Genomic DNA, 105034 nt, shown 5'->3' on the forward strand with positions numbered 1-105034 from the left:
GTCTGTCAAAGCTAGGCGACCTGCTCGGCCTCGGTCGGCTCAAGGTAGAAGCCGTGGTCGTACAGATCCGCTACTCGCGCCATGTCGTCGGCGGTCAGCTCGGCCTTGTCCGACGCGGCGGCAAACTCTTCGAGCTGCTCGACGTTATAGATGTTCGGCAGCGCCACGGCACACATCGGCGTTTGCCAGATGAACTTGAGCGCCGCCTGGCCGATCGTGAGGTCGCGGTCCTCGTGCAGGAACGTCAGCTTTTCGAGCTTCTTGAGGCCGTTGATCAGCCACTCTTTGGGCCGGTGCATGCGGTGATCGTTCTTCTCAAACTTCGTCTCGGCGGTGTACTTGCCCTCAAGCATGCCGCTTGAGTGCGGCACTCGCACCAGCAGCGCGACGCCCTCCTCCTGCGCTACCCGCGACAGCTCGCGTCCCGGCTCCTGCTCGAGCATGTTGTAGATCATGTGCAGGCCGTCGATCTTGCGCGTGCGCATCGCCTTGACGCCCTCATCGAGCCAGCCGATCGCCGGGCCGAGCGCCACGCCGAACGCGCGGATCTTGCCCTCGTCTTTCAGCCGCTCCAGCACATCCCATAGCGCGTCGCTGTCGATCGCGTCCATCTTGGTGTTGTGCGCCTGCCAGAAGTCGATGCGATCGGTCTTGAGCCGTCGCAGGCTTTGCTCGACGCTGAAGCGAATAAACTCAGGACGCCAGTCCTGCGGTCGCTCCTGCTGGCCGCGTCGCTCCTTGTGCTCGTACCAGTTGTAGCCGCCCTTGGTCGCGATCACGATCTTGTCGCGCACGTCGCCCAGCGCCTCGGCGACGATCTCCTCGCCGAAGCCCTCGCCGTAGGTGTCGGCGGTGTCGAAGAAGGTCACGCCCAGGTCGTATGCCCGCCGCAGCAGATCGATCCCCACCTGCTTATCGTTGATGCCCCACCACGTCGTGCCGACGGTCCAGACGCCGAAGCCAAGCTGTGAAACCTCTATGCCGGTCGTGCCAAAGGGTACGTATCGCATAATTACTCCTTCGGAGGAACAAAAGAACAAGCGAACAAGGGAACAAACACAGATGACGTTCTTCCTATTTCTATTCCACCCTGCTTTGTTCCTTTGTTCTAAGCCACTGTGCCTTGCTCTTCTGCAACAATCTCTCGAATCTCCGCCACCTGCCGCGCGTACTCGTCATCGCCAAGCACAGGCGTCATGCCGTCCAGCGCGATCGGCTCGACCAGCTCGATCCACGATTTGCAGCCGCCGTACTCGGCGCGATACGCGATCGTGTGCGCGCGCGGCAGCCTGTAGGCTCGCAGCAGCAGCACGTAGAGCGGAAAGCGCGGCTTCCAGCCGAAGCGCTCGGCGGCAAACTGCTCGTTCCAGATGTGATGCGGCAGCAGCGCCTCGACGGTTTCTTGTTCGCTGACCTGGAAAATATCGGTGATGCGCGCCCACGCGCCGATGCTCACCGTCTCAGGATGCCAGCCCGACGGCACCGGCTGTACCAGATCGGCGTACTGCGGCTTGAGCAGATGCGGCTGCTGATGCTCGTATGTCGGGTAGAGCAGCACCTCGTCGTACGCCACGCGAAAATGCTTGCCTTCCTCGCGGATGCCGCCTTTGCGCAGCAGCAGGATCGTCTCGCCGCGCGCCAGCGCATCGGTCGCGACCGCCCACTCTTTGAGCGCGTGAATAGCAGGGTTGATCATCGCTGGTACCTGTCCTCGTGCAGCCACCGGGCTACCTCTTTCGCATAGTAGGTTAGAATCAGATCCGCTCCGGCGCGCTTGATCGACAGCAGGCTTTCGAGCGCGACCTGCCGCTCGTCGATCCAGCCGTTCTGCGCCGCCGCCTTGATCATCGCGTACTCGCCCGACACATGGTAGGCGGCAGTTGGTCGGTCGAAGCGCTGGCGGATGCTGGCGAGCACGTCCAGGTAGGGCAGCGCCGGCTTGACCATCAGCAGATCCGCGCCCTCGGCGGCGTCGAGCGCTACCTCAAGCAGCGCCTCGCGGGCGTTGGCCGGGTCCATCTGGTACTGCTTCCGATCGCCAAAAGCGGGCGGCGAGTCGGCGGCCTCGCGGAACGGGCCGTAAAAGCTCGACGCGAACTTCGCCGCGTAGGCCATGATCGCCACGTCGCGCGCGCCCACCCGATCCAGCTCCTCGCGGATCGCCGCGACCGCGCCATCCATCATCCCGCTCGGCGCGACGATGTCCGCGCCCGCCTCGGCATGGGAGGCCACCACCCGCTGCAACACCTCGACCGTCGTGTCGTTGACGACGTAGCCGTGCTCGTCGAGCAGGCCGCAGTGACCGTGATCGGTGTACTCGCACATGCACACATCGGTGATCACCACCAGCTCGGGCACGGCGTCTTTGAGCGCGCGGATCGCCTGCTGCACGATGCCGTCGTCGGCGTAGTTCTCGCTCCCAGCGGCATCTTTGGTCGCTGGCAGCCCGAACATGATCACCGCTGGAATGCCGAGCGTGGCGATCTCCTCGGCCTGACGCGGCAGCAGGTCTACCGACCACTGGTGCTGGCCCGGCATCGAGCTGATCGGGCGCTGCTGCTTCTGCCCGTGGACCACAAAGAGCGGATAGATCAGATCATCCGGTGTCAGCGCCGTCTCGCGCACCATCCGGCGCAGTGTCGGCGTGCGGCGCAGGCGGCGCGGACGCAGCGTTGGAAAACTAGACATAGCTTCGTTCCTCCGAAGGCGCGGCACCCAGCGTCGCGATCAGCGCGCTCATCAGCCCATCGATCGTATATTTCTCGGCCTCGATCGTCACCCTGAGGCCAAAGTCGCGGGCGGTCTGCGCCGTGATCGGGCCGATCGCCGCGATCGTCACCGGCTCCAGCAGCGCGCGCGCCTCGTCGTTCGCCACGCCCGACTGTTCCAGCCGCGCAAAAAAGTTCGTGACCGTCGACGAGGATGTAAACGTGACCGCATCGATCGCCCGGTCACGCAGCATCCCCACGACGCTATCGTTTCGAGCTTCGTGTTTCGGGTTTCGAGTTTCGAGGCCCTCACCATGCCCGGAGGGCGCCCGGCATCTTAGTTCTTGGTTCTCTTGTTCTTCCCCCGTTCCCAGCACCGTCCGATACGCGACCACGTTATCGACGTGCGCGCCTTTGGCTTGCAGACCTTCGGCCAGCGTCTCGCGGGCAATATCGGCGCGCGGCAGCAGAATGCGCTGGCCCGCGACATCGCCGATCTGCTCGATCACCGCCTCGGCCACGAACTCGGTCGGCACGAACGTTGCGCGCAGCCCGGCCTCTTCGAGCGCCTGCGCCGTCGCGGGGCCGATCGCGCCGATGCGATGGTGATGCAGCAGCGACGGCTGCATGTCGAACGTTCGCATGCGATCGAGCATGAAGCGCACGCCGTTGACGCTGGTAAAGATGATCCAGTTGTACTCGTCGAGCTTGGCGAGCGCCTGATCGAGCGGCGTCCAGTCGGCGGGCGGCGCGAACGCGATCACCGGATACTCGATCGGCTGCGCGCCTGCCTCGCGGAGCCGGGCGCTGAGCGCGCTGGCCTGCTCGCGGGCGCGCGTCACGATGATGCGCCTGCCGCGCAGCGGACGATTATCGAACCAGCGCAGGCGCTCGCGCAGCCGCACCACATCGCCGACTACCGTAATCGCGGGCGGCTTGAGCGCGGCGGCGGCTACAGCGGCGGCGATCGTCTGGAGCGTGCCGGTGACAACCTGCTGCTCCGGCTTGGTGCCCCAGCGGATCACCGCTACGGGCGTGTCCGGCCTGCGCCCGTTGACGATCAGCTTCTCGGCGATCTCCGGCAGATTGCCGACGCCCATGTAGAACACCAGCGTATCGATCGCCGTCGCCAGCGTGTGCCAGTTGAGCGCCGTTTCGGGCTTGGCCGGGTCTTCGTGGCCGGTGATGAACGCGACCGACGAGGCCAGCTCGCGATGCGTCACCGGAATTCCGGCGTAGGCCGGCGCGGCCACGCCCGCCGTGATGCCGGGCACAACCTCCCACGGAATCCCGGCCTGTTGCAGCACATCGGCCTCCTCGCCGCCGCGACCGAAGATGTAGGGATCGCCGCCCTTGAGCCGCACCACGCGCCTGCCCGCGTGCCCGTGCTCGACCAGCAGCGCGTTGATCTCGTCCTGCGAGAGCGTGTGCCGTCCCGCCTGCTTGCCGACGTAGATCCGCTCCACGTCGGGGCGGCAATGTTCGAGCAGCGCGGCATTCGCCAGATAATCGTAGATCACCACATCGGCCTCTTGCAGCCGCCGCAAGCCTTTGACCGTGATCAGGTCGGGATCGCCCGGACCGGCTCCGACCAGCGAAACGAAACCTTGTCTCGTCATGGATTAATCACAATCTGTATCAAAACCATGGTACGTTCGCGGCGGCTCCACGGCGGGAACCGCGCGGCTCAGCCGCTCCAGAATCGCCGCGCCGCCATCCGCCAGCAGCGCCTCGGCCAGCGTCACGCCGACCGTCGCCGGATCGTCGAGCGCTCCCGCGCGCTCGCCACGCACCACCAGCGCGCCGTCGGGCGTGCCGATCAGCCCGTGGAGCCGCACCTGCCCGTAGGCGATCGTCGCGTGCGCCGCGATCGGCACCTGGCAGCCGCCCTCAAGCCGCGCGAGCAGCGCGCGCTCGGCCCGCACCGCGATCTCGGTCGCCGAGTCGTTGAGCGGCGCGAGAAGCTGGCGCACCTCGGCGTCGTCGGCGCGGCACTCGAGCGCCAGCGCGCCCTGCGCGACCGCAGGCAGCAGCAGGTCGGGGGTGAAGATCTCCGTCACCACGGCGGAAAGATCCAGCCGCTCCAATCCGGCGGCGGCCAGAATAATCGCGTCGTATGCTTCGGTCTGAGCCTTGCGCAGCCGCGTATCAACGTTGCCGCGCAGGTCGATCACCTGCACGTCGGGCCGCAGATGGCGCACCTGGCAGGCGCGTCGCAGACTCGACGTGCCGACGATCGCGCCCTTTGGCAGTTCGCGCAGCCGCAGGTTGTGGCGTGAGATTAAAACATCGCGGGGATCGGCGCGGCGCGGGAAGGCCGCGAGAGTCAACTGCTCCGGCAGCGCCGAGGGCAGATCTTTGCAGGAGTGAACCGCGAGATCGGCCTGCCGGTCGAGGAGCGCCTGCTCGATCTCTTTGACGAACAGGCCCTTATCGCCGATCCGCGACAGCGCCCGATCCAGCACCAGATCGCCTTTCGTCTGGATGATTCGCAGCTCCACATCGAGGCCGGTATGTGCCTCCCGCAGCAGCGCCGCGACCATCTCGGCCTGCGCGAGCGCCAGCTTGCTCCCGCGCGTCGCCAGCACGAGCTTACGCATCGACGTTCTCCAGCCCAAAGAGATCTTGCAGCGCCGTTGCGTAGGCCAGCGCCGAGCCGTCGCTGCTGTGCGCTTTCAGGCGCACCGTCGGCTGATGTAGCAGCTTGTTGACAATGCCCTGAGTCAGCGCCTCGATCGTCTGCTGCTCGCGCTCCGAGAGCGGACCCAGGCGACGCAGCGCCTTGGCGACCTCGTTCTGGCGGATGCGCTCGGCGTGCGCGCGCAGCTCATTGATCGTCGGCACGACCGCCCGCGTGCCAAGCCAGCGTATAAACTTCTCGGTTTCTTCCGCGACGATCGTCCATGCGGCGTCAAGCTCGCCTCGGCGGCGCTCGATGTTGTCGGCGACGACGCTGTGCAGATCGTCCACGTCGAAGACATGCGCGCCCGGAATCTCGGCTACGTCCGCGTCGATGTCGCGCGGCACCGCCAGATCGATCAGGATCAGTGGCCGCCCACCACGCGCATCCAGCGCTGTCAGCGCGTGCTGCGCATGGATCACCGTGTGCGGCGCGGAGGTCGAGGAGATCACCACGTCGGCCTCGACGATCGCGGCCTGAAGCATATCGAAGGGCAGCGCCCGCCCGCCCCATTGATCGGCGAGCTGCTGGGCGTGCTCGACCGTGCGGTTGACCAGCGTGATCGTCCGCGCGCCGTTGTCGAGCAGGTTCTTTGCCGCAAGCTCGCTCACCTTGCCGCTGCCGACCAGCAGCACATGCGCTGTCTCAAGGCTGCCCAGCAGGTTGCGCGCCAGCTCGACGCCCGCCTGACTGACGGATGCCGCGTGACGGCTGATGCCCGTCTCGGTGCGCACACGCTTGCCGCCTTCCAGGGCATTGCGGAAGAGGGTGTTGAGGATCGGGCCAAGCGCCTGGTGCGTGGATGCGTGCTGCGCTGCCGCGCGCACCTGGCCCTGGATCTGCGGCTCGCCCACGACGATCGAGTTGAGGCCGCTGATGGTGCCGAAGAGATGCGCCACCGCCGCCTGATCGACGTGGATGTACAGCGCATCGTCGAGGCTGTGCTCCGGCAGGTGATGAAACCGATGCAGGAAGCTGCTCACGCCAGCCGCCGCGTGTGGATCGTCGGCGACGCCATAGATCTCCACGCGGTTGCAGGTCGAGAGAATCGCCGCCTCGTGCAGCGGCGCACCGGGCGCGGACAACAGCGCCTCGAACGCCGCCGCGAACTGCGATGGCCGGAAGGCCACCTGCTCGCGCACCTCGACCGGTGATGTGTGATGATCAAGCCCGATAACAAGAATGTGCATGGTCGTATCTATCTACGAATATGCCAGAACGCCATCAAATGCTATTGCTCGGACAGCTCGGCGATTAACGCTGCGATATAGCGCTCAAGCCGGTCGAGGTCGTCGCTACGAACCCACTCCAACACCTCGTCGCTGACCAGCGCCCGCCACAGTCTCGCACGTGCCGCCGCTGGCAGCGTCGATCCGATCTCGCGGCGCAGCGCTCCCAGCCGGTGAGCCAGCACGCCGTACTCAGGGCCGAAGGTTGCTTCGAGCTTGCGCCGAATATGCGCCGCCAGCGCGGGACTATCGCCGCCGGTTCCAACTGCCAGCAGCACATCGCCGCGCATCACCGCGCCGAGCGTGTGAAACGTACTCTCTGCGGGATCGTCGGCGATGTTACATAACATCCCGTGCTGCCGCGCTTCTTCTGCCACCGCCGCGTTGACCTCGCGCCGGTCGGTCGCGGCGATAGCAAGAAAAGCGCCGGAGAGATCGCCTGAGGTGTAGGGCCGCGCCACATGGACGAGCTGCCCGGCCTCGCGCCACTCCGCGATCTGCGGCTGCGCGTCGGGACTGATCACGATGACACGTGCGCCGCTGTCGAGCAGCGCGCGGATCTTGCGCACCGCGACCTCGCCGCCGCCCACCACGACGCACTTCACGCGGTCGAGCTGCGTCAGCACGATTGGGTAGGGCCGGTTGCGCGCCTCGTCCATCTTAGCCTTCCGCTCCTGGCGCTGCCGCGGTCTGCGCGTGCGCGTCCATCATCGCCCGCAGCACCTCATTGAGCAGGTCGTTGATGCGCCGGACGATCGCCAGGGTTTCGTCGCGATCGAGGCCGGTCGTCTCAGGCAGACTAAACACGGTTTCGAGCAGCGAGTCGCGGAAGAAGATGAAGGCCATCACCGCATCGGGCAGGCTATGGCCGGTACGCGCCATCATCTCGCCGTACTCGCGGCCTAGCCGCTGCGCGATCTCGCGCTGCTCCGTCGTGGGCGTCCGCTTGCCGATGAGCTGCGTCGTCAGCGCGACCAACTGCCGCCCCGACTGGCGCTGCCGCTGCCGCTCGTCCTCGCCGATACCGCGCGCCCAGTTCTGCCCAAGCGCCCCCGGAAGCTCCTGGCGCGTACGCTCAAGCGCCTCGGTCATCAGGTACGACGAGAGTCCGGCGCCGCGCAGCGGCGTCACCTGGAGCATGCGCTCGATGTCGGCGTGCGAGAAGCGACGATGACCGCCGGGCGTGCGAAAGATGCGCACCTTGCCCTCATCGCTCCACTGCCGCAGCGTCGCGGGGTGTACGCCGAGCAGCTTGCTGGCCTCGCTCAGCGTGAGCCAATCTTGCTCATGTGATGGTGATTCTGCCATAAAAATCTACAGAAATCTACAGGCAATTTTGCTTTTCTACGTCCTTGTGGAGTATAGCACAGGTGAGAATCATATTCAAAACGTTCTGAACCCGATACTGCCCTACCATTTCAACCTGAGGCGCGGTCGGGTCTGGGGCGAGTCTGCCAGGACCTTTGTTGGCGGCGTGCCGGTGCCGGGTTGGGGTATAATGCGCCCACCTGGGGACGGATATGCAGGCGATGCAGGATGCGCTGCGGGAGAGACATCGGCAGCCCTGGATCTGCTGCGCAGGTCCACGATCGTTACGACAAGGGCGTCGGCGAGGGAGCTTGCTGACGCTCTTTTTCTTTGCCTCCAGGTAGAGAACAACGCGCCGTCAGGCCGGGCGTGTAGGGTGTTCCCCATCCTCCCTTTGCTCCGCCTGACGGAGCAAAAAGAAACAGGAGAACCAGGGACCGGAAACTTGGAACTCGAAACTTGGAACTTGAAACCAATGAGGAGCATAATCATGGCTCGTATTCTTGTAACGGAAAAGATCGGCGCGGAGGGCCTGGAGGCGCTCAAGCAGGCGTTCGATGTCGACATGCGCCTCGATCTCACGCCGGACGCGCTGAAGGATGTGCTGCCGAGCTACGATGCGCTGGTGGTGCGCTCGCAGACCAAGGTGACGGCGGACGTGCTGGCGCACGGCACGCAGCTCAAGGTAGTAGGGCGGGCCGGGACGGGCGTGGACAATATCGACCTCGACGCGGCGACACGCGCCGGGATTCTGGTGGTGAACGCGCCCGCGTCCAACAGCATCGCGGTGGCTGAGCTGACGATCGGGCTGCTGCTGAGCATGGCGCGCTGGGTGCCGCAGGCGCACGGCTCGATGCAAAACGGCAAGTGGGAGCGCGGCAAGTTCATGGGCTGGGAGGTGCGCGGTAAGACGCTGGGGCTGCTCGGCTTTGGCCGGATCGCCTCGGAGGTGGCGCGGCGGGCGCGAGCGCTGGAGATGCATATTCTGGCTTACGATCCGTTCATCTCGCAGGAGCGCGCCCATCAGCTCGGCGTGCAGGCTGTCACGCTCGACACGCTGCTGCGCGAGTCCGACATTGTTTCGATCCACACGCCGCTGATCGAATCGACGCGCAATCTGCTTAACGCCGAGCGGCTGGGGCAGATGCGACGCGGCGCGTATATCGTCAACTGCGCGCGCGGCGGTATTATCGACGAGGCCGCGCTTTACACCGCGCTCGAAAGCGGCCAGATCGGCGGCGCAGCGCTGGACGTGTGGGCCAAAGAGCCGCCGGTCGATAATCCGCTGGTCAGCCATCCACGGGTGATCGCGCTGCCGCACCTTGGTGCCTCAACCGAGGAGGCGCAGGCACTGACGGCGGCGGACGTGGCCGAGGGCGTGCTCGATGCGCTTCAGAATCGCACGCCGCGCTATGCCGTGAATGCGCCGTTTGTCGCGCCGGAGGCCTGGCAGGTGGTCGCGCCCTACGTCCGGCTGGGCCGCCTCCTGGCGCGGCTGGCAACGCAGCTTGTGCAATCGCCCGCCAGCACCTACGAGATCGTGTATAGCGGCGAGTTGGCGGAGACGACGACCGAGCCGATCCGCCTGGCGACGATCGCCGGCCTGCTCGAAGGCGTGAGCGAGGAGCGGGTCACGCCCGTGAACGCGGCGCTGCTGGCCCGCGAGCGCGGATTGGTCGTCAACCAGCGCACGCAGCCTGAGGCCGAGCGCTACGCGGCGCTGCTTGAGCTGCGTGTCACGACCAGCGACGATCGCGTCCATACCTTTGGCGGCACGGCGGTGCAGGACGAGCCGCATATCGTGGAGGTCGATGGCTACTGGCTCGATCTGGTGCCGTCTCAGGCGATGCTCTTCACCTTCCACCAGGATCGTCCCGGCCTGATCGGCCACGTCGGCACGATCCTGGGCGAGGCCGATATTAACATCTCGTCGATGCACGTGGGTCGGCAGACGCCGCGCGGCCAGGCGATCATGGTGCTGACGGTCGACGAGCCGGTGCCGGGCGAGGTGCTGCATAAGATCGAGGCCGAGACGAACATCGATCGGGCGTTCAGCGTCCAGCTCTAGCCCGCTGCCATGATCGGCCCGCCCTGCTCGCGGCGGGTGCGGGCTGCGCTCCTGCTCCGCGCCCGCCGCGTTGACGTTGCGTGGTACCATATGCAGGCGGATCGCTTTGCATCAGGCAGCTTCCTGCTGCTCCTCAAGTTTAGGTTGTGCAACCTCGCGATACGGAATCGCGTACAACCCATTGCCCGCACCCGACAAACGAAGCATAACAGGCCCCAAATCAAGGAGTACCTGTGCGTCCACTACGACTAGCGATCACAATTGGATACCTGCTGCTGGTCATCGCTACCGCCGCAATGCCGCTGCTGGGCTGGCAACGACCATACGCGCCGCTGTCGGTGCTGCCACGGCCCGCGCCCGTTACGCTCACGATCGTCTATGGCACCGAGAAGCAGCGCTGGCTGGAGGATGCGGCGGCGGCCTTCGAGGCGAGCGGCATCACGGCCAACGGAGCGTCGATCGATATTGAGCTGCGCGGCCTTGGCTCCCGCGAGTCGATGCAGGGATTGCTCGACGGCTCCCTCAAGCCCGATGTGTGGAGTCCGGCCAGCGATCTGTGGCTGGCGCTGCTCAACCAGGAGTGGCAGCAGCGCGCCGGTCGTCCGCTCGTTCCCACGAGCGGCAGCGACGCACCCCAGATGTTGGTGCTGACACCCATAGTGCTGGCGGCGTGGCAGCAGCGCGCGGCGGCGCTCAGCGACGGCGGTCAGAGCGCCTGGCAAAACTTACACGCCTCGATCGTCGCGCCTGAGGGCTGGGGCGCGAAAGGCCATCCCGAATGGGGCACGGTCAAATGGGGCCATGCCACGCCGACTGTCTCCAACAACGGCCTGCAAGCGCTGCTGCTGATGGCCTACGACTACCATCGCAAGAGCAGCGGCCTGACCGTCGCGGATGTGCAAGATCCAGAGTTTCTGGGCTGGCTGAGCGAGATGGAGCGTGCGGCGTCGTTCAACGACAGCAGCGCAACGCTGATGAACGACATGATCGCCTTTGGCCCGTCGCGGTACGATGCCGTGGCGACCTACGAGAATCTGGCGCTTGCGCAGATGGCGAATGCCCGCAGCCGATGGAACGATAACCTTGTGCTGATCTACCCGCCCGCGAACCTGTGGAGCAACCACCCGTACGCGATCCTTGACGCCGAGTGGGTCACGCCCACGGATCGCGAGGCCGCCCGCCAGTTTCGCGATTTTCTGCTCAGCCGTGCGCAGCAGGAGCAGGCCGTTCAGCTCGGCTTTCGTCCGGCGCTCCGCGATGTGCCGCTGGATGGCGCTGCCTCGCCGTTTACCCGCAATGCGTCGGCGGGGGTGCGGCTGGATGTGCCGACGCTGGTGGAGGTGCCGGAGGCCGCCGTGCTCGACGCGCTGCTCGACGCCTGGAAGCGTGCTGCTCAACGCTAAGGAGATACTATGATGAAACCAATCCGCTTACTGTTGCTACTGGCGCTGCTGCTGACCGCGTGCGGCCCGACAACCGCGTCTCCCCCCGGCGAGGCCAGCGAGGCCCCCGCCAACGCCGTCAAGATCACGCTCGCGTACTCTCCGGAAAAAGAGGCCTGGCTGAATGATCGGCTGGCTGAGTTCAACCGCAGCGGCGCGAAGGTCAACAATCGTCCGATTTTCGCCGAGGGCGTCAACAAATCGTCGGGGGCGGCGCGCACCGAGATCAAGCAGGGCTCGCTCCAGCCGACGATCTGGTCGCCGTCGTCGAGCGTGTGGCTGGAGGTGCTCAAGCAGGAGAGCGGCAATCCCAACGTAGCCGTGTCGAGCCGCCCGATGCTGCTGACGCCGGTGGTGATCTCGATGTGGAAGCCGATGGCCGAGGCGCTCGGCTGGCCCAACAAGCAGATTGGCTGGAATGATCTGCTGGCGCTGGTCAACGAGCCGGAGGGCTGGGGCAAGTACGGGCATCCTGAGTGGGGCCGCTTCTCGTGGGGCCATACTGATCCTGAGATTAGCACCACCGCGCTGTCGACGGTGCTGGCCGAGTTTTACGCCGCGACCAATAAGTCGCGCGGCCTGACCGAGGCCGACGTACAGGCGGAGTCCAGCCAGAAGTTTCTGCGCGATCTCGGCCTGGCGATCAAGCACTATGGCTATAATACGCTGGTCTTCTCCGAAAACATGAAGAAGTACGGCACGTCGTATATCTCGGCGTTTCCAATGGAGGAGATCACGCTGATCGAGTTCAACAAGAGCGCGCCGCCAACGCCGCTGGTGGCGATCTATCCGCGTGAGGGCACGTTCTGGCACGATAATCCCTTCATCGTGATGGCCTCCGCCTCGCAGGAGGAGCAGCAGGCCGCCCAGCAGCTCTTCGATTTTCTGAACTCGCCCGAAAGCCAGACCGCCGCGATGCAGTTCGGCTTCCGCCCGGCCAATACGGCGGTCGCGATCGGCGATCCGATCTCGCCGCAGTTCGGTGCTGATCCGAACCAGCCGCAGACGCTCCTTGAGGTGCCGCCGGGCAATGTGCTGGTGGCGGCCAAGAACGCCTGGGCCGCGAACCGCAAGCGCGCGAATATCGTGCTGGTCGTCGATACCTCAGGCTCGATGCGCGGCGATAAGATCGAAGAGGCCAAAGCGGGGCTTGAGCTATTCCTCAGCCGCCTGCTGCCAGAAGATCGCGTCGCGATGGTGACGTTCTCGGATACCGCTGAGGTAGTCGTGCCGCTCGGCGTGCTGAGCGAGAACCGCATCCAGCTTCAAAGCGCGGTGCAGAATATCGAGGTCGAGGGCAAGACCGCGATGTACGATGCGCTGCGCGAGGCGCGCAAGGTGCTGGAAGCCGACATCGACGATCGCAACCGGATCAACGCGATCGTGCTGCTGAGCGACGGCGAAGATACCGCGCAGACAAGCACCTTCGAGGATGTCAGGGCCGACTACAACGAAACCGACATCTCGATCTTCCCGATCGCCTACGGCGAGGACGCTGCCAAGGATGCGCTTCAGCAGATCGCCGATTTCACCCGCACGATCGTGATCTCCGGCAGCACGGGCGACATCAACAAGGTCTTCGAGAATCTGAGCCGGTATTTCTGAGCTTTATCGTGTGCTGTGGCGGCGCGCTCAGAAGCGCCGCTGCGGCCATCGTGGAAGTGATATGCGCGTTTCAATTGTCACCGCCGCAACCCGTCCGCTGAATCTGCTGATCGCGCTGGTCGCGATCGGCGCTGGCCTGACGATCGCGCTCTGGCTGCTGCCAGTGGGCTTGCTCGCCTACGCGGCGCTGGTCGCGCTGACGGTGCTCGATCCCAAGGCCGCGCAAAAGGCCCAGGCTCGTCCGCGCGTGCTGCGTCCGCCGCGCGGCACGCCGTTCCAGGCGCAGCTCGACGCTATCGCGCGGGTCCAGGCCCAGATCGCCCAGTCGGTCGCATCGACCGAGGGGGCGCTGCGCGCGACGCTGGAGCGGGTGACGGGCCAGGTGGATAGTATCGTCGAGGAAGCGTACGCGCTGGCGGTCAAAGGCCAGACCGTCGTCTCGTACCTGCAACAGACCAATACGTCCGAGCTGAATGTGCAGCTGGTGCGGCTCGACAGCCAGATCAAGACCACGCACGATCCGATGCTGCGCCAGCAGTATCAGGAAACGCGCGACGCGGTTGCCGAGCGGCTCAACCATGCGCAGGCGCTCGGCACCTATCATCAGCGCATCGTCGCGCAGCTCGAAAATATCTGCGCCAATCTCGATAATGTGCTGGCTGAGACGGTGCGCCTGCGCGCCGCGCCCGCCGTGGATGCCACGATTAGCACCGACAGCGTTTCCTCGCGGCTGGCCGATGTGCGCGCCGATATGGATGCGCTGGGCCATATGCTCGATAGCGCGCTGACTGGCGTGACCTGAGATGAACACGACGGCTGCTGGTATCGAGCCAGCAGCCGTTGCGTCAAGCGCTTCTCCATAGGAGCGCCGCTACACGCCGCAGCCGCCGCTCAGCACGCCTGTCACCTTACTCCCCTGCACGCTGTATAGCTCAGCGCCGCTGCCTTCGTAGTATCCCCAGTTGACCATAATCTCCATCGTGCCATCGCCGTTCGCGTCCACGATCGCGGGGACGCTAAACGTGTTGGGCGCGATGAAATCCTCGGCTTTGGGATAATAGTTCTCGTCGATCGGAATCGTCTGGACCTTGCCATTGATGATTTTACGGAGCACGACGAGCGAGTAGTCGCCTGCGCTAGCTGAAGGCAATTGGGAACTAAACCGTGTGGCGCTGATCACAACCTCATCCACGCCGTCGCCCTCAAGGTCGATCCGCACGATCTTAGTGATGCGAACATCAGGATTGGCGATGCCGTGCGCCCTGAGAATGTCGGCGACAGCCTGGCGATAGACCGCAGTATTGGGGCTGTGCAGACGCGGCTTGCGTGGCAAAGGATTGTGGGTTCCTCCAACCGCGACGAACTCAGCCGCCGAAGGGTAAGGCTTGAACTCGACCTGCCACATATCGGGGCAGATGACCTCCACTGCTTTCGCCTTGCCTGTGCTGGTGCCGATCTGCCCGGCAGTGGTGTAGATCCGGTAGCGCTGATTGCCGCGCAACTGCCGGGCCGTGGTCGCGGCGTCGATCCACTTTCCGTTGACTGATCCGCCCAACAAAAAGCCGCCGCCAACGATCGGTGTGATACGCGGCGCGGCGGCGATCGGTTGGTGTAGGGTGGTCAGCAGCAGCGCCGCGAAAATCAACCCCGCCAGTCTTGTCAGCATCGCCATAGATCGTTCTCCTTAAGAATTGCTGAGATGAGTATAGGATTGTGGAGCGGTCACTGGAATGACCAGGGTGTGAAAAATATGTGATGACGTTCGCGCGCCGCTCTATGACTCGTGTTTGTGGTCTGGGTGGGGAACAGACCGGACTAGCAGCACATACCAGCCGTAGCCGAGCAGCGCGCCGACGACGTTCAGGATAATATCGTCCACATCGGCGACGCGGCGGGCGAGAAACCACTGCGCTACCTCGATCGACGTACTGGTGAGCAGGCCGCACAAGACGATCCCGCTCGCGCTGGCGCGTCTGCTGACGGCTGGCACGAGCAAGCCGAGCGGCGCGAACGCGGCGATGTTGCCAAGCACGTTGACGTTGAGCAGCCAGCCGCCGCGCCGGATGCCAGCCAGGATACTTTTGAATGGGATCAGATTGACGAGCTGGGCGGGCTCGCGCGGGTGCGGGGCCATTGTCAGGCCGAGGAGCACGAGCAGGTAGAGCAGCAAGAGCACCGCCGCGACGAGCGAACGGCGCGCCGCCCGATGAGCAACGCGCCGTGGTGCTGGCTCGTGAGCCTGCGCCGACAAGCCTAGCCGCCTGTCGGCTGGTAGAGGATCTGGAACTCGCCGCGCTGCGCGCCCGTAGCTCGCACGCGGTAGCGGAACTCGCCCGCCGCGTTGGTCTGCACCTGGCCGGGCCGCACCTGCTCCTGAGCCGTCCCCTCGACCGACAGCACCACGCTGCCGCGATCGTCGAGCACCTCGATCCGCATCTGGCCGCGCTCGTTGCGCGCAAAGACCGTCAGATCGAGCGTCTGGCCCGGAAAGTTGGTCTGTACGATGCGCGTATCGTTGCCCTCGGCGCTCACAAAGCTGACGTACACGTTGCCGCCCTCGCCCGTGCTATCGGCGGACTGGTTCGCGCCTGAGATCAGCAGGCAGCCGGTGAGCGAGAGAACAGAGAACAAAGCACAGAGAACAAAGCATAAGCGACGAACTGCTCTCTGTGCTTTGTTCCTTGTTTGTGGTACGTGACTACGCATAGCTTTCGGGCTTGCCTTCGGCGTTGAGCGTTTCTTCTTCGGGCACGGCCTCCACGCGCTCTGGATCGCGGCTGGTGATGCGCAGGTCGGTGTCGCACTTGGGACAGACCACCAACGAGCCGACCAGCATGGTGAAGCTCAGCATCAGTTTTTGCCCACAGACCGGACACGCTAGCATAGTTGCTCCTTAGTCTTCAAACAATGCATCGACAAAGGCATCGGGATCGAAGATCGCCACATCGTCGACCTTCTCGCCGGTGCCGATGTATTTGATCGGTCGCTCGATCTCCTGCACCATCGCGAAGGCAATCCCGCCTTTCGCCGTGCTGTCGAGCTTCGTCAGCGCCAGATGCGTCACATCGGCGGCCTCCATGAACGCGCGTGCCTGCTGGATACCGTTCTGCCCGGTGGTCGCGTCGATCACCAGCAGCACCTCGTGCGGCGCCCACTCGACACGCTTGCGCACGATGTTTTTGATCTTTTGCAACTCCTGCATCAGGTTATACTTCGATTGCAGGCGGCCCGCCGTGTCGATGATCAGGATGTCGGAGCTGCGCGCGTAGGTTGCCTGCACGGCGTCGAACGCGACCGCGCCCGGATCTGCGCCCTGGCCCTGGGTGATCACCGGCACATCGATGCGCTCGGCCCAGGTCTGCAACTGCTCGACGGCGGCGGCGCGGAAGGTATCGGCAGCGCCCAGGATCACGTTCTTGCCCATCTCGCGCTTGTAGCGGTTGGCGATCTTGGCGATCAGCGTGGTCTTGCCAGCACCGTTGACGCCGATCACCAGCACGACGTACGGCTTGGTCGAGCGCTCGGAGTACTGCGGCGTGTCCACCTTGAGCAGCTTGACCATCTCCTGCTTGAGCAGCGCGCGGGCCTCGCTGGCGCGGCGAACGTTGTTGCGCTCGACTTTCTTTTGCACGCGCTCGATCAGATGGAGCGTCGTGTCGATGCCCACATCACCGGCGATCATCAGATCTTCCAGCTCTTCCCACAGCTCGGGCGTGATCGGCTCGTCGGCCTTGAAGATCTCGGAGATGCGCCCGAACATGCCCGACCGCGTCTTTTGCACGGCGGCGGTGGTCTTCTGCACCTCGCGCTGAATCTCCTGCTCGTCGCGCTCCTCGCCGCCAAAGAAGCGGCGGAGGCCACCGCTGGCACGGCGGCGCTCCGCCTCGGCCTGCGCGATCCGCTGCGCCTCGATGTCGATCTCGTCTACCCGCCGAAAAAGCTGTGTGGTCGGCTGGGGCGCTGGCTCTACAGGCTCTTCGGCCTGCGGCTGCGGCGGCTTCTCTTCCTGCTCCGGCTTGCGGTCATCTCCTCCAAAAAATCGTCGAAACATACCCGTCCTTAGATGCGCTCACCCACATCCGCTGGCACGATCGGCACCTGTGTGCCCTGAGCGGATGCGGGCGCTGTCGTTAATCATACATATGTTGCACGCGGCTGATGGCCCGTACCTATGAATGATACCATCTACGGCCCGTCGCTGCGCTATCCCCAGCCGAGATCCTGCGACTGATCAGGTGCCGCGCTGCCGCCTTCGCCGCTCATCTCTTCTTCGAGCATCTGATCGACCATCTCGTCCCAATCGTCGCCCGCCTCGTCGCCCAGCTCTTTGCCCATCTTCTTGGCCCAGCGCGCGACCGACGCCGGATCGTTTTCGTCGAGGCCGCCCAGCGTGGACGGATCGGAGAGCGACTCAAGCCGCGCCTCCTCCGATTGCACGACGGCAAAGCGCGACACGGCCTTGCGCACATCGGCATGGCCGCAGCGCGGACAGGTCAGGCCAGCGGGCGCGCTGAAGCCGCTGACGAGCTTCTGGAAGCGACCGTTGCAGTTGGCACAGATATATTCGTAGATCGGCATTGGCTCGATACTTTCTCCGGCAGGCGCTAGCGCACGACCTCGTACACCAGCGGCGGCGGCGCTGGCGCATCGGCGGTCAGGTGGAACGCGGCCCGCACGCGATCGTGGACCCGCCCAACGTCCTCGATCCGGCTGGCGTGGATCGTCGCCAGCGGCGCGCCCTGCGCCACGAACTCGCCGACCTTATGCTCCAGCACAATGCCGACGCTGTGGTCGATCGGATCGTCTTTTTTCTGCCGCCCGCCGCCCAGATCGCCAACGACGAGCCCAAGCTCCAGCGCGTCGATCCGCGCGATGTAGCCGTCATGCGGCGCGTAGACCGGCTCGACGACTGTGGCCTCAGGCAGCAGACGCGGCTCGTCGATCACGCCGACATCGCCGCCCTGGTTGGCGATGAACGCCCTGAAGACGCGCCAGGCCGCGCCGCTCTCAAGCGCCTCGCGGAGCTGCGCCTCGGCCTCGGCTGCGCTGGACGCTGTTCCGGCCAGCAGCATAAGCTGCGTGCCAAGCGCCACACACAGCTCGACGAAATCGGAGGGGCCGTGCCCATGCAGCGTCGCGATTGCCTCTTTGATCTCAAGCGCGTTGCCGATCGCGTGGCCGAGCGGCTGATCCATCGAGGTGATCACCGCCGCGACCTTGCGACCGGCGTGGCGTCCGATCGCGACCATGCGCTCCGCCAGCGAGCGCGCATCGTCCACGGTCTTCATGAACGCGCCCTGGCCCGCCTTCACGTCCAGCACGATACAGTCCGCGCCCGCCGCCAGCTTCTTGCTCATCACGCTCGCGGCGATCAGCGGGATGCTCTCGACCGTGCCGGTCACGTCGCGCAGCGCGTAGAGCTGCTTGTCGGCGGGCGCGAGATCGGCGCTCTGCCCCGCGATCACCAGGCCAACGTCGCGCACTGCCTGCCGAAACTCGTCGATCGACAGATCGACCCGAAAGCCGGGGATCGACTCCAGCTTGTCGAGCGTGCCGCCGGTAAAGCCCAGTCCGCGCCCCGACATCTTGGCGACGCGCAGGCCAACGGCGGCGACGAGCGGCCCTAGCACCAGGCTGGTCTTATCGCCGACGCCGCCCGTCGAGTGCTTGTCGACCGTGCTCGGCGCGACATCGTGGAGATCGAGCATATCGCCAGATCGGGCCATCGCCAGCGTCAGATCGGCTGTCTCGCGGTCGTCCATGCCGCGCAAGAGCACCGCCATCGCCCACGCCGCCATCTGGTAATCGGGAACGTCGCCGCTGGTGTAGTGCTCGATCAGCCAGGCGATCTCCTCGCCGGTGAGCGCTCCGCCGTCGCGTTTTTTGATGATCAGGTCAACAGTATGCATACATGTAAGAGCAAAGAACAAAGAACAGAGAAGATCGCATTTGTTCTTTGTTCCGTTGTTCTTTGTTCTCTAACTATTCCGCAACTCGCCGATGACGCGCGGCAGCCGCAGGAGCAGATCCCCTGCCACCGCGCCCGCCTCGCCGATCTCACGGCGAACGAGCTGGCCTGCCTGGGCATGGAGGAAGACGCCAAGCCGCGCCGCGTCGAATGCCTCGACGCCCTGCGCGATCAGGCCGCCGATCACGCCCGCCAGCACGTCGCCGGTGCCTGCGGTTGCCAGCGCCGGATTGCCAGCCGGGCCGATGCTGGTCTTGCCGTCGGGCGCTGCGATCACTGTCTCCGCGCCTTTGAGCACGACGATCTGCTGCCACTCCTGGGCCGCCCGCAGCGCCGCGCCCGCGCGATCGGCGTTGACCTCGCCCGGATTCTCAAGCTTGAGCAGACGGGCCATCTCGCCAGGATGCGGCGTGAGCACCAGCCGCCCGGCGGGCACTTTCGTCCACCACTCGTCGATCTCGCTGAGCAGATTCAAGCCATCGGCGTCCAGCACCAGCGGCGGTAGCTCAACCTCGCCAGGCTTCTGCTCCTCGGCCTTTGTCTCGGTGCTCTCGGCGGCAGGGGTGGCGCGGCGGAATCCAACGCTGCCGCCGGTCTTGCGGGCGCGCTCCGCTACCACGGGTGCGGCGGCCTTCAAGAAGCCGACGCCGCCCGCCGTTTTCGATGCCTCGATCTTGAGCAGCCGCTCTAAAAACTTTCTGGTTTCTTCCTCGCGGCCCAGGCCCGGCCCGACCACCAGCGCTTTGTAGCCCTCAAGGTTTTGCAGCACTTCCTGAGCTGCGCTTGCGCCGAGCACGCCCCAATCCTCTTCGGGCAGCGGCAGGAAGGTCGCCTCGTGCAGCGAGGCTGCCAGCGCGCCAAAGATCGAGCGACCGCACGCCAGAGTTGCCAGCCCGACGCCAGCCCGCAGCGCGCCGCTGGTGGTCAGAAACGCCGCGCCGGGGTAGCGCCCGGCTCCGGCCACAACCATCACTTTGCCGAAGGTGCCCTTATGTGAGTCTGCCGGACGTGCAGGAAGCAGGGCGCGTAGCGCCTGTGGATTAAGCGACTCCGCCATTCTTGTCTCCTCGTGTGTATCAGGTAGGCCAATCGGCACGCAGGTGACATCGCCCGAATAGCGACGCCCCGGCTCGCGTAGATGCCCGTGTTTACGAATCCCGGTCGCGATCGTGACATCCGCCATCAGCGCATGGCCCATCACCGCGCCGCTATCGGCGTTGATGCCGGTCGGCACGTCGATCGCCACCACCAGCGGCGAGCTGCCGGACCGCGCGGCACGCACGCCGTTGATCGTCTCGACCATCTGCGCGACGGGCGGCTCCAGCGGTCGATCGACGCCCATGCCGAGCAGCGCATCCACGACCGCCGCCGCGCGCTGCGCTGCCTGCCGCAGCGATTGCCCCCCGTGGTCGGCCTGCGCTTGCAGCTCAGGAATGCCGCGCTCACGGCAGGCACGCCACGGCTGATCGTCGGCGCGCTCCCGGCGCTTCCAGATGTACAGCGCGACTTTCGCGCCCGCGTCGTGGAGATAGCGCGCAGCAACCAGCCCGTCGCCGCCGTTGTTGCCCGGCCCGACCAGCACCAGGATGCGCGCGTCGCGTACCGCTTCGAGCCGCCGCATGACCTCCTGGGCCACGCCGCGCCCGGCTCGTTCCATCAGCTCGGCCCAGCTTACGCCGCCGGCGACCGCTGCGGCTTCGAGCTGTCGTGTTTCTTCAACCGAAGCAACGGTGATGTTCTGCATAGTTGCGCGTCAAAAAAATACTCTGTAGCCCATTCTACCACAGCCCGATCAACACAACTTTAACAGGAAAACAAAGAACAACGGAGAAGAACACAGGAGCAGAGGGAGAACCGAGAACCAGGCACCGCACACAGATGTGCCCCCTCTCCTATGCCAGGAGAGAGGGCGGGCGACAGACCGGGTGCGGCCATCGCCAGGCGCAGCGCAGGCCGGGGATGTGGGGTGGCCGCACAATGCTTGTGTTTGCCTGGTGCGCTACGGCAGGATCAGATGCAGATCGCCGAACTCGTGCCACAAGTATCCCTCGCGCAGCGCCTCGGCGTATGTCACCTGTAAATGCTCGATCCCGGCCAGCGCTTCGAGCATTGCCAGATGGGTCGCGCGCGGCTCGTGCAGCCCGGTCAGCAGCCCGTTGATCGCGCGAATGCCCCGCTCCGGCGTGATGATCTCGCGGGTCCAGCCCTCGCCGGGATGCGTCACGCCGTCGACGTCGGTTACGGTTTCAAGCGCTCGTACCACCGTCGTTCCTACCGCGATGACGCGCCTGCCCAGGGCGCGCGCGCTATTGACGGCGCGGGCTGTCTCGACCGGCACCCGATAAAATTCCTCGTAGGGCGGCTCGTGATCTTCCAGGCTGGCAACGCCCGTGTGCAGCAGCAGCGGCACGATCTGCACGCCGCGAGCCACAAGCCGCGTCAGCAGCTCCGGCGTAAAGGCCCTGCCCGCCGAGGGCATCTCGGCGCTGCCGACCTCGGTCGCGTACACCGTCTGATAGTACTCGGTCGGCCAGTCCTGATTGACGTAACCGTAGCGGATCGGGAAGCCGTAGCGCTCAAGGTACGTATGCAGCGGACCGGGCAGATTCAGCGTCGCGATCCAGAGCCGTGTCGGGCCGCCGCGATATGCCGTGCGGTCGCTCAGGTACGGCATGTGCAGCGTTGCGGTCGCGCCGTTGGGCAGCGCGAGCGTCTCGCCAGCGCTCGCATCGTAGAACGCGACGGTCGCGTTGTCGGCGGGCAGCCGCACCTCGACGATCCACAGATCGGCGGGCAGATGCGTCGAGAGATGGAGCTCGACCGCCGTGCCATCCGCGCGGCGCGCATCGATCGCCGCGTTCATCGTGCCGCTGGTGTTGATCGCCAGCACGTCGCCTGCGTGCAGGAAGCGCGGCAGATCACGGAACTGCGTGTGTATGACGCGATCGTCGGCGTGGTACGATACCATCAGTCGCACCTCGTCGCGGGCCAGACCGCGCGCCTCAGGCGGCGCGCTGGCCTCAAGCTCCGGCGGCAAGGAAAAATCCAGGCCGCCGACGTTCGGGATCGCCGAGGTGGACAGTCGTCGCAGGACCTCGTTCTTGCTCGACACGGCCATCATGCGGCCACCTCCTCCGCCAGCGCCCGCGCGGCGTAGCGTCCGCTCGGCTGCGCGCCCTCCAGCAGCGCGATCAGACCGGGCACGCTTGTCTCCGGCAGCGGTCGATCGCTGATGTCCTCGCCCGGAAACGCATCCTGATGCATCTGCGTGCGCATATCGCCCGGATCGACCCAGTAGATGCGTAGCGCTGGGTTTTCGGCAGCCAGGATCGCCGAGAGCTGCTCCAGCGCGGCCTTGCTCGATCCGTAGCCACCCCAGCCAGCATACGGCTCGACCGCCGCGTCGCTGGTGATGTTGATGATCCGCGCGTCCGGCTTCAGCGTCGGCTGCACAGCCTGAAGGATACCCAGCGGCGCGATCACGTTGGCACGATAGACCTGCTCCAGCACGTCGAGCGGATAGCTCAACAGCTCAGGCTGCGGGCTGGGGCCAAGGATGCCCGCGTTGTTGACGACCGCATCCAGCCCGCCAAGCGATTGGGCGGCGGCGGCCAGTGTCTGGCGGTGAGCCGGATCGGTGACATCGCCGGGCAGCGCGATCACCTGCGTATGGGCGGCAAGCTCGGCGCGCGCGGCTTCGAGCGTCTCGGCTCCCCGCGCATCGAGGATGAGAGTCCAGCCACGCCGTGCCAGCTCGCGGGCGAGTGCCAAACCAAGACCGCGCGACGCGCCAGTGATCAAAATCGTGCGAGAGTTTTGCGAAGTCATCGGGGTTCCCTCCGTCTATCAAAAGGATCTGTGATCGTCTTGCTGATTCGACTATACGCCGCCGCGCCGCGCGCCACATTAGGCGATTGGTCGGTCTGCTGCTCGTCAAACCGTCCAGGCTGCGCGCCTGTCCTTCTGGACAGTGGGTGGAATGCGTGGGCGGCTCAACGGCGGGATCGCGGCTGGCATGTAGATTGAGGCCGGATGGCGGCGCATGGCGCTTGAGCGCGAGGAAGGCTGCCTACAGCAGACCGGAGAGTGCGCGATCCAGGGCGGCCAGCAGCAAAAGCTGCGGCGCGCCGTGCAGCGTCTCGGCCTCCACCAGGCCCGCCTCGACCGTCATGATCGCCAGCGGATTGGCCGACGCAAGCGCGCGGGCTGCCAGATCGTGGGGCTGTCCGATGCGCAGGCGCTTCGGCGTGCAAGCAGCGCTGAGGTCAGAGTCCTGCGCATGATCGGGGGGTGCCAGCGGTACGGCGTAGGCGTGGCCGGTTAGCTCCTGCGCGCGCTGTGCGGCGTGCAGCACCAGCAAGCTTTCGGCAAAATCTCGTGGCGTGAGCCGGTGGCGGAGCAGCGCGCGGCTAAGCTGTTCGATCGAGCGCGCGCCGGGTGTGGCGCTGGCTGTGGGCGGCGCGGCAAACGACGATACCGGCACGGGCAGCAGGCCCATGCGTAGCGCCGACGATAGGAAAGATTCGGGCACAACCTCCGCGATCTCGCAGGCGTGCTGCGCCAGCAGGAATTGGGCCGGATTGCCTGAGCTGACCGCCCGGTCGAATACCCAGCGGTACAGCGTTTGGCGGGTCGCGCCCGCCTCGACCGGCGGCTGTAGCTCGTCCAGGTCTGCCGGAGCATCGCCCGATGGTGTGGGCCAGCCCTGGCGCTCCGCTCCCGCCGCATCGATCGCCGCTCTCAGGGCCACGCGGTAGGCTGCGGCGGTCAGGTAGCGATCCAGATAAAAGGTCGCGTTCAGCGCCAGCAGCGCCCAGGGCATTCGCGCCAGCGCCGCCGCGTGGTCAAGCTGCGCGAGCGCGGCTTCCAACTCCTGAATGTACGTGATGCGCGCTGGGACCGGCACCGGCACACTGGCAAGCATGGCACACCTCTCGCTTGCTCCAAATCCTATGCACTTCAGCATACCGCTCCGCGTCGCGCGCTGCGCTGCACGTTGGACATGTCGCAACCTGTGCCAAAGGGCAGGTCCGGCGCGGCAAGCTCATAATCCTGGCGTCAGCAACGCATCATTCCAGCCCTCGATCCACAACATGCTATAATACGGCGATTATTATGATAGCGAACGAACTTTTTAAATTCAATGTAGAGCATAGCGACCCCACGACGGGTTCACGAGCAGGGACGTTGAGCACCCCGCACGGTACGATCCCGACTCCGGTGTTTATGCCGGTTGGTACACAGGCAACCGTTAAAACCCTCTCCTCGCACGAAGTCGCTGCGATGGGCGCGACGATCATCCTGGGCAATACCTACCATCTCTTCCTGCGTCCCGGCAGCGATGTCGTCGCCGATCTCGGCGGGCTGCACCGCTTCATGAACTGGCCCCGCGCGATCTTGACCGATTCGGGCGGGTTTCAGGTCTTTAGCCTGGGCGCGACCAACGTGATCGACGAGGATGGCGTCACCTTTCGATCGCATCTCGACGGCAGCCTGCATCGCTTCACGCCGGAGCGCGCGATTGCGATTCAGGAGCAGCTTGGTGCCGATATGATCATGGCCTTTGACGAGTGTGCGCCGTACCCGACCACGCCGGAGTATGCGCGGGCGGCGATGGAGCGCACCCATCGCTGGCTTGAGCGCTGTGTGGCGGCGAAAACCCGGCCCGATCAGGCGCTCTTCGGCATCGTTCAGGGCAGCGTTTTTCCTGAGCTACGGCGCGAAAGCGCGGCATTCATCGCCTCGCAGCCGGTGGCCGGCTTTGGTATCGGCGGCCTGAGCGTCGGCGAGACGAAGACAGAGATGTACGAGACGCTGGCGCTGACGACCGCCGAGCTGCCGGATGACCGTCCGCGCTACCTGATGGGCGTTGGCTCGCCCGAAGATCTGCTCGAAGGCGTTGCGCGCGGCGTGGATATGTTCGACTGTGTGCTGCCGACACGGCTGGGACGGCACGGCGCGGCCTGGACGCCCACGGGCCGGATCAATCTGCTCAACGCGCGCTGGGCACGTGACGACCGACCGATTCAGGAGGGCTGCGACTGTTACGCCTGTCTCAATCATACCCGCGCGTACATTCGCCATCTGCTCCGGGCTGAGGAAATGCTCGGCGCGCGGCTGGCGACGATCCACAACGTGCGCTTCCTGATTCGTCTGATGGAGGGCGCGCGCCATGCGATTATCGAGCAGCGCTACGCCGCGTACCGCGACAGCTTCTTGCAGCAGTTTCAACCGGTGCCCGACGAGGTGCGCGCCGAGCAGCGCGCGGCATTTGGGCGGCGGAAGGAGCGTTCCTAGGCGATGCTGAAAACCGAGCGTACGGCGACACATTCGGTAGCGGCGAAACGTCCAGAGCGTCTGGCCTGGGCAATTCTGCTGTGTTCGTTCGCGCTCTTTTGTTTCATTTCTACCTCAAGCGGATTGTACATCTATCGCTGGTGGTCGCAGCCGACGATCGGTGTGCTGACGGCCAGCGTCGTGCAGCCGCTTGCCGTTCAGGTCCAGCCCGCCGGGCTGGTCCAGCCGGTGGTGCTGCAAGATGGGCGGCTCAACCAGGGCGATCGGGTGATCGTGCGCCAGGAGGCCACGCCCGGCCTCGCGACGACGCTCCGCTTCGACTCGGCGACGATCGGGCTGTGGGCTGGGACGACCCTCCAAATCGGGCGCTTCGGCCAGGAGTGGAACGATCCCGCGCACGCACGCTTTCGCCTTGAGAGCGGCCAGATGATGGTCGATTTGACCGGCGATGACGTGCAGCTTCAGATCGAAACCAGTGTGTCGCGTACGCCGGTGGTGCTGCAAAGCCCTGGACGCTACCGCATTCGCATTCTGAACGAAAGCACGCCGACGGTGGCGACCGCCGAACGACCGGAGCAGCCGCTCCTGGAAGTGGCGACCGAGCGCGGCGCTGCCGCTGTCGGCAAGACCGTGATCGATCGCGGGTTTCGGCTGCTGCAAACCGTCGATGGGCAGCAGGACTTGAAGCTGACCAGCTGGGATCTGCTGCGCGACGGCAGCTTCCAGCAGCTTGTGGACTCGGTCTTTGGCAGCTCGCCGACCGATCCGCTGCCGTGGATCTATACGGTCAAGCCGACCGCCGAGGGCGCTGCCGATAGCGGGCTGGTGATTCCGGCTCAGGATTGCGCCAACTCGCTGGAGCGCAAGGATTGCCAGTTGCCCTATGTGCGTCTGGTGCGGCGCGGCGGCAACGATAAAGGCTTTCTCACCGCGATTGCGCAGCAGGTCGATGCGGATGTCGCCTCGTACCAGCACCTGCGTCTGAAAGCCGATGTCAAGATCGTGCATCAATCGCTCAGCAAGGCAGGCCAGACCGGGACCGAGTGCCCGCTGCTGATCCGGGTGGTCTATACCAATCATATCGCGGCAAATTTACATAAGGATTTTTGCTTCTGGGCTTTTGAATATCAGAACCAGAATGGCGTCGTCTCCAACGAGCCGCAGATCGAGACGACGCAGCTTGCGCCCAATACGTGGCGCTCGCTCGACATCGACCTGAAGCAGGAGCTAGAGCGGCTGGTCGAGGTGCAAGAGATCTCGTTTCAGGCCAACGGCCATGATTACGAGTCGCAGGTGCGCGGCGCGCGGCTGGTGGGCGAGGGCCTGGCCGACCTCAACGCGCCGGAGAACGCGCCAAAATAACATAACCAACTGAGGGTATGGGACTTGGTAGGTCTTGTAGCCCGCGACAACATCGCAATACCAGGCAAGAGCGTGCTGGTTGTCGTCCTGTATGAGGCGTGAGCTTGCGGTGCCGTAACGAAGCCGCATGTTGCAACGTTTAGCCTTATAAGTTCGGCTCATCACACGCAGGAGGATCATTCGTGAAAAAGATTTGTGTCGTCGGCACCGGCTATGTTGGTCTGGTGACTGGCGTATGTTTTGCAGATTTGGGCAATGATGTTACATGTATCGAGATCGATCAGCGCAAGCTCGACATGCTCCGCTCCGGCAAATCGCCGATCTACGAGCCGGGCCTTGAAGAGCTGCTTAAGCGTAATCTCGACGCGGGCCGCCTGCGCTTTACCGATAACTATGACCTGGGTGTGCCCGAAGCCGATTTTGTGTTTATTACCGTGGGCACGCCGATGGGTGACAATGGCGCGGCTGATCTGGGCTATGTCGAGACGGCGGCCAAATCGATCGGCAGGGCGATGCGCAGGCGGACGATTATTATCGATAAATCGACGGTGCCGGTCGGAACCGGCGACTGGGTGACGGATCTGATCGCGCAGGAGGCGCACGGCATTGCGTTCGCAGTCGTGTCGAATCCTGAGTTTTTGCGCGAGGGCTCGGCGGTCAACGACTTCAACAAGCCCGACCGGATCGTGCTTGGCTCGCTCGACCGCGAGGCCGCCGAGAAAGTGGCCGAGCTGCACGCGCCGCTGGATGCGCCCGTCATCATCACCGATCTGCGCACCGCCGAGATGATCAAGTATGCGTCCAACGCCTTTCTTGCGACGCGCATCAGCTTCATCAACGAGATCGCGTCGATCTGCGAGCAACTGGGCGCGGATGTTAAGGAAGTGGCGCGCGGCATGGGCGCGGATAAGCGCATCGGCCCGCACTTCCTCGATGCCGGGATCGGCTACGGCGGCTCGTGCTTCCCCAAGGACGTGCTCGCGCTGCACCACATGGCGGCGTCGGCGGGCTGCCACCCGCAGCTGCTCCAGGCGGTGATGGACATCAACGCCGACGCGCGCCGGTCGTTCGTCAAGAAGCTGGAAGATGTGCTGGGCGATGTGAAGGACAAGACGATCGGCGTGCTGGGTCTGTCGTTCAAGCCCAACACCGACGACATGCGCGAGGCGGCGTCGCTCACGGTGATCCAGTCGCTGATCGAGCGCGGCGCGCATATTCGGGCGTACGACCCGGTGGCGATGCATGTTGCCGAGACGTATATGCCCGATGTGCTCTACTGCGCAACGGCGTACGATGTCGCCAAGCACGCCGACGCGCTGCTGGTCGTCACCGAGTGGAACGAGTTCAAGCAGCTCGACTTCGATAAGATTAAGCGGCTGATGAACCAACCGATCGTGCTGGATGGCCGCAACATCTACGATCCGGATGACATGCAGGAGCGCGGCTTTATCTATCGTGGCATTGGTCGCGGCGTGCCTCGTCCGCAGCGCGCTGCCAACGACTCGAACGGTGAGGTCAGCCCGGAAGTGCTGGAAGCGTCGATGTAGCGTTTCACAGGCGAGGACGACGTGAGTGAGCATAGGGGTAGTCCGCTGCGGGCTACCCCATGTTGATCGCCCGCTTTCAGGAGGCGTATGCTATACACGGGTGTGGACATCGTCGAGGTGACGCGGATTGAGCTGGCCGTTCGCCGCTGGGGCGAGCGCTTTCTGGCTCGCGTGTTCACGCCCGGCGAGCGGCACGACAGCGGCGATCGGATTCGCTCGCTCGCGGCGCGCTGGGCGGCCAAGGAGGCGGCGTCGAAGGCGCTGGGCATCGGGTTGCAGGGCGTCGGCGCTGCGGCAACCGTGGGCAGCGGCAACGCGGTGCGCTGGCTGGATCTTGAGGTGCGGCGCGCTTCCACAGGCCAGCCGACGCTGGTGCTGCACGGCAGCGCCGCCGAGCGTGCTCAGTCGCTTGGCTGGCGCTCGATCGCGCTCTCGCTCTCGCATGGTCACGATTATGCGATTGCGCTGGTCGTCGCGCAGGGCGCGCCGAGCTCCGAGCTCTGAGTTCAAAGTTTCAAGTTTCAAGTTTCAAGTTCAACGTTTCAAGTTCTCTGCTCTTTGCTCTTCGTTTGGTTCTTGGTTCTTGGTTCTAAGCTGTAAGGAGAGGGGAAGCTATGGCTGAGCGGGTCGGCTTTATTGGCCTGGGGATCATGGGGCGCGGCATGGCGCATAATCTGCTCAAAGCCGAATTCGAGGTGCTGGTCTGGAATCGAACCGCCAGCCGCATGGATGAGCTGGTGCAGGCGGGCGCGACCGCCACGGACAGCCCCGCCGATCTGGCCGCACAGAGCGATGTGATCATCATCTGTGTGAGCGATACGCCCGATGTGGTCGAGGTGATCCTGGGCGATCAGGGCGTGATCCACGGGGCGCAGCAGGGCGCGCTGGTGATCGATATGAGCACGATCAGCCCGCAGGTGACGCAGGAGCTCGCGGCGAAGCTGGCGGACAAGAGCATCGAGATGCTGGATGCGCCCGTCAGCGGCGGCAGCGAGGGCGCGGCGCGCGGCACGCTGAGCATCATGATCGGCGGCAAGGCGGCTCAGGTCGAGCGGGCGCTGCCGATGCTCCAGGCGATGGGCAAGACGATTACTCATGTCGGCGATCACGGCAGCGGCCAGACCGTCAAGCTGGTGAATCAAATCCTGGTGGTCGGCCACGCGCTGGCGATGAGCGAGGCGCTCCTGTTTGCACAGGCGGGCGGCGTCGATCTGCAAAAGGCGCTGAGCGCCGTGAGCCAGGGAGCCGCCGGAAGCTGGATGCTCAGCAACCGAGGTCCGCAGATTATGGAGCGCGACTGGCGGCCCGGCTTTACGATCGACCTTCAGCAGAAAGATCTGCGCCTGGTGCTCGCCGCAGCCGATCAGATGGGCGTGCCTGTCGTGGCGACCAGCCTGGTCTTCCATCTCTACCGGACGCTGCAAGCGCGCGGCCTGGGCGCCGAGGGCAACCACGCGCTGATCAAGGCGCTGGAAGAGCTGGCCGGGTTTGAGGTTGGGCGGCAGAGCGGCTGATTACTCTCATGTGTGGGGCGGCGTGTTTTCGAGGCGTAGGCAGTACACCCGATGCCGATCGATCTGCCCGACGCCGCAAACGACAGGACGCGCCGAAGCGCGCCCTGTTTGTGTGCGATGTAGCTTGTCTGCTAATCCAGGTACTCGTAGGCGGGCAGCGTCAAAAATTCGACGAACTGATCGCTGGTGGTGATACGATCGAAGATCTGGCTGGCTAGCTCGTAGCGTCCGCGCGCGTACTGCTCAGCGCCTACCGTTGCGCGAATCTTGTCCAGCTCTTCGGCCAGCACCTGCCGGAAAAGGTCGACGCTCACTTTGCGCCCATCGGTGAGCACGCCTTTGGGATGGCGAATCCACTGCCAGACCTGCGCCCGCGAGATCTCACAGGTCGCTGCGTCCTCCATCAAGTTGTTGATCGGCACCGCGCCCGATCCGCCGAGCCAGGCGGCGAGATACTGCACGCCGACGCTGACGTTGGTGCGCAGCCCGGCCTCGGTGATCGTCCCATCGGGCACGCGCAGCAGGTCGGCGGCGCTGATCTGCACGTCGTCGCGGGTCCTGTCGATCTGATTGGGCTGCGGCATCTCGCGGTCGAAGACCTCCAGCGCCACCGGAACCAGGCCGGGATGCGCCACCCATGTGCCGTCATGGCCGTCGCTGGCCTCGCGCTGCTTGTCGGCGCGGACCTGCTCGAAGGCGCGCTCGTTGGCTTCGAGATCGCTCTTGACCGGGATGAACGCCGACATGCCGCCGACCGCGTGCGCGCTGCGGCGGTGACAGGTTTTGATCGCCAGCAGCGAGTACGAGCGCATGAAATGCGTGGTCATCGTCACCTGGGCACGATCGGGCAGGATAAAATCGGGCCGGTTGCGGAACTTTTTGATGCAGCTAAAGATATAATCCCAGCGTCCGCAGTTCAGCCCAGCCGAGTGCTCGCGCAGCTCGTAGAGGATCTCATCCATCTCGAACGCCGCGAGGATCGTCTCGATCAGCACCGTGGCCTTGATCGTGCCGCGTGGAAGGCCAAGCTCCTGCTGCGCCAGCACGAACAGATCGTTCCAGAGCCGCGCTTCGAGATGGCTTTCGAGCTTCGGCAGGTAGAAATACGGCCCGGTGCCCTTCTCGATCAGCCGGTGGGCGTTGTGGAACATAAAGAGGCCGAAGTCGAGCACGCCGCCGGGGATTGGCCTGCCGTCGAGCGTGACGTGCTTATCGTGGAGATGCCAGCCGCGCGGACGAACCAGCAGCGTGGCGATTGTCTCGTTGAGCTTGTAGCGCTTGCCCTCCGGGCTGGTGAAATCGATCGTGCCGTTGATCGCGTCGCGCAAGTTGATCTGGCCCTGGATCGTGTTCTCCCAGTTGGGCGCGTTGGCGTCCTCGAAGTCGGCCATAAAGACCTTCGCGCCGGAGTTGAGCGCGTTGATGATCATCTTGCGGTCGACCGGCCCGGTGATCTCCACGCGCCGATCTGCAAGATCGGCGGGAATCGGCGCGATCGTCCAGTCGCCCGCGCGGACATGGGAAGTCTCCGGCAGAAAATCCGGCATCATCCCCGCGTCGATCTCCTGCTGGCGCTCGGTCCGCCGCCGCAAGAGTGCCTCGCGTGTCGGCTCGCAGGCGCGAACCAGCGTAGCCACAAAGCTGAGCGCCTCCGGTGTAAGAATTTCGGCAAATGCAGACGAAACCGGCGCTAGCACCTCGATGCTCTGGCCGTCGTTTTGAAGCTGTGAACGAGCCATATGTATGCGCTCCCTTCTGCGATCACCTTCCCAAGTTGAACCAGAAGCCAATCGACTGGCGTTACGATTCGTTATCGGATCGTGGAAGATCTGTTACCCGCCGAACTGCCGCCAATCATAGCGCCTTTTGTTCCGGTTGTCACACAATGGAGCGGCGATGGCGCAGCCTGGTCTTGCCTTAAACAAAAGCACAGCAGTTGGGCCGATTGAAGCCCGTCTGCTGTGCCTGGAGCCGGTGATGATTGCTAACAGGTTGTCATGCTAGAAGCTTGAGCCGCCTGTCGACGAGGAGCCGCCCGAAGAGGAACCGCCTGATGAGGTGTCACCCATCGTGGAGCCGCCGCCCATCGTGGAGCCGCCGCCCATTGAGGAGCCGCCGCCCATCGTGGAGCCCCCGCCCATCGTGGAGCCCCCGCCCATTGAGGAGCCCCCGCCCATCGTGGAGCCGCCGACGGCGCGGCTGCTCAAGCCACCCTGGCTGCCGATCAGTTGAGCGAGATGCTGCTGGAGCTGCTGGATATGCTGCTCGTCTTGGCGGCGGATCTGCTGCAACAGGTTGCTGATCTCCTGATTGCCCTGGGCGTCGCGCTGGTACTTATCGTATGCCTCAAGAGCTTTCGACTTCTCGTAGAGAATCGTGATCAGATCGTAGGTCAGGTTGTCGAGCGGGAAGCTGCCACCCGATCCCGATCCCATGCCGCTCGATCCCATGCCGCTCGATCCCATGCCACTCGATCCCATGCCACCTTGATTCGACATTGACATCTTTGTCCTCCTTACCTACCTCGTTCTACTCCGGTCAGCGGCTCCGTTATGCCGCGTGCAACAAACGTGCCAGGGTGGGAGGATGAAAGAACAAACCGCCGTGAGGCCGGGGGTTTGGGGCGTCCCCCATCATTTCTCTTCCTCTCGTAGTTGTGCGGAGAACAAAGAACAAAGAACAAAGGAGAGCCAACAAAAGAACAAGAGCACAAGAGCACAAAGGCATTAGCCCATTGTGCTCTTGTGCTCTTGCTCCCTCGGACTTGGAACTCGGAGCGTTTAGCCTGGCTGATGCCTGCTCGCGTTGACTTCCTGCGCCTGCTCGGTGTCGCTATAGCGCAGGATCGCGCCGACGCCCTCATGCTGATCGAGGTACGCGCTTTCCTCCACGATCTGAACCGTCGCGCTCTGCTGCAGGGCACGCGAGGTAAAGATTTCGCGCAGGTTGACCTGCTGCATCTCCGCGCCGTCGTATGGACAGTTCGCGCGCATGCCGGGCCGCAAGGTGCCGCAGTTAGGACACTCGCCGCCGGTGGCGTTGAAGCCCTGATGCATGATCAGCGTCATCACCTGGCCTTTGGTCAGCGCCAGCGCGGTATCGGCGATACCGACCACGCCGTGACCGCCCTTGGTGTTGACCTGCGCCTCAAGCGTGTCGAGGTCGTCGGCCTCCTGCTGCTGCTCGACCTCGCGCATGCGCGGCTCGATCGTCTCCATGATCGATTTGATGTTGCTCTGGATGTCCAGGTTAATGAGATCGACGAGCCTGCCCTTAACGTGCTCCGGCAGCGTTCCCATCACCGTGCCTTTGACCGAGTCGTTGGCCGCGATGATCACGTGCTGGACATCGTAGCGCTTGATGATACGGCTCAGCTTATCGGCGATGTCCTTGGTGTGGGCCTTAATCACGTTCTCGGTGCGGCGCTGGAAGAGCATCTGGCCCCAGCCACCAGCATCGAAGCGCTTGATCTTTTCGTCGGCCTCTGTCTCGCCTGCTTTTTCGGCCTGGTTGAGCGAGATCACGAAGATCCGCGACTCCTGGCTATCGGCCAGGACGACCGCATACGTCTCGTAGTCGTCTAGGATGCGCGCGAGGTTGAACACATGCGGATAGCGATCTTCGGCGATCTGGGTATCGACCGGCGCTTGCAGCGGCAGTGTCTCCCAGATCCCCTCGGCGTCGCATGCAAAGATCGCCAGCCCAGTGGCGTCTTTGGGCGCGTCGCGGTTCAGGTAATCCATGATGCGCTGCCGATCGGCCTCAAAGCTTTTGAGATTGCCGTCACGCCCCTTGATCTGCCCCGCGACCAGCTCGAAGTCTTGCTCCAGCACTTGCAGCGCTTGCCGCTGGCCGGTGCCGTCGGGTCGCCAGTCCACATAGACGCTCAAGAAAGGCTGCTCCGTGCTTGGCAGCGCCGTTAGTTCCTGGAGCTTAGTTTGTAGGTCAGTAGCCATGAATGCTCCTTTCGCATCATCGCGCTCAGAGAGTTATGAGCAGGCGGTGCCTGCCGACATGCGCCGATTAGTCCTTGCGGCTACCCTGGTCTTTGTTGCCTGGCGGCACCCAGTCTTGATCCTGCGGCTGGCCCTCGATCTCCGACTCCTGCTGCCGCATGTTGGCTTTATCCTCTTCCGCCAGCTCGCTGGGGCTGATTCGATCCTTCTTAGCATTCACATCATGTGGAAGCTGCAAATTAGACATTGAGATCCTCCTCCGATATGTGCGCAGTACGACATAGGACGCGCGAGACGCCGCGGGCTGCGCACAATGGGCTTTGAGACTCTCGTGAGCAACCTCCATGCCGCGACCAAGAATCAGCCGGGCCGCGCCCATCGCTGTTGCCTAGGGCCATGCTTTGCCGCGTGGCAAGGAATGAGCGGAAATAGAGCGTGGAGAGCCGAATCTATTTTTAACCTTGACAAAACTATTTACTCTGGCGTAAGATGGTAAATAATGGTAATCAACCCTTCCAGGGTGTTATGCTGTAGCCACCTGCATTATGAAGCCAAATGTAGTTGGCTTTATCTCGAAAAATAATCTGGAAGTCGCCCCCCGAATCTCGAAATAACCCCCCTTATCTAGAAGTTTGTAAAGCGTTTCAATCGGCCTGGATCTGGCAAGCCAGCGCTGGCCCATTGTAGTTAGGCGCTCGTGTTCTTTCACAGGGCATATTCGGAACCAAGGCGACCAGAAACGAAGCAGAGCTTTCTGAAGCCGTGGAGCGCTGGCTAGCGCATCTCCGCTCATGCTTCTTAGAGACAACACAAGCACATGTTCTGGACGCTAGTCCAAGTGAAAGGGGGGTATTATGCTACGACGCCGACTCCATCTGCTCCTGTTGGCGGTCGTCACCATCGCGCTCAGCGGCTTCGCTTCCATTCCCACAAGCGCAACGACGAGGATCACCACCCTCACCGATGGAGCGCTGGGCATTTCTCTCTCCTACCCGTCAGCGTGGACCATCTACCGCGACCCCGTCCTCAAGGATACCTATGGCTTTTTGCTGTATGGTCCGAGCGAAGACTCCTCCGACGCGCATCATGAGATGCCGGTAGCGCGCATTGCGCTGGACTATAACGCCAAACCAGCGCAGCTCGAATCGCTGGTACAGGCCAGGCTAGGTGAGTTCCCTAACATCCCGCTCGTCCGGTCCAACGTGCGGGTAGGCCAGGGCCTCGAGGGCGTGGCAATTGGACCAATGCCGGGTCAATATCTTTCGACCCTCGTGTATGTAGCGGCCAATCATCAGGTGTACCAAATCCGGATCTATGGCAAGACGCTGGATACTCATGGCAAGAACCTCCTGGCGGGCCTGCGCTTCCACCCGCCGACTCAATCGATCGCGTCGCTGGGATTGTTGACGGCGGAGGAGGACATCGCGCGCCAGCAGGCTGCTGCACAGTCCATGATGAATCATCAGCGCGAGGCGGCGGCGCAGCAGGCCATGAAAAACACCGCTCCTCAGCAGGAGGATGTCAGCATCAACGCCTGCGGTGCGACGCAATGGGGCTCGTTGTTCTGGCAGGTCCAGTGGGACGATACCGCCAACTTCTACGGCTACCCCGGCTGGAGCATCTTGTCTGGGAATGGTGGCAGCTTCTGGGGCGAAGGCTACCACGTCGGCCTGTGCTGGACAGACTACGCCAATAGCTACTATGCCATCGACTATCCGCTCCAGCGGGGAGCCTATGTCTACGCGGCCTTCTCAGGCTATGTCACCTATGCGGGCTGGGGCTCGAATGGATGGGATACCCTGGGCAAGCATGTGGATGTGCGCAGTAGCCAGAGCAGCTATGTGTATAACGTCTCAGCGCATCTGGACAGCATCTGGGTTTCCAATGGTCAGTATGTCTCCGCAGGCACGATCATCGGCACCGCAGGCTCTACGGGAGGTAACTGGGCGCCTCACTTACACACAAAGGTTGATTACACGCCGTCCATGCATTGGACCGGGCAGCTTTACGGCGGCCACTCGATGAAGCCTACATGGCTCCGCTGCTTTAATTGCACCTCCGGCAGCTATGGCTACGATCAGCCGGCAACCGACGGCTACGGCGGCGGATATTACACGTCGTTCTGGAAGGACAGATGGATCATGTGGTAATGGCTGGCAGTTGGCGTGGTGACGATACTTCGGAGGGACGCGCTGTGTAGTCCCTCCGCCCTCCGCATAAAGCGTATCAACAAACCGGCAGCTAAGTATCGTACGGAGGTAGCTGTGAAGGAGGCATTCATGAAACGACGGCTCGGCACATTCTTCAACCGACGTCTCAGCGCCCCTGGCAAACGACGCCTGAGCATAGGCATCGTGCTCCTGCTGTTGGCGGCCAATCTGCTGGTCGGGACCCGCGTCTTTGCGCATCAGTGGGCGAACTACCACATCAACACCTATGGGGCAAACGCCTATGTAGGAGTGTATAACTACGCCTACTACTGGTACGAAGCAAACGATGGACTCTACGATTGGCACTACAACACCGTCATGGACCTCTGGTATGTGGACTACAACAGCTCCACGCTGGTCGTCTACGATGGCAACTGGGGCAACACTGGCTGGGCCGGTCTTGCAACGTTGCACGGGATCGACGGCTATGGGCACATTAGCTGGGGCTCTGCCGTCTACAACTGGTACTACGACTACGCCTTCACCTACTACGGCAAACAGGCGATCTTCTGCCAGGAGGCAGGCCACGTTTTCGGCCTCGATCACTCCAATGACGGCGGCTGCATGGGCGCTGGCTACTGGTACAACGCCAACTACTACTACTATACTGTGGCCCACAACTGGAACGACCTCTGGTACATGTATCGCTATAGCCATCACTAATCTAGGAGAGGAGGTAGATCACGATGAGAACGCTACGCATCATGATGGGGACGTTGAGTGCTTCTCTGCTCATCCTCTCCTTCCTGGCCTTCGCGCCGCAGCAACATACGCATCATCAGGCCACGCATCATGGCGGCGCAACCTGGCACGCTACCTGGCTCAACCACCCCGAGTCCCTGGCGCAGGCTGAGGATCTGGCGACGGCCATTGTGGTGGCGCAAGTCACCAAGGTGACACAGGCACCCGATATTGTGCCGCAGACCAAAGGGGACGCAGCGCAGGGACAGCCAAAGGATGGCACGCACAAGGAGCTGCCGAAGCGCGAAGGCGAGGCCGCTGTGCAGCACGGTGCTCCAGACGCGAAGGTAGCCAATGACCCACTGCGCCAGCTCCCCAACCAGCGCATTAGCTTCAAGGTGTTACAGTCCTTGAAGGGCGATGTCGGGGAAACGCTGCGGCTCTTCCATACCGGGAACGATACGCAGTTTATTGAGGGCGACCCACCGTACAAGGCGGGGGAGATCTATGTGCTGTTTGTGCAGCCCAGGCAGCATGAGGCTGCGACATATCGGGTGATTTCCCCTGAAGGACGTTACCAGGTTGTGGACGGCAAGCTGCAACCGATGGTCACGGAGGGCTTCGCAGCGCAGCTCGAAGGAACCAGCGTGGACAGCCTGGCAGCGGAGCTGGCGCGCTGATCGAAGAGCGGCGGGGAAGGATATAGACTCGTAGGCGCGGACGGAAAGGGGGAAGGTGGCTATGATACAGCCGCCTTCCCCGTCTGGCTTCAGCCAGTGGGCAGCGCTGACACCCGTCGAGTAGCAAGCGCTACCCTCCCTGCGATCGTTGATTTTTGGCAAAGAATGAGCAGGAGTCGTGGCAAAGCTATCAGGTACGTCACCCTCGCGCCGCGACAGCGCGCAGCAGGTCGAGCCGATCGGTACAGATCGCCGAGACGCCGAGCTTAAGCAGCGCATCCAGCACATCGGGCCGCTCCTCGTGCCAGCAGACGATGCCCAGACCGGCGCTGCGCACCCGCGCCAGCCAGTCGGCTGTGAGCAGCGTGTGCGGCGCGTCGTGGCGCTCCCAGCATGGATGGACGTAGGTGGCACCGCAGCTCCGCGCCAGCGCGATTGGATCGGCGTCGAACGCGCCGAACAGAATCGATGTGGGGATCTGCGGCGCGCGATCGGTGGCGCGCGCGACCCACGCGGGCTGGAACGAGCCGATCACGCTATAGCGTCCCAGATCGCGGGCACAGAGCTGCCCGACCGTCGGAAGCACCGCCTCGCCCTCCTTGATCTCCAGATAGGGCGCGACACCGACCGCTTCGCACACGTCCAGCGCATCGGCCAGCGTCGGCACCGAGCGCTCGTAGTCCTCACCGACGCGGCCAAGCTCTGCGGCGGTCAGCCGGCCGATCGGCACGTTGCCACATCCTGCGAGCGCGACATCGGCATCATGGCACAGCACCGGCACGGCATCGGCGCTCATGCGCACGTCAAGCTCGACCATGTGCGCGCCTAGCTCGGCGGCTTTGCGGATCGCCATGAGCGTATTTTCGGGCGCGTGCGCGCTTGCCCCGCGATGGCCGACATGCAAGACATGACGCTCCGAGCGCGGAATCTCCGCATCCAGCCCGGCTACACGCTGAGCCACAAGCGCCGGAATCGCGGCGTCGAGCGACGGCCAGGGCACCAGCGGCAGTTCGGCAACATCGACCTGCTGCGTCCACACCCAGGCCGGGACGAACGCATAACGGCGCAAAAACGTGCGCACAAGCTGATCGGCGTCCGGCGTTCTGGCGATCCGGCCACGAAACAGCGGCGTTACCCACACGCCGCCCATCCCGGCACGCCGACCGCAGGATCGCTCGGTATGGGCCTGACGTTCGACAAAGCCCTCAGGATCGTAGGTCATGGCGTGCTTGCCGGGCTCGGCAAACAGCACGGGTCGTCCCTGCTCCTGCACGAACGTGCCGCCAGTAGTAGCGCCGTGCTGGCTCGACTCGACGCGGACGATCGCGCCGTCCCGATCGACAAACACCCAGACATGCTCAAGCTCGTACAAATGCTGAATGTCCCAGTCCCACCACAGCGCGTACTCGATCGCCACCGTCCCAGGCGCGTCGACCTGCACGTAGCGCGGAAACGACGGCGACGCCGCCGACTCGTGGAACACGGTGTATCCGACGATCGAGGGGAGAAACGGCTCGCGGGCGTCGAAGCGGACGATCGGCGCGTGGCGGCGGGCCAGGGCTAGATCGGCCACGTGGCTGGCCGGTAATCTGGTAGAGGTCACAGTGCTAGCTTTCGTAGTTTCAAGTTTCAAGTTGCGAGTTCTCGCACCTTGCTCCTCGGTTCTTGATTCTTGGTTCCATTGTTCTTTGATTAGCGCCACAGCAGCGACCGGTCGGTCTGCGGATCGAACAGATGGAGCCGCTCGGCATTGAAGCGGAGGCGAACGGTGCTGCCGGTGGCAAGGCCGGAGCCGGTCGGCGCAAGCGCATGGATCTGCACGCTGCCGTGGCGCACCGTCAGCAGCTCCTCGCGGCCCAGCGGCTCGACCAGATCGACCTCGCCGGGAAGCTGGCCCTCGGCGGCAGGCATAACATCTTCGGGACGAATGCCCATCAGCACCTCGCGCCCACCGCCGTTCAGGTCGACCTGCTGCGCCAGACGCGGCGGCACGACGACATCGGTTCCAGCCAGGTGCAGCGTGATCGCTCCGTTCTGGCGTTCCAGCGTGGCCGGGAGCAAATTCATCGGCGGATGCCCGATAAAGGCGGCCACAAACCGGCTCTGCGGACGCTCGTACAGCTCGCCGGGCGAGCCGTAGGCCTCGAGCTTGCCGCCGCGCAGCACGGCGATCCGATCGGCCATGGTCAGCGCCTCGCTCTGATCGTGGGTGACATATACGCTGGTGATGCGCAGATCGCGCTGCAAGCGCTTGATCTCGCTACGGGTCGACAGGCGCAGGCGCGCATCGAGGTTCGACAGCGGCTCGTCGAACAGCAAAAGATCGGGCTCCTTGACCAGCGCGCGGGCCAGCGCTACACGCTGCTGCTGGCCGCCTGAGAGCTGGCCGGGCCGTCGATCGAGCAGATTGCCGATCTCAAGCCGATCGGCGGCGCGCTGCACGCGCTCGCGCAGCTCCTTGTCGGGCGTGCGCCGCAGCCGCAGCGGATACGCGATATTCTGGTATGCGGTCATGTGCGGGTAGAGCGCGTAGCTCTGGAAGACCATGCCGATGTTGCGCTCCTGCGGCGGCACAAGATTAACCACGCGCTGGCCGAAGCGAATCGTGCCGCCGGTAGGCCGCAGAATACCGGCGAGCATCAGCAGCGTCGTCGTCTTGCCGCAGCCGCTAGGTCCGAGCAGCGCGACGAACTCGCCCTCACGCACATCGAGGCTGAGATCGTCAACCGCCGCAACTGTGCCGTAGTGCTTGGACAGATGATCGAGCGTAATCTCCATCGTATGCTCCAACCCCTACCAATGGGTTCCAGGTTTCAAGTTTCCGGCTCTCAGTACGCCCAGAGGACACCCAGTTCTTGGTTCTCTGTTCTGTGCCCAGAGGCCCACCCCTACGCCCCGCCTTTGACGCCGCCCGCGTAGATGTTGAGGAGATAGCGCTGCGTAAACAGGAAGAAGAGCAGCACCGGCAGCATTTGGAATAGCCCGATCGCGGCGACCTGTCCATAGTCGACGAAGCGCGAATCGCCCACGAGCTGCTGGAGGTACACCGCCAGCGTGGCGCGCTGCCGACTGAGAATAAAGGTGTACGGGATCAGAAACTCGTTCCAGCCTGAGATGAATGAGAAGATTGCCAGCGCGGCGATGCCGGGCCGGATCAGCGGCAGGACGATCTGCCACCAGATCCGCAGCCGACTCGCGCCGTCGACCATGGCCGCACGCTCGATGTCCCACGGCACGTTATCGAAAAAGCCCTTCATCAGCCACATGCCCAGCGGCATCTCCAGCGCGACCTTCACCAGGATGACCCCGGCGATCGTGTTATACAGCCGTAGCTCGCGCAGCACGAAATAGATCGCGATCAGCAGCGTGACGCTTGGAAAAGCGTGCAGCACCAGCGTCAGCGACATGAACGCCCGCCGCCCGATAAAGTCGAGCCGCGACAGTGCGTAGCCCGCCAGCGACGACAGCGCGACGACCACGATCGCGAGGCCAGCCGCGAGCAGCAAGGTGTTGAGCGTCACGGCCCAAATGCTGCCCTGCCAGGTGTCGAAGTTCCACAAGAATTGCCAGTTTGCCAGCGTCAGGCTATCCGGTTGGAGCCCGAAGGTGCGCCGCGAGAACGTGGCGATGATCAGCCACAGGTAGCCTACCAGCAGCGGCGAGGTCAGCAGCAGCAGCAGGAGATACGGCAGTATATTCCGGGCACGAAAACGTTCTTCGATCATGTCAACATTCCTTCGACGAATGCCAGGAAACGCTCCTCACGTTGCCGTCTGTCTATCGCCTCACAGCGTTTCGATCTTGGGCTCCTGCACCAGCTCGCCGAAGCGGAACACGCGCAAGTAGACGATCGCCAGGATCACGCCGATGAGCACCAGCACCGCCGCCAGCGCCGCGCCGAGGCCAAAGTTGACGTTGCCGAAGTAGTTGGACAGCGCGCGATGGTAGGCCTGGAGCGCCCAGGTTTCGGTGGTGTAGTAGCCCGGCCCGCCATCGGTCAGCAGCAGAATTTGCTCGAAGCTGGTCATCAGCGACAACGTCTGGTAGGTCATCACGAAGAGCAGCGGCCAGCGCAGCAGCGGCAGAATGACATACCGAATCGTCTGGAGCGCGGTCGCGCCGTCGACCCGCGAGGCGTGGAGGTAGGATTCGGGGATCGACTCGATCGCCGAGGTGAAGATGATCATGCCGAACGAGGCGCCGATAAAGCCATTGACCAGAATCACCATCGTCCAGGGCGCGGCGAGCACCCAGTTCTCAGGCGCGATGCCGAGTGGTTGTAGCACCTGATTGAAGACGCCAAAGGGCGCGTCGGCGGCGAGGTATTTCCAGATCATGATATAGACCACCGACGGCGTAATCCGGGGCAGCAGCCAGAGCGCGCGAAAGAACGCGCCCGATCGCCGGGGAATATGCGTCGTCAGCAGGGCGATCACCAGCGCCATGCCGACGTTGAACAGCGCCAGCGTCGTGCCGACATAGAAGACCGTGTTGCGAACGATCTTGCCCATCGCGCCGCTGCGGAACATCCGGCTGTAGTTTTGGAGGCCAATAAAGTTTGGATCGCTGAACGTCGAGGTGCTCATGTCGGTCATGCTGATGTACAGCGTGATGATCACCGGCACGATAAAAAAGGTGATCACGAGCGCCGCCGCAGGCAGCAAAAAGAGCAGCGCCGTCGCCGATGCGCGCAACCGGTGGCTCAGCGTCGGCTGCGCGACGAGCGCCTTTGATGGAGGGTGAACAGTGGACTCAGCCATAAGGTATTTCCAGAGAACAAAGCACAAAGGGCCGAACGCAGGCCGAGGGTGTCGGACGAAAGAACAAAGGAACAAAGGAACAACAGCTTACGTTCCTTGTTCCCTTGTTCTCTTGCTCCGTTGTTTCCTTATTCCCCGACCGCTATTTGATCACAACCTTGTCGCCCAGCTCGGTCTGAAGCTCGTCGGCGACCATGCTGACCGCCTCTGCCGGACTCATCTCGCCGTTCTCGGCTGCGGACATCGCGCGGAAAACAATGTCGTCGTACGTGCCGAAGTCGGCGTTATTGGGCAGGAATCGCGTATACTCCAGCATGTAGGCCGTGCCCTGAAGGATCTTGTTGGCCTTATAGTCCGGCGTATCGAGCTGGGTGGTGAGAATCGCCAGGTGCGCGCTGCCAAGCGCGTGCTTGTTGTTCAGCTCCGGCGTGGTGGCGGCAGTGACCGCCTTGAATGCGTCCTGCTGCTGCTGCTCGCCCGAAGCCTTCTCCGATGTCACCATATAGACCAGCGGATGCGACAGGGTTACGCCGGGCTTGCCCTTCTCACCGCTCGGCTGGAGCGCCCAGCCCACGAAGCCGTACAGGTACTCCTCGCCGCCTTTATCCTTGGTATAGTTTTTGGCCCAGTCGGCGAAGTTCCACACGCCGCCGTTGAAGAAGAGCACCTCGCCGCTGGTGACGGTTTCGTGCCAGATCTTGGACTCGGTGCCGATGAAGTTCTTGGGCGTGATCCCTTCCTCGACGACGCGGCGCTGGAAGGCAAACCATTTCTCGGCTGCGGCTTTGTCGAAGAGCAGCTTGCCGCTGCCGTCGTCCAGCGCGCCGCCATACGCGAAGTAGTACTGGTAGAAGTCGCTGCCCTTCGTCGGGCGGTGCCAGTAGCCGTGGCCTTCCTTGACGACGCCTTTTTCGACCGCCTGCTTGGCCGTGGCGATCATGTCGTCGAGGGTAAACTCGCCGCTCTTGATCCGATCGGGCAGGCTATCGATCTCCTGCTGCGACCAGCCCAGATCGGCCAGCTTCTGCTTGTTGTACCACAGCGGTCGGGCCTCGGTATCCTGCGGAATGCCCCAGCGCTTGCCGTTCCACTCGACCGACTTCCACAGCTCAGGGATGATGTTCTTAAAGGTTTCCTGATTGGCATTGATCAGATCGTCGAGCGGGATGATATAGCCCGCCTGGCCCCAGGGCGCGATGTCCTCGTGGCCCGATAGGATGATGTCGGGCGCCTGGCCGGAGTCCGCCGCCAGCAGGAATTTCTTCTTGTAGTCGCCCCAGCCGGTCGGATCGGCGATGGCCTCGGCTTTGAATCCGAGCTGCTGTGCTGCCGAATCGATGTTCTCTGCGCGCGCCGTTTCGACATTGTTGGCCTGTGCCCACACGCTGATCGCCGACTTGTCGCCTTTGGCAGGTGGGACAACCTCGGTTGGACTTGCCGACGCCGCCGGTGATGCTCCACCGCTGGCAGCCGCGCTTGGCGCGGGCACGCCGCCAACCGTCGGCGGTGCTCCGCTGGTGCCGCACGCCGCCAGCAGCAGCAGCATAGCCAGTAGTAGCCCGCTTACGTGCTTTCTGTACATGGCTTTCCTCCTAACAGAATCTCAGGGACCTAGCTCAGGACACCGATAGCCGTGTCGTTACTGCTCGTTCGCTACAGATGACTCAGACGGAGTCCAGGCTGTGCTGTGTTCGGCTAACGACCTCGCGTGGTGCCAGTCATCGAGCGCTGGACGCACGGCAATCAGGATCATCAGAAGATTTGCAGCAAGCGCTTGCTGGTCTGGGTGGCACGCAAAGGGGGCCGCGCCATCATCAGTACACCACAACGAGTTCAATCTGTCAATTGCATCCGGGCTGGCGAGTCAGCGCTAGCTCCGAGTTCCAGGTTCAAAGTTTGTTCTCTGTTCTTTGTTCTGTTCCTTCGAGCGTGTATCGAATAAAGTCCAGCGTCTCGCTCAGATGGTCGGGCTGCGGGTTGCACGGCCACGCCAGCGCGCGCTCGATCATGGCGCTCCACGGCTCGCCCAAGGTTTGCCGCGCCCAGCGCGCCGCGACTGGCTTCGAGGCCAGGCTGCCGTGCTGGAGCGTATAGAGCGCCCGGCACATCGTCAGCACGGCAAAGACTTGATACTCGCGGCTATGGAGCCGGGCGGGATCGTCGAGCAACTGCGACCACCACTCACGTAAGGTTGCGAGCACCGCGCGCCGGAGATCATCGGGGCCGACCGGATCGATCAAAAGCTGCGGATCTGGTCCCGCCACGACGATCCCATGCTCGCGCATGATCTGGCGCTGAATGACCCAGTCGCTGCCGTGCCCGCCGACGTAGAAACGCCTCTCATTGATCGAGGGATAGCGCTCATAGCTCGGATCATAGCGCCGCAGGAGGCGCTGCGGAATGTAGGAGCCTTCCAGCTTCTTCGCCCAGCGCGGCCCGCTCGCCGCAATCCGATCATGCATGGCCGCCAGCGCGGCGATCACCTTATCCGAAAGCTCGTCGGCGGTGACGATCACGAAATCAATATCGCTGCTTTGGCGATTAAAATCGCCGCTCGCAAGCGAGCCGCAGAGATACATGCCGAGGAAATCATGCTTGAGGATCGTCTGCGCGCTTGAGAGCAGCAGGTGAAGCACGGCGTTGATGTCGGGGTACGGCGTGGGATGTAGTATATGATCTGCCATGACGTAGCATCCTGCAAAACGAATAGCGCAATGTTAGCATAACGCCGTTCGCGCTGGCGAGTGTTCGCGATCAAAGGGCATTTCTCCCAGGGCAAACCAGGGTTGATGGTACGCGAAATGATGCAACCGCGTTGGACGGGCAGTTTTCAAGAGGAATGACATGACGTACGATAACAGCCAGATGCCAGGTGAGCAAACCCGCATCGTGATCGAGGCGATCTATCCCACCATCGAATGCGGACGCTTTCCGACCAAACGGGTGATCGGCGATAGCGTCGGGGTATACGCCGATATTTTTCGCGACGGTCACGATCTCCTTGCGGCGGTAGTAAAGTACCGGAAATGTGGTCAGCGCGCGTGGCAGGAAGCGCCGATGACGCTAATCGACAACGACCGCTGGGGTGGTAGCTTTGTGGTGCATGAAGATGGCCGCTACGAACTCACGGTCGAAGCCTGGACCGATGCCTATCGCTCGTGGCATCGTGACATGCAGAAGCGTCTCGCGGCGGCGCAGGATGTCTCGGCGGAGATTCTGGAAGGGCTGCGGCTGATCGAGCAGGCGCAGCAGCGCGCCAGGGGCGAGGACCAGCAGCGGCTGGCGGCGGCGGTCGCCGAGATCCGAGGCCCGGATCAGACAGCGGCGCTCGATCTGATGATGAATCCCGACTTTGCCGAGCTGGTCGAGCGCTACCCCGACCGCAGCAGCGCCTCGGTCTACGAGCCGCTGCTCCCGCTGTTCGTCGATCGTGTCAGGGCACGCTTCAGCGCGTGGTACGAGCTATTTCCGCGTAGCTACGCCAAAGAGCCGGGCGCGCACGGCACCTTCCGAGACGCCGCCGAGCGGCTACCGGCGGTGCGCGAGATGGGCTTCGATGTGGTCTATCTGCCGCCGATCCATCCGATAGGGCGGACCAACCGCAAGGGACGCAACAATACGCTGGTGGCGGAGCCGAGCGATGTCGGCAGCCCGTGGGCGATCGGCGGGCCTGAGGGCGGCCACGACGCGATCCATCCGCAGCTGGGCGACGAAGATGATTTTGCCTACTTCGTGGACGCGACGCATCGGCTGGGCATGGAGGTCGCGCTCGATTTCGCGATCCAGTGCTCGCCCGACCACCCGTGGGTGACGCAGCATCCCGACTGGTTCTACCAGCGGCCCGACGGCTCGATCCGCTTCGCCGAAAATCCGCCCAAGAAGTACGAGGACATCTATCCGGTCAATTTCTACGGCCCGCACCAGCAGGAGCTATGGAACGAGCTGCTGCGGATCGTGCGGCTGTGGGTTTCGCGCGGCGTGCGGATCTTCCGCGTGGATAATCCGCACACCAAGAGCGTGCCGTTCTGGGGCTGGCTGATCGAGCAGATCCAGCGGGACGATCCCGGCGTGATCTTCCTGGCGGAGGCGTTCACCCGTCCCAAGATGATGCGCGCCCTCGCCAAGGCCGGCTTTACGCAGAGCTACACCTACTTCACGTGGCGCACCACCAAGGCCGAGCTGATCGAGTATCTGACCGAGCTGACGACCAGTGACATGAAGGAGTATTACCGGCCCAACTTCTGGCCGAACACGCCCGACATTCTCCACGAGTTCTTGCAGCACGCCGGGCCACCGGCCTTTAAGCAGCGGCTGGTGCTCGCCGCGACGCTCAGCTCAAACTACGGCATCTACAGCGGCTATGAGCTCTGCGAGAACGAGCCACGGCCCGGCGCGGAGGAGTATCTCGACAACGAGAAGTATGAGCTTAGGCAGCGCAACTGGGATCAGCCACACAGCATCGCGCCGTACATCCGGCGGATCAACCAGATCCGGCACGAGCACGCCGCGCTTCAGTACACCAATAATCTGCGCTTCGTCCACGCCGACAACGACGCGATCCTGGCATACGTCAAGCAATCGCCCGATCGCAGCGATACGATTCTGACGGTCGTCAATCTCGATCCGCATCATGTGCAGGAAGCGACGGTCGAGGTGCCCGCCTGGGAGCTGGGCCTGCCCACCAGCGGTCGCTCGTTTGTGGCCGAGGATCTTGTCACCGGCGCGCACTACACCTGGCACGAGGGCCGCAACTACGTGCGGCTTGATCCGCACCACGAGCCGGCACATGTGCTGTGGCTGCATCGCCAGGGAGAGATTCCGTCATGAGCGCGCTCCCGGTCACGGCGATCGTCGAGGCGATCCCCAGGCTCTCGCCCGACTGGCTGCGCGAGCGGCGCTGGTTTAGCAGCAAAGGCCGCGCGTTGGAGTCGCTGACGGTCAACGATTGGGGCGCGCTGCCGCTCTCAGTGCCGGGCGTGGTCGCGCTGGTCGAGGCACGCTATACCAGCGGTCGGGCTGAGCAATACTTCTTGCCGCTGATCGCATCGCCGGAGGCACAGCCCGCCGAGACGCGCACGCCGCCCGCGCTGACGCTGACGCACGCCGACACGACGTGGTATCTCCACGATGCGTTTCAGTTCGGCGCGTTCCAGCGGCTACTAATGGAGCGGCTGCTCGCGGGCACGACGCTGGATCTTCAGCATGGGCGGCTGGTCTTTGGCCTTGAGGAGGCCCTGCGCCGATCACCGCCGCCGTTGCAGCAGACGCGCCTGGTCACTGCCGAGCAGAGCAATAGCTCGATCATCTACGATCGGGCGGCGATCCTGAAGTGCTTTCGGCGCGTCGTGGCCGGGCTGAATCCCGATGTCGAGGTGTCGCGTTTTCTGACGTCTCACGCGGGCTTTCAGCACACGCCCGCGATGCTCGGCAGCATCGACTATGTGGCGACGGGCGATGTCGGGCATTCGCTCGGTCTGTTGCAGGAGTTCGTTCCTAACCAGGGCGATGCCTGGGAGCATACACTGCTGCGGCTCGCCGACATGCTATCCGCCGCTCACACCAAGCGGCCAGCCGACGACCTTGCGGGCGAGACGCGGCGGCTGGCGGCGGAGCAGTTATCCGAGATGCGGCAGCTTGGCGCGCTGACCGGCGAGCTGCATCTGGCGCTGTCGAGCGATCCCGACGATCCGGCTTTCGCGCCGCGTCCCCTATCGCCGCAGCACGTCAGCGCGTGGCAGGCGGCGATCCGCGACGAGGGCACAGCGGTGCTCGACGATCTTGAGCAGCGCGCGGCTCAGCTTCCTGCCGAGCAGCAGCGCGCGGTGCGTGTCCTGCTCGACGATCGCGCCGGGATCGAGCGGCGGATCGCGGGTCTTGCGCCGCTGGGCCAGGCCGGAGTCACGATCACGCGCTTCCACGGCGACTATCACCTTGGTCAGGTGCTTGTCAGCGAGCGTGGCTTTCTGATCCTGGATTTCGAGGGCGAGCCGCTGCGCAGCCTGCAAGAGCGCCGGGCGCATAGCTCGCCGCTCAAGGATGTCGCGGGCATGCTGCGCTCGTTCAGCTACGCGGCGCACGCGGGTCTGCTCGCGGCGCGGGATAAGGCAGAGGATGCGGAGGCGCGGCGAGCGCTTGAGACGACTCTCGCTCCGTGGGCCGCAGCCTGGGAGCGCTGCGCGCGCGAGGCGTTTCTGGATGGCTACGTGCAGACGACGCGCGGCGCGGCGTTTGTGCCCAGGCAGCCCGAACTGCTCCAGACGGCGCTCGCGGTCTTTGAGCTGGAGAAGGCGCTCTACGAGCTGCGCTACGAGCTGAACAATCGTCCCGACTGGCTGCTGATCCCGCTGCGTGGCATCCAGCAGACGTTAGGGTGAAAGTAGGCCCTCACCTCGCCGGGCGTCCTTTGGGCATGGCACCCAGTCTGGCACCCGCCCTCTCCCATTGCCATAGGCGAGGGGTGTCGTGGTAGCATGGAATCCTACACCAGCAGAATCCGCGCGCCATGCGTCCGCTGCGGGTCGAGCATGGAGCTGCCGCCTGTCGCCGTGGCGATCTCCACCTCGCATGGTCCCAGGCCGATCGTCTCGATCTGGTGCTGGATCGGGCTGAACGGATTGGCGGGCTCGGCGAAAGTCAGCGTGTGTCCGCCAAGTGCAAGCGCCGCAATCTGCGCGTCGCGGCGACGATCGGGGCTGAACGCCGTACCCGCGCTGCCGGTGAGCGCGCCCATGCTCCGGCTGATCCGATCGAGGTTGGCGGTGGCGATCGTCAGGTCGCGGATGCCGGTCGCGCCGTTTGGGTGATGTGTCGCGTTACCGCCGGGCACGCGCAGCTCGCGCGGCGTGAGATCCTGGATCAGAAACGGCAGCTCGCGACCAGCCTGCCAGAAGCTAGCGCTGAGCCAGCGTAGCTCCACGCCGTCAGGCCGCTTGCGACCGCCCGGCGTCGGCCCCTGCACGGTGAAGCCGCGCGCCTGAAACGCCTGCACGTCCGCCGCCAGATCGTCGGATGCTACGCAGTAGTCGATCAGGCCGCCGCCCGTGGCGAGGAAGCGCCGCCAGCCCCAGGTGTTATCGCGCCGGTCGTCCGGATCGACGAACGCGATCAGCTCAAGGTATGTCCCATCGGCGAAGGCGATCAGCGCGTTGCGGGTCAGGCCGTCGGCGTGGGTGCCGCCTGGCGTGACGGTAAAGCCAAGCTGCTGGTAGTCGCCGACCGCCTGGGCCAGGTCGCGCACCAGGATAACAAGATGATCGAGGTGGGTCAGCATGGTCGCTCCTCTCCGCCGCGCTCTGATCACAGCAGCACGCGGTTTTCAAATGTATGTACCTTGCCAGCCGCTTTGAAGCCCGCCTTTTCGTAGATCCTGATGCCATCCGGCGATGCCTGGAGGATGGCATGCCTGTGCTGGAAGCGCCGAGCTTCGTTGAGCAGATAGGCGAACATAGCGCTGCCGATGCCCTGCTGACGATATGGGGCCTGCGTCACAATATCGTAGATGCCCACAGTGTCGCTGCCGACGAACAGGCTGCCTGTCGCCACGACCCGATCGTGATACGCTCCGATGTAGTACCGCAGCGCTGGCAGGTGGCTCATGCCGTACTCGCTCAGCAGGTTATGGTAGGCGCTCACCTGCCGCCCCTCGTCCGAGTCGCCGAACAGCGCCGCGATGACGGAGCCGTAGTGTCGGATGTGGTCGGGCTGCACGGCAGGGCTGATCGTAAGATCTGCGGGCACAGGAGCCGCCACACATGCCTGCGCGATATCGGCGTACATGGCGATATGTGTCTCGGTATGCGCTAAACCATACGCCGCAAGCGCGGCCATCCCCTGGCGATCAGCCTCGTCTTCCCAGTACCAGAGTGCCACGGGAAAGCGCTTCGCCATAAACGGTTCGACGCCAGCCCGCAACAGGTGATCGGGCGTCGACAGGTGGCGCGCGACGACGAGGTTAAAGGTGTCGCTGGGCAGGCCGCAATCGACGGCGACAAAGCTCTCGTCATCGGTGACGGTCATGCCCGGCATCACGCGCGCGACATACGCGGCTTTTTCGGCAAAGTTGTCGCGTACGGCCTGGTGCAAGGTCTGCATGGCTGCGCCCTCAAGATACGGATGATGAAGTGATGATACCAGATGCGGGAGGGTCACGAGCCGAGGCTCATGCTGGTGGAAACGTGGAGATCTCTGGATTGCGAGGCGCGTGGGCGACCTGGCTTGCTCGCCTGCACCTGATTTGACAGTCAACCCAGAAGTGACGACGGTGCGTATCGTATAATCAGCAACGTGCGCATGGAACGCGAGGGGATATTTATGACCATGGTTACACTAGAGGGCGTGTTAGCCCAGGCGCGACAACTTACCCCAAGTGATCAAGCCCAGCTCATCCAAGCACTAACCTATATCCAACAATCTCAAGTCGTCTCTAAATTACCTCTGTCCGTAGACGATGAAGACACTGAGGACGCGGCAGAACAACAGGAAACGTGGGCGTACTTACAACGCGCGCTAGATCAAGATCGCCTATCATCACGCCCGCTCTTTGCGCCAGAGACGGACCAAGTATGAGTCTGCACATTATTATGGGCACAGATGCGGCAGCAAGGACAACCAACAGCGACGGATGCGGCTCTGGATGGTGATGTGCTTCTGGCTGCCCAAGCCCTGTCCCTCGTAACGCCGCAAGACACCGTCGTGGTTGCAACCACGAATGTTGGTAACTTATTGCGCATGGTACCAGCCAACATGTGGCATGATATTTCCTACTGAGGCGGCTCCCAGCAAGGCCAAAAGCATGATCAGCTCTATACCCTGAGATCCCCCGCTGGCATACGTGATCCAGAACCGCCTTTCCATTTTTCTTGACAATCCTACTCATGGAACTTAATATTCAGCAAGCGATCGGACGATCGCGGAGTGGAAGCCAGTGAGCGGACAGGCTAAACGACGGCGCTGCCGACCTGCCGCCGATGTGAAGTGTACAATAACGCTATGCTGATCGTATCGCGAGCGACGCTTGAGACGATTCATGCCCAGGGCCGCGCGAGCTATCCCGACGAGTGCTGCGGCCTGCTGATCGGGCGCTGCGAGGCCGAGCGCCGGGTGGCGCTGCAAGTCTGGCCCGTGCCTAACGAGTGGACCGCCGAGGTGCCTCTGACGGAGAGCGAGGGCGAGCACTCGCTGCGCGATCGGTTTTACATCCCGCCACGGGCCTATCTTCAGGCCCAGCGCGCGGCGGCGCGACACGATCTGGACGTGATTGGCTGCTACCATACGCATCCCGACGACCGCGCGTGGCCCTCGGAGCGCGACCGGGTGGGCGCTGCGGGCGTGGGCGGCGGCCCCGATTTTTCGTTTATGATTGTATCGATACTCCAGGGCACGCCTGCCGATGTCGCCAGCGCGCTGCTCTCAGCCGACGGCCAGCAATGGCTGCCGGAAGAGCTTTTGATCGAGGAGGCATAGATGGCGGTAACGGTGATCATCCCGACGGCCTTGCGACAGTACGCCGCCGGGCAGCGCGAAGTAGTGGCCGAGGGCACGACGATCGGTGAGGTGCTACAGCAGATCACGACGCAGCACGCCGATTTTGGCAGGCAGATCTTTGGCGACGACGGCAATCTGCGCTCGTTCGTCAACGTCTATCGCAACGACGACGACGTGCGCTACCTCGACGGCCTGGCAACGCCCGTCGCGGATGGCGACGAGGTGAGTATCATCCCGGCGATTGCAGGGGGGAAGTAGAACAAAGAACAAAGAACAGAGAACCAAGCAGTTAGCATGTGCCCGGTTCTTGGTTCTCGGTTCCTGGTTCTTCATGAGTGGCTTATGCTTGATACACAGGTTCTTTCCAACGACGAGATTCGTCGCTACAGCCGCCACCTGATCATGCCTGAGGTGGGCATGGCCGGGCAGACGGCGCTCAAACAGGCGAGCGTGCTGCTGATCGGCGCGGGCGGGCTGGGCTCGCCACTGGCGCTCTACCTCGCGGCGGCGGGCGTAGGACAGCTCGGCCTCGTCGACTTCGACGTGGTCGACGAGTCGAATTTGCAGCGCCAGGTGATCCACGGCACCGGCACGCTGGGCATCTCCAAGCTCGAATCGGCGCGGCGGCGCATCGCCGATCTCAATCCACACGTCGAGGTGACAACCTACAACACGGGCCTGACCTCGGAGAACGCCTTTGAGATCCTGCGTCCGTACGACATCGTGATCGACGGCACCGACAACTTCCCGACGCGCTATCTGGTCAACGATGCCTGCGTGATGCTGGGCAAGCCCAACGTCTACGGCTCGATCTTCCGCTTCGAGGGCCAGGCTTCCGTCTTTGGCGTGCGCGAGGGTCCCTGCTACCGCTGCCTGTATCCTGAGCCGCCGCCGCCGGGCCTGGTGCCAAGCTGCGCCGAGGGCGGCGTCTTCGGCGTGCTGCCGGGCATCATCGGCACGATCCAGGCGACCGAGGCGATCAAGCTGATCATCGGCAAGGGCGATCCGCTGATCGGGCGGCTGCTGCTCTTCGACGCGCTTGAGATGCGCTTTCGCGAGCTGAAGCTGCGCAAGAATAGCGACTGTCCCGCCTGCGGCGATCACCCGACTGTCACCGAGCTGATCGACTACCAGATGTTCTGCGGCATCGTGCCTGAGCAGATCGGCCTGCCCGCCGAGAATCGCACCACGCCCTCAGAGCTGATCGCCGCGCTGGGCAGCACGACGCCGCCGCGGGTGATCGACGTGCGCGAGCCGCACGAGTGGGAGATCGTCCGCCTTGAGCAGGCGCGGCTGATCCCGCTGGCGACGCTGCCCGCGCATCTCCACGAGTACGATCGCGACGCGCCGATCGTGGTCCACTGCAAGAGCGGCGCACGCTCGGCCAAGGCGACGCAGTTGCTCAAGGACGCGGGCTTTCGCGATGTCAAGAACCTGGAGGGCGGCATTCTGCGCTGGGCGCAGGAGATCGATCCCTCGCTCCCGACCTACTAGCGGTTCACGTCTCGTCAAATGCCGCCGGATCATGCGATCCGGCGGTGTTTGTTTGACCTGATCGGCGATTCGGCGCTGGCATATTATGTGCGGATCGAAAGGGGTAACTTCGTTTATACTAAAGGACACACATGATCTTAGCGATCAACAATGGAGTTGATGTATGTTGATGCGGAATAGCTTGCTCTGGCTCGCCGGCAATCATACCCTGCGCCGCCAAATCATGCGGAGCAGACTGTCGCGCCCTTTGGCTCGTCGTTTCGTTGCCGGTGAGACAGCTGAGCAAGCGTTTGATGCTGTTGCGCAGTTGAACAGCCAGGGAGCCCTGGTGACACTCGATTATCTTGGCGAGAACGTAACGTCCGCCGCAGAGGCGGCGGCGGTTCGGCAAACGTACATCGGCCTGCTCGATGAGATCGGGCAGCGCGGCCTCAAGTGCAACGTCTCGCTGAAGCTGACGGCGCTGGGCCTGGACGTCAGCCGCTCGACCTGCGAGGCCAATCTGCGCGCGATCCTCGACGCCGCGCAGCGCCACGATAACTTCGTGCGGATCGACATGGAGGGCTCGGATTATACCCAGGTGACGCTCGACATCTTCGAGCAGATGTTCGTCGCCGAGGGGCGTAAAAACGTCGGCGTGGTGATCCAGTCGTATCTTTATCGCAGCGCGGCGGACATCGAGCGGACGATCGACCTACAGGCGCGCGTGCGGCTGTGCAAGGGCGCGTACAACGAGCCGCCGTCGGTCGCTTACCCGCAGAAGGCCGACGTAGACAAGAATTACATCGCCCTGGCCCGGCGGCTGGTCTGCGACGGCAACTATCCCGGCCTGGCGACTCACGATAGCGCGATCATCGACTGGATCAAAGCCTTTGCCCGCGAGCAGCAGATCGATCACGGGCGCTACGAGTTTCAGATGCTCTATGGCGTGCGCCGCGACCTTCAGCAGCAGTTAATCAAAGACGGCTACAAGGTCCGCGTTTATGTGCCCTTCGGCGAGGCATGGTATCCCTACCTGATGCGGCGGCTGGCCGAGCGACCCGCCAATCTTTTGTTTATCCTGAGGGCGCTGCGCCACAGCTAGCGTCGTGCCCTGCCTGGGGCTTTCATAGACATAACGCGGGGCGTCCGTGAGGATGTCCTCGCGTTGTCGTTAGCAGCCCTACGATCCGTGGTTGCGCGATTGCGGCACATACTGCAAAATCTCTATCACCCGGGCGCGATCAAGGCACGCCGCTTGCTGCGAGCTTCTGGGCATACGTTGCTCCCCGCTGATGTTGCCTGCATCCCTGCGCGCTCAGACGTACGCACTTTCGACAGTGTCGCAGCTAGCCGAGGTTGCAGACATCTAACCATTTCTGGATGCCGATGAGTACACAACCACCACTACCGAGCGCCATTTTGGTCGATCTCGCAGCGCTGGCCGTCGCCGCCCATCAGAGCGGCCCGCGCTGGAGCCACGAGAGCGCCGATCTGGATCTGACGCTGTTGAGCTGGCCGTCGCCGCAGCAGATCGCGCCACATGTCAACGACGAGGTCGATGTGCTGCTGATCGGCGTGCAGGGCAGCGGCGAGGTAACGGTCAACGCCGCGACCTATCGGCTCGTGCCGGGTATGGCGCTGCTGATCCCCAAAGGCGCGCAGCGCTCGATGCGCTCGACCGACGACGGCTGGAGCTACCTGAGCGTTCATCGACGGCGGCGCGGCCTCTGGCCGACCGTTCGCGGCGAGCCGCTGCGGTAGGGCAACTTGGCGGATTGGCCTGTCAATGCCCTGAATATTGGTCAGGTGATGCGAGGAGGAGGAGATGCGAAGGCGCGCGTTGCCCGCCACGACGATCGACATGGGCCTGCTGACCACCCAGCGCTTCGGCTACGATCTGGTGCCGCATGGTCGCTCGGGTGGACCCCCATTCATTCTGCTCGATCCACGCAGGTGGTGAACACAGCACAGAGAACAAAGAGCAAAGAACAAGGGAAATCCCGAACTCGAAACTTTGAACACGGCCTGGCGCGACGAGCCTGATACTCCTCGTGGCACCTGCGCCGCGCTGCGCGCTGGATCGTGCGTTGCGCGACGTGCCAGCCGCATGGTGTTGCCCAGGATCATGCTGATCACGAAGCCGACGAACACCGCGTGTAAGATTGCGTCGTAGATAGGGCCAGCCATTACGCCGCCGACGATCAGCGCACCCAGGCCGCCTGCTCCCAGCCAGCCATAGCCCGACCGCAGCGCCAGCGCGATGAAGCGCGGCAGCCGCGACCGTAGCGCCGCATTCATGCTCATCCTCCCGATCATGCGCCGCGCACAAAACAAGCGCAAGCTCGTATGAGCGACGATAGCCAGTGCAAGGTTGCGACTCCTTCAGGTGGCAGGTCGAATGCGTTCCGAGCCGAACATTGCGGATCGAGAGATTCGGGTTGAGGATTGACGTTGTAGTGTCATATGGCATACGCTCTGGGTACACCGATGACCGACCGATCCGTCAATGCTGCTCGTCGGCGCTGCGGTAGTAGGCGTCTCCGGCGCAGCTTTGGCAGAGCACCGCTCCGGCGCGCAGCACCTCGCGCTCGTTGATGATCTCCTCGGCGCAGCGCTGGCACATGACGCGCACATCGGGGCGGCTGATGATCTTCGCCATCTCGACCGTCAGCACCACGGGCTGAGCGTCCAGTAGATCGGTCGTCGGCATCGTCTGGTAGGCGTCGAGGTAGGCGTGCCAGCGACTTGCCGCGTGCGGCGCGTGCTGCATGGCTCGATCGCGCGCATAAGGTGAGGGGCGAATCCGCACCGCGCGCCCGGTCTGCGTGTCGACGAACGTCGCCGCGATCTTGCCCAGATCCACCAGGCGCAGGGTGCGCCGTCCCAGCCAGCAGCCGGTCGCCGCCGCGACGCCGTCGGCGAAGCAGCCGTCGCTCTCGACGAAGGTCCACAGGCGCTTGTCGCGCTGCGGCAGATCGAGGCCGAGCAGCTCCCCGGCGTAGACCCCGATGCGCACCCCAAGCACCTGGCGCGGGCACAGGTGATCGTGCAGCGCGGCGGCTGCTTCGAGCATGGCCTGGAGTTGCGCGGGCATAGCGTTTCCCTCGTGTATCTCGCTGGTGCGACAAACAGCGATACCTTCTGCGGCACGCACACCATCATCCTACCACGGCGGCGTAACCTTTTCGGTATGAGCGCGTTTGACTATTGCAGACATATGTTACACTAACGCTGCTATGTTACTCTTTAGCCCCACCCCCAGGAGTTGTTCACATGGACTTTATTGACAAAATTCGCGAACTGTCGGCTCGTATCCAAAAACAGTTACCTCATATTCAAACTGAAGAGGCGACGAAAAATGCTTTGATTATGCCGTTCATCAGTGCCCTTGGCTACAACGTCTTCGATCCCACAGAGGTTACACCTGAACTGCATGCCGATGTTGGCTTGAAAAAGGGCGAGAAGGTGGATTATGCCATCTTGAAAGATGGAAAGCCTATCATCCTCTTTGAGTGTAAATGGCATGGCGCGGACCTCAATAAAGAACATGCGTCGCAATTGTACCGTTATTTCAGTGTTACCGAAGCACGTTTTGGTGTACTCACAAATGGCATCTCGTATCGCTTCTTCACTGACCTTGAAGCTCCCAATAAAATGGATGCCAGACCCTTCTTTGAGTTCAACATGCTTGATATACGTGAGCAAGATGTTGAGGAACTGAAGAAGTTTACCAAGTCTGCTTATGATCTCAATGGCATCTTGACAACTGCTAGTGAGTTGAAATATAGCCGTGAAATCCAACGTATCATGGCGGACCAACTACAACAGCCATCCGAAGAGTTTGTTAAATTCTTCGCATCACAAGTGTATAGCGGGCGTCTAACACCCGCTATCCGAGATCAGTTTACGCAAATAACGCGACGTGCTCTCAAACGTTTCATCAATGATCAAATCAATGAGCGTCTGAAATCAGCGCTTGGTACAGATACACAGCTCACTCCAGCAGAGCAGCAAATAACTGCACCACTCCCAGCCGAAGAAAGCAAAACAGCTCAGGAGCAACTTTCTGTCGTCACTACAGCGGATGAAATGCAGGCATATTACGTCGTCAAAGCTGTATTGTATGGTGTCGTTGATGCCAAGCGTGTTGTCCTGCGTGATGTGCAGAGTTATTGTAGCGTACTGCTTGATGACAACAATAGAAGACCTATTTGTCGCCTTTACTTCAACGGTCCGCAAAAATATCTAGGGTTGTTTGATAACGAGCAGCGGAAGGAAACAAAAATACAGATTGGAGGCATCGACGAAATCTACCAATACTCAGATCGATTACGATCTACGATCGGCGTGTACGAGAAGAAGTAGACTATAGCAGCAGTGTATGTAGCAATATGCTGCTGCAAAGCGTCGGATTCACGCTGCGAATGCCCTTGGCTTTTAAGATTAGCACACCTCGTTGACAGCGTAGACGTGTGATGCTATAGTGCGCGCACCATGCCCGCCCGGCTCGTAGATCGGCAGCCTGCCGCTGGTTGCAGGTGCAATCTGCTTGTGCTCTCCAGTACTGTGTAGTTCGAAGCTTCCCGCCGTGGGAAGCTTTTTCGCAGCCTGCTCTAGGAGGATCTCCATGGCCCGCCCGCTTGTCCAAGGCTACCTCCCGCAAGATCGCCCCGCTGCTCCCGCGATGATCAGCCTCGGCTTGCAGCATGTGGTGACGATGTTTCCGGCCACGGTGTTGGTTGCCATCCTGACCGGCTTCGATGTCGGCGTGACGCTCTTTGCCAGCGGCCTGGCGACGGTGCTCGCGCTCCTGCTGTCCAGGGGCCGCATCCCGCTGTACTACGGCTCCAGCTTCGCCTATATCGTGCCCGTCGCGGCGATCGTCAAGCTCTACGGCGTGCCCGTCGCGCAGGCGGGCATCATCGCCACCGCGTTCGTGTCGATCCTGACTGGCCTGCTGATCCGCCAGGTTGGTCGCGGCGTGCTCGATCGCATTCTGCCGCCGATCATCACCGGCTCGATGGCGATCGTGATCGGCATTGCGCTGGCAAAGGCCGCGCTCGACATGGCGACGGGCGCGTGCTGCCTGGGCGATAATCTCACGGCGCAGGGCGGCTCCTGGTTCGTGGTGGCGCTGGCGACGCTGCTGATCACGGTCTGCGCCTCGGTCTATTTGCAGGGCCGTGGCCTGCTGGGCATGCTGCCCGTGCTGATCGGCGCGCTGAGCGGCTACGCAATCGCCTTCGCCGTCGGGCTGGTGGACTTCAGCAACGTTGCCACCGCGCCCTGGTTTGCGGTGCCCAACTTCAGCCTGCCGGACTTTACCCATCCCCAGGCGCTCACCGCGATGCTGGCGATTGCGCCGATCGCGATTGCGACGATCCCCGAATCGACAGCGCATCTCTACCAGATCAGCCTGTACGTCGATAAGCTGGCCGAGGAGCTGCACCGACCGCCGCTTGGCATTCGGCGGCTGATCGGCCTCAACCTGATGCTCGACGGCCTGGGCGACTTCGTCAACGGCGCGCTTGGCGGCTGCGCCGGGACCAACTACGGCGAGAACAATTCGCTGATGGCGATCACCCGCAACTACTCGGCCCCGGTGCTGATGACTGCGGGCGTGATCGCGATGCTGCTGGGCTTTATCGGCAAGCTGGCCGCGCTCGTCGGCACGATCCCGACGGCGGTCGTCGGCGGCCTGGCGATCTACCTCTTCGGCGTGATCGGCCTGCAAGGTGTGGCCCTGATGCAATCGGAGCGGGTCGATCTGTTCAATCCGCGCCAGCTTGCGATCGGCGCGACGATCCTGGTGATCGGCATCGGCGGCAGCGCCTTCGCCAACGGCTCGATCCCAGTCGGCAGCTATAACCTTCCAGCCATCGCCACGGCAGCGCTCTTCGGCATCGTGCTCAATCTGCTGTTTATGTTCGCGCCTGGTCGGAGCGCGCCCGTCGAAGGCATCGACGAGCCTGTCGCCGCCGCGCCGCAGCACTCGGCATAATATTTCACTCCTGCAGCACACCAACGACCTGCCCGGCTTCAGGGCAGGTCGCGGCCTGTCGTCGAGTCGCCGCTACTGAATCAGCCGCAGCGGTTCGGGCATGAACAACAGCACAAAGGTGATCAGCCCGACGACTCCCAGCACGATATGAGCTGGCCGCAGCTTGACCAGGTCGTTGAAGGGCGGCGGGTGTCGCGGCCCCATCAGGCCGATCAGCAGCACCCAGATCAGCCAGGTCGTCGCCCCGGTAAGCCCCAGGCCCAGGCACAGCAGCATGATCGCGTACGCCAACCACTCGGCTCGCTTGCCAAAGAGCGCGTAGGCGATATGTCCGCCGTCGAGCTGCCCGGCGGGCAGCAGATTGAACATCGTCACCAGCAGCCCGATCCACGCGCCCCACGCCACGGGGTTGAGCTGGACATCCACTCTGCCGTTCGGCAGCCATTGCCCAAAGACCAGATACTTCGCCGCCGCGTACAAGAGCGAGTTGCCTTCGAGGTAGTACGGCCCATCCGGCGCGGGCGCGACTGTCGAGGTCGCCAGGCCGTAGAAGAGCAGCGGGATCGCCACCGCCAGCCCGGCCAGCGGACCCGCTACGGCCACCTCCAGCAGCGTCCGCCGATCTTCAAACGGCTCGCGCTGCACGATCACCGCGCCCATCGTGCCCGTGAGCGAAAGCGGCATTGGGATGAAGTAGGGCAGGCTCGCGGGCGCGCCCCGCAGCCGGCTGACAACATAATGTCCCATCTCGTGCGTCGCCAGAATCCCGATCACCGTTGCGGTGAAGGGAATGCCCAGGCCAAGCAATCTGGGATCGCGCAGCACAGCGCTCAGCTCAAGGCCAGCCGCGCCGATCTCGTTCAGCGCGCCGATCAGCAGCACGCTCAGCACCGTAGCGATAAACAGCACAAGATTGAGGCGCCAGCGCAACGGCTGTCGCTCGATCACGCCCGGCGCGGCGATCAGCTCTACGCCGTCGGCGTGCGGACGGATAAACGGTGTGTAGCCAAGCGTCTCGAAGCGCGCTCGCAGCGGGCGATACACGCGCTCGGCGCTGGTCAGCAGCCTCCCGCGCACGACGATCGTTCCGTTTGGCTGCCGATTGATGGCCTGAGGCTCGATCAGCCCGGCCATGACAGGCAAAATATGATCATCGACAACTGGATGATCGTTGATCTGTTCCAAGCTCATTGAGGGTTCCTGACTCCTGTTCTGTAATCATCATACCCGCATTTGACCGCTTTAAGTTGAGCATGGCACAGGCGCATAAGCGAGAGGCTGGACGGTAGCGCGCTTGCGGCCCGATGAGTATAGCCGCTCGGTCGGCTGTGTCGCCATTTACCAAATCTAGATTTTTACCAAATTTAAATTGACAGGACATTTATACTTTATTTAACCATCTGCGACCTACCATGCATGGCAGTTCTAGATGCAGAGCTACTCAACCGGTCATTGGTACAAGGCCTACCTTTTGGGTACTATCATCCAGGCAACAACCAGGATCATCTGGCGCTGACAGAGTATGTCGGCGATAGGGCGCTGATCGGGTTGTTGCCCGAAATCCACTGAGGGTCAGTGCCGACCTGCAAGCGGATCGACCGCTTATCAATTCATGGCAAAGGTTCGAGGCCGCATCACGACGCGCACGCGGTGGCGGATTGGGGTGTGTGACACAATCGTACCTGGCTGATCGGCGCGTGAGGCGAGCGACCTTGCCCTGTGCCATGCCCAGGCGGTCATGCGGATCGTGCATTGCCCGGCGCGTGCCACCATCGGCTCGCGGACGCCAGCAGCACGGCGACGACAGGACCTTGCTGGCGTTGGCTGGTATCATCATGTCCCTCACCTCGCCCTGGGATGAGTCGCCTCTATCGGTAGATGGTGCTATACTCTTTCCGGATCGTATATGTGCGGCAGATATGCCGAAGTCGGTGGGCGCGTATAGCCTGATCTTGAATTCGCCCTTGTTCGGATCGATTCCCAGACGTTGGAATAGACGCTCTGTGTAGCCTGCGGAGGTCGCTGCCGCACCTTAACAATCGGCCCCGATCGTGGATTTACTCGGTCGATGCCCGGCAGAGCAATAAAAAGCGCCTGCGCGGGATTAATCCTACGAACGAGGTGATGACGGCATCATCTCCATTTCCGAAAATCTACACACTTATGGAGGTCCCCCCATGACAGTCGCGCAGCTTGAGGAGATCGCAGCACAGCCACATAACGTGCTGAAGCTGAAATACTTTGACTACGTTGAACTCTACGTCGGCAATCCGGTCCAGGCAGCGCACTATTATCAGACGGTCTTTGGCTTCACGCCGGTAGCCTACGCCGGCCTGGAAACCAAAGTTCGCGACAAGGCTTCGTATGTGCTCACCCAGGGCGATATTCGCCTGGTGCTGACCGGCTCGCTGGACGGCAATAGCCCGATCGCCGAGCACGTCAAGATCCATGGCGATAGCGTCAAAGATATTGCCTTTGAGGTCGATGATGCCACGGCTGTCTTTGAAGCTGCGGTGCGTCACGGCGCAAGGCCGGTGCTGGAGCCGACGGTCTTCGAGGGCCAGAAGGGCCGCGTGATCAAAGCGACGATCGCAGCCTACGGCGATACCGTTCACTCGTTCGTGCAGCGCAACGAGTACGAGGGCATCTTCTTCCCCGGCTACCATAAGTTTAGCAGCGCGCTGGCAACCGAGCCGACGGGCCTGGTCGAGATCGATCACGTCGCGGTCGGCATCGAGCCCGGACAGCTAGACTATTGGGTTGATTTCTACAAGAAGGTGCTCAGCTTCCACGAGATGCTTGAAGAGATGATCTCGACCGAGCACAGCGCGATGAACTCCAAGGTGGTCGAGGATAGCGGCCAGCGTATCAAGTTTCCGCTGGTCGAGCCCGCACCGTCGATGTCGGAGCGGAAGTCGCAGATCGAGGAGTACCTGCACTATCACAACGGCGCGGGCACGCAGCACCTCGCGTTTTTGACCAATGATATTGTCACGACGATGCGCGCCTGGCAAGCGCGCGGTATCCGCTTCCTGCGCACGCCAGGCGCGTACTACGATCTGCTGGAAGATCGCGTCGGGAAGCTGGACCCCGCGCTGATGACTAACCTGCGCGAGCTAAGCATTCTGGTCGATCGCGATGACTGGGGCTCGCTGATGCAGATCTTTACCAAGCCGGTGACGAGCCGCCCGACGATGTTCTTGGAGCTGATCCAGCGCAATGGCGCGCGCGGCTTTGGCGGCGGCAACATCAAGGCGCTCTTCCAGGCCGTCGAGCGCGAGCAAGAGCTACGTGGAACATTCTAGGAGAATGCTCGATGCTTGATACAGTCTCGCCTTCGACGGAACCGATCCCGCTGGCTGGCTGGGCTCGATCGCTTCAGCCGTCGGCGATCCAGGACATGCTGGCGCTGTTAGCGCGTCCCGGCCTGCTCTCGTTTGCGCTGGGCCTTCCGGCGGCAGAATTGTTCCCAAAGGAGCATTTCGCGCAGGCCGTGGCGCAGGTCGTGAGCAACGATCCGGTTGCGTTTCAGTACCAGCCGACTCTGCGGCCACTCAAGACGCATATCGTCAGGCTGATGCAGCAGCGCGGCGTTACCTGCTGCGAAGAGCAGGTCTTCATCACCACAGGCGCTCAGCAGGCGATGAATCTGCTGATCCATCTGCTGCTGGACCCCGGCGGGCAGGTGTTGACCGAGGAGATTATTTATAGCGGCCTCCAGCAGGCGATTGCGCCGTTCCAGCCTGAGATCTTGACCGTTTCGACGGATCTTGAAACCGGGGTGGACGTCGACGCGGTCGAGGCGCTGCTGGCGTCGGGCGCGCGGCCTGCGTTCATGTATGCGATGAGCGCGGGCCACAATCCGCTGAGCATCAGCATGAGCGCCGAGAAGCGGTCGCGCCTGGTGGAGCTAGCCCGCCGATACCACATGCCGATCCTCGAAGACGATGCCTACGGCTTCCTCTACTACGATGGGCAGGGCGCGCCGCCGATGCGCGCGCTCGACGATCAGTGGGTCTTCTACCTGGGCTCCTTCTCCAAAACGCTGATGCCGACGTTGCGCGTCGGCTGGCTGATCGTGCCCGAAGAGCTGATCGAAAAGCTCAGCGTGATCAAGGAGTCGAGCGACATCAACACGTCGACCTTTACCCAGCGCGCGATCTGCGCCTACCTGGATGCGGGCCATCTGCCCGCGCATCTCGACACGCTGCGCCAAGAGTACGGCATCCGGCGCGACGCGATGCACGCTGCGCTTGAGCGGCACTTTCCCCGCGAGGCGCGCTGGAAGAAGCCATCGCACGGCATGTTCTTCTGGGTTGAGCTGCCGTCGACGGTGGATACCGGCGAGGCGCTCAGGGTTGCCGTCGAGCAGGAGAACGTCGCGTTCATCCCCGGCCATGCGTTCGCCGTCGGCAATAGCCGCCAGGGTGCCAACTGTATGCGCCTGAATTTCTCGAACTGCCCGCCGGAGCTGATCGAAGAGGGTATCGGGCGGCTGGGGCGAGTGCTCCGATCGTTGTAGGGTATACTCGGCAGTTTTTTCGTACTATTCACGACGACACAGAATACGAGGGGCGTCATCCACACCGGATGACGCCCTTCTCTATCTTGGTAGCGCCGTCGCCGACTGGGCGGCTACGGGTACAGATACGGCTCGCTCGGCTGCGGCACGGCCTCGACCCGCGCCTCGGTGACGACAAACTCCGGCGGCCCCTCGCCAGGGCGCAGGTCGATCTTGCCCGTGACGCGCACCCACTGGTCGTTGGGCAGCGTGGTCGCGTCGGACCACTTCACCGGCAGCGAGACGTTGGTACGGTCGGCGACGCAGCAGGCCAGCGTGTAGCGCACGACATAAAACTCGTCGGCGGCTGTCTGCTGGCCGTTGGGATCGCGATACACAAAGCCGACCACATCCACCGCCTTGCCCCTGGCCTCGTCGGGCTTGAGCGTGTAGCGCGCGAAAAGCCAGTCGTACAGCGTCCACTTGGTCGAGTCGTCGTTCGCCAGCGCGCTTGGCTTGGTGTAGCCGCGCCCGACGTTATTCATCTGGCGCGGATCGACTAGCGCCGATCCGGCGGGCTTGGCCGGGATCAGGACACCCAGCAGCAGCGGAGCCAGCAGCAGGCCATAGACGCTGAGCCGCCCGCGCAGCGGCTGCGCGCCCTCGCCGGTCTGCCACAGCCGGAACGCGCCGATCAGCAGGACCAGGATCGAGGTCGCCAGCAACAGCGTCGTGTAGCGCGGGTGAATATACAGCGGCAACTGGCCGTCCCAGGTCTTGCGCAGCAGCATCGCGCCAAGCCCGGCCAGGATACAGCCCTCGATCAAGGCTGCCCAGTTGGTCGTTGTCGGTTGCGCACGCAGGGTCGTCATGGCGCTACCTCATCATCAATAAGTTAATCGCAACGCCCGCTGCCAGCACCAGCGGCACTACCAGGGCGATGATCAGCGCCACCGCGCGGCCTGAGAGCGTCGTCAGGAACATCAGTGTGCTCTTGATGTCGATCATCGGGCCGAAGACCAGAAAGGCCAGCAGCGCGCCCGGCCCGAAGGTTTGGCTCAGCGCCAGCGCCAGAAACGCATCCACGGTCGAGCAGACCGACAGCAGTACCGCCAGCGCCATCAGCACCACCACCGAGACGATCTCGCCGCCGCCGATGCTCAGCAGCGTAGACTGTGGCACGAACGTTTGCAGCGTCGCGGCCAGCAGCGCGCCCAGCACCAGCCAGCGGCTCATCTCGATCAGCTCCTCGGCGCTGTGCTGCAACACGCCCGCCACGGAGCGCCGCTGCGCGTGATGCTCGCAGCTACAGCCAGCGCCGCTATGCGCCACGCCCGGTGCCAGCAGCGCTTGCTGGCGCGGCAGCCAGCTCATCACCAGCGCCACATTAATCGCGATCAGCAGCGTGAGGCCAACCCGCCCGCCGACCATCAGCCAGTCGCCGTTGAACGCGACGAAGGTCGAGGCGATCACGATCGGGTTGATCACCGGCGCGGCCAGCAAAAACGCCACGCCGAACGGCAGCGGCGCGCCTTTGTGCAGCAGGCGGCGGGTCGTCGGGACGGTGCCGCACTCGCAGACGGGAAACGCCATGCCCAGCACCGAGCCGACGAGCGCCGCGCGGAAGGGATCGGTGGGCGTGAGCCGCTGGATCAGCTCATCGCTGACAAAGACCGCGATGATCGACGAGACGAGCACGCCCGCCGCGACGAAGGGCAGCGCCTCGATGAAGATGCCCAGAAAAATGGTGATCAAGCCCTGGACGCGGGGCGTGAGGGCTTCCAGCACGCGGGGTAGCGCCAGGCCGCTGCCGATCCAGAGCAGCAGCACGGCGGGCAGGTAGGCCAGCCAGCCAAGCTGAGGCCGGAAGCCCCGGCGGGGCAGCGTAACCGAGATCGATTCAGATTGCATAAGCATTCCTTTAGCGGCACGTTTCGAGCGCAAAGTTCAACGTTTCAAGTTTCAAGTTTCAAGTTTTGAGTTTTGAGTTCTCGCTTTGTTCTTTGTTCTTTGCTCGTCCAAAGGGCGCCCGGTCTGGCACCCGGTTCTTGGTTCTTGGCTCTCCGCCGCAAGTGTAGCAAGAACACCTGTGAGAGTCAAAAGCAACCGCCCGGCGCGCTGCTGGTATGCCGCTTGCTGGACCTGGACCGGGGGATCTACCCGGCATGGCCTGTGCTGCCGGGGTATGCGATCGTCTCTGGCGCGTTGTCTGTTATAATTGCCCGCTCACTGACACCGCATAGGTTCATCGATTAAACCGATCCGATCAAGGAGGTGTGAATAACATAGCAGGCTACGAACGAATGCGACGTGTCTACCCGCTTGTTTTAGATCTCGCTAAGGAGGCTCCGTGAAACCTATATCTCTGCGTATGCGGTTTTCGGCGTTCTTGCTGCTCGCGCTGCTGCTGCCGATCCTGGCCGCATGTGGCGGCACTGCGACACCCGGCGCTGCAACGACTCCCGAAGCCAGCGCGCCCGCTGGCGACACATTACCTTCGGCATCTCCCGAACCATCCGCGTCGGCATCACCCGCCACCGACGCTTCTCCTTCTCCGTCAGGCTCAGCAGAGGCATCACCCGCCACCGGCACCACCGGCGAAAGCGGCGATACGGCTAATTTCCTGGTGTACGGCAATCCGGGCGAGCCCGACCTGCTCGACTCGATGGATACCACGTCGGGCCAGGCGCTGGTCGTCACCGACCAGATCCAGGAGACGCTGGTTGGCCGCGTCGAGGGCAAGGTCGGCACGCAGCCGTTGCTGGCCGAGGAGTGGACGGCCAACGAAGACTCGACCGAGTGGACCTTTAAGCTGCGTCAGGGCGTGAAGTTCCACGACGGCACCGATTTCAACGCAGATGCGGTGGTCTTCAACTTCCAGCGCATGGCCGATCCGAGCTTCGAGTTCGGCTACCGCGATAAGGGTAAGACCTTCCAGGCGTTCAACGACATCTTCGGCGGCTTCGCGGGCAGCGATACCACTGCCTGGGAAGGGATCGAGAAGGTCGACGATTTCACCGTCAAGATCACGATGAAGCGCTCCTTCCCGCTGCTGGCAGATGTGCTCTCGTCGAGCTACTTCGGCCTCTCCAGCCCGGAGGTGGTCAAGAAGAACGCCGAGAAGTACGGCACGCCCGGCGGCGAGGCGGTGGGCACCGGCCCGTTCAAGCTTGAGTCGTGGACGCCCGGCCAGAATATTATTCTGGTGCGCAACGACGACTACTGGGGCGAGAAGGCCAAGATGCCCGGCGCGATCGTGCGCTTCATCGCCGATGCTCCGGCGCGCGTCGCCGAGCTCCAGGCCGGCTCGATCGACTTCTCGGTCAACCTGCCGCCCGACTCGCGCGAGACGTTGCAGAGCGACGCCAATCTTCAGGATGTGAAGGTCGAGCCGTTCAACATCGCCTACATCGCGATGAACCTCAACAGCAAGCCGCTCGATAATCCCAAGGTCCGGCAGGCGATTGCCCACGCGATCAACAAGCAGGAAATTCTGGATGCCTTCTACGGCGGCGTCGGCGAGGTCGCGCAGAGCTTCCTGCCCGAAGGTCTGTCCTGGGCGCGGCCTGAGGGCGACGATCCGTACCCCTACGATCCCGAAAAGGCGAAGGCGCTGCTGGCCGAGGCGGGCTTCCCCGACGGCTTCGACACGATGACGCTCTCGGACGGCACGGAGAGCGCGCTTGAGTTCTGGTACATGCCGGTTTCGCGCCCGTACTTCCCGACGCCGCAGCCGGTCGCCGAGGCCTTCGCCGCGCAGCTTGCCGATATTGGCATCAAGGTCGAGCTGAAGACCGAGGACTGGGGCGCGTATCTCGACAACGTCGACGCGGGCAAGAAGAACGGCATGTGGATGCTGGGCTGGACCGGCGACTATGCCGATCCGAACAACTTCCTGTACGTCTTCTTCGGCCCGACCGTCGAGCTGAAGCAGGGCTACAAGAACCAGGAGCTGATCACGATCCTTGAGAATGGCGGTACCGCCAAGTCGCAGGAGGAGGCCGCCGAGAACTTCAAGAAGGCGGGCGACATCATCCGGCAGGACGTGCCGACCATTCCGATCGTCCACGCGCCGCCGGTCTATGGCGCGAAGAAGGCGCTCCAGGGCTGGACGCCATCGCCGTTCGGTCACGAGCCGTGGAGAACGCTGTCGATCGAAAAGTAGTCGTTGAGTCTTTGAAGAGCGAAGGCTGTCATGTACAGCCTTCGTTCTTCCGATCTGGTACATCTGTATGTTTGCTTATACCATCCGGCGTGTGCTTGGCCTGATCCCGGTGCTGCTGGGCATTTCGTTTCTGGTCTTTCTGGTGCTGCGCCTGATCCCCGGTAATCCGGCGATCACGATCCTGGGAGAGCGCGCAACGCCGCGCCAGGTTCGAGAGCTGGAGATTCAGCTTGGCCTCGACAAGAAGCTGTTTTTCGACTTCAGCGGCCAGCGCAATGTTTTCGATACCCAGTATTTCAATTTCATGCGTGAGCTGGCGCGAGGCGATTTCGGCACGTCGATCATTCGCCGCACCGATGTCAACACCGAGCTACGCACCCGCTTTCCGGCGACGCTGGAGCTGACCCTGGCCGCGCTGACGATCTCGGTGCTGGTGGGCGTGCCGATCGGGATGGTCGCCGCAATCCGGCGCGGCTCGTGGATCGATGCCGGGAGCGTGCTGCTGGCGCTGATCGGCGTGTCGATCCCGATCTTCTGGCTGGGCCTGATGATGCAATATTTATTCGCGGTCAATCTGCACATCCTGCCGGTCAGCCAGCGCCTCGACGCGCAGTTTAGCCGTGGCTTTCGCGAAATTACCGGCCTGTATGTGCTCGATGGCCTGCTGCTAGGGCGGCTGGATCTGACCTGGAACGCGATCAAGCATCTGATCATGCCCTCGGTCGCGCTTTCGACGGTGCCGCTGGCGATCATCGCGCGGATGACTCGCTCGGCGATGCTTGAGGTGCTCAGCCAGGACTACGTGCGTACCGCGTGGGCCAAAGGGCTGCGCGAGCGGGTGGTGGTGACGCGCCACGCGCTGCGCAATGCGCTGCTGCCCGTCGTGACGATCGTCGGCTTGCAGCTTGGCTTCTTGCTCAGCGGCGCGATTCTGACCGAGACGGTCTTCTCATGGCCGGGGATCGGCACCTGGCTCTATACCGGCGTGCAGGGCCGCGATTATCCAGTGGTGCAGGGCGGTGTGATCTTTGTGGCGTTCTTGTTCGTGATCGTCAATATGCTGGTCGATCTGTCGTATGCGTTTCTCGACCCGCGCATTCAGCACCGCTAGACGTTAGGAGGAAGTATGACGACAGCGGCCCAAACCGCAGCGCCACAGGCCGAAGCCGAGCGTCCGCAGCGCAGCTTGTGGCGCGATGCGTGGCGGCGCTTGATCAGCAGCTCTGCGGGGCGGATCGGCCTCGCGATCAGCGTCGCGCTGATCTTGCTGGCCGTGTTTATTCAGGCGCTCATGCCCTACGATCCCTCGCGCGACCGCAACTTGCGCCAGCGCTTGCAGCCGCCCTCGATGCTGATGGATCAGGCCACGCGCACCCGCTTGAAGGCCGATACCTGGTCGCTGCCCTTCGGCACCGACGAGCTGGGCCGCGATCTGTTCGTGCGCGTGCTCCACGGCGCGCCGATCTCGCTCACCGTCGGCATCTTCTCGGTCTTATTTGCGGTGGTGTTCGGCACGCTGCTGGGCCTGACCGCCGGATACGTCGCCGGGTGGTTCGATATGGTCGCGGTCTGGATCATGGATATTATGCTGGCCTTTCCCAGTATCCTGCTGGCGATTGCGATCACCACGGCGGCCAGCGGCCCGGACTCGTTTTCGACGCAGCTCTTCAATGCGCTGGCGGGCCTGCCCGGCGTCGGCAGGGTGCTCGATCAGCGGTTGTTCAACGCGATGCTGGCCGTGGGCATCGTCGAGATCCCGATCTTCGCCCGCATTAGCCGCGCGACGGTGATCTCGCTGCGCAACCAGGAGTTTGTAACGGCGGCGCAGACGATCGGCGCGCCCGGCAGCCGTATTCTGTTCCGCCATATCATGCCCAACAGCCTCGCGCCGCTGCTGGTGCAGGCGACGCTATCGATGGCGACCGCGATCATTAGCGTTGCGGCGCTCGGCTTTCTGGGCCTGGGCGCGCGCCCGCCGCGTCCCGAATGGGGCACGATGCTCGCCGGAGCGCGCGATTATGTGGTCCAGGGCAAGTGGTGGTATCCCGCGTTTCCCGGCCTGGCGATCATCGTGACGGTGCTCGGATTTAACTTGCTGGGCGATGGCCTGCGCGACGCGCTCGATCCGCGCCTGAAGCGCTAGCGCCTGCCCTTTGGCCGCACAACAGGGGAATAAGAGAACCAAGAACCAAGCGAGGACTAAGCACAGGCATCTCCCCTCTCCTATCGCAATGGGAGAGGGCGGGTGCCAGGCCGGGTGCCCTCCGGGCATGGCACCCCGGCCCGGGTGAGGGCCTGTATAAGGGAAACTCAGAACTCGAAAATTGGATTTCAATTCTTCACAATCTCGCCAATCCTGGCTGCGTAAGCCCGCGTTTACTGATTCCGCGTTCTCTGGTATAATCGCGCTTGCTCACAGATCCAGCCTTAACCTCGTTGAATAGGTGGTGCAGCGCCTCTCGAAGAACGATACGTACACGCACACAGTGAACCCCCTCCTGATTTAATGGGTGATCAACCGTAGACATGGTTTGATATAATCGCAAGAACTCACGTATAGCTCATAGCGCCTCATCTCTCATAAAGATTGCTCATGCAAAGGGGGTGGTGCTTCCTGACGGCATCCGTATCGGAACGGTTCGATTGTTGGTATGTCGCTTCTCTTTTCTAAGGAGGCTCCGTGAATACTTTGCATGTTCGCGTTCGCTGGTCACTCGTGCTGCTGGCCGCGTTGATCCTGCCGATCCTTGCCGCGTGTGGCGGCGCTCCCCAGTCCGGCGGTACCACAGCCAGCCCCAGCCCCAGCGCGCCAGCCGCGTCCGCAGCGCCTGAGTCGCCGCCCGCTTCTCCGTCTGCGGCTCCCTCTGCCAGTGCAGAACCATCTCCTTCCGAGGCGGCTTCGCCGTCAGCCGCCCCTGCCGCCGGTGGACGCGGCGCGGGTGAGACGCTGCGCCTGCTATGGTGGCAAGCGCCGACGATCCTCAACTTCCACCTGGGCCAGGGCACCAAGGACTCCGACGCATCGCGGCTGATCCTTGAGCCGCTGGCGGCGATCGGTCCCGATGGCACGCCCGTGCCGGTGCTGGCGGAAGAGATCCCGACCGTCGACAACGGCGGCATTGCCCAGGACCTTACCACCGTTACGTGGAAGCTCAAAAAGGGCGTGAAGTGGTCGGACGGCACCGATTTCACCGCCGACGACGTGGCCTTCACCTATTCCTACTGCGCCGACGAGAAGACCGCCTGCACCACCAGCACGGCCTTCCAGGGCGTTAAGTCGGTCGAGGCAGTTGATCCCAGCACCGTCAAGATTACCTGGGAAGCTCCGAATCCGAACCCGTACCAGATGTTCGTCAGCACTACCGGTCAGATCATCCAGAAGAAGCAGTTCGAGAACTGCGTCGGCGAGAAGGCATCGACCGACAGCGCATGCCAGCAGGCCAACAACGCGCCGATCGGCACCGGCCCGTATAAGCTGCGCGAGTTCAAGCCCGGCGATGCCGTGTCGTACGACATCAACGAGAACTATCGCGATGCCGACAAGCCGTTCTTCAAATCGGTCGAGATGAAGGGCGGCGGCGACGCCACCTCGGCTGCGCGCGCGGTCTTCCAGACCGGCGATACCGACTACGCCTGGAACTTGCAGGTGGAAGCGCCCGTGCTCGACCAGTTGCTTTCCGGCGGCAAGGGCGACTTCTTGACGATCCCCGGCTCCAGCGTCGAGCGTATCGCGATCAACCGCACGAACCCCGATCCGGCGCTGGGCGACAAGCGCTCCGAGCCCGATCAGCCGCATCCGTTCCTGTCCGACCTCAAGGTTCGCCAGGCGCTCGGCATGGCGATCGACCGCAAGGCGGTTGCCGCGCTCTACCCGCCAGGCGCAGGCCCGACCTGTGAGATCATCACCACCGCGCCCTACGTCGATCCGAGCCAGCTCTACGGCGGTATTCACAAGTGCGAGCCGGACATCGAGGGCGCGAAGAAGCTGCTCGACGAGGCTGGCTGGACTGTCGGCGCGGATGGCATCCGCGAGAAGGGCGGCGTCAAGATGAGCGTGCTCTACCAGACGACCGTCAACCCGCTGCGCCAGAAGGAGCAGGCGCTGGTCAAGGCCGCCTGGGAGCAGCTTGGCGTTGCGGTCGAGCTGAAGAGCGTCGATGCCGGCGTCTTCTTCTCCACCGACGCGGGCAACCCCGACACGTTCGGCCACTTCTACGCCGACGTGCAGATGTACACCAATAACTACGAGCAGCCCGATCCGACCAACTACCTCTGCGGCTGGACCACCGCGCAGATCGCGCAGCGCAGCAACCAGTGGCAGCTCAACAACAACGAGCGCTACTCCAACCCCGACTACGATAAGCTGTGCGAGCAGCTGCGCACTGAAACCGACGAGGCCAAGCGCAAAGAGATCGTGCTCCAGATGAACGACATCATCGTCGAAGACGTGGTCGTGATTCCGCTCGTGGCGCGTCCGCAGGTTGCTTCGGGCAAGTCGAAGAACCTCCAGGGCGTCGAGCTGACGCCGTGGGACTCGGAAGTTTGGAACATCGCCGACTGGACGATGTCGCAGTAGTGCGACGCTCGCGGTGATGCTCAAGCCTGGAGTCGACATCTGTCGACTCCAGGCTCCACGAAAGGTGCTGTATGGGCTCGTATGTTGCGCGACGCTTACTGATTGCCATTCCCACGCTGCTGGTAATCAGCTTTGTGATTTTTGCTATTCTCGCGCTCGCTCCCGGCGATCCGCTGGCACAGTTTGCCGCCAATCCCAACGTGCCTGCCGAAGTTCGTGCCCGGATTCGTGAATCGTTCGGCCTGAACCAGCCGTGGCCGATCCGCTACGTCAAGTGGATGACATCGGTGGTGACAGAAGGCAACTTCGGCTATTCGTTCGCCAGCCGCGTACCTGTCACCAATCTGATCTGGCAGCGTATTCCCCAGACGCTCTGGGTCGTGGGCGTGGCCTACGTCGTCGCGGTGCTGATTGCAATCCCGGTAGGCATTCTCTCGGCGGTCAAACAGTATTCAATCTTCGACCAGATCACGACGACTCTGGCGTTCATGGGCTTTTCGGTTCCAACCTTTTTTACCGGCCTGTTACTTATTCTGACTTTTAGTGTAAAATTGAACTGGTTTCCGCTGGTGTACGACACGAATTTGCGGGTGACGGATCTCGCATCGTTTTCGAGACAGATCAGGCAAATGGCAATGCCGGTCACGGTGCTGGCGCTCTTCGAGGCGGCGACGATCACGCGCTTTATGCGGGCGTCGATGCTCGACAATCTGCCCCTGGACTACACCCGCACGGCGCGCGCCAAGGGCCTGAGCGAGCAAAAGGTGATCATCCGCCATGTGCTCGCCAATAGCTTAATTCCGGTCGTCACGTTGATCGCGCTTGGTATTCCGACGATCTTTGCGGGCGCGATCGTCACGGAGCAGATCTTCCGGGTCAATGGCCTGGGCGAGCTGCTGGTACGCTCGATCCAAAATTCGGATACACCGGTGGTGATGGCGCTCACCTTTATTTTTGCGGTGCTGGTGGTCTTTTTTAATCTGGTGGCCGATGTGCTCTACGGTATTCTCGATCCACGTATTCGCTACAGCTAGCGCGGCAGGTCCATCAGCGGTCGTTTCATCGACAATACCTTGGTGTCTTGGAGTAATGTCCTATGGCTAAAGCAAATCCGGTCATTGAGCCAGGCGCGGTACCGAATGCTCAGGCGACGTGGTCGCTTGGGGCAAGCACGCTCGGCCCGCCGCGCACACTGTGGGGTGATGCGTGGCGGCGCTTTCGGCGGCACAAGCTGGCGATGGTCGGCGCGGCGATGCTGATCTTTTTTGTACTGGCGACGCTCCTGGGGCCGCTGGTGTACCGTGTCGATCGCGACGCGATGGATGTGCAGGCGATGATGACCGGCTCCACGCTGGTGCATCCGATGGGCACCGACGACTTAGGCCGCGATCTGCTGTCGCGCGCGATCTTCGGCGGTCGCGTCTCGATTGCGGTCGGCCTGACGGCGATGCTGATCTCGATCCTGGTCGGTACGCTCGTGGGCGCGAGTGCGGGCTTCCTCGGCGGGATCGTCGATCAGCTTTTGATGCGCTTCACCGATATGTTTCTGGCGCTGCCGCAGCTTCCGCTCCTGCTGCTGACGATATTTCTGTTCCGCGATCCGCTGCGCAAGAACTTCGGGCCTGAGGTGGGCATTTTTGTGCTGATCGTCACGGTGATCGGGCTGCTGAACTGGATGCCGACCGCGCGGATCGTGCGCGCCTCGTTTCTATCGCTCAAGCAAAAAGAGTTCGTCGAGGCCGCCAACTGCATCGGCGTCTCGCGGATCGCGATCATGTTCCGGCATATTCTGCCCAACGCGATGGGTCCGATCATCGTGTCGGCGACGCTGGGCGTGGGCGCGGCGATCATCACCGAGTCGGTGCTGTCGTTCCTGGGCCTGGGCTTTCCGCCCGACACGCCCACCTGGGGCCGCCTGCTCTTCGACGGGCAAAATTACCTGGAGATCGCGCCGCACATGGTGCTGTGGCCGGGCCTGCTGATCTTTTTGACCGTGCTCAGCATCAACTACATGGGCGACGGCCTGCGCGACGCGCTCGATCCGCGCTCGCGGCTGTAAACAAAAACATGTTTCCTGATGTCGGTGAAAGAAAATCGGAACAATGGGATATGATAACGAACTGTAGGGGCGTACTGCAATACGCCCCTACACCATTTAAGATATTCAATTCGGTGCTATGAAATCAAAATGATGGTTGCAATCATCTGCTAGAAGAACTCGCGCTGGCTCACGCGACGCTTCCACATTTCCTTCAGCTCGATCACTTTATCGCTCCCGCCGAGAAACTCCAAGAGCGCTCGATTGAACTGGGCCGACTGATCCAGAAACGGAAAATGGCCGCTTTTCTCAAGCGTCAGCACTTGGCGGAACGTCTCCTGGCCGTCGGCGATCTGCTGCGCGTGCTCGGCGGTCAGAATGCGGTCCCGTCCGCCGTAGATCGCGAGCAGCGGCTGGGCCATCCGCTCGATGTTCGGTCGCAGATCGATCGTCGTGATCTCGTCGATGATCGTCTGGAGCGTGGCCGGGCTGGTGGCCTCGATGTCCTCGACGATCTCGGCGAAAGCGTCGTCGCCGTTTGATGCTTGCCGCACGATCTTGACCCACAGATCGGTGGTGTTGACGGTGCGGTTGAGCAGCCGTCCCAGGCCGCTGGGCTTGAGCGTTTGTTGCAGCACCGCGCCCATAATCGGCGTTCCGGCGACCATGACTTTGCCAAAGCGCTCAGGATAGGCGCTCGCGGCTCGGATCGCGACGATCCCGCCCAGGCCATGCCCCACCAGATGCGGCGGCAGCATGCCGAGCGCGTCCAGAAAGCCGATCACCTGCTCGACATAATCGTCGATCCTGGTCGGCTCGCGGCGGGCGGCTGAGTCGCCAAAGCCCCAGAAATCGAGCGCGATAGCCCGGTAGCGATCCCCAACCATTTCCATCGTTGGCATCCAGGTGCGCCACGAGCCGAGCCAACTGTGGAGAAACAAGATCGGCTGTCCGCGTCCGATCACTTCGTAGTGCGCTACTTGCTGCTGAATAACGATCGCGCTCATGCGTGGTTGATAACTTTCAACGATGAAAAAGCCGCGACTTCGACGCGGCCCGGAATAATGCGCTGCGGCGGTCTACGCCAGCACCAGCCGGTTAACTTCCTCGACCAGATGCTGCGGCGCGTAGGGCTTAAGAATGTACAGATTCGCTCCGGCGTCGTGGCCTTCCTGCACCTCGTACTGCTGGCCTTTGGCCGACAGCAGAATCACCGGCGTTGTGGCGAGCCGCGCGTGTCGGCGGACGTGTCGGCAGACCTCGTAGCCGGTCATGCGCGGCATCTGTACGTCGAGGACCAGCAGATCGGGCTGGTGCTGCTCGGAAAGCTCCAACGCTTCCTGGCCGTTGCGCGCCTCGATCACATCGAAGCCGCCGAGCTGGCGGAGCGTAAACGCAGTCATGAACAGCACATCCGGCTCGTCATCCGCCACCAAAATTTTAGCTGGCATGCACGACCTCGCTCATTGGCGTAGTATCCTCGTCTCGTGGCGGGCGGCGATGCTCGATCGGCAGGGAAAAGCTAAAGGTACTGCCGACATCGATCTGACTTGTGACCCACATATCGCCGCCATGCAATTCAACAAACGACTTTGCGATCGATAAACCGAGCCCCGTGCCGCCAACTTCATCTTTGAGGGAGTTGTTCGCCCGGAAGAAGCGCGAGAACATCTTGGGTAGCTCTTCGGATGGAATACCCACGCCCGTATCTGCGACATCGACCTGGATCACATCGCCGATCTGGAAGGCGCGCACGGTGATCTGGCCGCCCTCGCGGGTGTATTTGTGCGCGTTCGAGATCAGGTTGGTCAAGACCTGGCTGATGCGCTTGTTATCCGCCTCAATCGCGGGCAACGTCGGCTGGATCTCGATCGTCACCTGCATGCCCTTCCGCTCCGTCTCGGTGCGCAGCGATGCGGTGATGTCGTTGATCAGGTCGGCGATCTTGACCATCTTGATGTTGAGCGTCACCTTGCCGTTTTCGAGCCGCGAGATTTCCAGCAGGTCTTCGACCAGCGCGTTGAGCCGGTCGGCGTTGGACTTGACGACCTGCAAAAAGTTCTTCTGCAAGTCGTTGATCTGACCAGCCGTGCCGAGCATCAGCAGATCGACATAGCCTTTGACCGAGGTCAGCGGCGTGCGCAGCTCGTGCGAGACGGTTGAGATAAACTCGCGCTTCGCTTTGTCGGCCTCGATCTCGCGGGTGATGTCGCGCAGCACCGCAGCCACGCCGATACGCTGGCCGTCGGGCGTCGTGACAGGCGTGAAGGTCGCATCGATCGTCTGGCCGCGCATCTCGATCTGCGTATGCAGCGGGCCGTGGATGCGCTGCGCGCCGCTCACGCCCTCCGCCAGCGCATCGTAGAGCAGCAGCGCGCGCTGGCGCTTTTCGCTATCGCCGCCGTACTTCGCGATGCGGTCAAGGCTGTGCCCGATAATAATCTCATCGGGGATTTGCAGCACTTCGGTCGCGGCGCGATTGTAGAGCACCACCGTGTTCTGCTCATCCAGCACCAGCACGCCCTCGGCGATCGATTCGAGAATCGCGCGATTCTTGCCAGTCTCTTCGCGCTGGATCTGAAGCAGCTCGGCCAGCCGCGTCGCCTGCTCGTTGATGAAGTTGTAGAGCTCGGCGTTATGCACGGCAATCGCCACCTCGCTGGCGATCGTCGAGAGCAGGCGGAAATGCTCCTCGCCGAAGTAGCCCGGCTGATTGCTGTTGAGCATCAGCACGCCCAGCGGAACATCGGCGGCCAGCAGCGGCACCGCCAGGAACGAGCGAATTTCGGAGGTGTGGTCGCCGATGTCGACCCAGCGCGAGTCGTGGCGCACATCGGCGATGCACACGCCCTGCTGGTGTTCGAGCGTCCACTGCACCAGATTGCCGGGCGGCAGGTTGAACGGCTCGGCGGTCGAGATCAGCCCCTCTTTCTCGGTCAGCACCGCGCGGTACAGCAGCAGATCATTCATCGAGTCGCGGATCAGCACCGAGCCACGGCGGACGCCGACCGCATTCGCGGCCAGCTCCAGCGTTTTGAGCACGATCTCGTCGATGTCCAGCGAGGCCGTCAGCGTCGTGGTGATCGTGTGGACCGCTTCGAGGCGCTCTTTCTCCTCCGTCAGCGCCGCCGTACGCTCCGCGACCATCTGCTCGAGCTCGACGTTGAAGCGGCGGATCTGCTCGAAGAGCCGCGCGTGGGCGATGGCCTGCGCGGCCTGCGTCGCGAACATCATCGCCACATCGGCCATCGCGCGGGTGTAGAAATTCGGCTGGCGGCTATCCAGCGTGATCATGCCAAGCAGTTGGCTGCCGTAGAGCAGCGGAATGCCCATCCACGACCGGATATGCTGCGTGTGCGGCAGCCGCGTGAAGGCCGGATACTCGATATGCGTGTCGTTGACAATATAGGGCTGCTGCGTCTCGACCACCAGGTAGTTCGGGAATTCTTGACGGTGAGCCGAGAATCGCTGATCGGGGCTGATAATATCAAGCGAATCGTCGGTGCTGCGCTGCGAGAGCATCTCAAGCTGCGCGCCCTCCTCGATCAGCAGTTGCACCGAGGTGCTGTCGTAGTGGACGACGCGCAGAAGTTGGCCCAGGATGATCTCCAGCACCTCCTTGAGGTCGAGCGTCGAGGAGAGCGACAGCGCCACCTCGCGCAGCGTATCGGCAAGCTGGCGCTTCTCCTGCTCCGATTTGAAGAGATGCGCGTTCTCGATCGCCGAGGCAGCCTGGCCCGTGAGAATCGTCAGCAGCGACTGTTCGCGATCGGACCACGTCCGTGCCTGGCGCGCGGCGATGACCAGCGTACCGACCGGCTGGCTCTTGATCATCACGGGCACGACGATATAGCTGCGCAGCCCATCATCGACATCCAGGCAGCGCGTGCCGGACTCTTCCCAGCAATCGTTGACGACCAGCGGCCTGGGATTCTGCATCACCTGTTGCAGGATGCTGTTGTGCTCGAAGGGCCGCTGCTCCAGGTCGCCGCCCGCCTGCGTCAGACCGGCAAACCCGCTGATCGCGCCTTGTTTGTCGAAGAGCACCACCGCGCTCAGATCGGCGCGCTCGATCTCCAGCGCGGCGTTTGCCAGCGTCGCCAGAATTTCGTCAAGATCGAGCATCGTCGTCAGGCTGACGCTCAGATCGTACAGCAGCGTCAGCTCGTGCACGCTCTGCTGCGTAGCTTTCCACAGCCGCGCATTTTCGATCGCGGTGGCGACCTGATTGGCGATCGTCTCGCACGTCGCAATATCGCGGTCGCTGAACGAATGCTCACGGGCTTGCGCATCCAGCCCGACCGAGCCGATCACCTCGTCCTTGACGATCAGCGGCACCACCAGAATATCGCGGATATTCTCGGAGCGTAAGACCTCGTGGATCGGCGCGAAGCGCGGGTCTTCCACGGCATTATGCACCAGCATCGAGGTATGTCGCTCGTCGATCCAGGCAACTGCCGGATTATTGATCAGCGGCACGGTCAGCCGTCCGACCGCGCCGGTATCATAGAGCTCAGCCTGGCAGATGCCAATACCGCGTGGCCGATCGAACAGCAGCAGCCGGGCCTGATCGGCATTGGTGACGTGCGCCATCTCGTTGACGGTGCGCTGAAGCAGCTCGTTGACATCGAGCATTCCGCTGGCCCAGCTAGAGACGCGGTTGATCTGCTCCAGGCGCTCAGTCTCGGCGGCCAGCAGCTTAAGCTGCTCGCGGGTCTGCTTGAAGAGCGATGCATTCTGGATGTTGAGGGCGATCTGGTTGGCAACGTTCGTCAGGAAATCGATGTCGCGCAGATCGTATGCGCCGACGGTATAGCCCTGCATCGAGAGCACGCCGAAGGGCTGTCCCGACGTGTTGAGCAGCGGCACGCCGACCCAGGAGATGACCTGATCTTGAGATCCGACCAGATTGGGCTTGATGCCGTAGAGCGTCTGCTCCTCCGGCGCGTTGCGCAGCAAGATTGGCTTGCCGCTGCGCATGATCACATCGGTGTAGCTCTCAGGCTGGATCGGCTGGGGCGAGTCGAGCAGCAGCAGTTGGCCGCGATCGACCGCGATGATCCGGTTGACGGTGTACGCCTCCGGGTCTGTGACCAGCAGCATCAGGGCATCGGTGTGGCGGTAGCGGCTGAGCTCGATGTACATGCCCATGAAGATCTCATCGAGGTCGAGCGTCGAGCTTGTCACGGTGCCAATATTGTTGAGCGCCTGCATCTGCGCGATCTGGTGCTCGCGCTCGTGCAGCAGCCGCGCTTTTTCGATACCCGACGCCACCTGGAGCGCGATCGTTTGGAGCAGATTCAGCTCGTACTGGCCGAAGGCATGATTGCGCTCGAAATCTTGCACCGAGATCACGCCGACCGTCTCCTCGCCGATCAGCATCGGCACGGCCACGAAGCTCCGCGACATCTCGCCGATCACGTTAATACCGCGCATCGCCAGTTGCGCGGTGATGTCGTCGTTGAGCAGAAGCGGCTCGCGCGTGCGCAGGATGTACTCGGTGATGCCGTTCTCGCCCCGGCGCGGCTCAAGCTTGCTGCGGCCACCGCGCTCCACATAGAGCGGAAACTCGATCAGATCGCTCTCGCGATTGTAGACGGCCAGGAAGATCGTGTTGATATTGAACGCTTCCTGAATCTGAGAAAAGAGCACTTCGGCCAGCTCGTCGAGGCTGATCGGCGCTGCCAGCGCTTGCGCCAGTTGGTTGAGCACGTTGACCTCGTGCAACCGACGCTCGCGCTCCGCAAACAGGCGGGCGTTCTGAAGGCTGATCGCCACCTGATGCGCGACGGCCTGCAAAAACTGAAGCTCGTCGGGGCCGAACTGATTGGGCACGTACGAATGCACGGAGAGCGCGCCGATCACCTCTTGGTCGGATGCGACCAGGGGCGTGCCCATCCACGAAGCGGATGCGCGCGCGGTGTTGCCGAACGGCGTCGGGCGGTATTCATCGGGCAGCCACTCGGCATCGGGGTAGAGATTGCCGAACAGCAGCGATTGCTGCTGGCGCATCATATACGCATGCAGCCCCGCCTGCTGGTCCATCTTGATGTTGCGCTCTTCCCACTCGCCCTCGTCCACGCTGATCTCCAGCGCAGAGGTTGTGCTATCGGTGTGATACACCACACTATAGTACGAGTCCATCTTCAGCACGGCTCGCAGCTCGGTATAGACCTCGCGCAAGATCTGGTGAATATCGAGCGAGGCGCTGATCACCTGATGGATACGATTGAGCGCGTCCTGCTCGGCCAGACGACGCTGCGAGTTGTTGTACAGCCGCGCGTTTTCGATCGCGATCATCGCCTGGTTGGCGAAGATCTCCAGCGCCTCGGCCCGGCGACGGGTCGGACGGCGGCGATCGAACGGATCGTCGACCGAAATAAAGCCGATCATCGTGCCGGTTGGGCTGCGCAGCGGCGTGATGAACATATCATCACGCTGCCACTCGTTGATGGTGCGCGGATCGACGATCGGCTTGGTGGTAAACTGCTCCAGCGCATCGCCGAACGTGTCGGCAACGTCCTGGTCGGCGATGAAGTAGGATCGGCTGATCTGCCAGCGCTCGTCGCAGAGCCCGTCGATGACCGCTTCGGGGATCGGCCTTAGGCGCAGCCGCTCGGCTTCGTCCGGCAGAATCCCGGCGAACGCAACGCGCTCGAAGTAGCTCGGATCGGCATCGCTGCGCATATTGATGATCACCGAGCGGAAGCCGACCGCGTTGATGATGCCGTAGGCGATGTCGGTCAGAATATCGGTGAGCGGACGATCGGCGCGCAGCAGGTTGCCGACCTCCAGCACCTCGCTCAGAACATTCGCGCGCTGCTGGAGCAGCTCACGCTGGCGCTGCTGCTCGGCGACGTGCTGCGCGTTGCCGATCGCCACGGCGGTCTGATCGGCGATGAGCTGCATGAAGGGTAGCTGAGCGCTGCTAAACGTGCCGGGGATCGTCGAGCGCAGGATGATCAAGCCAACCACGCGATCACCATAGCGGATCGGCACATCCAGCGTCGAGGCAAAGGCCGCATGGCCGTTCGGCGCGGCGTTCGGGCTGGCGACTGGAACAATCACCGCCTGTCCGAGGCGGAGCGCCTCGCTGGAGGACGGATCATCGCTACCGGTCGTCGCGCTCGCCAGGTACTCCGCCTCATCCGCGCTAAAGCCACTGGTGACGACATAGTGGAACTGATCATCCGTCTGCCGCAGGGCGATGCTGCCGTGGGTGGCGTTCGTCACCGTGACCGCCTCGCGCAGCACCGCTTCGAGCACGCGATTCAGGTCGAGCGTGGCGTTAAGCTCGTGCGCGATGTGTTGCAGCGCGGCAAGCTCCGCGGGACGTTCGTGGAGCACCGGGGTTTCTGGCGTGTGCGACGGCTGCTGCGCCTGTGTCGTCAGCGCCAGCCCGATCTGCGCCACCAGCGCATCGAAGGCCGCTGCGGGGAGGCTCGCGCTCCAGACCGCAATCGCCATGCGCAGATCGGGCAGCGGCTCGATCAGGACGCTGTGGTGTGGCTGCTGGCCGTTGGCGCGGCGCGCTCTACGGCCTGCGCCTGGCGCGGGCGACGACGTAGCAAGGCTTGCCAGCCAGGCGTGCGCCTCTGGCGAGGCGGTGCCGTGCAACAACCACCCGTCGTGCTGCTGGAGCGCGATGCTGAGATCGAGCATGGGCAGCTCGATCGCCAGCAGCTCCGCCAGGGCCGAGACGAGCGGTACGGGTTCACGGGGGGCATCAGGCAGCCAGCGGGCAAGCGCCGCGATGGCAGTGAAACAAGCCTGGGCTGACGAAGTCTTGGTACGCATATGTTAGGCGACGACCGCCGCGCTCTTGCCAGTCGCAGTTACCGTGGAACGTGCATTCTGGCGCACAGCTTCAGCAGATTCGGTTAGTTCGCGGATGTCGTAGAACGGCCCCCTGGTGTCGTCGAGCAGCCCGATTGCCAGCGACATAAACGGCACGGTCTGTTCGTTGCCGTCGCCGTCGGCCAGCTTCATCGCGCCGTTCTTGCGGTCGCGGTAGTTGTAGTGCAGGCTGATCTCGGCGTCGAAGCGCTCGGCCAGCCGCCGGGCTACCGCGCGGCTGCTGTCGGGATCGGAGATCAGCACAAACTCCGGCCCTGTCACCATCTGGCCGGTAAAATCTTCCGCCTGTCCCATCTCGCCCACGACATCGTTCAGCAGCAGCGCCATAAACTTGAGCACCTCCTCGCCGCTGACGGTGCCGTAGCCCTGGGTAAACGAGTCGAAGTGCTCGATGCGCATCAGCGAGAGCGTCCAGCCCTTGCGCGTCAGCAGGCCGCGAAGCTGATCGTTGACCGCATCGGCGGTCGGCAGGTTCGTCACTGGATGCGTCTGGTTCTTCTGCCGCGCCCGCTTGAGCGTGTTGCGCACCTCAAGATGCAGCAGCTCGATGTCGAAGGGCTTGGCGATATAGGCCTCGGCCTCGACCTCGCCCAGACCGACCATGATGTCTTGCTTTTCGGTGCGCGCCGTCAGGAAGATAATCGGGATATGCCGGGTGCGCGCGTTCGCGCGGATCGCCTTGCCGATGTCATAGCCGAGCATGTCGGGCAGGTTCACGTCGAGCAGCACCAGATTCGGCAACTGTTTGCGAACCAGCTCCAGCGCGTCGCTGCCCCGTCCCGCGGCAAAGACCTCGTAGCCTTGCGATGAGAAGTAGATTTTGAGCAATGTTTGAATGTCGGGTGCGTCTTCGACGATGAGCAGCGTATCCTTAGACACCGTAGTCTCTCCTACACGTAGGGACTGTGACACTGTTTAGGACTGAAACGATCCATCCAGTGAGTCGTGCATTTGCACACGCGGATCACGGTCGGGGTAGAAAACCGGCGGTCGCGTGTAAATGCCGCTCGGAACATTCTTCGGGATCACCGCGTGGTCGTCGGCGTAGGCCAGCACGGTGTCGGACTCGATCATGCGGGCCGGGTAGATCACAAAGCCCGATCCGATCTTGACGTTATGCCCGACCGCCGAGCCGATCACCGGGAGGCCGATCTCGTGGAGCTGGCCTTTCCACATCGTTTTGATCGGCTTGCCCATCAGGTCGAAGTCGGTAAAAATATTCCCGGCACCGATAAACGTATTGCGCCCGACCACGCACATTTGCAGGCAGCTAAGCTGCGCGACCATCGAGTTATCCATGAGCGTGGTCATGAACAGCCCGGCGTTGAACGGCAGGTAGCAGCGATCCGACACGACGCTCAGCATCACCTGCGAGCCCTGCATCACCGTGGCATTGTTGCCGATCAGGCTGGACACGACGACCGCGCCCGCGCCGATATGCACGTTGTTGCCGATGATCGTCGGCCCCTGGATGATCGCCGTCGGGTCGATCGAGCAGTTCTTGCCGACTTTGACCAGCGCCGAGCATTGTAGAAAGTGTTTGCGCTCCCAGAGCGCGCGGGCGCTGACTTTGAGCTTGGCCCGCCAGCTCTGCTCGACCTCCTGCTCGGTCTTGCGCGCCCAGGCAAAGACGCCGAACGGCGAGTTCGCCAGGAACACATGCACCCAGTGCTCGATCACCAGAAAGGCCCGCAGCGGGATCTGGAAGGTCAGATCGCCGTGGTTGGGAGCCATGTACGAGGGGATATGGTAGTAGCCCATCTCGCGCGGCTCGGTGGCGATCACCAGCGGCTTTGGCGTCTCGTGTGGCCCGTGCGGGTAGTAGAACAGATCGGCGATATAAGCATCGCCCTCCTGCCGGATCGACTCTTGCAGGGCAAGCGCATGCGTGGTAATCGCTTTGTCGTCCAGGGCAAACGCAAGCTGGCAAGCCCTGCCGCTCTTGCGCGCCTCGGCGATGAAGCTATCGATCAGCAGCTCGTTGAAGAACTGGTTGTCACTATGGACCAGCAGCTCCTCGTTGCTGTCGGGCAGCGGCTCGCCGACCTCGATCTCGATCGTGCTTTGGCAATAGCGAGCCAGCAAGTCGCGCTGTAAGAGCCACAGCGGCTTATTGAGGATGCGCAGCTCTCGCGCCGGTTCGCTAAAGGGCGCGATTGGGGTAGATGTACGCACAACGACGCGCTTCATAGGCATGTACTCCATCCGCCAGAGTATTGGAATCAGTCTTGACGCCCTACGACAGGCTGACGGATGTTTCTAGTGTAGGTAGATTGCACGAGCTTCGACAACGCCTCAAGATTACGACGAGATGAACGCCCTTTAAGCCAAAGGTACTACGAGCGTATAGTACTCTGCGCGCTGCCGATCGCGTAGCTCATAGCTAGTCGATCGGCTCTTTATCGATCGCCCAGACGCACTCGTTGCTGCCCATAGCACGGCACTCGATCTGCTGGACCTTGAAGTTACGGCCACCCGTGACCCAGTTCAGCGCCTCTTCGAGGATGCCCTGCGCGATGTAGCAGCATGGCCGGTCGGTGCTTCGGCCCCAGCAGACCGGGCATTTTTCGATGATATACATGAACTGGCCTTTGCGCTCTTCGACGCGCGTGGGCTGATCGGAGAAGCGGGCAAAGGTCTGCGCCGTCAGGTTCAGCGTGATCTTCATTTTGATGGTCATCGGCATCAGCTTAAGCGCCAGATCGCCGACGCCAAGCAGCGGGCCGAACTCTTTCAGACCGAGATTAAAGGCATAACGCCCCGCTCGAAGCTCCATCCCGCGCGCGCCACGCACGCCGTACATGGTTTCCATCGCCTCCATGATCGCCGCGAGGTCACGGAAGGGAAACTCGCGCTTGTAATCGTTGGCGGGGTAGCTGTTGACGAGATGTTTGGTGCCTGCCAGATTCAGCAGCGCGTTCACGCCGTTTCGCCCCATAACATCTTCAAGACTCAGCAGGGCCAGGCGCGCAATTTTATTCGGGTAAAAACGTGGCTCGAGTTCTGTTTCCTGCACACTCGGATTCGCCGATGCCATAAAAAAGCTCCTTCGGTGCGTGGGATTAACCGCAGGCAGGTATGGTGCAAGTTAGTAATTCATTCTACACAGCGGTATAAAGCTACGTCAACAACGGGCGCAGTGCAGCAGTAGGATGCATCCGTAGTACTTATGGGATAAGCTGAGAAGGCATGTTTGTCGAACGATCCCCACAGCGGCCTAGAGCACCGCCCGCAAGTACTGCCCGGTGTATGATTCCTGATGCCCGCTGACGGTTTCGGGCGTTCCCGCGACGATGACCTCCCCGCCTGCCGCGCCGCCCTCAGGGCCAATGTCGACGATCCAGTCGGCGCTTTTGATCACGTCGAGGTTATGCTCGATGATCAGCACGGTATTTCCGGCGTCGACCAGCCGCTGGAGCACTCGAAGCAACTGCTCCACGTCGGCGAAGTGCAGCCCGGTGGTCGGCTCGTCAAGGATGTACATGGTGCGTCCCGTCGAGCGCTTCGCCAGCTCGCCCGCCAGCTTGATCCGCTGCGCCTCGCCGCCCGACAGCGTGTTGGCGGGCTGTCCCAGCCGCAGGTAGCTCAGCCCAACGTCGAGCAGCGTTTGCAGCCTGCCGTGGATCGCCGGAATACGCTCGAAGAATCGCGCGGCCTCCTCGACGGTCATGCTCAGCACGTCGGCGATGGTCTGGCCGCGATAGCGAATGTCGAGCGTCTCGCGGTTGTAGCGCGTGCCGTCGCAGACCTCGCAGGTGACGAAGAGATCGGGCAGGAATTGCATTTCAATCTGGACCAGACCCTCGCCCCGGCACGCCTCGCAGCGCCCGCCTTTGACGTTGAACGAGAAGCGTCCGGCGCTGTAGCCGCGCGCCCGCGCCTCAGGCGTCTGGGCAAAGAGCTGGCGGATCGGATCGAAGACTTTGGTGTAGGTCGCCGGATTGGAGCGCGGCGAGCGTCCGATCGGCGATTGGTCGATGCCGATCACCTTGTCGAGATGCTCCAGGCCCAGGATGCGCTCGTGGCTGCCCGGCTGCGCGCGGCTGTTGTAAAAGTACTGGTGCAGGCTGCGCGAGAGAATATCCTCGACCAGCGTGGACTTGCCGGAGCCGGAGACGCCCGTGACGCAGATCAGCGTGCCCAGCGGAAAGGCCACGCTGATGTTTTTCAGGTTGTGCTCGCGCGCTCCTTCGACCACCAGCATATGGCCGTTGCCGGGTCGGCGCTGGCCTGGGATCGGAATCGACCGCCGCCCGCTGAGGAACGCGCCCGTGAGCGACTGGGGCTGCTCCATGATCTGCTGCGGCGTGCCCGTGGCGATGATCTCGCCGCCGTGCTCGCCCGCGCCCGGCCCGATGTCGATCAGATAATCGGCGGTGCGCATCGTGTCGGGGTCGTGCTCCACTACGAGCACCGAGTTGCCCAGGTCGCGCAGCCCGACAATCGTGCGCAGCAGACGACCGTGATCGCGCGGATGCAGGCCGATGCTTGGCTCGTCCAGCACGTAGAGCACGCCCGACAGCCCCGATCCGATCTGGGTTGCCAGCCGGATACGCTGCGCCTCGCCGCCGGATAGCGTCGCGGCAGCCCGATCGAGCGTGAGATACTCCAGGCCAACATCGAGCAAAAATTGTAGACGGGCGCGCACCTCGCGCACGATCGGCTCGGCGATGGTCTGCTGGCGCGGCGTGAGCGCAGTGTTCATCTGGGCGCTGCGCGGCGCGAGATCCGCAAACCAGCCCAGCGCGTCGGCGATTGGCAGCGCGCCAACCTGGGCGATGTTGGCGTCGCGGATCGTGACGGCCAGCGGCTCAGGTCGCAGGCGATCGCCGTTGCAGGTGCCGCAGACGCGCGGACTCATATACTGCGTAAACTGCTCGCTGGTAGCCTCGTCGGTAGCCTCGCTCAGGCGACGCTGAAGGTAGGGCACGACGCCCTCGAAGGGCGTCTCGACGGTATGCACCCGACCGCGCACATGGTAGCGCAGCGGCAGCGTGGTACTGCCGGAGCCGTACAGGATCAGCGAAACGATGTCGGGCGGCAGATCGCCGACGGGCGTGTCCATGCTGAAGCCGTAGTGCTGCGCCAGCGATCCCAGCAGCTCCTCGAAGTAGCGCCGCGCGTTGCGTCCGGTGCGCCACCAGGGGGCTATCGCTCCCTGGGCCAGCGATTGGCTGCGGTCGCGGATCACCAGATCGGGATCGATCTCCAGCACCGTTCCCAGGCCGCCGCAGGTGGGACAGGCCGCGCGCGGGTTGTTGAAGGAGAAATCGCGCGGCTCGAACGGGCCGTAGGGCAGCGCGCCATGCTCAGGGCAGGCGTAGTGCTCGGAGAAGCGCAGCTCCGGGCCGTCGACGATCTGGACGATCAGCACGCCGCCGCCCTGCTTGAGCGCCGTCTCGACCGAATCGGCCACGCGCAGCCGGTCGGGATGGTCCGGCAGCGGCACGGGCGGCTCCGGCTGGCGCATAATCAGCCGGTCGACGACGACCTCGATCGTGTGCTGCCTGTGCTTTTCGAGGTTGAGATCCTCATCCAGATCGTAGACCGTGCCGTCCACGCGCGCGCGCACAAAGCCAGCCTTGCGCGCATCGTCGATCACTTTTTGATGCTCGCCTTTTTTATCCTCGACCAGCGGCGCGAGCAGCAGCAGCCGCGCGCCGTCGGGCAGCGCCAGGATCGTGTCGGTGATCTGCTGCGGCGTCTGGCGCTGGATCGTCCGACCGCAGATCGGGCAGTGGGGCGTGCCCACGCGCGCGAAGAGCAGCCGCAGATAGTCGTAGATCTCGGTGACGGTGCCGACGGTCGAGCGCGGGTTGCGCGTGGTCGATTTTTGGTCGATCGCAATCGCCGGAGACAGCCCCTCGATATGATCGACATCGGGCTTGTTGAGCTGGCCCAGGAATTGGCGCGCGTACGCCGACAGCGACTCGACGTAGCGGCGCTGGCCCTCGGCAAAGATCGTGTCGAAGGCGAGCGTCGATTTGCCGGAGCCCGACAGGCCGGTGATCACCACCAGCCGGTTGCGCGGGATCTCAAGATCGATATTTTTGAGGTTATGCTCGCGCGCGCCGCGTATAATGATCGCATCATTCATCGGCGCGCGCTCCACGTTGTTGGCTCGACCATCTCGATTTCAGCTTATAATCACTCACGGCATGCTCGGCGCGATGCAGCGCGCGAGCACGCATTATAGCAGACCTGCTACGATCGACGCTGTTCCAAGGAGCTTGATATGCAAACGATATTGCTCGACGGCGAGCATTTGACGATTGAGGCTGTGGTTCAGGCTGCCCGCGATACGACCGCGCGCGTCGGGATCACCGAGGCGGCTTGCGGGCGCATGGAGCGCTCGCGCGCGGCGGTGGATCGCTTTGTCGCGGAGGGCGCGGTGATCTACGGTATTACGACGGGCTTCGGCAAGTTTCAAGATCGGGTGATACCCAGCGACGAGGTCGAGCAGCTTCAGCGCAACATCGTGATGAGCCACGCGGTGGGCACCGGGCCGCTGCTGGACCCGGATGTCGTTCGCGCGATGATTCTGGTGCGCGCCAATACGCTGGCGAAAGGCGTCTCCGGCATTCGTCCGCTGGTCGTCGAGCGCCTGCTGGATCTGCTGCACCATGATCTGATCCCGCTCGTGCCCGCTCAGGGCTCGCTCGGCTCGTCGGGCGATCTCGCGCCGCTGGCGCATATCGCGCTGGTGCTGATCGGCATGGGCGAGGCGCAGCTCAAGGGCACGCAGATGCCGGGCGCGGAGGCACTCGCGGCGGTCGGGTGGGAGCCGCTGACCTTGCAGGCGAAGGAGGGGCTGGCGCTCACGAATGGGACCGCGCTGATGGCGGGCCTGGGCGCGCTGGTGATTCACGACTCCGAGGTCGTGTGCCGCACCGCCGATGTTGCCGCCGCGCTGTCGTTCGAGGCGATGGCGGGCGTGCCGATGGCGCTCGATCCACGGATTCACGCGGCGCGTCCGCATCCCCGGCAGATGGAGTGCGCGGCGTTTCTGCGGCGGGTGCTCGACGGCAGCGCGCTGCTGTGGGGCGGTCAGGGCGGTCAGCAGCGCGCCGAGCAGAATGTCGCCAACCTGCCGCCGCATCTGCAACCGGCGGGCTGGAAGGTGCAGGATGCCTACTCGCTGCGCTGCACGCCACAGGTGCATGGTGCCGTCCGCGATAGCGTGGCCTATGCGCGCTGGGCGATCGAGATCGAGCTTAATAGTGCTACCGATAATCCACTTATTTTCGTCGATGAGGCGGGGCAGGTCGAGGCGCTCTCCGGCGGCAATTTTCACGGCGAGCCGCTGGCGCTGGCACTGGACTATCTGGCGCTGGGTCTGACCGAGCTGGGCAATATCTCCGAGCGGCGTCTGGCGCGGCTGCTCGATCCGGCGCGGCATGGCGGGCTGCTGCCGCCGTTTTTGATCGAGCACGGCGGCCTGAACTCAGGGCTGATGCTGGTGCAGTACACGGCAGCCGCGCTGGCCTCCGAAAACAAAGTGCTGGCGCATCCTGCCAGCGCCGACACGATCCCCACTTCGGCGGGCCAGGAAGATCATAACAGCATGGGCGCGACCGCCGCGCGGCAGGCGCACGCGGTGCTGTGCAACCTCCAGACGATCGTGGCGTGCGAGGCGCTGGCGGCGTGCCAGGCGATCGATCTGCGCTGGAAGCTCTACCCTGAGCATACCCGCGAGATGCTCAACCTTGGCCGTGGCACCGCCGCCGCCTACGCGCTGATCCGGCAGCACGTGCCCTTTCTGGAGGCCGACGCGGTGCTGTATCCTTATATCGAGGCGGTGCGGCGGCTGGTGGCGAGCGGCGCGCTATGTAACGTCGTCGAGACGGCGCTGGCAGGGGAATAAGAAGAACAAAGAAGAAAGAACAGGCGGAGGAACAAGAGAACACAGGAACAACGGCTTAACTTCTTTGTTCGCTTGTTCCCTTGTTTCCTTGTTCCCTGTTCCGCCTAGCGCTCCAGGTCTTCGGCCAGCTCTTCCAGCAGCTCTTTGACCTGCCGCTCGGTCATCTCGGTCGCGCCGAGGTCGGCTGTGTTGGCGGCAATGCCCTCCTGCTCCAGAAACGCGATAATATGCTCGCGATGCGCGGCCTGCATCTGCTGCGGGATCACTTCGCCTAGGCGAACTTTGACGACCATACGCTCCACTCCGTGTGCTGCTTGTGCTCGATCGGCTGTTGCTGCAATCCTACACGAGCGCGGGCAATCTTGCCAGGGTCGGACGGTCGAATCTGAAAGGCCGATTGCACCTACTTCTGGATCACCCGCGTGATTTTATGGCAGCGCCGGGTAGATCTTGGCCGAGATCGCCTCGATCGTGTCAATGCCGTAGCGCATGGATGGATTGGGCCGGGTATACACGGCGATGGCGTAGCGCTTGCGCTGGCCTTTGATATAGCCGACCGAGTTGATCGCCCAGCCTTCGTCTTCGGGATACCAGCCGTTTTTGACCGCCACCGACAGCCCATCGGGCACGCCCGCGCTCACGCCCCAGCGCTGCCCCGGCGTCACGCCGCGCATCAATTCCAGCGCGTAATGGCACAGCTTCGCGTTCAAGATCGTGCAGTTGGCGAGCTTGGTCATCAGCCGGGCCATGTCCTGCGCGGTCGTGGTGCTGGCACCCCAGCCGTCGGGGTTGATGTTGGTGTTTTGAATCCCGATCGAGCGCAGATAGCGCTCAAGCGGCCCTGCGCCGCCAACGTGGATGAACAGATTGGTCGCCGCGTCGTTGCTGCTCTGCTGGATCATCGAGCGCAGCAGGCGATCCTCCCAGCCCGCGACTCCGCGTTTTTCGCGGATGGCTTTGTTGAGCACGCCGACCATGATCGGCACTTTGGCCGTGCTGTACATTGGAAACGCGCGCGTCCCGCCGATGCTGTACAGATCGCCGCTTTTCAGATCCAGCACGGCGGCTCCAACCAGGCCGCTGCGCTCCAGCGCGATCTGCGCCGCCGCTGGCGATAGCTCTTCCAGCTTGCGAATCGTCGGGTTGGCGTCGAGCGCGCTGCTGGGATCGAAGGTCGCGCCATCCTCGGCGGTGCCGTAGCGCCACTGCGCGTACTGTCGCCCGACGTTGCCCCACTCGACGCGCCAGCCTTCGGGGTTGGCGGGCGTGTAGGTCAGCACGCGGCGCTCGAATGCCTGCACCAGCACATCCTGCGGCACCCGGTTGACCATGACCGTGGCCCAGTATGGCTCGGTGAGCGGTCGGCCCGCGATGTACAGCAGTTGGTCCGAGGGCAGCGCGGTGGTGAAGACATCGGGGATATTATGCCCAAGCACATCATCGTAGGCGCGCAGATGAACATCGTAGCCGAGCAGGCGCTCGTCCTGGCGCACCACGCCGCCCTTGCCGACAACCTCCGTCACGATCGCATCGTAGTCGACCCGCGACGGCGCGCGCTGGTCGTTGTTCAACGAGGCCAGCGGCCTGAGATCGATATAGGTGATCGTCTGCTCCGCAGGCACGTCGAGGTCGCCCGCGACGGGCACGGCGGCTGGCTCGCGGGCTTCGTACGCCGCATCGCCCACCTGCATCTGGCCGCTGATCAGCTCGCGCGCAAGCAGCCCTGATGTCACAAACCATGTCTCATCCGGGTCCGCGTCTGGCCGGGTCACTTCCATACGCGCCTTGTCGAGATACCAGACGTTGCGGGTCTGCGACGGCGCTTCGGCGTACGATTCTGCTCCACTCCGAAAGATTTGCGGCCCCCAGGTCCACGTTTGGCTCACGTCGCCATTGGCGATCGGAGCGTCGTCGGCAGCCCAGCGCATGGCAATATCGGGTGATGGCGCGACTCCATGCAGCGGTGTGGCGGTGCTGGCTGCGGGAACGATCAGGGCCAATCCAAGAAGACACGCGCTGAGGGGGTGAAACGGACGCACAGGACACTCCTTCTTTAAGCTAGTCTGCAACGACGCTGCGCCGCGCTGTCCGCCAGGATACCATAGCTCCGTGTCCTCTTCGATCGCGAGAAGCTGACAGGATGATTGCAGTGTGCGAAGTTTCAAGTTTCAAGTTTCAAGTTTCCTGCTTCGAGACGCATCTGGCAGTGTACCATTCTTCGGCCAGACGCCTGCGCCCGCCGCCGTATCTTCGAGGTAGCCGAAAGCATACGCGCCCATCAGGCGATGAGCGCGCATGGTGACGTGTGATGTAGAGCGGTGGATGTTAGCGGCAGAAGAGGTAGGGCGCGGGATCGACGTTAACGCCCTGCCGCCAGGTTTCGTAGTGCAGATGCGGCCCTGTGGCCCAGCCGGTCTGACCAACCGTGCCGATGATCGTGCCCGCCTCGACGTAATCGCCGTTGCCGACCAGGACGCTGCTCAGGTGGGCGTAGGCGGTGCGCCAGCCCGCATCGCTGCTGATTGCCACGTAGTTGCCAGCCGGCCACGAGTTCAAGACAACCTGCACCCGTCCCGAATGGCTGGCGACGATTGGCGTGCCCGCCGTCGGGCCGCCCTGCACGATCAGATCGACACCGCCCCACTGCGCCGCCGGGGCATGTGTGCCGACGCCCCAGCCCTGGACCACGATCACCGAGCCGCGCTCAGGCTCCAGCGGGCAGCGATGCGGCTCCCCGGCCTTTGCCGACGACTCCAGGCGCGTGACCTGGAGCGTGTAGGTGCGCTCGGCGACCGGCTCGGCAGGGCGCTGGTTGCCGTGGTTGCCCACGAGGATAAATCCGGTCTTTGGACCACGACCAGGCACGCAGAGATCGATCTGGCTGCGCAGCTCGCCCGGCGCTGCGTTATCGTTTCCGCCCAGCGGTGGCCTGCGGTTGCGCTCAGGGCCATACACGATCACGTTCGTATCGATGCCCGGCGAAAGATGATCCGTCGCGACACGATAGCAGGTGCCGCCAGTAAGCTGCACCTGAAAGAAATCGTTGTCGGTGCAGCCGCTATCGTCGGGGCAGACGAAGTTCAGGCCCGCTACCGGTTCGTTGACCGCAATCGTCGGGGCATGATCGAAGTCATAGTTGTTTTCGTAGGCATCCTTGCCCCACGAAACTGTTACCGACGGCGCTGGCGTGGGCGCGGGCGGCGCTGCGGTAGGCTCGGCAGGCTTAGGGAACGCGGTCGGCCAGACGAGATCCGCTGGCAGGCCCGGCAAGCCAGGCACATTGATCTCGCCCGCGACATCTTCGGCGCTTGCAGGCGGTGGCTGCTGCGGCTCGGACGGCAGCGCTGTCGCGGTTGGGGTGGCTGTCGGCGGCGCTGCGGGCGGCACGATCGCCTCGGCGGGTGGCGGCGATGGCTGCTCCGGTGCTGCTGGGACGCTCTCTGCCTGAGGCGTGTCCGTCGCCCGCAGCATCTCTGCGGCGACGCCCAGCGATTCTGACAGAGGATTTGGCACAGCGCTCGACTGGACCTCGGCGACATAGGCCGATGCGGCGCTCAGCGAGGCAGATAGTGGCGCGCTCACCGGATCAAGCTCGTCGGCATGAGCGCTCTGCAAGCCCCAGGTGATCGTCAGCGCGGCGGCTACCGCTACCAGCGTTCGCGCCCGCCCGGACGAGAGCGTCGGCTCCACGATCTGGCGTGCTACCAGACCACCCTCCAGCGTTGTGTCGGCGAGGCCAAAGAACGACGCGACACGGTGCCGCTCATCGGGCGAAAGCGGGCGTCCCTGATACTCGAAGGCGGCGAGTCGGCGCGTCCCGACTCCGGTAACGAGCGATAGCTCAGAGAAGGTAAGGGCGTACGTTCGACGAAGTGCGTGCAATGTTGTCATGCTAGGACTTCCCTTCGACGTGGAAAAAGGAATAATTGCAACGATCCGTGTGTACCATGATTCTGTGGGGGCGGTCGCCTGGGCGCGGCTATCAAGGCCGTGGATAGCAGCTTGGCTACCTGCTCCGGTATTCCTGCTCCTGAAACTAAGCGCGAGATGCTGCTCTGCGCTGTTGTCGGGAAAGAAGCTTAAGCGGTCGCCAGCATCCTACCGTGAAGTATGCCGGAGGGTGATGCCGGAACTTAACAGCTCGATGACAAAACAAAGGCCGCGCAGCATATGCTGCGCGACCGCTGCTCGTTGATCGGCTATCCTCAGCCGGTGATGCGAGAAGCAAGCATCGGCTGCTCCGGTCAGGGCACAAGCAGCATCCGCCCGGTACTGGCTCCGCGCTCCATCAGCGCGTGAGCCTCGGCGGCCCGCTCTAGAGCATACTCCTGGTGCGGCGGCGCGACGATCCGCCCTTCGGCCAGCCATGCGCAGATCTGGCGCATGTCGGAGCGGAGATCCGCGCCTGTGAGATTTTCCGAGCTATACCCGGTCAGGCGCAATTCCTGAAGCAGATCCCAGGCCGTGAAGCAGAGATTCTCGCCCGATGCGGCGCCGACCAGACACAGCCGACCGCCGCGCCGCAGCGCGGCTACGCTCTCACGGAACGTCTCGCCGCCGATCGTATCCAGCAGCGCATCGACGCTGCGCGCTCCCAGCCGCTCCGTCAGGCTGTGCTCGCGCAGGTGAACGATCTCGTCAGCGCCGATGCCGCGCAGATACTCGTCCTTGGCACCAGATGAGGTTGTCGCGACGACACGCGCGCCCAGCGCATGGGCGATCGAAACCGCGGCCGATCCGACGCCGCCGCTCGCGCCGTGGATCACGATCGTCTCGCCCGCGCGCAGGTCAAGCCGTCTGATGCCGTTGTAGGCGGTGACGGCAGCCAGTCCGAGCGCCGCGACGGCCAGCGGATCGAGATCGTCGGGAATGATCGCGACCGTATCGGCCTCGACTGTCACAAGCTCCTGGTAGCCACCCGGACGAACGCCGTGAATGCCGCCCAGCCGCTGCATCATCGTGATCGCCCGCTCGCCGACCCGCACCTGCTCCACGCCGCTGCCGATCTCGACCACATCGCCCAGCGCCTCAAGTCCAGGCGTGTACGGAAACGGGCGCTGCGCCATGATCGGCCAGTTGCCGCTGCGGATCTCGATGTCGGCGCGATTGACCGGCGCGGCGATGACCCTCAGCCGGATCTCGTCGGGTTGCAGCGCCGGGAGCGCGATCTCGGCCAGCTCAAGGACCTCAGGCCCGCCGTAGCGCTGCATCTGGATTGCTCTCGGCATCATCCCTCCTCATGGGCGCAGCAGCACAACGACGGAGCGCGGCCCGACCGTGTAGCACTGATCGGTGAGCGGCTGCTCCTCGCCGGCGGAGGCAATATCGTCGGGGCTGGGCAGCAGCGTGTCGACGACGCGCCGCCACTCGTGGGCGTGACCCTCCTGAATCGTAAACACCAGCGGCTCCCAGTAGGCGTTGATCATCACATAGATGTCCTGATCGTCCTGCGACGCGCCGCGCAGGTAGAACGCGAGGCTGTGCGAGTGATACGACATATCGGGCTGCGCCCTGACGCCGTACCAGCGCACGTCGTCGCGCCAGAAGCGGCTGCGTCCGAGCGAGGGATGCGCCTTGCGAAACGCGATCATCAGCTTAAAGAAGCGAAACATATCGCGATTAGTCTCAAGTCGGCTCCAGTCCAGCCAGGTGATCTCGTTGTCCTGGTTGTATGGATTATTGTTGCCGCGCTGCGTGTGCATGAACTCATCGCCCGCGCAGAACATCGGCGTGCCGTTGGAGAGCATCAGCAGGCTGAAGAAGTTTTTGATCTGGCGCTTGCGCAGCGTCAGAATCGCGGGCGTGAGATCGTCGTCGCCCTCGGTGCCGCAGTTCCAGCTACGGTTATCGTCAGGCCCGTCCTGGTTGTCGGCTCCATTGGCCCCGTTATGCTTCTGATTGTACGCAACCAGATCGTAGAGGCAGAAGCCGTCGTGGGAGGTGATGAAGTTGACGCTCTGGTAGGCGTGATAGGCGCTGGTCAGATCATCGGGGAAGAGCGAGTCGCTGCCGTAGAGCCGTGACATAAGCTGCGGCACATAGCCGGGATCGCCCTTGACGAACGAGCGCAGGTCGTCGCGGAACTGGCCGTTCCACTGGAGCCAGGTGATGCCCGGAAAGCTGCGGCCAAGCTGGTAACTCGAAATATCCCAGGCCTCGGCGATCAGCCGCAGATGAGTAAAGTCGGGGTCGGCGCTGATGTCGGTGATCACCGCCGGATCGTCGAGGTTGACCGAGCCGTCGCTGTTGCGCGTCAGAATCGATGCGAGGTCGAAGCGAAAGCCGTCGATGCCCATCCCTCGCACCCAGCAGCGCATACTCTCGATGATCAGCTTGCGCACGGCGGGCGCGGCGCAGCGCAGCACATTGCCGGTGCCCGCGTCGTCGAGGTAGGTGCCGCGCTCAAGGTCCACGAGGTAGTAGGTATGATTGTCGATGCCGCGAAAGCTGTAGGTCGGGCTGGCCGCGTCGCCTTCGCCGGTGTGGTTATAGACGACATCGAGGATTACCTCGATCCCGGCGGCGTGGAATGCCTGGACCATCTGCCGAAACTCCTCGATCGCCGCCTGCGGTGTTTCTCCGGCGGCATACTGCTGGTGCGGCGAGAAAAAATGGATCGGCATGTAGCCCCAGTAGTTGCCCTCCTGCGGATCGAACTGGAACACCGGCAGCAGCTCCACCACCGTGACGCCAAGCTCCTGAAGGTAGGGGATCTTCTCGATCAGCCCCGCGTACGTGCCGCGCCGCTCCGGGCTGACGCCGCTGGTCGCGTGCTGCGTGAAGCCCCGCACATGCAGCTCATAGATGATCGTGTCCGACGTATGGCGCGGCTGCTCATCGACCAGGGCCGCGTTTCGGCTGCGCGACGGAAGCACGCCGAGCGGCGCCTGCCCGACGTTGGAGCCGGGCCGCTTGGCGGCCTCGCGGCTAAACCTGGGCGGGAAAAACACGGCGGGCGCGTAGGGGTCAAGCAAGACTTTTAGCGGGTCGAAGCGATGCCCGGCAGCGGGATCAAATGGGCCGTCGATATGATAGGCGTAGTACTGCGCCTCGCCGATCGCGGCAAGCGCGACGCGGCAGTGCCAGATCCGTCCTGTCTTGTTGACCAGATGGTGTAGCCGCACGCTGTGGAGCGCGTTCTCGAAATCGTCTGCGCCGTACAGCAGCAGGGTTACGCCCGTGGCGAAGCGTGAGTAGAGCGCGAAGTTGTAGGCTTGCTCGGCTTCGATCCAGGCGCAGCCGAGCGGCGCGGGCGTTCCTTCAATGGCCGTCCAACGATTCATACATGCCTTATGTGAGTTTGGGTTGACGAGGTGGATTTGTGAGAATTCACGTTGCTTCATTGCAGCCGCTACTGATTCCTTAGATGTCGCGCCAGTGTAGCGCCAGGAACGTGTTGCTGTCAAGGGCGATCGCATCTCCAAACAGACCACCTTGACTCGTAGTGTAAACTGATGATGCAAGGATCAACTGCCTCGTTTCTCCATACCGAATCTACGATTTTACCGCAATCTACCCGGCGCTTTCTTCTGTTCCTTGCGAGAGAAGAAAGAAGACCATATGAATCGACTTCCGCGCCCGCTCGCACGGCAGGTAGGGTTGATTGTCCTGATGTTTGGTGCCGCGATCGCGCTTGGCGTCACGCTCGGCTGGCTGTTGAGCCTGCGTATTCCACGCCAGACCGGGCAGGCGGTGCAGGCAACATCTGCCCAGTCCACGGCGGTTGCCAGCCCAAGCGCTCCGCCCGGGTCGACTCCCCTCCCCGCTGCGACCGCTCCACCGGCGACCGAAGTTGCCGCCGCGCCGACGACGATTCCATCGGCGGCCAGCCTGTTTGGCCCGACAACAGAGTTTACGGTCGGTCCAGCCAGCGCGCCAGGCAGCGTGCCCACCGCCGCCAGCCCGTTTGGCCCGACAACCGCGTTCACCGAGGGCAGCGCCAGCGCGCCAGGCAGCGTGCCAGCCGCCTCCCCAACCATCGCGCCGACCGCAGCCGCGCCGCCGACACCCGCGACCGGCAGCGTGGATCAAAACGCGCAGGCGTTGCTGAGCCAGGTCGCTGCCGCCGAGGCAGCGCTGCGCAGCGGCCAGCTCGAAGCGCTGCTCGACTACGGCCAGGGGGATCGCGCGCTGGCGGATGTGAGCTTCGACTTTGGCGATACGCAGCATCCGCCTAGCCTCAGGCTTAAAACCACCTACCAGGGATCTACCCGCTCTCAGGCGATCGAGAAGATCGCCATCGGCGAGCAAAGCTGGGAGCGCCAGGGCGATCAAGCGTGGATCGCTGGCGCTCCGCCAAGAGGGCTGTGGGATCAGGTGCAGTTCTTTCTGCCGCACGCCGCGTCGGCCTCCGATCCGCAATTGACCGGATCGGACACGCTGCGCTGGTACGATGCTGCCACGGATTCCGATGTGACCCTGGTGCTCGATCCCGCAACCGGCACGCCCCGCGAGCTACAGCGCCGCACCCGCCGCACCGGCCTTCAGTTGACCATAACATATCGAGGTTGGAACACGGCGGTCGATATTCGTCCGCCAGCCGGAGCCTGATGCGCCGTCAATATGGAAGGAGAAATCTCATGCGCCAGCTCATGAATCTCATGGTGTTACTGCTGCTCATGGTCAGTCCGCTCGTCGTCGCCGCGCAGAGCGGCCCGCAGCTTAAGGTAACGGCTCCCGCCAGCGAGGCAGCGATCAACGGCACGAACGTGATGGTCGAGTTTCAGGCGACAGGGATCACGCTGGTGCCCTCGACGGTGCCGCTGAACGAGGCCGGAAAACGACCGGATGCCAATCGAGCGGGCGAGGGTCATCTGCATTTGATGCTTGATCTCCAGCCGCTGATTGTCTGGGAGCGCGCTGAGCCTTACCGCTTCGAGAACGTGCCGCCCGGCGAGCATCAACTGATGGTCGAGCTGGTGAACAACGATCACTCGCCGCTCTCACCGCCGGTCGTCCAGCAAATTCGTTTCCGCACGGCGATGATGATGCCTGCGACCGGCACAGGCCGCTGGCAGATCAATGCCGCCTATGTGCTGCTCGCCGTGTTCGCGCTGCTCGCGCTGAGCGCCGGGCTGATCGTGCGCCGGAGGAGCATGCCGCGCACCCGTTGACAGCAGCGTCGACCTCAAGCCGCGTAACCAGCCTGAGCCGCCACGCGCACCCGTGTCGTGGCGGCTCGATCATAGTTGCGCCACGTGACAAAGCGGCACTGCCTGCATTGATCTGTATGTAATCAGTTAATCGGCGCGTCGCTCGATGATCTACTCGCAGCGCCGCAATACCGAGGCCGTGGCACTCGTCTGATAACAAAACTGATTGTCACCCTCTCAACAATTTGTATCTGGTACTTGAGTAATCGTTGGTCGCCTGGCATATTTCCAGAAGTCGTGGCTGCGAGTAGGAGCAGCCACGATTGTATCAGCTTGCCTACACTCAGTACAATCGAATGTACCCCCCTGATTTGGAGTCGTCCATGCCAACCTTGTCGAGCGATCGTGTCCGTTGGTTCGCTACCGCTGGCGTCCTTGTGCTCGTGGTCTTGATCCTGCTAACCTCGTTCTCTAAATCGAGCGCTGCCGAGGACGCTACGCGGCTAGTGAAAGCAGATGCTTTGGTTGCTCCGTCAGAACTACCTACGACGATCAGCGTGGCTCCGCAGACAACCGCAGCCCGGATCGGCGTGGACGTTATCGGCGCTGTTCAGCAGCCGGGCGTATACTACCTGGATGACCCGGCGCGGATCGCCGATGCTGTCGCTGCGGCTGGCGGGCTGGCTCCCGACGCGGATCGTGAGCGGATCAATCTGGCGGCGCGCGTGAGCGACGGTCAACAGATTCGCGTGCCGCGCGTCGGCGATGATGCGCAGCCGAGCGCAGCAGCGGAGAAGTCCGATCGCAGCCCGGCCTCATCTGCCGCGATCAGCATCAATCGAGCCGACGCGACGACTCTGGCGGGCCTGGCAGGTATCGGGCCGACCACCGCCGAGGCGATCGTTGCGTATCGCACGAGCAACGGTCCCTTCAAGCGGATCGAAGACGTTCAGAACGTCAAGGGGATCGGCCCGGCTTTGTTCAGCAAGATCAAGGATCACATTAGCGTTGATCCATAGTTTGGTGGCGAAGTGTGCGGATAGCAGGGCGTCGGCACTTGCCACCTCGCGATAAGGCACATGCGACGTACAAAAATCGTGGCAACGCTCGGTCCGGCGAGCGATAGCGAAGAGAATATTCGCCGATTGATCGAAGCAGGCGTCGATGTGATGCGGCTGAATTTCTCACACGGCACCCACGAAGAACACGCAGAGCGCATCGCGCGAGTTCGGGCACAGTCTGAGGCAGTGGGCAAGCCCGTCGCTATTTTGCAAGATTTACAGGGGCCGAAGATTCGTACCGGCGCGCTCAAGGGGCGCATGCCGGTGCTGTTGCAGGATGGCGCGTCGTTCACGATCACCACCGAGCCGACCGAAGGCGACGCGCGCCGGGTTTCTACGACCTACCAGGACTTGCCGCGCGATGTGCAGCCGCGCGATCGGATTCTGCTCTCCGATGGCCTGATCGAGCTACAGGTCACGGCGGTGCGCGATAACGATGTGGTGACGCAGGTGGTGCAGGGCGGCTCGCTGCGCGAGCACCAGGGGATTAACCTGCCCGGCACGGCGGTCAGCACGTCGGCGATCACCGAGAAAGATCGTGAAGACCTGGCGTTTGGCCTGGCGCATGGCGTAGACTTTGTGGCGATGTCGTTCGTGCGGCGCGCGGCAGATGTGCTTCAGCTCAAGGATCTGATCGCGGCCCACGGAGCCACAACGCCGGTTGTCGCCAAGATCGAAAAGCCCCAGGCGCTGGACGACCTCGGCGCGATCCTTGATGTCACCGATGTGGTGATGGTGGCGCGCGGCGATCTCGGCGTGGAGATGCCGCCTGAGAGCGTGCCGCTGGCGCAAAAGACGATCATCCAGGCGGCCTCCGATCGCAACGTGATGGTGATCACGGCCACGCAGATGCTCGAGTCGATGATCCATCATCCCCGTCCGACGCGCGCCGAGGCCAGCGATGTCGCCAACGCGATCTTCGACGGCACCGATGCGGTGATGCTCAGCGGCGAAACGGCTGTCGGCGAGTTCGCGATCGAGGCGGTCCAGATGATGCACCGAATCGCCGTCACCACCGAGCAGAGCGAGCGCTACAAAGAGCAGAGCGATCTGCTGCACCGAATCCACCATACGAATCGCCCCGCCGACTCGTCCCAGGCGATCAGTCATGCCGCCCGGACGATCGCCAGGACGCTCGACGTTCGCGCGATTATCGCCTTTACTCAGTCGGGCTACACCGCGCGCATGGTTTCCAAAGATCGCCCGCCGGTGCCGATCTTTGCGCTGACGCCGGAGCCGCATGTCGCGCGGCGGCTGGCGCTCTACTGGGGCGTCAAGCCGCTCATCTGCCCGCCCTTCGAGCGACTGGACGACCTGACGGCGTATCTGCAAAAGATGTTGCTGGAATATCAGTATGTGCAGAGCGGGGAGCGCGTGGTGATGACCGGCGGGCATCCGCTTCCAGCGCGCGGCGCGACCAACTTCATCAAGATCGTGGATATTCCCTAGCGGGGCGTGAGGCTGGGGGCAACTGATCCAAAGAACGAGGGAACAAGGGAGCAAACAAAGAACCGAGAACAAAGAGCCGGGGGTGTGGGGGCGCTCCTCCACGCATTCCCGCTCTGATATGGCCCTATCGCCGATAGCCCGCCGTGTACTCTCAACAGTATACGGTGGGCTATTTGTCAATGCGTAGCTCATTCCGTATAATGCAGCAATCTTATTTGCCTTCATTCTTTTTTTACCCTTATGCAATTATTGAATAGACCATCACAACGCCTAGCTCTCAACCTACCCGGATTAGCGCCGGAAGGCTTGCCGATCTTAGGCATGGGCGCTGCGGTGACGGGAGCAACCGCGCTGTTTTCGCGGAGGCTGGCTGCGGTGCCGCTGGTGCTGACGCTGGGCGCGGCCTACTTCTTCCGCGATCCGCCACGTGTGCTTCCCGGCGACGCGAGCTTCTTGTATAGCGCGGCAGATGGGCGCGTGCTGCGCGTCGAAGAGGTGGACGAGCCGCGCTTTATCCGGGGCCGCGCGCTGCGCATCGCAACCTTTCTCTCGCTGTTCGATGTCCATGTCAATCGCTCGGCGACGGACGGCACGGTGCGCTATCTTGAGCATGTGCCGGGCTCGTTCGCGGCGGCGTGGGGCGAGGACGTACATGAGGTGAACGAGCGCCAGTACATCGGTCTTGAGACGGCGCACGGCCCCGTGCTGCTGATCCAGATCGCGGGTCTGGTAGCACGCCGGATTGTGTGCCATGCGCAGACCGGCGATGAGCTGCGCGCCGGAGAGCGCTTCGGCATGATCAAGTTTGGATCGCGGACGGATGTGCTGCTACCCGCAGGGGCGGCACGGCCCTTGGTAGTGGCGGGAATGCGTGTCACGGCAGGCATTACGCCAGTGGGGGTTTGGAATGGATAAACGGTGCTGGTTTCCGAACTTGTTGACGACGGCGAATTTATTTTGCGGCTTTATCGCGGTGACGCTGGTCATCCATGCCATGGAAGCAGGCACACAGGGAGAAACATCATTCCATTGGGCGGCGCTCACGATCTGCCTGGCTGCGCTCTGCGATGGGCTGGATGGGCGCGTGGCGCGCGCGCTGCGGGTCACTTCTTCCTTCGGCAAGGAGCTGGACTCGCTCGCGGATGTCGTCTCGTTTGGCGTCGCTCCTGCACTGCTGGTCTATGAGGGCTTCTTTCGCGATAACTCGCTGCCGGGCTGGTGGATCGTGTGGGTGACGATCGCCGGCCTGTTTGTGTGCTGCGGCGCAGCCCGTCTAGCGCGCTACAATATCTCGTCGACCAGCGGCCGTTTTTTCACCGGAATGCCCATCCCTGCGGCGGGCCTGACGATCACGGGGCTGGCGATGTTTCCCTCAAGGCTCAACGCGGCCTTGATGGCGATGATCGTGCTGTTTGCCGCGTTTCTGATGATCAGCACGCTGCGATTTCCTAACCTGGAGAAGCTGATCTTTGACTCGCCGCTGCCGATTCGGCTCTTGCTCTTTGGCTTTTTCATTATCGCGCTGATCGATCCGACCAACTGGTTCTTCCTGCTGCCGATCGCGTACATGGCGTACGGCCTGGGCGATAATATTATCGACGCGCTGCGGCCAGAGGAAGCGTAGCGGAGAACCAAGAAGAGAGGGAACTCGAAACTCGGAACAGGGCAAACCTGCGAGTTGGACGGTGTCTTCTTGCACGCGTCGTTCTTCCTCAGTGCTTGATAATGGCAACCTAGCACGCCATATCGTGCATTGGTATAGATTGGTCAGGAGCTGGTAGGTACTTATGGCGGCACGAGGGCCACAATTTGTTCGTTACTTTGCACCCGTCATTGAGGCTCTTAAAGAATTGGGCGGGTCAGGTCGACCATCAGAGGTGCGCGATGTGATTGCGCAACACTTGAAAATCTCCGAGCAGGAACGTGCCAGCGTCAATAAAAGTGGCGCATCACGCTTTGAGAATCGCGTACATTGGGCACGGTTCTATCTCGCTAAAGCTGGCTACCTAGACTCATCAACTCGTGGCGTATGGAGTTTGACGGAGAAGGGGCAATCAGTCACCAAGATGACCCACGAGGATGCTCTTGCTATTTTTAGCGAACTTCATAGCCAATTTGCCGCTGACAGGAATAATTCGGCAAACGACACACCATCCACCACTATGGCAGAAGCGGATGAGAATATTGCACCTAGCCCCACATTGACGAGCGCAGATAGCTCGTATCGGACGCGCCTTCTTGAACTGCTTCAAGCACTTCCACCCGCAGGCTTTGAGCGCTTATGCCAACGGCTACTTCGTGAGGCCGGATTTGAGCAGGTGGTGGTTACTGGACGTTCCGGCGATGGAGGGCTTGACGGTCAAGGGGTCTTACAGCTCAACCCATTCGTAAGTTTTAAGGTGCTATTTCAATGTAAGCGGTACACTGGTGCAGTAACAGCATCACAAGTACGCGATTTTCGGGGCGCAATGATGGGACGAGCCGATAAAGGCATTATCCTGACCACAGGAACCTTTACCGCTGATGCTCAGAAAGAAGCACTCCGTGATGGCGTGCCGCCTATCGAGTTAGTCAACGGTGAGAAGTTGCTCGATATGTTCGAGAACTTGGAGCTTGGGCTTAAGCCTCGAAAAACCTTTGACATCGATCAAGCGTTTTTTGAACCATTTCAAGCCTAGAAGCAGCGCAACTGTTAAACACAAACAAAGAACAAAGATCGGTGATCTTCACCGTTTCTTTGTTCTTTGTTCTTTGTTCTGCTGCTCCTTGTTTCGTCGCTACTGGCTCTCCTTCGGCTTGGCAAACTCGACGATCACGGTCGTTCCGTTGTCGCTGATCCAGGTACACGTGCCCTTGAGATACGAGCCGACGATCCGCCGAACCACCTGCTGCCCGCTGCGCCGCCCGGCGGTTTCCTGATCGTTGCGCAGGCCGATGCCGGTATCGCGCACGATCATCTGGTAGGAGCGCGCTTTTTCGGTGAGCACGACGTCAACAGAGCCGGTGTGGCCCGGCAAGAATGCATGGCGGAAGCTGTTGGTCAGCAGCTCGTTGAGCACCATCGCCAGGGGCGACACCTGCTCCGGCGGGATCAGCAGCGCATCGCCGGTGACGGTCGTCGTCGCCTGCATATGCGGGTCGTAGAAGGGCTGAATGGTGCGCGCCAGGCGCTCGGCGACATCGCGGAACGGCGCGAGCTGATTCTCGTGCGAGGCCAGCACGTCATGGACGATCGCCATCGAGCGCACGCGGGCGGTCGCGCGCTGCAAGACATCCTGCGACGATCCCGGCTCGGCCCGTGACAGCTCCATCTCCAGAAAACCGCTGATCGCCGCGAGATTATTACGCACCCGATGGTTTAGCTCCTGAAGCAGCGCGGCCTTGATGTCGGCATCATCACGGGCTTGCTCGTAGAGCTGCGCGTTGGTTTCGACCATCATCGCCAGCTCGGCGGAT

The 105034-nt window shown here is 63.0% G+C and carries 86 protein-coding genes; 37 read left to right on the forward strand and 49 right to left on the reverse strand.

Translation table 11 applies throughout. The annotated features are described in order from the left end of the window. Positions 1 to 11: 11 nt before the first annotated feature. From VFZ66_04335 to VFZ66_04370, 8 genes are all read right to left on the reverse strand, one after another. Positions 12 to 1010, reverse strand: a complete 999-nt coding sequence (locus VFZ66_04335; protein ID HEX6288392.1) for an aldo/keto reductase — start codon at positions 1008 to 1010, stop codon at positions 12 to 14. A gap of 98 nt (positions 1011 to 1108) precedes the next feature. After that, positions 1109 to 1696, reverse strand: a complete 588-nt coding sequence (locus VFZ66_04340) for a DUF1802 family protein (GenBank protein HEX6288393.1) — start codon at positions 1694 to 1696, stop codon at positions 1109 to 1111. Continuing rightward, positions 1693 to 2688 carry a porphobilinogen synthase gene (gene hemB, locus VFZ66_04345; protein ID HEX6288394.1) on the reverse strand — a complete coding sequence of 332 codons (996 nt, stop codon included), beginning with the start codon at positions 2686 to 2688 and terminating at the stop codon, positions 1693 to 1695. The genes VFZ66_04340 and hemB overlap by 4 nt, the downstream gene beginning before the upstream one ends. After that, a complete protein-coding gene (cobA, locus tag VFZ66_04350) occupies positions 2681 to 4327 on the reverse strand; it encodes a uroporphyrinogen-III C-methyltransferase (protein ID HEX6288395.1) in 1647 nt (548 codons plus the stop codon). The genes hemB and cobA overlap by 8 nt, the downstream gene beginning before the upstream one ends. Positions 4328 to 4330: 3 nt before the next feature. Continuing rightward, positions 4331 to 5308, reverse strand: a complete 978-nt coding sequence (gene hemC, locus VFZ66_04355) for a hydroxymethylbilane synthase (protein ID HEX6288396.1) — start codon at positions 5306 to 5308, stop codon at positions 4331 to 4333. Further along, a complete protein-coding gene (locus tag VFZ66_04360; GenBank protein HEX6288397.1) occupies positions 5301 to 6578 on the reverse strand; it encodes a glutamyl-tRNA reductase in 1278 nt (425 codons plus the stop codon). Before VFZ66_04360 ends, hemC begins: the two co-directional genes overlap by 8 nt. Before the next feature lie 41 nt (positions 6579 to 6619). Continuing rightward, complete coding sequence (locus VFZ66_04365) at positions 6620 to 7276, reverse strand: bifunctional precorrin-2 dehydrogenase/sirohydrochlorin ferrochelatase (GenBank protein ID HEX6288398.1); 657 nt, start codon at positions 7274 to 7276, stop codon at positions 6620 to 6622. A gap of 1 nt (position 7277) precedes the next feature. Next, complete coding sequence (locus tag VFZ66_04370; protein ID HEX6288399.1) at positions 7278 to 7925, reverse strand: helix-turn-helix domain-containing protein; 648 nt, start codon at positions 7923 to 7925, stop codon at positions 7278 to 7280. Between the two features lie 490 nt (positions 7926 to 8415). Here VFZ66_04370 and serA point away from each other — a divergent pair, with 490 nt between their 5' ends. The 4 genes from serA to VFZ66_04390 all read left to right on the forward strand — a co-directional run bounded on the left by serA (position 8416) and on the right by VFZ66_04390 (position 13842). Then, on the forward strand, positions 8416 to 9993 hold the full coding sequence (gene serA / locus VFZ66_04375) for a phosphoglycerate dehydrogenase (GenBank protein HEX6288400.1): 1578 nt from the start codon (positions 8416 to 8418) through the stop codon (positions 9991 to 9993). Between the two features lie 233 nt (positions 9994 to 10226). After that, complete coding sequence (locus VFZ66_04380) at positions 10227 to 11396, forward strand: substrate-binding domain-containing protein (protein ID HEX6288401.1); 1170 nt, start codon at positions 10227 to 10229, stop codon at positions 11394 to 11396. 9 nt (positions 11397 to 11405) lie between these two features. Then, positions 11406 to 13040, forward strand: coding sequence for a VWA domain-containing protein (locus tag VFZ66_04385; GenBank protein ID HEX6288402.1), 1635 nt, complete (start codon positions 11406 to 11408; stop codon positions 13038 to 13040). 61 nt (positions 13041 to 13101) lie between these two features. Continuing rightward, a complete protein-coding gene (locus VFZ66_04390) occupies positions 13102 to 13842 on the forward strand; it encodes a hypothetical protein (GenBank protein HEX6288403.1) in 741 nt (246 codons plus the stop codon). A gap of 69 nt (positions 13843 to 13911) precedes the next feature. Here VFZ66_04390 and VFZ66_04395 read toward each other — a convergent pair whose 3' ends face one another. From VFZ66_04395 to VFZ66_04445, 11 genes are all read right to left on the reverse strand, one after another. Beyond that, positions 13912 to 14712, reverse strand: coding sequence for a hypothetical protein (locus tag VFZ66_04395; protein ID HEX6288404.1), 801 nt, complete (start codon positions 14710 to 14712; stop codon positions 13912 to 13914). A gap of 102 nt (positions 14713 to 14814) precedes the next feature. Beyond that, positions 14815 to 15291, reverse strand: coding sequence for a VanZ family protein (locus VFZ66_04400; protein HEX6288405.1), 477 nt, complete (start codon positions 15289 to 15291; stop codon positions 14815 to 14817). A 2-nt stretch (positions 15292 to 15293) separates the two neighbouring features. After that, positions 15294 to 15671 carry a hypothetical protein gene (locus VFZ66_04405; GenBank protein HEX6288406.1) on the reverse strand — a complete coding sequence of 126 codons (378 nt, stop codon included), beginning with the start codon at positions 15669 to 15671 and terminating at the stop codon, positions 15294 to 15296. A 67-nt stretch (positions 15672 to 15738) separates the two neighbouring features. Continuing rightward, positions 15739 to 15924 (reverse strand): hypothetical protein, encoded by a 186-nt coding sequence (locus VFZ66_04410; GenBank protein HEX6288407.1) that lies wholly within the window; start codon positions 15922 to 15924, stop codon positions 15739 to 15741. Positions 15925 to 15933: 9 nt separating this feature from the next. Beyond that, the gene (ftsY, locus tag VFZ66_04415; protein ID HEX6288408.1) at positions 15934 to 17091 is read right to left on the reverse strand and encodes a signal recognition particle-docking protein FtsY; all 1158 of its coding nucleotides are present in this window, start codon (positions 17089 to 17091) and stop codon (positions 15934 to 15936) included. Positions 17092 to 17243: 152 nt separating this feature from the next. Then, the gene (locus VFZ66_04420) at positions 17244 to 17618 is read right to left on the reverse strand and encodes a zinc ribbon domain-containing protein (GenBank protein HEX6288409.1); all 375 of its coding nucleotides are present in this window, start codon (positions 17616 to 17618) and stop codon (positions 17244 to 17246) included. 26 nt (positions 17619 to 17644) lie between these two features. Beyond that, positions 17645 to 18949: a thymidine phosphorylase gene (locus VFZ66_04425; GenBank protein ID HEX6288410.1), complete on the reverse strand. Its 1305-nt coding sequence runs from the start codon at positions 18947 to 18949 to the stop codon at positions 17645 to 17647. Positions 18950 to 19018: 69 nt separating this feature from the next. Then, positions 19019 to 20752 carry an NAD(P)H-hydrate dehydratase gene (locus VFZ66_04430; GenBank protein HEX6288411.1) on the reverse strand — a complete coding sequence of 578 codons (1734 nt, stop codon included), beginning with the start codon at positions 20750 to 20752 and terminating at the stop codon, positions 19019 to 19021. A 255-nt stretch (positions 20753 to 21007) separates the two neighbouring features. Beyond that, positions 21008 to 22129 (reverse strand): S-adenosylmethionine:tRNA ribosyltransferase-isomerase, encoded by a 1122-nt coding sequence (locus tag VFZ66_04435; GenBank protein HEX6288412.1) that lies wholly within the window; start codon positions 22127 to 22129, stop codon positions 21008 to 21010. Next, on the reverse strand, positions 22126 to 22836 hold the full coding sequence (locus tag VFZ66_04440; GenBank protein ID HEX6288413.1) for an SDR family oxidoreductase: 711 nt from the start codon (positions 22834 to 22836) through the stop codon (positions 22126 to 22128). The genes VFZ66_04435 and VFZ66_04440 overlap by 4 nt, the downstream gene beginning before the upstream one ends. Before the next feature lie 241 nt (positions 22837 to 23077). After that, positions 23078 to 23932 carry a hypothetical protein gene (locus VFZ66_04445; protein ID HEX6288414.1) on the reverse strand — a complete coding sequence of 285 codons (855 nt, stop codon included), beginning with the start codon at positions 23930 to 23932 and terminating at the stop codon, positions 23078 to 23080. Positions 23933 to 24123: 191 nt separating this feature from the next. Here VFZ66_04445 and tgt point away from each other — a divergent pair, with 191 nt between their 5' ends. From tgt to VFZ66_04470, 5 genes are all read left to right on the forward strand, one after another. After that, positions 24124 to 25305 carry a tRNA guanosine(34) transglycosylase Tgt gene (gene tgt / locus VFZ66_04450; GenBank protein ID HEX6288415.1) on the forward strand — a complete coding sequence of 394 codons (1182 nt, stop codon included), beginning with the start codon at positions 24124 to 24126 and terminating at the stop codon, positions 25303 to 25305. Between the two features lie 3 nt (positions 25306 to 25308). Then, positions 25309 to 26667 (forward strand): hypothetical protein, encoded by a 1359-nt coding sequence (locus tag VFZ66_04455; protein ID HEX6288416.1) that lies wholly within the window; start codon positions 25309 to 25311, stop codon positions 26665 to 26667. A gap of 182 nt (positions 26668 to 26849) precedes the next feature. Beyond that, entirely contained in the window at positions 26850 to 28214 is a 1365-nt protein-coding gene (locus tag VFZ66_04460) for a UDP-glucose/GDP-mannose dehydrogenase family protein (GenBank protein HEX6288417.1), read from the forward strand. An 87-nt stretch (positions 28215 to 28301) separates the two neighbouring features. After that, positions 28302 to 28718, forward strand: coding sequence for a holo-ACP synthase (gene acpS / locus VFZ66_04465; protein ID HEX6288418.1), 417 nt, complete (start codon positions 28302 to 28304; stop codon positions 28716 to 28718). A 110-nt stretch (positions 28719 to 28828) separates the two neighbouring features. Continuing rightward, complete coding sequence (locus VFZ66_04470; GenBank protein ID HEX6288419.1) at positions 28829 to 29728, forward strand: NAD(P)-dependent oxidoreductase; 900 nt, start codon at positions 28829 to 28831, stop codon at positions 29726 to 29728. 131 nt (positions 29729 to 29859) lie between these two features. On the opposite strand, the gene aceB is transcribed toward VFZ66_04470, so the two are convergent. From aceB to VFZ66_04490, 4 genes are all read right to left on the reverse strand, one after another. Next, positions 29860 to 31467, reverse strand: a complete 1608-nt coding sequence (gene aceB, locus VFZ66_04475) for a malate synthase A (protein ID HEX6288420.1) — start codon at positions 31465 to 31467, stop codon at positions 29860 to 29862. Positions 31468 to 31728: 261 nt separating this feature from the next. Beyond that, on the reverse strand, positions 31729 to 32232 hold the full coding sequence (locus VFZ66_04480) for a hypothetical protein (protein ID HEX6288421.1): 504 nt from the start codon (positions 32230 to 32232) through the stop codon (positions 31729 to 31731). A 276-nt stretch (positions 32233 to 32508) separates the two neighbouring features. Beyond that, positions 32509 to 33684 carry a hypothetical protein gene (locus VFZ66_04485; GenBank protein HEX6288422.1) on the reverse strand — a complete coding sequence of 392 codons (1176 nt, stop codon included), beginning with the start codon at positions 33682 to 33684 and terminating at the stop codon, positions 32509 to 32511. Positions 33685 to 33751: 67 nt separating this feature from the next. Next, positions 33752 to 33931 (reverse strand): hypothetical protein, encoded by a 180-nt coding sequence (locus tag VFZ66_04490; GenBank protein HEX6288423.1) that lies wholly within the window; start codon positions 33929 to 33931, stop codon positions 33752 to 33754. A 637-nt stretch (positions 33932 to 34568) separates the two neighbouring features. Between VFZ66_04490 and VFZ66_04495 the strand changes: the two genes are divergently transcribed. The 3 genes from VFZ66_04495 to VFZ66_04505 all read left to right on the forward strand — a co-directional run bounded on the left by VFZ66_04495 (position 34569) and on the right by VFZ66_04505 (position 37255). Next, complete coding sequence (locus VFZ66_04495; protein ID HEX6288424.1) at positions 34569 to 35834, forward strand: M23 family metallopeptidase; 1266 nt, start codon at positions 34569 to 34571, stop codon at positions 35832 to 35834. 129 nt (positions 35835 to 35963) lie between these two features. Next, entirely contained in the window at positions 35964 to 36557 is a 594-nt protein-coding gene (locus tag VFZ66_04500; protein ID HEX6288425.1) for a hypothetical protein, read from the forward strand. Positions 36558 to 36580: 23 nt separating this feature from the next. Then, complete coding sequence (locus tag VFZ66_04505) at positions 36581 to 37255, forward strand: hypothetical protein (GenBank protein HEX6288426.1); 675 nt, start codon at positions 36581 to 36583, stop codon at positions 37253 to 37255. Between the two features lie 199 nt (positions 37256 to 37454). Here VFZ66_04505 and VFZ66_04510 read toward each other — a convergent pair whose 3' ends face one another. The 6 genes from VFZ66_04510 to VFZ66_04535 form a co-directional block, all read right to left on the reverse strand. Then, positions 37455 to 38858 carry a glycerophosphodiester phosphodiesterase family protein gene (locus tag VFZ66_04510; GenBank protein ID HEX6288427.1) on the reverse strand — a complete coding sequence of 468 codons (1404 nt, stop codon included), beginning with the start codon at positions 38856 to 38858 and terminating at the stop codon, positions 37455 to 37457. Positions 38859 to 38947: 89 nt separating this feature from the next. Continuing rightward, entirely contained in the window at positions 38948 to 40033 is a 1086-nt protein-coding gene (locus VFZ66_04515; protein HEX6288428.1) for an ABC transporter ATP-binding protein, read from the reverse strand. A gap of 110 nt (positions 40034 to 40143) precedes the next feature. Then, positions 40144 to 40980, reverse strand: coding sequence for a carbohydrate ABC transporter permease (locus tag VFZ66_04520; GenBank protein ID HEX6288429.1), 837 nt, complete (start codon positions 40978 to 40980; stop codon positions 40144 to 40146). A gap of 60 nt (positions 40981 to 41040) precedes the next feature. Continuing rightward, positions 41041 to 42015 (reverse strand): sugar ABC transporter permease, encoded by a 975-nt coding sequence (locus tag VFZ66_04525; protein ID HEX6288430.1) that lies wholly within the window; start codon positions 42013 to 42015, stop codon positions 41041 to 41043. A gap of 142 nt (positions 42016 to 42157) precedes the next feature. Next, the gene (locus tag VFZ66_04530) at positions 42158 to 43597 is read right to left on the reverse strand and encodes an extracellular solute-binding protein (protein ID HEX6288431.1); all 1440 of its coding nucleotides are present in this window, start codon (positions 43595 to 43597) and stop codon (positions 42158 to 42160) included. 307 nt (positions 43598 to 43904) lie between these two features. Continuing rightward, entirely contained in the window at positions 43905 to 44699 is a 795-nt protein-coding gene (locus tag VFZ66_04535) for an aminoglycoside adenylyltransferase domain-containing protein (protein ID HEX6288432.1), read from the reverse strand. A gap of 160 nt (positions 44700 to 44859) precedes the next feature. Between VFZ66_04535 and VFZ66_04540 the strand changes: the two genes are divergently transcribed. Both VFZ66_04540 and VFZ66_04545 read left to right on the forward strand, forming a co-directional pair. Further along, complete coding sequence (locus tag VFZ66_04540; protein HEX6288433.1) at positions 44860 to 46842, forward strand: alpha-1,4-glucan--maltose-1-phosphate maltosyltransferase; 1983 nt, start codon at positions 44860 to 44862, stop codon at positions 46840 to 46842. Then, a complete protein-coding gene (locus VFZ66_04545; protein HEX6288434.1) occupies positions 46839 to 48389 on the forward strand; it encodes a putative maltokinase in 1551 nt (516 codons plus the stop codon). The genes VFZ66_04540 and VFZ66_04545 overlap by 4 nt, the downstream gene beginning before the upstream one ends. Positions 48390 to 48493: 104 nt before the next feature. Here the strand turns inward: VFZ66_04545 and VFZ66_04550 are convergent, their stop codons facing one another. Together VFZ66_04550 and VFZ66_04555 are read right to left on the reverse strand one after the other, a co-directional pair. After that, positions 48494 to 49285 (reverse strand): VOC family protein, encoded by a 792-nt coding sequence (locus VFZ66_04550; protein ID HEX6288435.1) that lies wholly within the window; start codon positions 49283 to 49285, stop codon positions 48494 to 48496. Between the two features lie 26 nt (positions 49286 to 49311). After that, positions 49312 to 50106: a GNAT family N-acetyltransferase gene (locus VFZ66_04555; protein ID HEX6288436.1), complete on the reverse strand. Its 795-nt coding sequence runs from the start codon at positions 50104 to 50106 to the stop codon at positions 49312 to 49314. A gap of 897 nt (positions 50107 to 51003) precedes the next feature. Between VFZ66_04555 and VFZ66_04560 the strand changes: the two genes are divergently transcribed. The 5 genes from VFZ66_04560 (at position 51004) to VFZ66_04580 (ending at position 54735) form a co-directional block, all read left to right on the forward strand. Then, positions 51004 to 51477, forward strand: coding sequence for a M67 family metallopeptidase (locus VFZ66_04560; GenBank protein HEX6288437.1), 474 nt, complete (start codon positions 51004 to 51006; stop codon positions 51475 to 51477). Next, positions 51478 to 51756 carry a ubiquitin-like small modifier protein 1 gene (locus VFZ66_04565; GenBank protein ID HEX6288438.1) on the forward strand — a complete coding sequence of 93 codons (279 nt, stop codon included), beginning with the start codon at positions 51478 to 51480 and terminating at the stop codon, positions 51754 to 51756. 84 nt (positions 51757 to 51840) lie between these two features. Beyond that, positions 51841 to 52992, forward strand: a complete 1152-nt coding sequence (gene moeB / locus VFZ66_04570) for a molybdopterin-synthase adenylyltransferase MoeB (protein ID HEX6288439.1) — start codon at positions 51841 to 51843, stop codon at positions 52990 to 52992. Positions 52993 to 53215: 223 nt separating this feature from the next. Continuing rightward, complete coding sequence (locus tag VFZ66_04575) at positions 53216 to 54076, forward strand: proline dehydrogenase family protein (protein ID HEX6288440.1); 861 nt, start codon at positions 53216 to 53218, stop codon at positions 54074 to 54076. 284 nt (positions 54077 to 54360) lie between these two features. Further along, entirely contained in the window at positions 54361 to 54735 is a 375-nt protein-coding gene (locus tag VFZ66_04580) for an AraC family ligand binding domain-containing protein (protein ID HEX6288441.1), read from the forward strand. A gap of 129 nt (positions 54736 to 54864) precedes the next feature. Here VFZ66_04580 and VFZ66_04585 read toward each other — a convergent pair whose 3' ends face one another. Further along, entirely contained in the window at positions 54865 to 55272 is a 408-nt protein-coding gene (locus VFZ66_04585; GenBank protein ID HEX6288442.1) for a hypothetical protein, read from the reverse strand. 205 nt (positions 55273 to 55477) lie between these two features. After that, positions 55478 to 56068, reverse strand: a complete 591-nt coding sequence (locus VFZ66_04590) for an FmdE family protein (GenBank protein ID HEX6288443.1) — start codon at positions 56066 to 56068, stop codon at positions 55478 to 55480. Between the two features lie 179 nt (positions 56069 to 56247). Between VFZ66_04590 and VFZ66_04595 the strand changes: the two genes are divergently transcribed. Beyond that, positions 56248 to 57339 carry a type I restriction endonuclease gene (locus VFZ66_04595; GenBank protein ID HEX6288444.1) on the forward strand — a complete coding sequence of 364 codons (1092 nt, stop codon included), beginning with the start codon at positions 56248 to 56250 and terminating at the stop codon, positions 57337 to 57339. A 262-nt stretch (positions 57340 to 57601) separates the two neighbouring features. After that, complete coding sequence (locus VFZ66_04600) at positions 57602 to 58975, forward strand: solute carrier family 23 protein (GenBank protein HEX6288445.1); 1374 nt, start codon at positions 57602 to 57604, stop codon at positions 58973 to 58975. 72 nt (positions 58976 to 59047) lie between these two features. Here VFZ66_04600 and VFZ66_04605 read toward each other — a convergent pair whose 3' ends face one another. Then, positions 59048 to 60166, reverse strand: a complete 1119-nt coding sequence (locus VFZ66_04605; protein HEX6288446.1) for a site-2 protease family protein — start codon at positions 60164 to 60166, stop codon at positions 59048 to 59050. A gap of 986 nt (positions 60167 to 61152) precedes the next feature. Here VFZ66_04605 and hppD point away from each other — a divergent pair. Then, entirely contained in the window at positions 61153 to 62280 is a 1128-nt protein-coding gene (hppD, locus tag VFZ66_04610; GenBank protein ID HEX6288447.1) for a 4-hydroxyphenylpyruvate dioxygenase, read from the forward strand. 11 nt (positions 62281 to 62291) lie between these two features. After that, positions 62292 to 63497 (forward strand): PLP-dependent aminotransferase family protein, encoded by a 1206-nt coding sequence (locus VFZ66_04615; GenBank protein ID HEX6288448.1) that lies wholly within the window; start codon positions 62292 to 62294, stop codon positions 63495 to 63497. A gap of 113 nt (positions 63498 to 63610) precedes the next feature. Here the strand turns inward: VFZ66_04615 and VFZ66_04620 are convergent, their stop codons facing one another. Continuing rightward, positions 63611 to 64348: a TIGR03943 family protein gene (locus VFZ66_04620; protein HEX6288449.1), complete on the reverse strand. Its 738-nt coding sequence runs from the start codon at positions 64346 to 64348 to the stop codon at positions 63611 to 63613. 4 nt (positions 64349 to 64352) lie between these two features. After that, positions 64353 to 65387, reverse strand: a complete 1035-nt coding sequence (locus VFZ66_04625) for a permease (protein ID HEX6288450.1) — start codon at positions 65385 to 65387, stop codon at positions 64353 to 64355. 439 nt (positions 65388 to 65826) lie between these two features. Between VFZ66_04625 and VFZ66_04630 the strand changes: the two genes are divergently transcribed. The 6 genes from VFZ66_04630 to VFZ66_04655 all read left to right on the forward strand — a co-directional run bounded on the left by VFZ66_04630 (position 65827) and on the right by VFZ66_04655 (position 74276). Beyond that, on the forward strand, positions 65827 to 67641 hold the full coding sequence (locus VFZ66_04630; protein ID HEX6288451.1) for an ABC transporter substrate-binding protein: 1815 nt from the start codon (positions 65827 to 65829) through the stop codon (positions 67639 to 67641). A gap of 67 nt (positions 67642 to 67708) precedes the next feature. Next, a complete protein-coding gene (locus VFZ66_04635; protein ID HEX6288452.1) occupies positions 67709 to 68752 on the forward strand; it encodes an ABC transporter permease in 1044 nt (347 codons plus the stop codon). Positions 68753 to 68767: 15 nt separating this feature from the next. After that, positions 68768 to 69784, forward strand: a complete 1017-nt coding sequence (locus VFZ66_04640; GenBank protein ID HEX6288453.1) for an ABC transporter permease — start codon at positions 68768 to 68770, stop codon at positions 69782 to 69784. Between the two features lie 537 nt (positions 69785 to 70321). Next, positions 70322 to 72217, forward strand: coding sequence for a peptide ABC transporter substrate-binding protein (locus tag VFZ66_04645; protein ID HEX6288454.1), 1896 nt, complete (start codon positions 70322 to 70324; stop codon positions 72215 to 72217). A 71-nt stretch (positions 72218 to 72288) separates the two neighbouring features. After that, on the forward strand, positions 72289 to 73251 hold the full coding sequence (locus VFZ66_04650; protein ID HEX6288455.1) for an ABC transporter permease: 963 nt from the start codon (positions 72289 to 72291) through the stop codon (positions 73249 to 73251). A 62-nt stretch (positions 73252 to 73313) separates the two neighbouring features. Beyond that, positions 73314 to 74276 (forward strand): ABC transporter permease, encoded by a 963-nt coding sequence (locus VFZ66_04655; protein HEX6288456.1) that lies wholly within the window; start codon positions 73314 to 73316, stop codon positions 74274 to 74276. A 149-nt stretch (positions 74277 to 74425) separates the two neighbouring features. On the opposite strand, the gene VFZ66_04660 is transcribed toward VFZ66_04655, so the two are convergent. From VFZ66_04660 to uvrA, 7 genes are all read right to left on the reverse strand, one after another. Continuing rightward, a complete protein-coding gene (locus VFZ66_04660; GenBank protein HEX6288457.1) occupies positions 74426 to 75262 on the reverse strand; it encodes an alpha/beta hydrolase in 837 nt (278 codons plus the stop codon). 72 nt (positions 75263 to 75334) lie between these two features. Further along, the gene (locus tag VFZ66_04665) at positions 75335 to 75706 is read right to left on the reverse strand and encodes a response regulator (protein HEX6288458.1); all 372 of its coding nucleotides are present in this window, start codon (positions 75704 to 75706) and stop codon (positions 75335 to 75337) included. Beyond that, positions 75696 to 82052: a GAF domain-containing protein gene (locus VFZ66_04670; protein ID HEX6288459.1), complete on the reverse strand. Its 6357-nt coding sequence runs from the start codon at positions 82050 to 82052 to the stop codon at positions 75696 to 75698. The genes VFZ66_04665 and VFZ66_04670 overlap by 11 nt, the downstream gene beginning before the upstream one ends. A 3-nt stretch (positions 82053 to 82055) precedes the next feature. Further along, positions 82056 to 82991 carry a response regulator gene (locus tag VFZ66_04675; protein HEX6288460.1) on the reverse strand — a complete coding sequence of 312 codons (936 nt, stop codon included), beginning with the start codon at positions 82989 to 82991 and terminating at the stop codon, positions 82056 to 82058. 36 nt (positions 82992 to 83027) lie between these two features. Beyond that, positions 83028 to 84302 carry a multidrug transporter gene (locus VFZ66_04680; GenBank protein HEX6288461.1) on the reverse strand — a complete coding sequence of 425 codons (1275 nt, stop codon included), beginning with the start codon at positions 84300 to 84302 and terminating at the stop codon, positions 83028 to 83030. Positions 84303 to 84495: 193 nt separating this feature from the next. Then, positions 84496 to 85149 carry a 4-vinyl reductase gene (locus VFZ66_04685; protein ID HEX6288462.1) on the reverse strand — a complete coding sequence of 218 codons (654 nt, stop codon included), beginning with the start codon at positions 85147 to 85149 and terminating at the stop codon, positions 84496 to 84498. A 180-nt stretch (positions 85150 to 85329) separates the two neighbouring features. Further along, positions 85330 to 88209, reverse strand: a complete 2880-nt coding sequence (uvrA, locus tag VFZ66_04690; GenBank protein ID HEX6288463.1) for an excinuclease ABC subunit UvrA — start codon at positions 88207 to 88209, stop codon at positions 85330 to 85332. 138 nt (positions 88210 to 88347) lie between these two features. Here uvrA and hutH point away from each other — a divergent pair, with 138 nt between their 5' ends. Continuing rightward, complete coding sequence (gene hutH, locus VFZ66_04695) at positions 88348 to 89976, forward strand: histidine ammonia-lyase (GenBank protein ID HEX6288464.1); 1629 nt, start codon at positions 88348 to 88350, stop codon at positions 89974 to 89976. Positions 89977 to 90080: 104 nt separating this feature from the next. Here the strand turns inward: hutH and VFZ66_04700 are convergent, their stop codons facing one another. The 5 genes from VFZ66_04700 to VFZ66_04720 form a co-directional block, all read right to left on the reverse strand. Beyond that, the gene (locus VFZ66_04700) at positions 90081 to 90269 is read right to left on the reverse strand and encodes a hypothetical protein (protein HEX6288465.1); all 189 of its coding nucleotides are present in this window, start codon (positions 90267 to 90269) and stop codon (positions 90081 to 90083) included. Positions 90270 to 90404: 135 nt separating this feature from the next. Beyond that, positions 90405 to 92015 (reverse strand): serine hydrolase, encoded by a 1611-nt coding sequence (locus VFZ66_04705; protein ID HEX6288466.1) that lies wholly within the window; start codon positions 92013 to 92015, stop codon positions 90405 to 90407. A gap of 286 nt (positions 92016 to 92301) precedes the next feature. Next, entirely contained in the window at positions 92302 to 93867 is a 1566-nt protein-coding gene (locus tag VFZ66_04710; protein ID HEX6288467.1) for a M23 family metallopeptidase, read from the reverse strand. Positions 93868 to 94220: 353 nt separating this feature from the next. Then, a complete protein-coding gene (locus VFZ66_04715; GenBank protein ID HEX6288468.1) occupies positions 94221 to 95204 on the reverse strand; it encodes a zinc-binding alcohol dehydrogenase family protein in 984 nt (327 codons plus the stop codon). Between the two features lie 9 nt (positions 95205 to 95213). Beyond that, on the reverse strand, positions 95214 to 97259 hold the full coding sequence (locus VFZ66_04720) for an isoamylase (GenBank protein HEX6288469.1): 2046 nt from the start codon (positions 97257 to 97259) through the stop codon (positions 95214 to 95216). Between the two features lie 277 nt (positions 97260 to 97536). Between VFZ66_04720 and VFZ66_04725 the strand changes: the two genes are divergently transcribed. From VFZ66_04725 to VFZ66_04755, 7 genes are all read left to right on the forward strand, one after another. Beyond that, positions 97537 to 98526, forward strand: a complete 990-nt coding sequence (locus VFZ66_04725; protein HEX6288470.1) for a hypothetical protein — start codon at positions 97537 to 97539, stop codon at positions 98524 to 98526. Between the two features lie 29 nt (positions 98527 to 98555). After that, complete coding sequence (locus VFZ66_04730; GenBank protein HEX6288471.1) at positions 98556 to 99089, forward strand: hypothetical protein; 534 nt, start codon at positions 98556 to 98558, stop codon at positions 99087 to 99089. A gap of 536 nt (positions 99090 to 99625) precedes the next feature. Beyond that, complete coding sequence (locus VFZ66_04735) at positions 99626 to 100087, forward strand: helix-hairpin-helix domain-containing protein (GenBank protein ID HEX6288472.1); 462 nt, start codon at positions 99626 to 99628, stop codon at positions 100085 to 100087. A gap of 60 nt (positions 100088 to 100147) precedes the next feature. After that, positions 100148 to 101578, forward strand: coding sequence for a pyruvate kinase (pyk, locus tag VFZ66_04740; GenBank protein HEX6288473.1), 1431 nt, complete (start codon positions 100148 to 100150; stop codon positions 101576 to 101578). A 240-nt stretch (positions 101579 to 101818) separates the two neighbouring features. Continuing rightward, on the forward strand, positions 101819 to 102493 hold the full coding sequence (locus VFZ66_04745) for a phosphatidylserine decarboxylase (protein ID HEX6288474.1): 675 nt from the start codon (positions 101819 to 101821) through the stop codon (positions 102491 to 102493). After that, positions 102486 to 103202 carry a CDP-diacylglycerol--serine O-phosphatidyltransferase gene (pssA, locus tag VFZ66_04750; GenBank protein ID HEX6288475.1) on the forward strand — a complete coding sequence of 239 codons (717 nt, stop codon included), beginning with the start codon at positions 102486 to 102488 and terminating at the stop codon, positions 103200 to 103202. The genes VFZ66_04745 and pssA overlap by 8 nt, the downstream gene beginning before the upstream one ends. Positions 103203 to 103365: 163 nt before the next feature. Then, positions 103366 to 104256, forward strand: a complete 891-nt coding sequence (locus tag VFZ66_04755; protein HEX6288476.1) for a restriction endonuclease — start codon at positions 103366 to 103368, stop codon at positions 104254 to 104256. A gap of 99 nt (positions 104257 to 104355) precedes the next feature. Here the strand turns inward: VFZ66_04755 and VFZ66_04760 are convergent. Continuing rightward, positions 104356 to 105034: sensor histidine kinase (locus tag VFZ66_04760; protein HEX6288477.1), on the reverse strand; the 679-nt coding region annotated here is incomplete at its 5' end.

The organism is Herpetosiphonaceae bacterium (assembly GCA_036374795.1).
Classification (GTDB): domain Bacteria; phylum Chloroflexota; class Chloroflexia; order Chloroflexales; family Kallotenuaceae; genus LB3-1.

Excerpts from the sequence above, each read along its gene's own strand:
- VFZ66_04335 (HEX6288392.1), bottom strand. The coding sequence starts at position 1,010 with ATGCGATACGTACCCTTTGGCACGACCGGCATAGAGGTTTCACAGCTT.
- VFZ66_04340 (HEX6288393.1), bottom strand. The coding sequence starts at position 1,696 with ATGATCAACCCTGCTATTCACGCGCTCAAAGAGTGGGCGGTCGCGACC.
- hemB (HEX6288394.1), bottom strand. The coding sequence starts at position 2,688 with ATGTCTAGTTTTCCAACGCTGCGTCCGCGCCGCCTGCGCCGCACGCCG.
- cobA (HEX6288395.1), bottom strand. The coding sequence starts at position 4,327 with ATGACGAGACAAGGTTTCGTTTCGCTGGTCGGAGCCGGTCCGGGCGAT.
- hemC (HEX6288396.1), bottom strand. The coding sequence starts at position 5,308 with ATGCGTAAGCTCGTGCTGGCGACGCGCGGGAGCAAGCTGGCGCTCGCG.
- VFZ66_04360 (HEX6288397.1), bottom strand. The coding sequence starts at position 6,578 with ATGCACATTCTTGTTATCGGGCTTGATCATCACACATCACCGGTCGAG.
- VFZ66_04365 (HEX6288398.1), bottom strand. The coding sequence starts at position 7,276 with ATGGACGAGGCGCGCAACCGGCCCTACCCAATCGTGCTGACGCAGCTC.
- VFZ66_04370 (HEX6288399.1), bottom strand. The coding sequence starts at position 7,925 with ATGGCAGAATCACCATCACATGAGCAAGATTGGCTCACGCTGAGCGAG.
- serA (HEX6288400.1), top strand. The coding sequence starts at position 8,416 with ATGGCTCGTATTCTTGTAACGGAAAAGATCGGCGCGGAGGGCCTGGAG.
- VFZ66_04385 (HEX6288402.1), top strand. The coding sequence starts at position 11,406 with ATGATGAAACCAATCCGCTTACTGTTGCTACTGGCGCTGCTGCTGACC.
- VFZ66_04390 (HEX6288403.1), top strand. The coding sequence starts at position 13,102 with ATGCGCGTTTCAATTGTCACCGCCGCAACCCGTCCGCTGAATCTGCTG.
- VFZ66_04395 (HEX6288404.1), bottom strand. The coding sequence starts at position 14,712 with ATGGCGATGCTGACAAGACTGGCGGGGTTGATTTTCGCGGCGCTGCTG.
- VFZ66_04410 (HEX6288407.1), bottom strand. The coding sequence starts at position 15,924 with ATGCTAGCGTGTCCGGTCTGTGGGCAAAAACTGATGCTGAGCTTCACC.
- ftsY (HEX6288408.1), bottom strand. The coding sequence starts at position 17,091 with ATGTTTCGACGATTTTTTGGAGGAGATGACCGCAAGCCGGAGCAGGAA.
- VFZ66_04420 (HEX6288409.1), bottom strand. The coding sequence starts at position 17,618 with ATGCCGATCTACGAATATATCTGTGCCAACTGCAACGGTCGCTTCCAG.
- VFZ66_04425 (HEX6288410.1), bottom strand. The coding sequence starts at position 18,949 with ATGCATACTGTTGACCTGATCATCAAAAAACGCGACGGCGGAGCGCTC.
- VFZ66_04430 (HEX6288411.1), bottom strand. The coding sequence starts at position 20,752 with ATGCAGAACATCACCGTTGCTTCGGTTGAAGAAACACGACAGCTCGAA.
- VFZ66_04435 (HEX6288412.1), bottom strand. The coding sequence starts at position 22,129 with ATGATGGCCGTGTCGAGCAAGAACGAGGTCCTGCGACGACTGTCCACC.
- VFZ66_04440 (HEX6288413.1), bottom strand. The coding sequence starts at position 22,836 with ATGACTTCGCAAAACTCTCGCACGATTTTGATCACTGGCGCGTCGCGC.
- VFZ66_04445 (HEX6288414.1), bottom strand. The coding sequence starts at position 23,932 with ATGCTTGCCAGTGTGCCGGTGCCGGTCCCAGCGCGCATCACGTACATT.
- tgt (HEX6288415.1), top strand. The coding sequence starts at position 24,124 with ATGATAGCGAACGAACTTTTTAAATTCAATGTAGAGCATAGCGACCCC.
- VFZ66_04455 (HEX6288416.1), top strand. The coding sequence starts at position 25,309 with ATGCTGAAAACCGAGCGTACGGCGACACATTCGGTAGCGGCGAAACGT.
- acpS (HEX6288418.1), top strand. The coding sequence starts at position 28,302 with ATGCTATACACGGGTGTGGACATCGTCGAGGTGACGCGGATTGAGCTG.
- VFZ66_04470 (HEX6288419.1), top strand. The coding sequence starts at position 28,829 with ATGGCTGAGCGGGTCGGCTTTATTGGCCTGGGGATCATGGGGCGCGGC.
- aceB (HEX6288420.1), bottom strand. The coding sequence starts at position 31,467 with ATGGCTCGTTCACAGCTTCAAAACGACGGCCAGAGCATCGAGGTGCTA.
- VFZ66_04480 (HEX6288421.1), bottom strand. The coding sequence starts at position 32,232 with ATGTCAATGTCGAATCAAGGTGGCATGGGATCGAGTGGCATGGGATCG.
- VFZ66_04485 (HEX6288422.1), bottom strand. The coding sequence starts at position 33,684 with ATGGCTACTGACCTACAAACTAAGCTCCAGGAACTAACGGCGCTGCCA.
- VFZ66_04490 (HEX6288423.1), bottom strand. The coding sequence starts at position 33,931 with ATGTCTAATTTGCAGCTTCCACATGATGTGAATGCTAAGAAGGATCGA.
- VFZ66_04500 (HEX6288425.1), top strand. The coding sequence starts at position 35,964 with ATGAAACGACGGCTCGGCACATTCTTCAACCGACGTCTCAGCGCCCCT.
- VFZ66_04505 (HEX6288426.1), top strand. The coding sequence starts at position 36,581 with ATGAGAACGCTACGCATCATGATGGGGACGTTGAGTGCTTCTCTGCTC.
- VFZ66_04515 (HEX6288428.1), bottom strand. The coding sequence starts at position 40,033 with ATGGAGATTACGCTCGATCATCTGTCCAAGCACTACGGCACAGTTGCG.
- VFZ66_04520 (HEX6288429.1), bottom strand. The coding sequence starts at position 40,980 with ATGATCGAAGAACGTTTTCGTGCCCGGAATATACTGCCGTATCTCCTG.
- VFZ66_04525 (HEX6288430.1), bottom strand. The coding sequence starts at position 42,015 with ATGGCTGAGTCCACTGTTCACCCTCCATCAAAGGCGCTCGTCGCGCAG.
- VFZ66_04530 (HEX6288431.1), bottom strand. The coding sequence starts at position 43,597 with ATGTACAGAAAGCACGTAAGCGGGCTACTACTGGCTATGCTGCTGCTG.
- VFZ66_04535 (HEX6288432.1), bottom strand. The coding sequence starts at position 44,699 with ATGGCAGATCATATACTACATCCCACGCCGTACCCCGACATCAACGCC.
- VFZ66_04540 (HEX6288433.1), top strand. The coding sequence starts at position 44,860 with ATGACGTACGATAACAGCCAGATGCCAGGTGAGCAAACCCGCATCGTG.
- VFZ66_04545 (HEX6288434.1), top strand. The coding sequence starts at position 46,839 with ATGAGCGCGCTCCCGGTCACGGCGATCGTCGAGGCGATCCCCAGGCTC.
- VFZ66_04550 (HEX6288435.1), bottom strand. The coding sequence starts at position 49,285 with ATGCTGACCCACCTCGATCATCTTGTTATCCTGGTGCGCGACCTGGCC.
- VFZ66_04555 (HEX6288436.1), bottom strand. The coding sequence starts at position 50,106 with ATGCAGACCTTGCACCAGGCCGTACGCGACAACTTTGCCGAAAAAGCC.
- VFZ66_04560 (HEX6288437.1), top strand. The coding sequence starts at position 51,004 with ATGCTGATCGTATCGCGAGCGACGCTTGAGACGATTCATGCCCAGGGC.
- VFZ66_04565 (HEX6288438.1), top strand. The coding sequence starts at position 51,478 with ATGGCGGTAACGGTGATCATCCCGACGGCCTTGCGACAGTACGCCGCC.
- moeB (HEX6288439.1), top strand. The coding sequence starts at position 51,841 with ATGCTTGATACACAGGTTCTTTCCAACGACGAGATTCGTCGCTACAGC.
- VFZ66_04575 (HEX6288440.1), top strand. The coding sequence starts at position 53,216 with ATGCGGAGCAGACTGTCGCGCCCTTTGGCTCGTCGTTTCGTTGCCGGT.
- VFZ66_04580 (HEX6288441.1), top strand. The coding sequence starts at position 54,361 with ATGAGTACACAACCACCACTACCGAGCGCCATTTTGGTCGATCTCGCA.
- VFZ66_04585 (HEX6288442.1), bottom strand. The coding sequence starts at position 55,272 with ATGAATGCGGCGCTACGGTCGCGGCTGCCGCGCTTCATCGCGCTGGCG.
- VFZ66_04590 (HEX6288443.1), bottom strand. The coding sequence starts at position 56,068 with ATGCCCGCGCAACTCCAGGCCATGCTCGAAGCAGCCGCCGCGCTGCAC.
- VFZ66_04595 (HEX6288444.1), top strand. The coding sequence starts at position 56,248 with ATGGACTTTATTGACAAAATTCGCGAACTGTCGGCTCGTATCCAAAAA.
- VFZ66_04600 (HEX6288445.1), top strand. The coding sequence starts at position 57,602 with ATGGCCCGCCCGCTTGTCCAAGGCTACCTCCCGCAAGATCGCCCCGCT.
- VFZ66_04605 (HEX6288446.1), bottom strand. The coding sequence starts at position 60,166 with ATGAGCTTGGAACAGATCAACGATCATCCAGTTGTCGATGATCATATT.
- hppD (HEX6288447.1), top strand. The coding sequence starts at position 61,153 with ATGACAGTCGCGCAGCTTGAGGAGATCGCAGCACAGCCACATAACGTG.
- VFZ66_04615 (HEX6288448.1), top strand. The coding sequence starts at position 62,292 with ATGCTTGATACAGTCTCGCCTTCGACGGAACCGATCCCGCTGGCTGGC.
- VFZ66_04620 (HEX6288449.1), bottom strand. The coding sequence starts at position 64,348 with ATGACGACCCTGCGTGCGCAACCGACAACGACCAACTGGGCAGCCTTG.
- VFZ66_04625 (HEX6288450.1), bottom strand. The coding sequence starts at position 65,387 with ATGCAATCTGAATCGATCTCGGTTACGCTGCCCCGCCGGGGCTTCCGG.
- VFZ66_04635 (HEX6288452.1), top strand. The coding sequence starts at position 67,709 with ATGTTTGCTTATACCATCCGGCGTGTGCTTGGCCTGATCCCGGTGCTG.
- VFZ66_04640 (HEX6288453.1), top strand. The coding sequence starts at position 68,768 with ATGACGACAGCGGCCCAAACCGCAGCGCCACAGGCCGAAGCCGAGCGT.
- VFZ66_04650 (HEX6288455.1), top strand. The coding sequence starts at position 72,289 with ATGGGCTCGTATGTTGCGCGACGCTTACTGATTGCCATTCCCACGCTG.
- VFZ66_04655 (HEX6288456.1), top strand. The coding sequence starts at position 73,314 with ATGGCTAAAGCAAATCCGGTCATTGAGCCAGGCGCGGTACCGAATGCT.
- VFZ66_04660 (HEX6288457.1), bottom strand. The coding sequence starts at position 75,262 with ATGAGCGCGATCGTTATTCAGCAGCAAGTAGCGCACTACGAAGTGATC.
- VFZ66_04665 (HEX6288458.1), bottom strand. The coding sequence starts at position 75,706 with ATGCCAGCTAAAATTTTGGTGGCGGATGACGAGCCGGATGTGCTGTTC.
- VFZ66_04670 (HEX6288459.1), bottom strand. The coding sequence starts at position 82,052 with ATGCGTACCAAGACTTCGTCAGCCCAGGCTTGTTTCACTGCCATCGCG.
- VFZ66_04680 (HEX6288461.1), bottom strand. The coding sequence starts at position 84,302 with ATGAAGCGCGTCGTTGTGCGTACATCTACCCCAATCGCGCCCTTTAGC.
- VFZ66_04685 (HEX6288462.1), bottom strand. The coding sequence starts at position 85,149 with ATGGCATCGGCGAATCCGAGTGTGCAGGAAACAGAACTCGAGCCACGT.
- uvrA (HEX6288463.1), bottom strand. The coding sequence starts at position 88,209 with ATGAATGATGCGATCATTATACGCGGCGCGCGCGAGCATAACCTCAAA.
- hutH (HEX6288464.1), top strand. The coding sequence starts at position 88,348 with ATGCAAACGATATTGCTCGACGGCGAGCATTTGACGATTGAGGCTGTG.
- VFZ66_04700 (HEX6288465.1), bottom strand. The coding sequence starts at position 90,269 with ATGGTCGTCAAAGTTCGCCTAGGCGAAGTGATCCCGCAGCAGATGCAG.
- VFZ66_04710 (HEX6288467.1), bottom strand. The coding sequence starts at position 93,867 with ATGACAACATTGCACGCACTTCGTCGAACGTACGCCCTTACCTTCTCT.
- VFZ66_04715 (HEX6288468.1), bottom strand. The coding sequence starts at position 95,204 with ATGCCGAGAGCAATCCAGATGCAGCGCTACGGCGGGCCTGAGGTCCTT.
- VFZ66_04720 (HEX6288469.1), bottom strand. The coding sequence starts at position 97,259 with ATGAATCGTTGGACGGCCATTGAAGGAACGCCCGCGCCGCTCGGCTGC.
- VFZ66_04725 (HEX6288470.1), top strand. The coding sequence starts at position 97,537 with ATGAATCGACTTCCGCGCCCGCTCGCACGGCAGGTAGGGTTGATTGTC.
- VFZ66_04730 (HEX6288471.1), top strand. The coding sequence starts at position 98,556 with ATGCGCCAGCTCATGAATCTCATGGTGTTACTGCTGCTCATGGTCAGT.
- pyk (HEX6288473.1), top strand. The coding sequence starts at position 100,148 with ATGCGACGTACAAAAATCGTGGCAACGCTCGGTCCGGCGAGCGATAGC.
- VFZ66_04745 (HEX6288474.1), top strand. The coding sequence starts at position 101,819 with ATGCAATTATTGAATAGACCATCACAACGCCTAGCTCTCAACCTACCC.
- pssA (HEX6288475.1), top strand. The coding sequence starts at position 102,486 with ATGGATAAACGGTGCTGGTTTCCGAACTTGTTGACGACGGCGAATTTA.
- VFZ66_04755 (HEX6288476.1), top strand. The coding sequence starts at position 103,366 with ATGGCGGCACGAGGGCCACAATTTGTTCGTTACTTTGCACCCGTCATT.